Origin of the sequence: Nocardiopsis yanglingensis, assembly GCF_045809185.1 — a bacterium.
GTDB lineage: Bacteria > Pseudomonadota > Gammaproteobacteria > Xanthomonadales > Xanthomonadaceae > Stenotrophomonas > Stenotrophomonas yanglingensis.
This window is the reverse complement of the sequence record NZ_JBJNRH010000001.1, coordinates 223,200-334,508: the sequence shown is the minus strand read 5'-3', so window position 1 is coordinate 334,508 and position 111,309 is coordinate 223,200. Positions and strand designations below refer to the sequence as shown.

Annotated in this window: 111 protein-coding genes and 1 tRNA gene (1 of these 112 cut by a window edge); 63 read left to right on the top strand and 49 right to left on the bottom strand. The window is 64.7% G+C overall.

The features are described 5' to 3' along the window. The 5 genes from epmA to ACJ7C5_RS01565 all read left to right on the top strand — a co-directional run. Positions 1-507: the 3' portion of an EF-P lysine aminoacylase EpmA gene (gene epmA / locus ACJ7C5_RS01585; protein ID WP_412702888.1), read on the top strand. 450 nt of this gene lie to the left of the window's left edge; the window shows 507 of its 957 coding nt (coding positions 451-957); the start codon falls outside the window, past its left edge; the stop codon is at positions 505-507. Positions 508-646: 139 nt separating this feature from the next. Next, the gene (locus ACJ7C5_RS01580) at positions 647-1,375 is read left to right on the top strand and encodes a DUF3011 domain-containing protein (protein WP_097049548.1); all 729 of its coding nucleotides are present in this window, start codon (positions 647-649) and stop codon (positions 1,373-1,375) included. A gap of 47 nt (positions 1,376-1,422) precedes the next feature. Then, positions 1,423-2,487, top strand: coding sequence for an S-methyl-5-thioribose-1-phosphate isomerase (mtnA, locus tag ACJ7C5_RS01575; RefSeq protein WP_125428421.1), 1,065 nt, complete (start codon positions 1,423-1,425; stop codon positions 2,485-2,487). A gap of 217 nt (positions 2,488-2,704) precedes the next feature. Next, complete coding sequence (gene gyrA / locus ACJ7C5_RS01570) at positions 2,705-5,419, top strand: DNA gyrase subunit A (protein WP_412702887.1); 2,715 nt, start codon at positions 2,705-2,707, stop codon at positions 5,417-5,419. Between the two features lie 131 nt (positions 5,420-5,550). Continuing rightward, positions 5,551-8,079, top strand: a complete 2,529-nt coding sequence (locus ACJ7C5_RS01565; RefSeq protein WP_412702886.1) for a membrane-bound PQQ-dependent dehydrogenase, glucose/quinate/shikimate family — start codon at positions 5,551-5,553, stop codon at positions 8,077-8,079. A gap of 43 nt (positions 8,080-8,122) precedes the next feature. On the opposite strand, the gene ACJ7C5_RS01560 is transcribed toward ACJ7C5_RS01565, so the two are convergent. Then, the gene (locus tag ACJ7C5_RS01560) at positions 8,123-9,112 is read right to left on the bottom strand and encodes a zinc-dependent alcohol dehydrogenase family protein (RefSeq protein ID WP_412702885.1); all 990 of its coding nucleotides are present in this window, start codon (positions 9,110-9,112) and stop codon (positions 8,123-8,125) included. A gap of 119 nt (positions 9,113-9,231) precedes the next feature. Between ACJ7C5_RS01560 and ACJ7C5_RS01555 the strand changes: the two genes are divergently transcribed. After that, positions 9,232-10,137 carry a LysR family transcriptional regulator gene (locus ACJ7C5_RS01555; RefSeq protein WP_412702884.1) on the top strand — a complete coding sequence of 302 codons (906 nt, stop codon included), beginning with the start codon at positions 9,232-9,234 and terminating at the stop codon, positions 10,135-10,137. A gap of 218 nt (positions 10,138-10,355) precedes the next feature. Next, positions 10,356-11,786, top strand: a complete 1,431-nt coding sequence (locus ACJ7C5_RS01550) for a serine hydrolase domain-containing protein (protein ID WP_412702883.1) — start codon at positions 10,356-10,358, stop codon at positions 11,784-11,786. 16 nt (positions 11,787-11,802) lie between these two features. On the opposite strand, the gene ACJ7C5_RS01545 is transcribed toward ACJ7C5_RS01550, so the two are convergent. From ACJ7C5_RS01545 to ACJ7C5_RS01525, 5 genes are all read right to left on the bottom strand, one after another. Further along, positions 11,803-12,195, bottom strand: a complete 393-nt coding sequence (locus ACJ7C5_RS01545) for a DUF3037 domain-containing protein (RefSeq protein ID WP_412702882.1) — start codon at positions 12,193-12,195, stop codon at positions 11,803-11,805. Further along, the gene (locus tag ACJ7C5_RS01540; RefSeq protein WP_125428407.1) at positions 12,173-12,949 is read right to left on the bottom strand and encodes a HipA family kinase; all 777 of its coding nucleotides are present in this window, start codon (positions 12,947-12,949) and stop codon (positions 12,173-12,175) included. The genes ACJ7C5_RS01545 and ACJ7C5_RS01540 overlap by 23 nt, the downstream gene beginning before the upstream one ends. Positions 12,950-13,019: 70 nt before the next feature. Beyond that, positions 13,020-14,447 carry an XVIPCD domain-containing protein gene (locus tag ACJ7C5_RS01535; protein ID WP_412702881.1) on the bottom strand — a complete coding sequence of 476 codons (1,428 nt, stop codon included), beginning with the start codon at positions 14,445-14,447 and terminating at the stop codon, positions 13,020-13,022. Positions 14,448-14,459: 12 nt separating this feature from the next. Then, the gene (locus ACJ7C5_RS01530) at positions 14,460-14,966 is read right to left on the bottom strand and encodes a hypothetical protein (protein ID WP_232460562.1); all 507 of its coding nucleotides are present in this window, start codon (positions 14,964-14,966) and stop codon (positions 14,460-14,462) included. 293 nt (positions 14,967-15,259) lie between these two features. Next, entirely contained in the window at positions 15,260-15,412 is a 153-nt protein-coding gene (locus ACJ7C5_RS01525) for a hypothetical protein (RefSeq protein WP_157664591.1), read from the bottom strand. Between the two features lie 95 nt (positions 15,413-15,507). Between ACJ7C5_RS01525 and ACJ7C5_RS01520 the strand changes: the two genes are divergently transcribed. The 5 genes from ACJ7C5_RS01520 (at position 15,508) to ACJ7C5_RS01500 (ending at position 21,009) form a co-directional block, all read left to right on the top strand. Beyond that, positions 15,508-15,837 (top strand): hypothetical protein, encoded by a 330-nt coding sequence (locus ACJ7C5_RS01520; protein ID WP_088026476.1) that lies wholly within the window; start codon positions 15,508-15,510, stop codon positions 15,835-15,837. Between the two features lie 167 nt (positions 15,838-16,004). Further along, on the top strand, positions 16,005-18,467 hold the full coding sequence (locus ACJ7C5_RS01515; RefSeq protein WP_412702880.1) for a S9 family peptidase: 2,463 nt from the start codon (positions 16,005-16,007) through the stop codon (positions 18,465-18,467). Positions 18,468-18,555: 88 nt separating this feature from the next. Beyond that, positions 18,556-19,584: a hypothetical protein gene (locus ACJ7C5_RS01510; RefSeq protein ID WP_412702879.1), complete on the top strand. Its 1,029-nt coding sequence runs from the start codon at positions 18,556-18,558 to the stop codon at positions 19,582-19,584. A gap of 167 nt (positions 19,585-19,751) precedes the next feature. Beyond that, a complete protein-coding gene (locus ACJ7C5_RS01505) occupies positions 19,752-20,072 on the top strand; it encodes a hypothetical protein (protein ID WP_412702878.1) in 321 nt (106 codons plus the stop codon). Positions 20,073-20,121: 49 nt separating this feature from the next. Continuing rightward, complete coding sequence (locus tag ACJ7C5_RS01500) at positions 20,122-21,009, top strand: restriction endonuclease (RefSeq protein WP_412702877.1); 888 nt, start codon at positions 20,122-20,124, stop codon at positions 21,007-21,009. A gap of 15 nt (positions 21,010-21,024) precedes the next feature. On the opposite strand, the gene ACJ7C5_RS01495 is transcribed toward ACJ7C5_RS01500, so the two are convergent. After that, positions 21,025-22,008 carry a hypothetical protein gene (locus tag ACJ7C5_RS01495; RefSeq protein ID WP_412702876.1) on the bottom strand — a complete coding sequence of 328 codons (984 nt, stop codon included), beginning with the start codon at positions 22,006-22,008 and terminating at the stop codon, positions 21,025-21,027. A gap of 138 nt (positions 22,009-22,146) precedes the next feature. Between ACJ7C5_RS01495 and ACJ7C5_RS01490 the strand changes: the two genes are divergently transcribed. Together ACJ7C5_RS01490 and ACJ7C5_RS01485 are read left to right on the top strand one after the other, a co-directional pair. Further along, positions 22,147-23,112 carry a DUF2268 domain-containing putative Zn-dependent protease gene (locus ACJ7C5_RS01490; protein ID WP_412702875.1) on the top strand — a complete coding sequence of 322 codons (966 nt, stop codon included), beginning with the start codon at positions 22,147-22,149 and terminating at the stop codon, positions 23,110-23,112. A gap of 47 nt (positions 23,113-23,159) precedes the next feature. Further along, positions 23,160-23,990, top strand: a complete 831-nt coding sequence (locus ACJ7C5_RS01485) for an SGNH/GDSL hydrolase family protein (RefSeq protein ID WP_412702874.1) — start codon at positions 23,160-23,162, stop codon at positions 23,988-23,990. Here ACJ7C5_RS01485 and ACJ7C5_RS01480 read toward each other — a convergent pair. Further along, complete coding sequence (locus ACJ7C5_RS01480) at positions 23,923-24,807, bottom strand: LysR family transcriptional regulator (protein ID WP_412702873.1); 885 nt, start codon at positions 24,805-24,807, stop codon at positions 23,923-23,925. The two genes, ACJ7C5_RS01485 and ACJ7C5_RS01480, sit on opposite strands and share 68 nt — an antisense overlap. 104 nt (positions 24,808-24,911) lie before the next feature. Between ACJ7C5_RS01480 and ACJ7C5_RS01475 the strand changes: the two genes are divergently transcribed. Further along, positions 24,912-26,045, top strand: coding sequence for an agmatine deiminase family protein (locus tag ACJ7C5_RS01475; RefSeq protein ID WP_412702872.1), 1,134 nt, complete (start codon positions 24,912-24,914; stop codon positions 26,043-26,045). A gap of 6 nt (positions 26,046-26,051) precedes the next feature. Here the strand turns inward: ACJ7C5_RS01475 and ACJ7C5_RS01470 are convergent, their stop codons facing one another. After that, positions 26,052-26,597, bottom strand: a complete 546-nt coding sequence (locus tag ACJ7C5_RS01470) for a thioesterase family protein (protein ID WP_012511531.1) — start codon at positions 26,595-26,597, stop codon at positions 26,052-26,054. 69 nt (positions 26,598-26,666) lie between these two features. On the opposite strand from ACJ7C5_RS01470, the gene ACJ7C5_RS01465 reads away from it, so the two are divergent. From ACJ7C5_RS01465 to ACJ7C5_RS01440, 6 genes are all read left to right on the top strand, one after another. Beyond that, on the top strand, positions 26,667-27,242 hold the full coding sequence (locus ACJ7C5_RS01465) for a TetR/AcrR family transcriptional regulator (protein ID WP_088026467.1): 576 nt from the start codon (positions 26,667-26,669) through the stop codon (positions 27,240-27,242). Positions 27,243-27,294: 52 nt separating this feature from the next. Then, positions 27,295-27,678 carry a nuclear transport factor 2 family protein gene (locus tag ACJ7C5_RS01460; protein WP_097049535.1) on the top strand — a complete coding sequence of 128 codons (384 nt, stop codon included), beginning with the start codon at positions 27,295-27,297 and terminating at the stop codon, positions 27,676-27,678. A 110-nt stretch (positions 27,679-27,788) separates the two neighbouring features. After that, positions 27,789-28,070, top strand: a complete 282-nt coding sequence (locus ACJ7C5_RS01455) for a hypothetical protein (protein ID WP_412702871.1) — start codon at positions 27,789-27,791, stop codon at positions 28,068-28,070. Positions 28,071-28,122: 52 nt separating this feature from the next. Next, entirely contained in the window at positions 28,123-28,968 is an 846-nt protein-coding gene (locus ACJ7C5_RS01450; RefSeq protein ID WP_412702870.1) for a hypothetical protein, read from the top strand. Continuing rightward, entirely contained in the window at positions 28,968-29,837 is an 870-nt protein-coding gene (locus ACJ7C5_RS01445; protein ID WP_412702869.1) for a hypothetical protein, read from the top strand. The genes ACJ7C5_RS01450 and ACJ7C5_RS01445 overlap by 1 nt, the downstream gene beginning before the upstream one ends. Before the next feature lie 43 nt (positions 29,838-29,880). Further along, positions 29,881-30,369 (top strand): hypothetical protein, encoded by a 489-nt coding sequence (locus ACJ7C5_RS01440; RefSeq protein WP_412702868.1) that lies wholly within the window; start codon positions 29,881-29,883, stop codon positions 30,367-30,369. A 46-nt stretch (positions 30,370-30,415) separates the two neighbouring features. Here ACJ7C5_RS01440 and ACJ7C5_RS01435 read toward each other — a convergent pair whose 3' ends face one another. Then, on the bottom strand, positions 30,416-32,527 hold the full coding sequence (locus tag ACJ7C5_RS01435) for a TonB-dependent receptor family protein (RefSeq protein ID WP_412702867.1): 2,112 nt from the start codon (positions 32,525-32,527) through the stop codon (positions 30,416-30,418). 212 nt (positions 32,528-32,739) lie between these two features. Between ACJ7C5_RS01435 and ACJ7C5_RS01430 the strand changes: the two genes are divergently transcribed. After that, positions 32,740-34,425 carry a hypothetical protein gene (locus ACJ7C5_RS01430; protein ID WP_412702866.1) on the top strand — a complete coding sequence of 562 codons (1,686 nt, stop codon included), beginning with the start codon at positions 32,740-32,742 and terminating at the stop codon, positions 34,423-34,425. A 138-nt stretch (positions 34,426-34,563) separates the two neighbouring features. Here ACJ7C5_RS01430 and ACJ7C5_RS01425 read toward each other — a convergent pair whose 3' ends face one another. The 5 genes from ACJ7C5_RS01425 to hutI form a co-directional block, all read right to left on the bottom strand. Next, positions 34,564-36,000: a serine hydrolase domain-containing protein gene (locus tag ACJ7C5_RS01425; protein WP_412702865.1), complete on the bottom strand. Its 1,437-nt coding sequence runs from the start codon at positions 35,998-36,000 to the stop codon at positions 34,564-34,566. 225 nt (positions 36,001-36,225) lie between these two features. Further along, positions 36,226-37,893, bottom strand: coding sequence for a urocanate hydratase (gene hutU, locus ACJ7C5_RS01420; RefSeq protein ID WP_412702864.1), 1,668 nt, complete (start codon positions 37,891-37,893; stop codon positions 36,226-36,228). Further along, positions 37,890-38,744, bottom strand: coding sequence for an N-formylglutamate deformylase (hutG, locus tag ACJ7C5_RS01415; protein WP_412702863.1), 855 nt, complete (start codon positions 38,742-38,744; stop codon positions 37,890-37,892). The genes hutU and hutG overlap by 4 nt, the downstream gene beginning before the upstream one ends. After that, a complete protein-coding gene (gene hutH, locus ACJ7C5_RS01410) occupies positions 38,741-40,282 on the bottom strand; it encodes a histidine ammonia-lyase (protein ID WP_412702862.1) in 1,542 nt (513 codons plus the stop codon). The genes hutG and hutH overlap by 4 nt, the downstream gene beginning before the upstream one ends. Then, positions 40,279-41,502, bottom strand: coding sequence for an imidazolonepropionase (gene hutI, locus ACJ7C5_RS01405; protein WP_412702861.1), 1,224 nt, complete (start codon positions 41,500-41,502; stop codon positions 40,279-40,281). The genes hutH and hutI overlap by 4 nt, the downstream gene beginning before the upstream one ends. 67 nt (positions 41,503-41,569) lie before the next feature. Here hutI and ACJ7C5_RS01400 point away from each other — a divergent pair, with 67 nt between their 5' ends. The 4 genes from ACJ7C5_RS01400 to ACJ7C5_RS01385 all read left to right on the top strand — a co-directional run bounded on the left by ACJ7C5_RS01400 (position 41,570) and on the right by ACJ7C5_RS01385 (position 44,374). Then, positions 41,570-42,940, top strand: a complete 1,371-nt coding sequence (locus ACJ7C5_RS01400) for a formimidoylglutamate deiminase (RefSeq protein ID WP_412702860.1) — start codon at positions 41,570-41,572, stop codon at positions 42,938-42,940. 28 nt (positions 42,941-42,968) lie between these two features. Then, the gene (gene hutC, locus ACJ7C5_RS01395) at positions 42,969-43,697 is read left to right on the top strand and encodes a histidine utilization transcriptional repressor HutC (RefSeq protein ID WP_412702859.1); all 729 of its coding nucleotides are present in this window, start codon (positions 42,969-42,971) and stop codon (positions 43,695-43,697) included. A 93-nt stretch (positions 43,698-43,790) separates the two neighbouring features. After that, the gene (locus ACJ7C5_RS01390) at positions 43,791-43,973 is read left to right on the top strand and encodes a type II toxin-antitoxin system HicA family toxin (RefSeq protein WP_087924194.1); all 183 of its coding nucleotides are present in this window, start codon (positions 43,791-43,793) and stop codon (positions 43,971-43,973) included. A gap of 8 nt (positions 43,974-43,981) precedes the next feature. Further along, positions 43,982-44,374 (top strand): type II toxin-antitoxin system HicB family antitoxin, encoded by a 393-nt coding sequence (locus ACJ7C5_RS01385; protein ID WP_087922986.1) that lies wholly within the window; start codon positions 43,982-43,984, stop codon positions 44,372-44,374. Between the two features lie 162 nt (positions 44,375-44,536). Here the strand turns inward: ACJ7C5_RS01385 and ACJ7C5_RS01380 are convergent, their stop codons facing one another. From ACJ7C5_RS01380 to ACJ7C5_RS01370, 3 genes are all read right to left on the bottom strand, one after another. Further along, positions 44,537-45,547 carry a restriction endonuclease gene (locus tag ACJ7C5_RS01380; protein ID WP_412702858.1) on the bottom strand — a complete coding sequence of 337 codons (1,011 nt, stop codon included), beginning with the start codon at positions 45,545-45,547 and terminating at the stop codon, positions 44,537-44,539. Positions 45,548-45,783: 236 nt separating this feature from the next. Further along, the gene (locus ACJ7C5_RS01375; protein WP_088026452.1) at positions 45,784-46,275 is read right to left on the bottom strand and encodes a phasin family protein; all 492 of its coding nucleotides are present in this window, start codon (positions 46,273-46,275) and stop codon (positions 45,784-45,786) included. Positions 46,276-46,355: 80 nt separating this feature from the next. Then, positions 46,356-46,631, bottom strand: coding sequence for a polyhydroxyalkanoic acid system family protein (locus ACJ7C5_RS01370; RefSeq protein ID WP_005417302.1), 276 nt, complete (start codon positions 46,629-46,631; stop codon positions 46,356-46,358). A 201-nt stretch (positions 46,632-46,832) separates the two neighbouring features. On the opposite strand from ACJ7C5_RS01370, the gene ACJ7C5_RS01365 reads away from it, so the two are divergent. The 4 genes from ACJ7C5_RS01365 (at position 46,833) to aroA (ending at position 51,565) form a co-directional block, all read left to right on the top strand. Next, complete coding sequence (locus tag ACJ7C5_RS01365) at positions 46,833-47,564, top strand: FHA domain-containing protein (protein WP_412702857.1); 732 nt, start codon at positions 46,833-46,835, stop codon at positions 47,562-47,564. Between the two features lie 280 nt (positions 47,565-47,844). After that, the gene (serC, locus tag ACJ7C5_RS01360; protein WP_197618028.1) at positions 47,845-48,930 is read left to right on the top strand and encodes a 3-phosphoserine/phosphohydroxythreonine transaminase; all 1,086 of its coding nucleotides are present in this window, start codon (positions 47,845-47,847) and stop codon (positions 48,928-48,930) included. Positions 48,931-48,981: 51 nt separating this feature from the next. Continuing rightward, a complete protein-coding gene (gene pheA / locus ACJ7C5_RS01355) occupies positions 48,982-50,181 on the top strand; it encodes a prephenate dehydratase (RefSeq protein ID WP_088026449.1) in 1,200 nt (399 codons plus the stop codon). Between the two features lie 76 nt (positions 50,182-50,257). Then, positions 50,258-51,565 carry a 3-phosphoshikimate 1-carboxyvinyltransferase gene (gene aroA, locus ACJ7C5_RS01350; RefSeq protein WP_412702856.1) on the top strand — a complete coding sequence of 436 codons (1,308 nt, stop codon included), beginning with the start codon at positions 50,258-50,260 and terminating at the stop codon, positions 51,563-51,565. Between the two features lie 174 nt (positions 51,566-51,739). On the opposite strand, the gene ACJ7C5_RS01345 is transcribed toward aroA, so the two are convergent. Then, entirely contained in the window at positions 51,740-52,315 is a 576-nt protein-coding gene (locus ACJ7C5_RS01345; RefSeq protein WP_412702855.1) for an energy transducer TonB, read from the bottom strand. A 119-nt stretch (positions 52,316-52,434) separates the two neighbouring features. Beyond that, a complete protein-coding gene (locus tag ACJ7C5_RS01340; protein ID WP_412702854.1) occupies positions 52,435-53,073 on the bottom strand; it encodes an energy transducer TonB in 639 nt (212 codons plus the stop codon). Positions 53,074-53,186: 113 nt separating this feature from the next. Between ACJ7C5_RS01340 and serS the strand changes: the two genes are divergently transcribed. After that, positions 53,187-54,467 carry a serine--tRNA ligase gene (serS, locus tag ACJ7C5_RS01335; RefSeq protein WP_094000926.1) on the top strand — a complete coding sequence of 427 codons (1,281 nt, stop codon included), beginning with the start codon at positions 53,187-53,189 and terminating at the stop codon, positions 54,465-54,467. A gap of 105 nt (positions 54,468-54,572) precedes the next feature. Here the strand turns inward: serS and ACJ7C5_RS01330 are convergent, their stop codons facing one another. Together ACJ7C5_RS01330 and ACJ7C5_RS01325 are read right to left on the bottom strand one after the other, a co-directional pair. Beyond that, the gene (locus ACJ7C5_RS01330; RefSeq protein WP_412702853.1) at positions 54,573-54,923 is read right to left on the bottom strand and encodes an SH3 domain-containing protein; all 351 of its coding nucleotides are present in this window, start codon (positions 54,921-54,923) and stop codon (positions 54,573-54,575) included. A 237-nt stretch (positions 54,924-55,160) separates the two neighbouring features. After that, entirely contained in the window at positions 55,161-55,748 is a 588-nt protein-coding gene (locus tag ACJ7C5_RS01325; RefSeq protein ID WP_094000924.1) for an FMN-dependent NADH-azoreductase, read from the bottom strand. 122 nt (positions 55,749-55,870) lie between these two features. Between ACJ7C5_RS01325 and ACJ7C5_RS01320 the strand changes: the two genes are divergently transcribed. Further along, positions 55,871-56,863 carry a LysR family transcriptional regulator gene (locus ACJ7C5_RS01320; RefSeq protein WP_005410175.1) on the top strand — a complete coding sequence of 331 codons (993 nt, stop codon included), beginning with the start codon at positions 55,871-55,873 and terminating at the stop codon, positions 56,861-56,863. A gap of 81 nt (positions 56,864-56,944) precedes the next feature. On the opposite strand, the gene ACJ7C5_RS01315 is transcribed toward ACJ7C5_RS01320, so the two are convergent. Next, the gene (locus ACJ7C5_RS01315) at positions 56,945-58,018 is read right to left on the bottom strand and encodes a DUF4241 domain-containing protein (protein WP_412702852.1); all 1,074 of its coding nucleotides are present in this window, start codon (positions 58,016-58,018) and stop codon (positions 56,945-56,947) included. A 124-nt stretch (positions 58,019-58,142) separates the two neighbouring features. Here ACJ7C5_RS01315 and ACJ7C5_RS01310 point away from each other — a divergent pair. Together ACJ7C5_RS01310 and ACJ7C5_RS01305 are read left to right on the top strand one after the other, a co-directional pair. Beyond that, positions 58,143-58,232 (top strand) — tRNA-Ser (locus tag ACJ7C5_RS01310). A gap of 413 nt (positions 58,233-58,645) precedes the next feature. Continuing rightward, entirely contained in the window at positions 58,646-59,203 is a 558-nt protein-coding gene (locus ACJ7C5_RS01305) for a hypothetical protein (protein WP_255253462.1), read from the top strand. Between the two features lie 488 nt (positions 59,204-59,691). Here ACJ7C5_RS01305 and ACJ7C5_RS01300 read toward each other — a convergent pair whose 3' ends face one another. Next, positions 59,692-62,445 (bottom strand): UvrD-helicase domain-containing protein, encoded by a 2,754-nt coding sequence (locus tag ACJ7C5_RS01300; RefSeq protein ID WP_412703031.1) that lies wholly within the window; start codon positions 62,443-62,445, stop codon positions 59,692-59,694. A gap of 163 nt (positions 62,446-62,608) precedes the next feature. Between ACJ7C5_RS01300 and ACJ7C5_RS01295 the strand changes: the two genes are divergently transcribed. Then, positions 62,609-62,833: a hypothetical protein gene (locus ACJ7C5_RS01295; protein ID WP_412702851.1), complete on the top strand. Its 225-nt coding sequence runs from the start codon at positions 62,609-62,611 to the stop codon at positions 62,831-62,833. Positions 62,834-62,902: 69 nt separating this feature from the next. Here the strand turns inward: ACJ7C5_RS01295 and ACJ7C5_RS01290 are convergent, their stop codons facing one another. Both ACJ7C5_RS01290 and acuI read right to left on the bottom strand, forming a co-directional pair. Beyond that, a complete protein-coding gene (locus ACJ7C5_RS01290) occupies positions 62,903-63,235 on the bottom strand; it encodes a hypothetical protein (protein ID WP_412702850.1) in 333 nt (110 codons plus the stop codon). Between the two features lie 116 nt (positions 63,236-63,351). Beyond that, a complete protein-coding gene (acuI, locus tag ACJ7C5_RS01285; protein WP_412702849.1) occupies positions 63,352-64,341 on the bottom strand; it encodes an acrylyl-CoA reductase (NADPH) in 990 nt (329 codons plus the stop codon). Positions 64,342-64,443: 102 nt separating this feature from the next. Between acuI and ACJ7C5_RS01280 the strand changes: the two genes are divergently transcribed. From ACJ7C5_RS01280 to ACJ7C5_RS01265, 4 genes are all read left to right on the top strand, one after another. Further along, a complete protein-coding gene (locus tag ACJ7C5_RS01280) occupies positions 64,444-64,791 on the top strand; it encodes a winged helix-turn-helix transcriptional regulator (RefSeq protein ID WP_094000918.1) in 348 nt (115 codons plus the stop codon). 48 nt (positions 64,792-64,839) lie between these two features. Beyond that, the gene (locus ACJ7C5_RS01275) at positions 64,840-65,805 is read left to right on the top strand and encodes a Smlt3025 familytype IV secretion system inhibitor (protein ID WP_485873427.1); all 966 of its coding nucleotides are present in this window, start codon (positions 64,840-64,842) and stop codon (positions 65,803-65,805) included. Positions 65,806-65,827: 22 nt separating this feature from the next. Next, positions 65,828-67,153 (top strand): Smlt3024 family type IV secretion system effector, encoded by a 1,326-nt coding sequence (locus ACJ7C5_RS01270; protein ID WP_412702847.1) that lies wholly within the window; start codon positions 65,828-65,830, stop codon positions 67,151-67,153. Positions 67,154-67,249: 96 nt separating this feature from the next. Beyond that, the gene (locus ACJ7C5_RS01265) at positions 67,250-67,705 is read left to right on the top strand and encodes a hypothetical protein (RefSeq protein WP_412702846.1); all 456 of its coding nucleotides are present in this window, start codon (positions 67,250-67,252) and stop codon (positions 67,703-67,705) included. A gap of 128 nt (positions 67,706-67,833) precedes the next feature. Here the strand turns inward: ACJ7C5_RS01265 and ACJ7C5_RS01260 are convergent, their stop codons facing one another. From ACJ7C5_RS01260 to ACJ7C5_RS01205, 12 genes are all read right to left on the bottom strand, one after another. Beyond that, complete coding sequence (locus ACJ7C5_RS01260) at positions 67,834-68,211, bottom strand: EF-hand domain-containing protein (RefSeq protein ID WP_088026389.1); 378 nt, start codon at positions 68,209-68,211, stop codon at positions 67,834-67,836. Positions 68,212-68,241: 30 nt separating this feature from the next. Next, positions 68,242-68,628, bottom strand: coding sequence for a hypothetical protein (locus tag ACJ7C5_RS01255; RefSeq protein ID WP_088026388.1), 387 nt, complete (start codon positions 68,626-68,628; stop codon positions 68,242-68,244). A gap of 90 nt (positions 68,629-68,718) precedes the next feature. Next, complete coding sequence (locus ACJ7C5_RS01250) at positions 68,719-70,689, bottom strand: MacB family efflux pump subunit (RefSeq protein WP_412702845.1); 1,971 nt, start codon at positions 70,687-70,689, stop codon at positions 68,719-68,721. Then, the gene (locus tag ACJ7C5_RS01245) at positions 70,686-71,870 is read right to left on the bottom strand and encodes an efflux RND transporter periplasmic adaptor subunit (protein ID WP_412702844.1); all 1,185 of its coding nucleotides are present in this window, start codon (positions 71,868-71,870) and stop codon (positions 70,686-70,688) included. Before ACJ7C5_RS01245 ends, ACJ7C5_RS01250 begins: the two co-directional genes overlap by 4 nt. Before the next feature lie 135 nt (positions 71,871-72,005). Then, complete coding sequence (locus ACJ7C5_RS01240) at positions 72,006-72,455, bottom strand: hypothetical protein (protein WP_088026385.1); 450 nt, start codon at positions 72,453-72,455, stop codon at positions 72,006-72,008. A gap of 292 nt (positions 72,456-72,747) precedes the next feature. Next, positions 72,748-74,097 carry a sensor histidine kinase gene (locus ACJ7C5_RS01235; RefSeq protein ID WP_412702843.1) on the bottom strand — a complete coding sequence of 450 codons (1,350 nt, stop codon included), beginning with the start codon at positions 74,095-74,097 and terminating at the stop codon, positions 72,748-72,750. Continuing rightward, complete coding sequence (locus ACJ7C5_RS01230) at positions 74,097-74,771, bottom strand: response regulator transcription factor (protein ID WP_088026383.1); 675 nt, start codon at positions 74,769-74,771, stop codon at positions 74,097-74,099. The genes ACJ7C5_RS01235 and ACJ7C5_RS01230 overlap by 1 nt, the downstream gene beginning before the upstream one ends. A gap of 359 nt (positions 74,772-75,130) precedes the next feature. Further along, positions 75,131-75,601: an outer membrane lipoprotein gene (locus ACJ7C5_RS01225; protein ID WP_088026382.1), complete on the bottom strand. Its 471-nt coding sequence runs from the start codon at positions 75,599-75,601 to the stop codon at positions 75,131-75,133. Continuing rightward, entirely contained in the window at positions 75,598-76,164 is a 567-nt protein-coding gene (locus ACJ7C5_RS01220; protein WP_049458660.1) for a UDP-N-acetylglucosamine acyltransferase, read from the bottom strand. Before ACJ7C5_RS01220 ends, ACJ7C5_RS01225 begins: the two co-directional genes overlap by 4 nt. Before the next feature lie 275 nt (positions 76,165-76,439). Further along, positions 76,440-77,114, bottom strand: a complete 675-nt coding sequence (locus ACJ7C5_RS01215; protein ID WP_412702842.1) for a hypothetical protein — start codon at positions 77,112-77,114, stop codon at positions 76,440-76,442. Between the two features lie 97 nt (positions 77,115-77,211). After that, on the bottom strand, positions 77,212-79,353 hold the full coding sequence (locus tag ACJ7C5_RS01210) for a TonB-dependent siderophore receptor (RefSeq protein WP_412702841.1): 2,142 nt from the start codon (positions 79,351-79,353) through the stop codon (positions 77,212-77,214). A gap of 77 nt (positions 79,354-79,430) precedes the next feature. Continuing rightward, positions 79,431-80,075 (bottom strand): TetR/AcrR family transcriptional regulator, encoded by a 645-nt coding sequence (locus ACJ7C5_RS01205; RefSeq protein WP_412702840.1) that lies wholly within the window; start codon positions 80,073-80,075, stop codon positions 79,431-79,433. Positions 80,076-80,157: 82 nt separating this feature from the next. Between ACJ7C5_RS01205 and ACJ7C5_RS01200 the strand changes: the two genes are divergently transcribed. After that, entirely contained in the window at positions 80,158-81,687 is a 1,530-nt protein-coding gene (locus ACJ7C5_RS01200) for an FAD-dependent monooxygenase (RefSeq protein WP_412702839.1), read from the top strand. Positions 81,688-81,732: 45 nt separating this feature from the next. Here the strand turns inward: ACJ7C5_RS01200 and ACJ7C5_RS01195 are convergent, their stop codons facing one another. From ACJ7C5_RS01195 to ACJ7C5_RS01180, 4 genes are all read right to left on the bottom strand, one after another. Then, positions 81,733-81,978: a hypothetical protein gene (locus ACJ7C5_RS01195; protein WP_054172026.1), complete on the bottom strand. Its 246-nt coding sequence runs from the start codon at positions 81,976-81,978 to the stop codon at positions 81,733-81,735. Between the two features lie 125 nt (positions 81,979-82,103). Beyond that, positions 82,104-82,373 (bottom strand): hypothetical protein, encoded by a 270-nt coding sequence (locus ACJ7C5_RS01190; protein WP_412702838.1) that lies wholly within the window; start codon positions 82,371-82,373, stop codon positions 82,104-82,106. Positions 82,374-82,476: 103 nt separating this feature from the next. Continuing rightward, positions 82,477-82,953, bottom strand: coding sequence for a hypothetical protein (locus ACJ7C5_RS01185; RefSeq protein WP_094000905.1), 477 nt, complete (start codon positions 82,951-82,953; stop codon positions 82,477-82,479). Between the two features lie 94 nt (positions 82,954-83,047). Then, positions 83,048-84,286 carry an NADH:flavin oxidoreductase/NADH oxidase family protein gene (locus tag ACJ7C5_RS01180; protein ID WP_412702837.1) on the bottom strand — a complete coding sequence of 413 codons (1,239 nt, stop codon included), beginning with the start codon at positions 84,284-84,286 and terminating at the stop codon, positions 83,048-83,050. A gap of 89 nt (positions 84,287-84,375) precedes the next feature. Between ACJ7C5_RS01180 and ACJ7C5_RS01175 the strand changes: the two genes are divergently transcribed. Then, on the top strand, positions 84,376-84,855 hold the full coding sequence (locus ACJ7C5_RS01175) for a MerR family transcriptional regulator (RefSeq protein ID WP_412702836.1): 480 nt from the start codon (positions 84,376-84,378) through the stop codon (positions 84,853-84,855). Between the two features lie 16 nt (positions 84,856-84,871). Here the strand turns inward: ACJ7C5_RS01175 and ACJ7C5_RS01170 are convergent, their stop codons facing one another. Then, positions 84,872-86,083, bottom strand: a complete 1,212-nt coding sequence (locus tag ACJ7C5_RS01170; RefSeq protein WP_088026375.1) for an MFS transporter — start codon at positions 86,081-86,083, stop codon at positions 84,872-84,874. Between the two features lie 234 nt (positions 86,084-86,317). On the opposite strand from ACJ7C5_RS01170, the gene ACJ7C5_RS01165 reads away from it, so the two are divergent. The 18 genes from ACJ7C5_RS01165 (at position 86,318) to ACJ7C5_RS01080 (ending at position 104,429) form a co-directional block, all read left to right on the top strand. After that, complete coding sequence (locus tag ACJ7C5_RS01165) at positions 86,318-86,575, top strand: hypothetical protein (protein WP_029379975.1); 258 nt, start codon at positions 86,318-86,320, stop codon at positions 86,573-86,575. Positions 86,576-86,614: 39 nt separating this feature from the next. Further along, on the top strand, positions 86,615-88,291 hold the full coding sequence (locus ACJ7C5_RS01160) for a type IV secretory system conjugative DNA transfer family protein (RefSeq protein WP_412702835.1): 1,677 nt from the start codon (positions 86,615-86,617) through the stop codon (positions 88,289-88,291). 325 nt (positions 88,292-88,616) lie between these two features. Next, entirely contained in the window at positions 88,617-89,165 is a 549-nt protein-coding gene (locus tag ACJ7C5_RS01155) for a hypothetical protein (RefSeq protein ID WP_412702834.1), read from the top strand. An 89-nt stretch (positions 89,166-89,254) separates the two neighbouring features. Then, a complete protein-coding gene (locus ACJ7C5_RS01150) occupies positions 89,255-90,265 on the top strand; it encodes a VirB8 family type IV secretion system protein (RefSeq protein WP_094000901.1) in 1,011 nt (336 codons plus the stop codon). Then, positions 90,262-91,041, top strand: coding sequence for a TrbG/VirB9 family P-type conjugative transfer protein (locus ACJ7C5_RS01145; RefSeq protein WP_005410124.1), 780 nt, complete (start codon positions 90,262-90,264; stop codon positions 91,039-91,041). The genes ACJ7C5_RS01150 and ACJ7C5_RS01145 overlap by 4 nt, the downstream gene beginning before the upstream one ends. Then, entirely contained in the window at positions 91,038-92,288 is a 1,251-nt protein-coding gene (locus ACJ7C5_RS01140; RefSeq protein ID WP_088026371.1) for a TrbI/VirB10 family protein, read from the top strand. The genes ACJ7C5_RS01145 and ACJ7C5_RS01140 overlap by 4 nt, the downstream gene beginning before the upstream one ends. Before the next feature lie 13 nt (positions 92,289-92,301). Further along, positions 92,302-93,345, top strand: coding sequence for a P-type DNA transfer ATPase VirB11 (gene virB11, locus ACJ7C5_RS01135; protein ID WP_005410122.1), 1,044 nt, complete (start codon positions 92,302-92,304; stop codon positions 93,343-93,345). Positions 93,346-93,348: 3 nt separating this feature from the next. Beyond that, positions 93,349-94,329, top strand: coding sequence for a lytic transglycosylase domain-containing protein (locus ACJ7C5_RS01130; RefSeq protein WP_412702833.1), 981 nt, complete (start codon positions 93,349-93,351; stop codon positions 94,327-94,329). 72 nt (positions 94,330-94,401) lie between these two features. Continuing rightward, entirely contained in the window at positions 94,402-94,812 is a 411-nt protein-coding gene (locus ACJ7C5_RS01125; protein ID WP_005410120.1) for a TrbC/VirB2 family protein, read from the top strand. Beyond that, positions 94,805-95,113: a VirB3 family type IV secretion system protein gene (locus ACJ7C5_RS01120; protein ID WP_005410119.1), complete on the top strand. Its 309-nt coding sequence runs from the start codon at positions 94,805-94,807 to the stop codon at positions 95,111-95,113. Before ACJ7C5_RS01125 ends, ACJ7C5_RS01120 begins: the two co-directional genes overlap by 8 nt. An 81-nt stretch (positions 95,114-95,194) precedes the next feature. Next, entirely contained in the window at positions 95,195-97,639 is a 2,445-nt protein-coding gene (locus ACJ7C5_RS01115) for a VirB4 family type IV secretion/conjugal transfer ATPase (RefSeq protein WP_088026369.1), read from the top strand. A gap of 33 nt (positions 97,640-97,672) precedes the next feature. Continuing rightward, the gene (locus tag ACJ7C5_RS01110; RefSeq protein WP_412702832.1) at positions 97,673-98,470 is read left to right on the top strand and encodes a hypothetical protein; all 798 of its coding nucleotides are present in this window, start codon (positions 97,673-97,675) and stop codon (positions 98,468-98,470) included. Between the two features lie 79 nt (positions 98,471-98,549). Beyond that, complete coding sequence (locus ACJ7C5_RS01105) at positions 98,550-99,707, top strand: TrbL/VirB6 family protein (RefSeq protein ID WP_412702831.1); 1,158 nt, start codon at positions 98,550-98,552, stop codon at positions 99,705-99,707. Further along, entirely contained in the window at positions 99,622-100,230 is a 609-nt protein-coding gene (locus tag ACJ7C5_RS01100; RefSeq protein WP_412702830.1) for a DUF4189 domain-containing protein, read from the top strand. Before ACJ7C5_RS01105 ends, ACJ7C5_RS01100 begins: the two co-directional genes overlap by 86 nt. A 428-nt stretch (positions 100,231-100,658) precedes the next feature. Further along, a complete protein-coding gene (locus ACJ7C5_RS01095) occupies positions 100,659-101,261 on the top strand; it encodes a DUF4189 domain-containing protein (protein ID WP_412702829.1) in 603 nt (200 codons plus the stop codon). 420 nt (positions 101,262-101,681) lie between these two features. Next, positions 101,682-102,194, top strand: coding sequence for a hypothetical protein (locus ACJ7C5_RS01090; protein WP_412702828.1), 513 nt, complete (start codon positions 101,682-101,684; stop codon positions 102,192-102,194). A 57-nt stretch (positions 102,195-102,251) separates the two neighbouring features. Next, positions 102,252-103,256, top strand: a complete 1,005-nt coding sequence (locus ACJ7C5_RS01085) for an XVIPCD domain-containing protein (protein WP_412702827.1) — start codon at positions 102,252-102,254, stop codon at positions 103,254-103,256. Positions 103,257-103,535: 279 nt separating this feature from the next. Then, positions 103,536-104,429 carry a hypothetical protein gene (locus ACJ7C5_RS01080; protein ID WP_412702826.1) on the top strand — a complete coding sequence of 298 codons (894 nt, stop codon included), beginning with the start codon at positions 103,536-103,538 and terminating at the stop codon, positions 104,427-104,429. A gap of 54 nt (positions 104,430-104,483) precedes the next feature. Here the strand turns inward: ACJ7C5_RS01080 and ACJ7C5_RS01075 are convergent, their stop codons facing one another. From ACJ7C5_RS01075 to ACJ7C5_RS01065, 3 genes are all read right to left on the bottom strand, one after another. Then, entirely contained in the window at positions 104,484-105,812 is a 1,329-nt protein-coding gene (locus ACJ7C5_RS01075; protein WP_094000896.1) for an XVIPCD domain-containing protein, read from the bottom strand. Continuing rightward, positions 105,809-106,396: a hypothetical protein gene (locus ACJ7C5_RS01070; protein WP_412702825.1), complete on the bottom strand. Its 588-nt coding sequence runs from the start codon at positions 106,394-106,396 to the stop codon at positions 105,809-105,811. Before ACJ7C5_RS01070 ends, ACJ7C5_RS01075 begins: the two co-directional genes overlap by 4 nt. A 109-nt stretch (positions 106,397-106,505) precedes the next feature. Further along, positions 106,506-107,162 carry a hypothetical protein gene (locus ACJ7C5_RS01065; protein ID WP_412702824.1) on the bottom strand — a complete coding sequence of 219 codons (657 nt, stop codon included), beginning with the start codon at positions 107,160-107,162 and terminating at the stop codon, positions 106,506-106,508. A 223-nt stretch (positions 107,163-107,385) separates the two neighbouring features. On the opposite strand from ACJ7C5_RS01065, the gene ACJ7C5_RS01060 reads away from it, so the two are divergent. Then, positions 107,386-107,943, top strand: coding sequence for a GNAT family N-acetyltransferase (locus ACJ7C5_RS01060; RefSeq protein WP_412703030.1), 558 nt, complete (start codon positions 107,386-107,388; stop codon positions 107,941-107,943). 22 nt (positions 107,944-107,965) lie between these two features. Here ACJ7C5_RS01060 and ACJ7C5_RS01055 read toward each other — a convergent pair whose 3' ends face one another. Genes ACJ7C5_RS01055 through ACJ7C5_RS01045 form a run of 3 tightly spaced genes read right to left on the bottom strand, consistent with a single transcriptional unit; the run spans position 107,966 to position 109,504 of the window. Beyond that, positions 107,966-108,172: a hypothetical protein gene (locus ACJ7C5_RS01055; RefSeq protein ID WP_005410107.1), complete on the bottom strand. Its 207-nt coding sequence runs from the start codon at positions 108,170-108,172 to the stop codon at positions 107,966-107,968. A 58-nt stretch (positions 108,173-108,230) separates the two neighbouring features. Beyond that, positions 108,231-108,740 (bottom strand): acetyltransferase, encoded by a 510-nt coding sequence (locus ACJ7C5_RS01050; RefSeq protein ID WP_412702823.1) that lies wholly within the window; start codon positions 108,738-108,740, stop codon positions 108,231-108,233. Further along, complete coding sequence (locus tag ACJ7C5_RS01045; protein ID WP_412702822.1) at positions 108,737-109,504, bottom strand: NAD(P)H-dependent oxidoreductase; 768 nt, start codon at positions 109,502-109,504, stop codon at positions 108,737-108,739. Before ACJ7C5_RS01045 ends, ACJ7C5_RS01050 begins: the two co-directional genes overlap by 4 nt. Before the next feature lie 78 nt (positions 109,505-109,582). On the opposite strand from ACJ7C5_RS01045, the gene ACJ7C5_RS01040 reads away from it, so the two are divergent. The 3 genes from ACJ7C5_RS01040 (at position 109,583) to orn (ending at position 111,190) form a co-directional block, all read left to right on the top strand. Further along, positions 109,583-109,942: a winged helix-turn-helix transcriptional regulator gene (locus ACJ7C5_RS01040; protein ID WP_412702821.1), complete on the top strand. Its 360-nt coding sequence runs from the start codon at positions 109,583-109,585 to the stop codon at positions 109,940-109,942. A 75-nt stretch (positions 109,943-110,017) separates the two neighbouring features. Then, on the top strand, positions 110,018-110,542 hold the full coding sequence (gene tadA, locus ACJ7C5_RS01035) for a tRNA adenosine(34) deaminase TadA (RefSeq protein WP_412702820.1): 525 nt from the start codon (positions 110,018-110,020) through the stop codon (positions 110,540-110,542). A gap of 75 nt (positions 110,543-110,617) precedes the next feature. After that, on the top strand, positions 110,618-111,190 hold the full coding sequence (gene orn, locus ACJ7C5_RS01030; RefSeq protein ID WP_228354623.1) for an oligoribonuclease: 573 nt from the start codon (positions 110,618-110,620) through the stop codon (positions 111,188-111,190). Positions 111,191-111,309 lie beyond the last annotated feature (119 nt).

Below are 111,309 nucleotides of genomic sequence, written 5' to 3'. Positions count from 1 at the left end.
CAGCAGCATGTGGGCGTGGACCCGTTCGAGGCTGACGAAGCCGCGCTGCGCGCCGCGCTTGGCGACGTGCACATCGACCCGGTCGGGCTGACCCGCGACGATTGGCTGGATCTGCTGATGACCCACCACATCCAGCCGCACTTCGATGACGCGGTGATGACCGTGGTCCACGATTGGCCGGCCAGCCAGGCGGCGCTGGCCCGCATCCGGGCCGGCACGCCGCCGCTGGCCGAGCGTTTCGAGCTGTATCTGGGCGCGGTGGAACTGGCCAACGGCTATCACGAACTGAACGATGCGCAGGAGCAGCGCACGCGCTTCCAGCGTGACCTGCAGCGCCGCCACGAACGCGGCCAGGTGCAGCCGGCGCTGGACGAGGCACTGCTGGCTGCACTCCCATCGATGCCGGCGTGCGCGGGCGTGGCGGTGGGTGTCGATCGGCTGCTGATGGCGATGAACCGCACGCCACGCATCGCCGACGTGCTGGCCTATGACTTCGCCCACGCCTGATCTTCAGGGTTTTCTGAATATCGAAGACTGAACGGATTGCCGCATTTCCGTGCTTGCTTCGGTAAGCAGGATGATGCTCTTATCACGGCAGATGCGGGACACTGGCATCGGAATTCGTCCACTCCTGTTGGGGAAGGCATTGGTCAAGTGGTTTGCGGTCGTCGCGGCTCCGGTCTACTCCATCGCGTTGTGGGGGGCCTGGCTGCCGTCGTCGGCGTCTGCCCAGCAGGTGGGTTATGACGGCGAAGTGGTGACCTGCGAATCGCGCGACATGGGCTGGGTGCATTGCGATATCGATGTCAGCAATGGCATCGACCTTGTGCGCCAGCTTTCCAACAGCAGCTGCATCCGTGGCAGCGAGTGGGGCACCGACCGCAGTGGCGTCTGGGTCACACTGGGTTGCCGCGCCGAATTCCGCGCGCGCCGCGCCGCGGGGGCGGCTCCGGCAGCGAATGAAGGCAAACGCCTGGTCCGCCGCGTGGTGCGCTGCGAATCCAATGGTCGTCCGCAGAGCTGTCCGGTGCGCCTGGACGGCGCGCCGGTACGTTTGTTGCGGCAGCTGTCGGCACTGCCGTGCCGGGAAGGGCAGGGTTGGGGCTACAAGCGCAACGAAGTGTGGACCAGCCGCGGTTGCCAGGGGGATTTCGAAGTGGCTGACGAGGACGGCCGTTTTGTTGACGTGCCACGCCGTCTGACCTGCGAGTCGAAGTCGAAGAAGCGCCGCTTCTGTGGCGCGAGCATTTCGGTCGGCGCCGTCGTCACCGAACAGTTGTCCAGCACACCGTGCGAGGAAGGCAACACCTGGGGCTGGAACCGTAACGGGATCTGGGTGGATGGCGGCTGCCGCGCCGAATTCTCGGTGAATTGAGTCCGGGCAGGCTCCAACCACGTGGGGCGTGGCCCTACAATGGGCCCATGAACACTGCCTCCGACATCGACTACGCCCGTTACGACCACATCCGCCCGATCCTCTGGACCGGCGATGCCCTGCAACTGCTGGACCAGCGCAAGCTGCCGTTCGTGGTCGAGCATGTGGTCTGCCATGACAGTGACGAGGTTGCCGCCGCCATCCACGCGTTGACCGTGCGTGGTGCACCGGCGATTGGCATTGCCGCAGCCTGGGGCGTGGTGCTGGCCGCACGTGACGTACAGGCCGCAGACGGTGCGCACGCGCTGCAGCAGCTGGAACCGGCGCTGCAGCGCCTGAACGCGTCGCGTCCGACCGCCGTCAACCTGGCCTGGGCGCTGGCACGCATGCGTCGCTGCCTGAACGCCGCCGGCGCCGACTGGAAGGCCCTGCTGGAAGCGGAAGCGCAGGCCATCGCCGAGGAAGACCTGGCCGCCAACCGCCACATGGGTGCGCTGGGCGCGGGCCTGATCGAGGCCGGCAGCGGTGTGCTGACCCACTGCAACACCGGCTCGCTGGCCACCGCCGGCTTCGGCACCGCACTGGGCGTCATCCGTGCCGGCATGGCCCAGCACCGCATCGCCCGCGTGTTCGCCGGCGAGACCCGTCCATGGCTGCAGGGTGCACGTCTGACCGTATGGGAACTGCAGCAGGATGGCATCGACGCCACCCTGATCGCCGATTCCGCCGCCTCGCACCTGATGAAGACCGGTGCGGTGCAGTGGGTGATCGTCGGTGCAGACCGCATCTGCGCCAACGGCGATACCGCCAACAAGATCGGCACCTACCAGCTGGCCATCGCCGCCCGCCACCACGGTGTCAGGTTCATGGTGGTGGCGCCGTCCTCGACCGTGGACATGGAGACCGTGGATGGCAGCCAGATCGAGATCGAGCAGCGTGATCCGGGCGAACTCTACGGCGTGGGCGGTACCCGCACCGTGGCCGAAGGCATTGCCGCCTGGAACCCGGTGTTCGACGTGACCCCGGGTGAGCTGATCGACGCCATCGTGACCGAGCGTGGGGTGATCCTGAACCCGACCACCGAGAACATGCGCGCCGCCTTCGGCGGTTGAGGCACAGGGGAAGGGGCAGCGTGACCTCCGCCCCGGTAGTGCCGGCCGCTGGCCGGCAACCCCCTAAGTTCCTGATTTGTGCCGGTAAAATCTCCGTAAAGGGAGGCGGGAAACGGCCTGTTGTGGTAGTATCCACAGGTTGAATCGAGGTTCCGGCGCGACCCCCTCCCGCAGAGGGCTGCGCCGGACTGGACCGCTACCAGACAACGGAACCCGAATGGCAGAAAACGCCAAGGAAATCATCCAGGTCAACCTGGAAGACGAGATGCGCAAGAGCTACCTCGATTACGCCATGAGCGTGATCGTGGGCCGCGCGCTCCCGGATGCGCGCGACGGCCTCAAGCCGGTGCATCGCCGCGTGCTGTTCGCGATGAACGAGTTGAACGCGCACAGCAACAAGCCCTACTTCAAGTCGGCGCGTATCGTCGGTGACGTCATCGGTAAGTACCACCCGCATGGCGATCAGTCGGTGTACGACACGCTGGTGCGCCTGGCACAGCCGTTCTCGCTGCGCTACATGCTGGTCGATGGCCAGGGTAACTTCGGCTCGATCGATGGCGACTCCGCCGCGGCGATGCGATACACCGAAGCGCGCATGTCGCGCCTCGCGCATGAGCTGATGGCCGACATCGACAAGGAAACCGTCGATTTCCAGCCCAACTACGATGAGAAGGAGCTGGAGCCGACGGTCATGCCGACCCGGTTCCCGAACCTGCTGGTCAACGGTTCGGCTGGTATCGCGGTGGGCATGGCCACCAACATCCCGCCGCACAACCTGAGCGAATCGATCAACGCCTGCATCGCGCTGATCGACAACCCGGAAATCGATGTCGACGGCCTGATGGAATACATCCCGGGCCCGGATTTCCCGACCGCCGGCATCATCAATGGCACCGCCGGCATCGTCGCTGGCTACCGCACCGGCCGTGGCCGCGTGCGTATCCGTGCCCGTGCCGATATCGAAGTGGCCGACAACGGCCGCGAATCGATCATCGTCACTGAAATTCCTTACCAGGTGAACAAGGCGCGTCTGATCGAAAAGATCGCCGAACTGGTCAAGGAAAAGAAGATCGAAGGCATCAGCGAGCTGCGCGATGAGTCCGACAAGGACGGCATGCGCATCTACATCGAGATCAAGCGCGGTGAATCTGCCGAGGTTGTGCTGAACAACCTGTACCAGCAGACGCAGATGGAATCGGTGTTCGGCATCAACATGGTGGCGCTGGTCGATGGCCGCCCGCAGTTGATGAACCTCAAGCAGATGCTGGAGGCCTTCGTCCGCCACCGTCGCGAAGTGGTCACCCGCCGCACCGTGTTCGAGCTGCGCAAGGCGCGCGCCCGTGCCCACGTGCTGGAAGGCCTGACCGTCGCGCTGGCCAACATCGACGAGATGATCGAACTGATCAAGACCTCGCCGAACCCGAACGAAGCCCGCGAGCGCATGCTGGCGCGCGTGTGGGAGCCGGGCCTGGTCGGTGCGATGCTGGGTGCCGCCGGTGCCGAAGCCTCGCGTCCGGAAGACCTGCCCAAGGGTGTGGGCCTGATCGAGGGCGGCTACCAGCTGACCGAGATCCAGGCCACCCAGATCCTGGAAATGCGTCTGCACCGCCTGACCGGGCTGGAACAGGACCGCCTGACCGACGAGTACAAGCAGCTGCTGGAAGTGATCGCCGGGCTGATCCACATCCTGGAAGATCCCGACCGCCTGCTGCAGGTGATCCGCGAGGAGCTGGTCAACGTCAAGGCCGAGTTCGGCGACGAGCGTCGTACCGAAATCCGCCACAGCGAAGAAGATCTGGACATCCTCGACCTGATCGCGCCGGAAGACGTGGTGGTCACCGTGTCGCATGCCGGTTACGTGAAGCGGCAGCCGGTGAGCGTGTACCGCGCACAGCGCCGTGGTGGCCGTGGCCGCAGTGCGGCGGCGACCAAGGAAGAGGATTTCATCGAACAGCTGTGGCTGGTCAACACGCACGACACGCTGCTGACCTTCACCAGTTCGGGCAAGGTGTTCTGGCTGCCGGTCTACCAGCTGCCCGAAGCCGGTTCCAACGCCCGCGGCCGTCCGATCATCAACTGGATCCCGCTGGAACCGGGCGAACGCGTGCAGGCCGTGCTGCCGGTGCGCGAGTACGCCGATGGCCAGTTCGTGTTCTTCGCCACCAAGAACGGTACGGTCAAGAAGACCCCGCTGGGCGAATTCGCCTTCCGTCTGGCGCGCGGCAAGATCGCGATCAACCTGGACGAGGGCGATGCCCTGGTCGGCGTCGGCCTGACCGACGGCGAGCGCGACATCCTGCTGTTCGCCTCCAACGGCAAGACCGTGCGCTTCGGCGAGGACAAGGTCCGCTCGATGGGCCGTACCGCAACCGGCGTGCGTGGCATCAAGATGCCGGCCGGCGAGGAAGTGGTCAGCCTGATCGTGGCCGAGAGTGCCGGTGGCATCGAGGACGAGAACGAGGACGACAACGGTGTCGAGGAAGCCGCCAGCAATGGTGATGCGGTGATCGACGGTGCCGATGACGCCAGCGTGCAGTACATCCTCACCGCCACCGAGAACGGCTACGGCAAGCGCACCCCGCTGCCGGACTACCCGCGCAAGGGCCGTGGCACGCAGGGCGTGATCGGCATCCAGACCACCGAGCGCAACGGCAAGCTGGTCGCCGCGGTGCTGATGGGCTCCAGCGACGAAGTCCTGCTGATCTCCGATGGCGGCACCCTGGTGCGCACGCGTGGCTCGGAAATCAGCCGCGTCGGCCGCAACACCCAGGGCGTGACCCTGATCCGCCTGTCCAAGGACGAGAAGCTGCAGGCGGTGGAGCGCATGGATGCCTCGATCGATGAGGACGAGGAGGAGGTGGCTGCCGCTGCCCCGGCCACGACCGACGGCGCACCGGCTGCTGCCAGCAGCGAGGACGCCGCTCAGGAGTGATCCTGCCGCGAGCCTGAGGTACCCGACGACGCCGGCCCAGTGCCGGCGTCGTCGTATCCGGATGCCGCACATACGCGCGCGCTTCACGCAGGCGGTGGGATAACGGCGCATGCTGCCCCCGGAGATCAACGATGTCCGCCACGCCGCAGTCCGCTCCTGCTCCCGTCCGCGCCTCCCGGCATCCTCTTGTCACCGTGCTGTCGCTGCTGCTGGTCGTGCTCGGCCTGGTCATCGGCGGCCTGGGTGCGTGGCTGCTCAGTCTCGGTGGCTCGGCCTACTATGCGATTGCCGGCCTCGGCCTGCTGGCCAGCGGCCTCCTGTTGTTCGGCAATCGCCGCAGCGGCGCGCTGCTGTACGCGCTGGTGTTCATCGGCACGCTGCTGTGGACCTGGTGGGAGTCGGGCAGCGACTACTGGCGCTGGGTGCCGCGGCTCGGGTTGGTGACCGCGCTCGGCATCGTGCTGGCGCTGCTGGCGCCGACGCTGCGCGAGCCGGTTTCAAAACGCCTGTCGCGCAGCGTGGCGGGCGTGCTGATGCTGGTGTTCGTGGCCGCCTTCGGTCTGGCTTTCGCCCCGCATGGTGAAATGGACGGGCACCTGCCATTCCCGGAAGGTGCAGTCAGCGCCGGACTGGAGCCTACGCGCGATACCACGGGCCTGCAGCCGGCCGACCAGCCCGCGGATGGCGACTGGCCTGCGTGGGGACGCAGCAATGCGGGCACCCGCTATTCGCCGCTGCAGCAGATCACCCCGGCTAATGTCGCCACGTTGCAACCGGCCTGGCAGTTCCGTACCGGCGATATGCCGAAGAAGCGCTGGGGCGCCGAAACCACGCCGCTGAAGATCGGCGACCGCCTGTACCTGTGCACCGCACGCAACCGCCTGATCGCGCTTGATGCCGCCAGCGGCAAGGAACTGTGGCGGTTCGATCCGAAGGTGAAGGACGCCTCGATTCCCTATACCGCTGCCTGTCGTGGTGTGAGCTATTACGAGCAGCCCAGCACGCCGGTTCTTGCCGATGCCACGCTGGCCGATGCCGCGGCCGATCTGGCGTTGCCCGAACCGCCGCCCAGCGTCACCCGCAGCGCTGCACCGGGCAGTCGTCCGACGTGCTGGGCGCGCATCATCGAAGGGACGCTGGACGGCCGCATCATCGCGGTGGACGCGGACAGCGGCCGTCCCTGCGCGAATTTCGGCAACAACGGCCAGGTCGACATCACCCTGGGCATGGGCGAGGTACCACCGGGCTACGTGTCGATCAACTCGCCGCCGGCCATCGTGCGCGGCGTGATCGTGACGGGGCATCAGGTGCTGGACGGGCAGCGCCGCGATGCGCCCTCGGGCGTGATCCAGGCCTACGATGCCATCACCGGCAAGCTGCGCTGGGCATGGGACATGGACCAGCCCGAGCGCAGCGGCCTGCCGCCGCGCGAGCAGACCTATACGCGCGGCACGCCCAACATGTGGACCACAGCCACCGGTGATGAGGCGCTGGGCCTGGTCTACCTGCCGCTGGGCAATTCCGCGGGCGACTACTGGAGCGGCTCGCGCACGGAGAACCAGAACCGCTATTCGACGTCACTGGTAGCGATCGACGTGGCCACCGGCAAGCCGGTCTGGCATTTCCAGGCGGTGCGCAAGGATGTGTGGGACTACGACCTGGGTTCGCAGGCCAGCCTGATCGACTACCCGACGGCGGCGGGCAAGGTGCCGGCGATCCTGCTGCCGACCAAGCAGGGCGACATGTACATCCTCGATCGCCGCAACGGCCAGCTTTTGACCGCCGCCGAAGAGCGCAAGGTACCGGTCGGCGGCGTCGAACCCGAGCAGCGTTCTCCCACCCAGCTGTTTTCGCTGTACCACACGCTGCGCCGCGAACATGACCTGACCGAGCGCGACATGTGGGGCATCACCCCCATCGACCAGCTGGTCTGCCGCATCCAGTTCCGCAAGGCGTACTACGAAGGCTTCTACACGCCGCCGAGCAGTGACCGCCACTCCATCGAGTACCCGGGCTACAACGGCGGCTCGGACTGGGGCAGCGTGTCCATCGATACGCGCCGCGGCGTGATCGTGGCCAACTACAACGACATGCCCAACTACAACCGGCTGGTGCCACGTGCCGAGGCTGATCGCCTGGGCTGGCTGCCGCGCGAAAAGATCCGGTTCGACAAGGGCGGTGCAGAAGGCGCGGGCGACCCGCAGGTGGGCACGCCGTATGGCATCCAGGTCAACGCTGGCTGGCGGCTGCCGTTCACCGGGCTGCTGTGCAAGCAGCCGCCCTATGGCGGTATCCGTGCCATCGACCTGCGCACCGGCAAGCTGCTGTGGGACCGTCCGTTCGGCAGTGCGCGCGGCAACGGACCGTTCGGCATCCGTTCCGGCCTGCCGATCGAGATCGGCACGCCGAACAATGGTGGTTCGGTAGTCACCGCCAGCGGCCTGATCTTCATCGCCGCCGCCACCGATGACCTGCTGCGTGCCATCGACCTGAAGACCGGCAAGGAACTGTGGCACGCCAAGCTGCCTGCCGGCGGCCAGGCCAACCCGATGGTGTACGAGCAGGGTGGGCGCCAGTACGTGGTGATCATGGCTGGCGGCCACCATTTCATGGAAACCCCGAACGGCGATTACGTGATGGCGTTTGCGTTGCCGAGGTAACCGCAACGGGGGCGGTGGGCCGCCCCCGTTGCATGACGCTGGATCACACCGTCACCACGACCTTGCCGATCTGCTCGTTCGATTCCAGGTAGCGGTGCGCGTCCTGGATCTGCGCGAACGGGAATACCTTGGCGATCTTCGGCGCCAGCGTGCCCTGGTCCAGGCCGTTGACGATGAAGGCCTTGGCACGGGCCAGGGCGGCATCGTCGGAGACGATTTCCGAGTACAGATAGCCCTTCAACGTCAGCGACTTGCCCAGCACGTTGAACAGCGGGAACGGCGTGGGTTCGCTGCTCAGCGCGCCGTACTCGAGCAGGATGCCGCCACGCGCCATGGCTTCGGTCAGCGGCACGAACTGCGGGCCACCGATCGGGTCGAACACCACACGGGCGCCGGCGCCGCCGGTGATGCGCGCCACTTCGGCCGCCAGATCCTGTTCCTGGGTGGCGATGACATGGGCGGCACCGGCATCAAGCAGAGCCTGGCGCTTGCCCGGGCCGCGGGTCACGGCGATAGGCGTGGCACCTACCGCGTTGGCGATCTGGATCGCGGCCAGGCCGACGCTGCTGCTGGCAGCGGTGATGATGACGAAATCCCCGGCGGACAGATGCGCCTGCTCCAGCAGCGCGCCCCAGGCGGTGACGTACTGCATCCACACCGCGGCGGCCGTCTCAAAGTCCAGCGCCTGCGGGTGCTTGACCACCAGTCGTGCCGGCACATTGGCCAGCTCGCCATAGGTGCCCCAGCGCGCGATGTCCAGCGGCGGTATCACGCTGACCGCATCGCCTTCAGCGAAGCCGCTCGCCGCACTGCCGAGCGCTTCGACCACGCCGGCCGCTTCGTAGCCCAGCCGGCTGGGGAACTGCGCCTCCTGCAGATAGGCGCCGTTGCGGAACATCACCTCGGCGCGGTTCAGGCCGATCGCCTTGACCCGGATCTGGACTTCGTCGGAGGAGGGGGCGGGAACGTCGATGTTGTCGATGCGCAGTACATCGGCGGTGCCATATTCGTGGATGCGGACAACCTGGCTCATGGGGGACTCCGAGGAAGGGCCGACGAGGGCGCCGGCGAAAGGGTGAGCGTTACTGTGCGCGTAGTCTGCACCCAGAATAAGGGGTAATCTTTCGTTTCATTGAAAACGGATTGTTTGCAATGGACCTGATCGCTCCCCTGCGTTCCTTCGCAAAAGTGGCCGAGGTTGGTTCGTTCGCGGCTGCCGCCTTGGTACTGGATCTATCGCCGCAGGTGGTCGGCAAGCACATCCAGGCGCTGGAGCAGCACCTGGGCGTGCGACTGCTCAACCGCACCACGCGCAAGCAGAGCCTGACCGACTTCGGCCAGGCCTACCTGGCGCGGGCGCGGGTGATCCTGGAGGAAGTGGAGGGCGCCGAGCAGCTGGCCGAAGTGGCACGTGGACGGCCGATGGGTCGCCTGCGCATCAGTGCGCCGGTCACCTTCGGCGTGCACGCGCTTGGCCCGGCGGTGGTGGCCTACATGCAGCAGTACCCGGATGTGCAGGTTGATCTGAACCTGTCCAACAGCCTGGTGGACATCGTCGAGGACGGCTACGACCTGGTGTTCCGTACCGGAGACCTGGCTGACAGCGGGCTGGTGGCGCGGCGGCTGGGGCCGTATCCACTGGTCCTGTGTGCCTCGCCGGACTATCTGGCTTCGCGCCCGGCCATTACCCATCCCAATGACCTGAGCCGGCACGAGTGCCTGGGCTTCGCGCATTCGATCATCCGCACGCGCTGGAGCTTCCGCGATGCCGATGGCAGCGTACTGACCGTGCCGGTGTCCAGCCGCTTCATGGTCAACCAGGCCGAGCCGCTGCTGACAGCGGCCGTGGGTGGTCTGGGGTTGATCCTGCAGCCCTACGAAATGCTTGCTGCTGCGCTGGAGCGTGGTGAGCTGCTGGAAGTGCTGCCGGACCATGTGCCGGTATCGACGTGGATCAACCTGGTGTACCCGCGTGACCGCCAGCTGACCCCCAAGCTGCGCAGTTTCCTGGACTTCTGTGTGGCGCGTTTCACCGAGCAGTCGATGGCAAGGCGATAGCGTGGCATCGGGTAGCAGGGTTTCCATCAACTGCGAAGGATCACGCACTCACGTTGCTTTCAGGGCTGTGCGCATTTCACCGCACGCGCGGAGTGAATGGCATCGCATCGAGGCATTCAACGTCACCGTCGAGGTGTTGCGGCGGAGTCCCTGGCGTGGATGCGGTGGGCCGATCCATCGTCTAGGATGCGCCCAAGGATACCCGCAAAGGAACTGCCATGAGGGCTGTTGGACGCCTGTTTCTCTGCAATGCACTGGCCGGTTTGGCCCTTGTGGCCACATCGGCGTTTCCGGCAGTTGGCGCAGCATCTTCCGAGCGCGAACATCCACGTGCGCAGGATGCCATCGATGACTGGCTCGCGGCCTTCAATGCGGGCAGCCTCGAGGGGTTGCAGGCATTCGCCGACAGATATGCGAAGCAGGAGGGCAGCACTCCCAGGGACTATCTCGAGTTCCGCGAGAGCACCGGCCCGCTGAGCGTGCTGGAAACACTCGAGCGCGCGCCCAGCCAGGCGAAGCTGCTGGTGATGGGCCAGCTGAGCGAACGTGCGATGCGGGTGACGGCGGTCATGGACCCGGCCAACCCGTCGCACGTGAAGCAGTTCCAGATCGAGGGCACTGAAACGCCGGACAAGTACAAGCCGACACGGGTTGCATTGCCTGCGCTGATGGCCGACGCCACAGCAAAGCTGGAGGCGCTGCGGGCGCAGGACGCGCTGTCGGGAGCGTTGCAGGTGGCGCAGAACGGCAAGGTGCTGCTGGACTGGCGCGGTGGCGAGGCCGATCGCACCGCTGGCATTCCAGTGGGCGTGAATACGCAGTTTCGCCTAGCGTCCTCCAACAAGATGTTCACCTCGGTGGCCATTCTGCAGTTGGTGCAGGATGGCAGGCTTGGGCTGGACGACACCATCGGCAAGCATCTGCCGGACTATCCGAACAAGGCCGTTGCCGGCACCGTGACCGTGCGCCAACTGCTGACCCACACCAGCGGCCTGGGCGATTTCTTCGGCGACGATTTCGAGCAGTATTCCGCGTCGCTGAAGACGCTGGATGACTATGTGCAGCGCTTCGCCAAGGATGCACCGCAATTCACGCCTGGCAGCCAGGACGGCTACTCCAACTATGGCTTCATCGTGTTGGGACGCATCATCGAAGCGGTTTCGGGGCAGTCGTACTACGCCTATGTGGAAGAGCACATCCTGGGCCCGGCGGGCATGACCGGCACCGGCTTCGAGCCGGAAACAGTGAACGTCCCGCAGCGTGCCGTCGCCTATACGAAGAAGGATGGGCAATGGGTCCGTGAAACGAAGTCGCTGCCCTGGCGCGGCATGTCAGCCGGGGGTGGCTACAGCACGGTGGCCGACATGGTGAAATTCGCCGAGGCATTGCGCAGTGGAAGGCTGGTCTCACCTGCATTGCTGCAGCAGGCCACCACGGCGCAGAACCACAAGGGCTGGTACGGATTCGGCTTCGTGGTGCAGGGCGAGGGCAGGGAACACCAGTATGGCCACGAAGGCGGTGCGCCCGGATCGAACAGTGCCATTGTGGTGATGCCCGCACAGGGCTATGTGATCGTTGGGCTGGCCAATGTCGATCCGGATGCGATCGGCAACGTGGTCAACTACATCGCGCGTAGAGTGCCGCTGTGACCGCGGCAGGTGCCGGTCATTCCGGCACCCGCACCATCTTCGTCATCAAGTGTTCCACCACACCCGCCGGGTCGGCCGTGCGGCCGACATGCGTGCCCGACATCTGCACGACCGAACTGCGCTTGGCGGTGAGGAAATGGAAGCGCGCACGCGCCGGCAGCTGCGCGATCGGCCCGGCGCTGGCGTCGCCACGGCAGATCGCCACGATCGCATCCAGCCATGGCTGCAGCGCCTCCTGGTCCAGCGCTGGCGCGAAGGCGTGCAGGCGTGCCGGATCGATCTCGATGGCGGCTTCCAGATGACGCGCGCCGGGACAGGATACGATCACCCCGACGTTGATGAATTCCTCGCGCTCCACCCGCGGTACCACGCGGATGACGGCGTAGTCATACGTGTGCAGCGTGGGCACGGATGGCCTCCTGCACGAACACCGCACGCACGTTCAGGCGATGCTTGAGATAGTCGATATAGCCTTGGCGATAGGCCTGCGGACTGTCGAATGCCGGCTCGTTGACCAGCCAGCTGTCCGGCACCAGGCCGACGATGCGCTCGATCTCGGCGTCGGTCAGGCGCGCGGCCAGCTCGGCATCCACCTCGGCGATGTGGCTGGCGAACGACAGCAGCACATGGTCGCGGATCAGCACGAACGGCTTCTCGCAGGCATCGCCGGCGTTGGCCCAGTCGTGATGGAAGTACATGGCCGCACCGTGGTCGATCAGGTACAGCTTTCGATGCCACACCATCAGGTTGGGATTGCGCGTGGTGCGATCGACATTGCTGGTGAACGCATCGAACCAGACGATGCGCGAGGCCAGATCGGCATCCACCGGCATCGCCGCCGGGTCGTAGTTGATCGCACCGGGCAGGTAGTCCAGGCCCAGGTTCAAACCTTCGCTGGCGCGGATCAGCTCCTGGATCTCCGGATCCGGCTCGGTGCGGGCGAACTCGCGATCCAGCTCCACGAACAGGATCTCCGGAATCGGCAGGCCCAGCGTGCGCGCCATCTCACCGGCGATCAGTTCGGCGATCAGTGCCTTCGGGCCCTGGCCGGCGCCACGGAACTTCAGCACGGCCATGCCGTCGTCGTCGGTCTCGACCACGGCCGGCAGGGAGCCACCTTCCCGCAAGGGAGTGATGTAGCGGAGGGCATGTACGGTGCGCATGCGCGCATTCTAGCGTGCTGCCGGGACGGGAGCGCCGGGTGATGCCGCGGCGGCTCCCTGCCATCTGCCCTCAGTGTGACAACGCACTACGCTGCTGTTCCTGCACCTGTGTGCGGGTCTGCTCCTGCGAGGCATGCTCGGCCTGCCGCTGATTGACCACGGCTAGCGTATCCAGGCTGTCCTGCACCGGGCGTTGCGCGGCCTCGGCGGTGGGCGATGACGCGCGCAGCGAGGCTGGATCATCCAGCGCTCCCTTCACCACGAAGATGTTCTGCGCGGCGGCGGCATCTCCGGTCTGCCGGCTCAGTACCACATGGTCGACCCGGTCCAGCCCGTTTTCGCGGGCCAGCACCAGCAGGCTGGCGCTCAGGCGCTCGCTGGACGCATCGAAACTGCGTCCGTTGGCAGCATCCAGCTCCGCTACCTTGCCGCGGATCTGCTCGTGCAGGGAACGGTCTCGGCCTTCCGCAAGTGGCGACGCCATTGCATCACCGGTAGAGGCCTGCCGTGCGGTGATGGGGACGTGTGTATGCGTGCCTTCGGTGTGGTCGAAGTAATGCAGCGTCGAAGGCGAGGTGCTGGTATCGAAGTAGGGCTGGCGCGGGGGCGAGCCCTCGCCGAGGTTGAGCCCGTTCTGCTCCAGCAGGCGCTCGTCCAGGCCCAGCTTCTTCATGTTCACTTCCATCCGGCTGACGCCGTCGGGCGCTGGATTCGCGGCCTCGTATCCACTGGCCAGTTCGATGGCCTGGACGCCGTAGAAATTCTGGTAGTCCGAATTCCCATGATGGCCCAGGCCGGTGCTGACGCCCTTATCGTAATAGTGCCTGGCCATTCCTTCGATGTTGGCTGCGGTGGGGGAGATGGTCAGGTCGGCATTGAGGGTCAGCTCCGGGTGCGGTGCATAGGTGATCGGCGGGCCGGGTCGCGACTGGATGACGTCTGTCGAGCGGGTGCTGGCTTCATACAGGTCGCGCAGGGTAGCGTCCGGGTTGTTGGCACGTACCTGGCTGACCAGCGCATTCCAGCCTGCGATGTTCGAAGAGGCCTCATCGCGGCGGTTGGCCGCGAGCAGGGTGCCGATCGCCTCGGTGTAATCATGGCTGGTGGTACGGCCTGCGATCTGCTCCACGTCGGCATCGAACTGCACGTAGGCACGCTCGACATCAGCATCGTTGAAGCCGTGCTGGATCTCGTGACCGAGCACAAAGGTGACCTCGGCCGCGTCGAACCTGTCCGGCGCCGCCGGGGTCGACAAGCTGCTGGCGGGCAGGTTGATGGATTTCGTGCCGGTCTCGTAGGTGCCACCCGCATTGCTTGTGGCGGGCAACAGTTCGAAGCGTTCCAGATAGCCTGCCGCGATCGCTGCGTCCACCTGCTTGGCCAGCACGGGCGAGCCCGCGATGACGCTGCGCAGGTTGTCGACCTGGTCGCTGGTGACGTCGGTCTTGCCGGCGAACTCGCCCAGCAGGCGTTCCGTTTCTGCGGAAAGGGTCGTCATTGATGGCTCCCCTTACTGCACGGTGACAAGACGCACGCAGGCATGCGTGGCGTCGCCGAGAGCGCTGGGATTTTCGGGCATCGTGTCGACCTTGATGCTCAGCTGCGGTCGATCGAAGCGGTCGTAGATCACCCGGCCGTGTTCGCCGCGCACCGTCTCGCGCTTGAAGCCGGCGGCATCCAGTGCCGAGGCGAAGTGGTTGAAGTCCACCTGGCAGATCGCCGCGGCCGAGGCCTTGCGGTCGCTGCTGGTATCGATGAAGTTCAGGTCCAATCGCGCACCGGTCGCACCACCCTGCTTCACTTCCAGGCCATAGCTCCATTCCGGCGTCAGCGTGCCGCCATAGCCGAAGTGGCCCGGGCCGAAGGTCTGGGCCGGTGCCTGCATTGCCGAAGACAGGCGTTCGACGGTCAGCTCGCGCGTGGACGTCGTTGCCTTGATCAGGTCCAGCAGGCGCGACAACAGTTGCTCGGCATTGAGCGGGGAGGGCGAAGTGGTCTCGGATACGGCGGGGGCCATGGTGTCGGTTCCTTGAGAAGTTGGCGTGCTGTCGGCGGCATGTGCGCAGGCGCAGAGCGTGGCCACAGACAATGCGATGGTCCACGGTCGTATGAATGCGTACCGGGGCATGTGCGTTCCTTGCAGATTGAAGGCTGACCCTAGGGCCAGCCGGATGAAGCAGAGGTTAAGCGTACTTGAAGCGTGGTCTTCACTCCGCTCTTCCCGTTTCGGTGGCAGCATCGGTTCCCAAGCAGCATCCACCCTGGGTGTGACCTTCAACAGGAGGCTGTCATGCCGCTACTGCGCAGCTGTCACGTTTCATCCTGCATGCTCTGCACCGCGTGGTGTTGAATCCGGTCTGATACGGCCACCTTGCCGGCACGGATGGCCGCCACCCGCAATACCTGCCACCCTTCACGCATCGCAGATCCGGCGCTGTCCTGCCGGTGCTGCGATCCAGGCATGTGCGCCTCCAGATTCCCCCTGTCTTGCCGCTGGCATTCCAGGTGCGGGAGAGCGCCATCTCCATGATGTTCCTGCAGGCTTTGGAGGTGTACCAATGAGCGACGAATACGATGGAACGCTGCCGCCCCTGGACGATGCCAAGGTTGAGGAAATGATCGGCAAGCTGGTGCTGGTCGGCGTGACCCGCTATGGCGGCGACGGACAGGTAAAGGGGCTGGAGCAGTACGCTGGTACGGTGCTGCGCATCAGCGCCGACGAGGGCGTGGTACTGGCCGACGAGAATGATGGCCACGAGCGCTATCTGCCGCCGATGCTGGACCAGTACCAACCAGCCGAGCCCGGGGAGTACCGCATGCGCACCAGTGGCATGATCGTGGTCGACCCCGACTACCTGGCCACCTGGGATCTGCACGCGCAGCAGTAGTGCCAGCCCATGCGAGGCAGGTGCCGGCAGTTCCCCGGCACCTCCCGGGGCCGCACTTTGCCCCATCCGGCCACTAGCCCTTCCGGCCCATTCACGACAACCCCTGCGGTGCTAGATTCGGGGCCATGCCCGATTCCGGGTACCCATTCACACCCCAGGGGATAAGGATGCTCATCCGTCGAACCTCTCTGGCGGCGGCGATTGCCGTTGCCACCTTCGGCCTGCTGGCCGCTGGCCCGGCGCTTGCCGATTACGCCAAGCCGCCGGAACACCTGCTCAAGGTGCTGAAGGCACCGCCGCCGCCGGCACCGAACGTGGCCCCGGGCGGCCAGCGCCTGCTGCTGACCACCGCGCAGACCTACCCGTCGATCAGCCGCGTGGCCCAGCCGTACCTGAAGCTGGCCGGTGTGCGCCTGGAGCCGAAGAACCGCAGTCGCCATGACACTCCCGGCGGCTACGGCATTCCGGCCTGCGTGGCCGACTTCACCCTGGTCGATATCGGCAGCGGCAAGGAGACCCAGGTCAACCTGCCGCAGGGCTGCGCCACCGGCGCGCTGTGGTCGGCCGATGGCAGCCACTTCGCCTTCCAGAATGCCGTCGATACCAGCGTGCAGCTCTGGGTAGGCGATGCCGCTACCGGCCAGGTGAAGCAGGTGCCGAACGTGCAGCTGAACCCGATCTTCGGCTACACCGTGCAGTGGCTGGGCGGCAGCCAGAACCTGCTGGTGAAGCTGGTACCGGCCAACCAGGGCCCGGCGCCGTCCAATGGCGGCGTGCCGACCGGTCCGGACGCGCAGGAGTCGCTGGGCAGCAGTGGCGAAAGCAGCACCTATGAGGCCCGCGACACGCTGACCAGCGTGCATGACGAAAAGCTGTTCGCTTACTACGGTGCCTCGCAGCTGGCCGTGGTCGATACTGCCGCGGGCAGCGTGCGGCCGGTTGGGCAACCGGCGCTGTTCAACGAGGTCAGCGCCGCGCCCGATGGCGTGCATGTGCTGACCGAATCGATCAAGGCGCCGTACTCACATGCGGTGACCTACCAGCGCTTCGCCAACGACGTGGCCGTGCTGGACGTGAGCAATGGCCGCAGCACGCCGATCGCCAGCCTGCCGCTGGCCGACCGCGTGCCGGTGCACGGCGTACCGGAAGGCCCGCGCGGTTTCGACTGGCGAGCCACCGATCCGGCCACCCTGGTCTATGCCGAAGCGCTGGACAAGGGCGACTGGAAGGTCAACGTGCCGCATCGCGATCGCGTGCTGATGCTGAAGGCTCCGTTCAACGGCAAGCCGACCGAAATCACCCGTACCGCGCAGCGTTTTGAGGGCTTCGCGTGGACCGCCGATCCGGCCGTGGCCTTCCAGTACGAGAACGACGAGAACCGTCACTGGATGCAGACCCGCATCGTCGATGTGGACCAGCCGAAGAAGGAAGGCCGCCTGCTGTGGGACATGTCCAGCGATGAGCTGTACGGCAACCCCGGCAACCTGGTCTTCACCCGCCTGCCGAATGGCGCGCAGGTCGTGCGTCGTGAGGGCAACCACGTGTTCCTCAGCGGCCGTGGTGCCTCGCCGCAGGGCGATCGTCCGTTCCTGGACCGCCTGGACCTGGGCACGCTGAAGAGCGAGCGCCTGTTCCGCAGCAGTGCCGATGCTTACGAACAGTTCCTCGGTTTCAGCAACACGCCGGGCCGCTACCTGACCTGGCACCAGTCGGTGATCGATCCGCCGAACGCCTTCATCCGCCAGCAGGGTGAGGCAGTGGCCGATGCGAAGGCCGGCGAGGCGCAGTTCGCGTCGACCACGACCGCTCTGACCAAACTGGTCGACCCGACCCCGGAAGTGCGCCAGATCAAGAAGCAGCTGGTGACCTACAAGCGCGCCGACGGTGTGGACCTGTCGTTCACCCTGTACACGCCGCCGGGCTACAAGGAAGGCCAGCGCGTGCCGGCGATCCTGTACGCCTACCCGGCCGACTTCGCCAACGCCGCGCAGGCGGGGCAGGTGTCCGGTTCGCAGCAGACCTTCACCCGTCTGCAGCCGTACCGCCTGATGCTGCTGGCCGGCTACGCGATCATCGACAACGCCTCGTTCCCGATCGTGGGCGACCCGAAGAACGCCTACGACACCTACCTGGAGCAGCTGGAAGCCGACGCCAAGGCGGCGGTGGACAAGGCCGTGGACATGGGCGTGGTTGACCGCAACCGCATCGGCGTGACCGGCCACAGCCACGGCGGCCTGATGACCGCCAACCTGATCGCGCACACGAAGCTGTTCAAGGCCGGCGTGGCGACCAGCGGTTCGTACAACAAGACCTTTACCCCGTTTGGCTTCCAGAACGAGCGTCGCTCGGTGTGGCAGGCGCAGGACGTGTACCTGAAGGCCTCGCCGTTCTTCTACGCCGACAAGATCAAGCTGCCGCTGCTGCTGGTCCACGGCGAGGACGACGCCAATCCGGGCACCGAGCCGTTCCAGTCGCGCAAGCTGTACCAGGCGATCCGCGGCAACGGCGGCACCACCCGCCTGGTGATGCTGCCGAACGAACCGCACTGGTACACCGCACTGGAATCGAACGAGCAGCTGGTGTCGGAAATGCTGAACTGGTTTGACACTTACGTGAAAAAAGCCAAGTAAGGAGAAGGGCATGCTGCGGTGGCCTAGATGCGCCGCAGCATTATTTTTGAGTCAATACGCCTAGGAACAGTGCTGCTCCATAGGGGGGATGTTGGACGATCAAGTGGATGTGGATGTACAGATTTGGGTCCCGATCCGTCGCTTTTTGTACGTATTTGAGAATTTGCCTCCGGACTTTGATTCTTGCTTGGAGGATCTTGTTAACTATCTTCCTGAGGCAATTTTGCGAACTGAAGATGGCGTCGTCTCCGCAAGCGCATGTCTAGCCGAGCCTAGCCAACAAGTACTCATGAAGTTCATTGGAGGGCAAGACGGATGGCTTGAGAGCACCCTCTTGGGATTTCTCCGAATTGACGTTGTTCGTCGGGTCGATGTGTGCGCTGTTCGTAAGGAAAATATTGAACGTGGGGGCATTGAAGAAGAGCTGATTTTGCCGCTCGTTGCACATGTGCTTTCGCCAGTCGTAGTTGATGTGCTGACGCTTGCACAGATCGCATATCCAGCACGGATATCCTCTCTGGAAGGAAGCGTCTGGTTGGATGATCAGTACATTACTTCTGTGCCGGGGGTGTCTTCATTTTCCAATGAGATGTTGGTAAATGAAAGTGGCGGCTGGCCAGAACTGATGGTCTTAAACCTTGAGAAGGTAGTGTCATGGGAAATCAGGCTGGGACTGTTTGCTCAAGACAAGGCGGTCACTCCGATTCAGCGTTCACTTGCATCGTATACACATGCCCTTTCCCAGGGTGTCAGCAAGGGCGGTGAGACGCTCTTCTGGTTGATGCAGGGGTTGGAGTCATTTTACTGCAGGGGTAATGCTGAACTCCGACGCCAGCTTGGTGAGAAGTCTCGAATATTCTTGGGTGACTGGCAGGATAAGAAGAATATCGTAGGGAAGCTCTATGATTTCCGATCAAAATTTGTACACGGAAGCTTCCATCTCGCGAGATGGAATAGTCGTGGCGGTGAATGGGATGTTGGCGCGTGCGACGAGAGTGAGTTGTACGAATCTCTATTGATGGCCGCTAGGATGTTGACTGCTTCCTTGCAAAAAAGCGTTATGGGAGGGTACACGCAGGTGGAGTTTGAAAGTAGCTACGCATTGTGTGTGAAGTAGGGTTCTTGCTTAATGTGCGGATTCTGAGAATTTTTTGATGGTTCGTTTTTTAATCGAGCCTCTGCTGTCGCAGTCTGTGTTGATTGCGTAACCATTTGTGGCTGGCTGACATTTCTGGTTTCGACTGCGCTAGGCTGTCAACCTTGCCGCATGAAACGAGTCGTTTGGTGAGAACTTTCATCCTTGCTGCAGTGCTGTCACTGGCCTCCATCTCGACGGCCTATCCCCAACCATTGCCCACCGAGGTGGCGCAGCTGGAGATCATCGCCGGCATGCCTTACGCCAAGGCCAAGCGCCTGCTGGAGGCCGCCGGCTGGCAGGCGAAGCCGGCGCAGGGCGCGCCGGAGTCTCTGGAAGGCTTTCCCGAAGTCGGATGCCAGAAGGGCGGAAAGCAGTGCGCAACGACGTTTGAAAAGGGCGAACAGCAGGTCGCGGTGCGGCTGGGCACTACCCTGGCAGGGCAGCCGTTCGTGCAGGGCGCTGACTGAGCTGAACTACCTATAATCTGGCTATCAATGGATAGTCGGATGATTGAGCATGGCGGAAATCACAAAGGCGCGAACTGGGCAGTTCATGCGCAGGTTGTTCGAGCTGCTGCAGCAGCGGCCGGAAGGTATGCAAGCTAATGAAGCACTTCATCAGCTTGAAGGCGAGTTCACGCTGAGTGAGTACGAAGCAGGGGAATACGCTTCGGGCGGCCGGCGCTTCGAGAAGATCGTCCGCTTTGCAACGGTTGATACAGTCAAGGCGGGCTGGTTGGTGAAAGAGAAAGGTACCTGGACGGTGACCACGGATGGGGCCGCAGCGTTGCAGAAGTACCAGGACCCTGCTGAGTTCTATGGACAAGCTGTGCTTCTCTATCGACAGTGGAAGCATGCTCAGAGTACCGCTGCTGTTGATACGCTTGATGAGGCAATTGTCGAGAACGCCGCGGGACTTACGCTTGAGCAGGCTGAAGAACAAGCCTGGAGTGAAATTTCTCTGCATCTGGCGGCGATGCCCCCCTATGAGTTCCAGGAGTTGGTCGCCTGTCTTCTGCGTGCCATGGGGTACCACGTGGGATGGGTTGCCCCACCAGGCAAGGATGGCGGGGTGGATATCATCGCCTTCAATGACCCCTTGGGTACCCGTCCTCCAAGGATCAAGGTGCAGGTCAAGCGAAATGCCAACTCGCCAAGAATCGATGTAATGGGAATTCGCAGTTTCATGGCTGTACTGGGGGAGGGGGATGTTGGCCTGTTTGTCGCGCTTTCCGGATTCACCCGGGATGCTGATCTGGAAGCACGTCAAAGCCACCGCCGGGTGATGCTGATTGGTGGGAATGCGTTGGTCGAGCTATGGACTAAGCACTACCAGCAGCTCGATGATGAAGCACGTCGGCGCCTGCCGTTGAAACCTGTCTGGTTCCTCGCGGGAGATGATTGAGCCAAGCGCCCGCCCTCACGCCGGCGGTAGGCGGTCCTGCGCGTGCGACAGGCGATCGTGCAGTTCGCGCACATGCTCGGCCTTGGCATGCACCCGGGAAGTGTCGCCGAAGCTGCGCAGATAGGCACAGGCCGCAAAGCCGGCACTCTTTCTTTCGTACTCGGCAATCCAGGCCAGTCGATCCGGATTGTTGGCCTGTTCGGCTGACCACGCGGCCACCGGCGGCCGGATGCGGTACTTCAGGCCAACGCGCCACGGCTTCGGTGTCAGTCGCGCACGGAAGCAATGCTGCAGCCGGCACATGCGCGCGTACAGGGTGTCGGTGCCCAGTGCCTTGAAGAATGCCTGCAGCTGCTCGTCCTCAGGTGAGAACGTGGCATGCATCGCCAGCACGCGCAGCCCCGCCGGTGTGCGGTAGGCGCGCAGGTGCCAATCGGGATGCTGTTCGCTGAAGGCGTCCACGCGCTTCAGCGCAAGCCCTTCAGCACCACCGGCAGCGGCCAGGCGCTGCTTCCGCCGCATCAGCAGTGCCGCGTTGACCAGCAGCACTGCCGCCACGCCCAGTACCAGGCCCACCAGCCAATGCCAAAGCACGGTGCCGATGATGGCGCCGGCAAGCAGCACGGCCGCAGCGACGATGGCCGGTATCACGCATCCGGCCGGCGGCTGCGCATGGTCGATGTCGGCAAACAGCACGTCGGGGCTGTTGAGGCACAGCGCGCCATAGCTGTTGCGGGTGATGATGACATCGCCGTCGCGCTGCACGATCTGCTCGCGGATCGGTACGCCCTCCACACCGTAGTTGCTGCGCACTTCGCGACGCGGCAGTACCTGCCCGGCGATGATGGCGTTGAGGGCTTCATGGGCACGTGCGTCGGCGTGGGCCTGGGCTTGGGCAGGTCCCTCGTCGGACCAGCCGAAGCGGCGCACGACCACCGGCCGGCCACGGAAACGGGCCTGCAGGCGGGCTTCGGCCCAGTACGCGGGAACGATCATCATCGTGCGGTGCTCCATCATCCATGGCAGGTGCCAGAGTGAGTCTGGCACAGCCCCGAAGGGCCTGCATATGCCCGCTGCGGTAGCCGGGGCGGAGTGGTAGATTGCGCGCTTCGCATGCACTCCACCAAGGACGGAGCGATGTCCAGTTTCCTGCGTTGCCTGCTTGCCCTGGCCTGTGCCGGGGCGGTCGGCGTGGCACAGGCGGGTACCCCGCCCGGGCCGCAGATCCTCACCACCGATGCCAGCCGCTTCTACGCGCTCTACGACAGCACCGGCGGCAAGCCCAGCGTCGCCCAGCTGGCAGGTTACCTGGCCGAAGGCAGTACGGGCCTGGGTGAACTGGCGAAGGCGCGACGGGTCACGCCCGAGCGCATTGCCGAGGCCATTGCCAGCCAGCCCGAAGTGTATGCGCAGGGCCGCGCTTGCCTTGCGGAGCTGCCGGTGGTGAAGCAGCGCCTGGTGCAGGTGTTCGCCAACCTGCAGGCGATCTACCCGCAGGCCACGTTTCCGCCGGTGACCATCGCGGTCGGCCGCGGCCGGCCGGTCGGGCTGACCTCGAAGAGCGGCGTGATCATCGGCCTGGAAGCGCTGTGCGCAGCGGATTTCATGAATCCCAATGTGCAGGACCGCTTCGTGCACGTGATCGCGCACGAGTATGTGCACATCCAGCAGACCGGCCTGGCCGACTTCGAGCCGGGCGACCCGCATGCGACGGTGCTGCGTGTTTCGCTGGGCGAAGGCATTGCCGAGTTCATCGCCGAACTGATTTCCGGCAACGTCGGCAACGGTCGGCATGCCGCCTGGACCCGTGGCCGGGAGGTGCATATCGAAAGCGCCTTCGCGCTGGACGTGGACAGCACCGATCTGTCGCCGTGGCTGTACAACTACAAGCCCGGCTCACAGGAACCCTATGATCTGGGCTACTGGGTGGGCTACCGCATCGCCAAGGCCTATTACCTGCAGGCCAGGGACAAGCGCGATGCGGTACGTGCGCTGATCCAGCAGGACAACCCGAAGGCGATCCTCGCCGCCAGCGGCTGGACGCCGGGCATGTGGATGCCGGCGAAAGTCACGGGTGTGGCGGCGCGTACGGCCGTGCGCTGAGCGCAGGGCAGGGCGTTAGACTGATCCCATGAATCGGGAGAGCCTTCATGCGTATTCCTGTTGTGCTTGCCAGCGTTGCAGCCATGGTCCTTGGCATCGCTTTGACGGCTCCGGCCCTGGCCGCTGAAACGAGCGCAGTCAACCCGCTGCTGCAGACGCCCATCGACCAGTTGCGCCCCGACGCAGTTCGTTTCATGCAGCAGCGCCTGGCCGATTGGCCGGAGCTGCAACACTATCGTGATGCCAACGCGCAACTGCCTGCGGCAGTGCCGGGCCAGCCGCGCGTGGTGTTCTTCGGCGACTCAATCACCGAAGGCTGGGGAAGGGAAGGCAGTGCCGGTTTCTTCCCCGGCAAGGGCTGGCTCAATCGTGGCATCAGCGGCCAGACCACGGCGCAGATGCTGGTGCGTTTCCCGCAGGACGTGCTGGCGCTGAATCCACAGGTGGTGGTGATCCTGGCCGGCACCAACGACATCGCCGGCAACACCGGCCCGTCCACGCAGGCGATGATCGAAGACAACCTGCACGCGATGGTGGACCTGGCCCGTGCACATGGCATCGCCGTGGTGCTGGCATCAGTGCTGCCGGTCAGCGATTACCCGTGGCTGCCGGGCACGGCACCTGCGCCCAAGGTGCGTGCATTGAACACGGCATTGAAGCGCTATGCCGATGCACAACAGCTGGTCTATCTGGACTACTACATGCCGATGGCCAATAAGGCCGGTGGACTGGATCCGCAGCTGGCCGACGACGGTGTGCATCCCACCGCGAAGGGCTATGCGGTGATGGCGCCGCTGGCTGAGGCGGCGGTCAAGCGCGCGCTGGAACAGAAGCAGGTTCTGCCGACAGGTTTGCCAGCAGCCACTCGCAGAAACTGATCACCAGCGGATCTGCCGCGCTGTCCTCATGCACCAGCCAACTCCAGCGTGGGCCGCGCACGCGTGCATCATCCAGGGCTTGCAGTAGGCCTTGTTCGCACGCACGCGCGCTCAGCAGTTCGCTGACCAGTGCGATGCCCAGCCCTTGGCAGGCTGCATCCAGCAGTTGCCCGGGCTCGGAGAAGTTCATGCCCTCGCGGCGCTGGCCGACATCGGCGCCGCCCTGTACCTGCCACTGGCTCCAGTCCATTTCGCGCTCGCCATGCAAGGTGAGGCGTTCGTGCACCGGTGTGGCGAGCAGGGCCGGATGGCAGGCCGGATAGAGGCGGTCCTGCAGCAGCACGCGGTGCTGGCACTGCGCCTGTGAGTCGAGGTCATCGCGTACCGCCACGTCCAGCGTCTGCGTGGTCACGTCCGGCGCTTCCTCGCTGGTCAGCAGCCACAGATCGGCGTCGGGGTGCAGGCGGTGGAAGCCGGCCAGGCGTGGCACCAGACAGTGTCGGGCGAAGGCCGGGCTGGTGTTGACGATCAGTTGATTCGGCTTGCGGTACTGATCGAGCCGGCGGATGCCGCTGGCCAGCTGCCGCAGCAGTGACTGGGTGGTTTCCAGCAGGTCGATGCCGGCGTCGGTGAGGGTGACGCTGCGGCCTTGCCGGAAGAACAGTGGTTGTTGCAGCGATGCTTCCAGGCCCCGGATCTGCTGGCTGATGGCCGACTGGGTCAGGTGCAGTTCCTCCGCCGCACGGTGGAAGCTGCTGAGCCGGGCGGCAGCCTCGAAACCCCGCAGGGCGTTCAGCGGTGGCCAGTGTTTGAGCATTCGGATAAGTAAAACTGTTCAGTTGGTGGCTGAATCTATCGTTTGTTCTTATGGATGGGCAAGCGCAGCATAGCGCCCATCCCACACCGGCCATGGAGCCTGTCATGACCAACCGTCGTCACTTCCTCACCCAACTGGCGGGCGCCGCCGGCCTTGGTGGCCTGGCCGCGCTCGGCCTGGCCGGGCTGCCGGGTCGCGTATCCGCGGCGGGGCCAGGCGCAGGGGCTTGGCGCATGCCGGACGAACACGGGCCGCAGGAACGCGTCTTTCTGGCCTTCGCCGCGCAGCTGCGAGTGTGGGGCGCGCAGGCCGATGCGGTGAACACCGCCGTGGCGCGGCTGGCCCGCACCATCGCACGCCACCAGCCGGTCAGCGTGCTGTGCCGCCCGGCGCAACTCAAGCAGGCACGGGACCGCTGCGGCCGCGACAACATCGAGTTCCTGGACGTGCCCTTGGATGACATCTGGGTGCGCGATTACGGTGGCTGCTTTGTCACCAACGACAAGGGCGGCCTCGGCCTGGTCGACTTCAACTTCAACGGTTGGGGTGGCAAGCAGAGTGCGCGCAACGATGGCGCGGTGGCGCCGTGGCTGGCGCAGGTGACCGGCGCGACGCTGCTGGAAAGCGATCTGGTGGGCGAGGGCGGCGGTATCGAAGTCGATGGCCACGGCACGGCCATCCTTACCGAAAGCTGCTGGGTCAACCGCAATCGCAATCCGGACTGGTCGCGTGCCGATATCGAGGCCGAGCTGAAGCACCACCTCGGCCTGCGCAAGGTGATCTGGCTGCCCGGTATCGCCGGCAAGGACATCACCGATGCGCACGTGGATTTCTATGCGCGCTTCGTGCGCCCCGGCGTGGTGATCGCCAATCTGGACAACGATCCGGAGTCCTACGATTACGACCTGACCCGCGAGCATCTGCGGATCCTGCGCGGGGCCACCGATGCCGATGGCCGTCGCCTGCAGGCGCACACGCTGCCGCCGCCACTGGACGGGCGCGACAACGTGCATACCCGCGACAACGATGATCTGGCGATGGGCTACATCAACTACCTGCCGATCAACGGCGCCGTGGTCGCGCCGCAGTTCGGTGACGACGCAGCCGATGGCTACTGCCGTGAACTACTGGAAGACATGTATCCCGGCCGCGTTATCGAACAGGTGGACATCGACGCCATCGCCGGCGGCGGTGGCGGCATCCATTGCGTGACCAAGAACATGCCGAAGGTAGGCTGAGGTGCCTCAGGCGTCGTCCTGCTTCAATGCGGCATCGGCAGCCAGCAGCGCCTCGGCGGCTGCACTGAGCGGCGGCGACGGCGGGGCGACCACGCCGATCGCTTCCATCATCTTCGGCATGCCCAGGAACTGACGTGCGCGACGGTCGTAGATGCCGGTGACCAGCAGCGCGCGTGTGGCGATCTTCTGTTCGGCGCCGATCAGTACGCGTTGCTCCATGATGCCGCGCGAACCGACCCAGCCCACCAGGCGCGTTTCCAGGGTGAAGCGCTGGAACGGCTTGAGTTCGCGGCGGAACTGGATGGTGCCGGCTCCGACGATCGGTGCCCACTTCTCGCGCAGCGCTACCCGGCCCAGGCCCATGCGCAGGATAAGATCCAGCCGGCCCAGGTCGAAGATGTTCCAGTAGCGGCCGTTGGTCATGTGCAGGTTGCTGTCCAGGTCATTGGGCAGTACCCGGAACTGCAGCCGCGAGACCCCGAACGGCGCCTCCAGCTTGGGCCGGAACAGGCTGCACAGCAGCAGATGGAGCAGGCGGAACCAGAGATTCATGGTTATGACGACTGTTATAGAACGGCCGGTACGCTAATCTATGACGACTGTCCTGGCAAGGAGCCTGCCGTGAGCCCGCGCCCCTCTGATGCGCCTCAACGTGTGATTGATGCTGCGGCACAGATGCTGGCGCGCGTGGGCCTCAATGCCACCAGCATCCGTGAGGTGACCAAGCTGGCCGAAGCGCCGCTGGGTTCCACCTACCACCACTTTCCCGGCGGCAAGCAGGAGCTGCTGGCGCGTGCCACCCATATGGCCGGCGACAAGGTCGAAGCGCTGCTGGTGGAGCTGCTGAAGGGCGGCGCAGTGCAGGGCCTGCAGCAGTTCCTGGCGATGTGGCGCGAGCGCCTGCTGCGCACCGATTTCCGCGCTGGCTGCCCGGTGTTGGCCGCTGCGGTTGAGGAGCCGGTGGAGGCCATGCCCAGCCAGCCGCGTGCCGCTGCGGCCGAAGTGTTCGCGCGCTGGCAGGGCCATCTGGCGGCGGCGTTCGTCGCCGAAGGTCACAACCCGGCAGCGGCGGCCGGCCTGGCCAGCCTGGTGATTGCCAGCGTGGAAGGTGCGGTGGCGATGTGCCGCGCACTGCAGGACATCGGCCCGTTCGACCAGGTGGCCGCGCAGTTGCTGAAGGCCGCCGCGCCGCCTTGATCCGGCGGCACGGTCGCGGGAGACTCGGCGCAGGCCCTGACTGGACGCCGCCATGGACGAATCGCACTGCCGCCACCTGATCGAGCACTACCTGCAGGCCTACAACCGCTTCGACATCGACGCCATGCTGGCGGTGCTGGCGCACAACGTGCGCTTCGAAAACCATAGCGGTGGCCAGCTGACGATGGTCACCGAAGGCATCGATGCCTTCGGCGAACTGGCACGGCAATCGGCGCCGTTGTTCCGTGAGCGCGAACAGCGGTTGCTCGAGTTGACCTTCGAGGATGGCATGGCGCTGGCCAGCATCGGCTGGCGTGGCGTGTTCGCGCAGGACATTCCCGGTGGTCCCAGCGCGGGCTCGGAACTGTCTCTGAAGGGACGCAGCGAGTTTGCTTTTGAGGACGGCCGCATCGTGCGGATCATCGACCGCAGCTGATGATCGATGGCCTCGGCCCGTCGTCTGGACAGCGGCTCCGGCCGCGGTAGAATCCGCGCAACACCGCCCACGCGTGCCCGGCAAGGATGTCCGCATGCTGCATCAGGTTCTTGAACTTCCATGCTCCACGATCCACCGTCCTGCTGGCGAGCATGTGGGTGGTGTGGTCGGCGCCGGTGCTGATGGCCGAGCTGCTGGTGGACGCCGCCATCGCCGGTGGCCTGTACCGGCGCATGCAGGGCATGCAGGAGCAGGGATGGTGGCGGGTATGCGTGACGCACACGATCTGGCCGCTGCTCGGCCTGCTGCTGTTCTTTGCTGTGCTGGGTTGGCTTGCGCAGGCGCTGGCGCCAGAAGCGACCCACCTGCTGCAGGTCATTCAAGCGCTGTAGCGCCACGGTCCCGGCCGATATCCCAACCTGCTTCATTTCTTCGAGGAGCTTGATGCGACAACGCATTGCACGGAAGCGCATCCTGACGACAGCGGTCGTCCTGTTTGTGGCTGCTGGCGCAGCGCTGATGGCCAGCGTGCGCCCGCAGTGGCGGCAGGATGTCAGCCCGCCTCCGATCAACCTGGGAACGGCACGGATGCAGGCCGAGGTGATGGCAGAGCTCATCGACCTGCGACCGACACCGCCAGGAAAGCCGCCGGGACTACCGATTCCAATGAAGGCAGTCTCCTCCCCGATGCTGACCGGCCACAGTGGGTTCGCGACCGCGGAGGTGCCGCTGGCAGATGTCGCGCCAGCACACTTCGAGCCGCCCGGCTGGGAACCCGACGTGCCATTTGCAGTGATGGAATGGACTGCGCCTTCCTGCGGTGAAGGAGACCCCGTCCCGGTCTGCCAGGTTCGTCACAACGTCGTCGAGTGGCGCGATGATGACAGTGCGGCGTCCATTCAACTTCAGCAGCATCTGGAGGCGATGCTGCAGGTTGCGAACCGCCGGGCTGTACGCGTACCCGACCTCGCGTTTGAGCTTGCGCATGTGCGAGCGCAACGGATGACGTGGGACGAGCTTCAGCAGCGGCGCGCACGCGGCGTCGAGGGATGCACGGGTGGCCCGGGCAATCCGGATCTGGGCGTCGTCTATCTGCAGCGTCCTGTGTTCAGCATGGACGGGAACTGGGCAATGGCATCGGTCGCCTCGGATCTATGCAGTGGGGGAACGGGTATGCGCGACCTCTACCTTCTGCACCGCGGGAAGGACGGATGGGAGCGTGTTCGAGTGGAGCCTGTCCGCCATATGAGCTTTGGACACGGCCTGTGGCCCGCGTTGCCGGAGTCGTGATGACGGACACCTCGTTCAAGCCAGACCGTGATTGCCAACAGCGGATCGCCTGGCGACGCATTGCATCGTTGGCGGCGGCGCTGTCGGCTTTGGCTTTCATGGCCGGAATCTGCAGCCTGCGCCCGCGGTGGCAGCAGGAAATCGGTCCGCCGCCGGTCAACCTGGGAACCGCGCAGATGCAGGCTGAGGCGATGGCGCTGGCGATCCGGCAGAGGCCGCCCTTCCTCCCTCCACCCCCGCCGGTGCCGCAGCCGACGGTTCTGCCATCGTCGCTGAGCGAGGTGCCCACCACACCGCAGACGCCGTCCACGCGCGTCGATCGATGGGCCCCGCAGGAGCAGCCGCAGTTGACCGACCCGGTGGGGGAGGACATCTACGTGATGGAGCAGACCTTGCCCTATTGCTGGCCGGGCAGCAGTGCCTCCACCTGCCAGGAGGTGGACGACCTGGTCCTGCCGCTGGACGACCGGTGGCCGCCGGACATCCATGCGCTGCGGTTGCAGTTGCAGGCAGACCTGGTTCCTGCCAATCGCCGGTCCACGCCAGTGCCTGCAGCCGCATTGGCCGGTGCGCAGTGGACGGACAGCGCGGAGCTTCGAGCGCTGCGGGAGCAGGGGTGCAGGGCAACGGTGCATGGGCCGACTCGGAAGTACGACCACTTCGCCTATCTGACCCGGCCCGTTTTCAGCGTCGATGGGCAGTGGGCTATGATCGCGGTCGCCTGGGATTCGTGTTCCGGCGATTTCGTCTACCGGGAGCTTGTTGTACTGCATCGCGAACAAGAACGCTGGATGGCCGCCCTCCCGGAACGAGGTCTGGGCGGCGTATGGGACGGCCGCATACTGCGGCCCTGGACGTACAACCACTGACGAGGAAGAGCGCATGGATGTCGCTGCACGCAGGAACAGGACGTTGTTTCGTTGGATCATGGTGACGCTGCTGGCGGTACTGATGCCATTTGCAGCACTGGCGCAGCCCGCAGCCGGGCAGGCCGATACCGCCGAAGCCGCTACCGCCGCGGAGGAGGCGCAATGCCGCGCCTGCAGCTATAAGCGTATCGGGCACAAGGTCGATATCGGGCTGGTTGCACTGGTATCGCTGCTGGTGGTGGGCCTGCTGATCGCGGCGTCGCGGGAATGGGGCACCACGTCGCAGCGCTGGACCTGCCGCACGCTGGCTCTGTTGCTGATGGGTGTCGGTGTGGCGTTGCTGTGGTGGGCTGGCAGCGTCGTCTACCTGGGCTACAACCCGTGGCAGGAAATGGCCGCCCCCGTCGATGGCTCGCTCACCTCGACACTGCTCAATACCTCACCGAAGTGGCTGGCGGCACTGGTGCTGATCGGCTTCGCGCCTTCCATCTGGAAGCGCAGCGAGCGCCTGCCAGCGTGGCGTATCGGCTGACCCTGGAACGACGGCGCCGGGTCACACCCGGCGCCGCCTGCGGCAATCAGTCAAAGCGCCAGCGCACGCCCGCATAGACGCCACGCCCATCGCCCGGGGTCGAGCGCGCGACATCCTTGCCGGCGTCGTCGTAGCCCGGCGTGACCGTGGCCGCGTAGTGGCGGTTGCCGATGTTGCGCATCTCCGCCCAGGCCTGCCAGCGGCCACCGGGTGCGTCGTAGCCGATGCGGCTGCCGAAGATCACATGGCTGTCGGCCCAGTAGCTGTTGGCGTAGTCCACGGCGATGCGCGAGGCGTATTCGGAATTGAGCGCAGCGTACAGGCCGGACGCGTGATCGAAGCGCAGCTCGGCCTGGTAGCTGTGCAGTGGCAGGCCGGGCAGGCGGTTGCTGCCGAAACGCGCGTCGTGGCGGTAGTGGAAATCGCTGAAGGTGTACGCCTGGCGCAGCGACAGGCGGCCCGGTGCAGCCTGCCACAGCGTGCTGTCCAATCCGGCTTCGATGCCGCGGTGCACGGTGGGGCTGGCGTTGTTCTCGGCGATGAACAGGTTCGGCACCGGTTGCAGTTCGACGCTCAGCAGTTCGTGGTTTACGTGCGCGTAGTAGCCGCTCAGTTCCCAGCGACCCAGCGCCGCGTCACCGCGCGCACCCAGTTCCAGCGTGGTGGCCGTCTGGTTCTGCATCGGCACCGGCGCGCGCTGGCGGCCGCTGGACGGGCCATTGCCCGGCCCGAAGTACTGGTTCGAGCCCCAGATCATCGACCACGGGTGCGGCGCCTCCACCGAACGGCTGAGGTTGCCGAACCACTGGGTCTGCGCGCTGTGCTGCCAGGTGACGCCCAGTCGCGGCGCGTAGTCCCAGTCGTGGTCGCGCAGGCGGCCGCCGCTGCTCGGCCAGGTTACCTGCACATCGCGACGGGTGTTGATCAGCGCCAACCCGGTCCGCATGCGCAGGCGGTCATTGAAGGCGATGGTGTTGCTGACGTGCAGGGTGCTGTCGGTGCCGTGGTGGCGGAAGTCACGTGTGCGCGTGCCGGCGGCATAGCCGTTGCTGGCAAAACGCAGCGACTCGCGCACATCGGCGTCCAGATCGTGGGTGACGCGCAGGCCGACCGTGGTTTCGCTGTCCAGTCCGAACAGCCGGTGGCGGTGGCGGTAGTCCAGGGTGGCGTTGAGGTTGGCGTAGTCCAGCTGCTGGCGGTACAGGCTCTCGTTCAAGTCCATCGGGTACTTGTGGTAGACCAGCCCGGCCTGCAGCGAGGAATCCTCATCGATCTGCAGCGTGGTGACGTTGCCCACCCAGGTGCTGCCCGGCTGCGGGCGACGCGCATCGATGGCCAGATTGGCCGGGTTCGCCGCATGCGGGTCGTTGCGGATCTGGTCGCGGGTCAGGCGACCGGGTGTTTCGTGATTGGTTTCGCGGTAGCGCACGAAGAAGCGCGTCTGCAGATCGGGGGTGATCTGCCAGCCGATGTTGGCCATCGCGCCCTTGCCGTCGCCGCGCGCATGGCGCTGGTAACCGTCGAATTCGGTATCGGTGTAGGCCATGAAGTAATCGACATCACCACTGACGCCGCCCCAGCTGATGCCGCGCTTCTGGTAGCCACGGCTGCCGGCTTCGTAGTGCAGCTGCACGCCCGCCGAATCACGGCCGCTGCGGCTGATGTAGTCGATGGCACCGCCCAGCGCCAGCGCGCCACGCTCGAAACCGTTGGCGCCGCGCAGGACTTCCACGCGCGACAGCCACAGCGGTTCCAGCAGCTCGTAGGGCGTGCCGCCCGGGCCGGTCAGGGGCAGGCCATCGATCGACACCGCAATACCCGAGGCATGCGCGCCGGGGCCACGGTTGATGCCCGAGCCCCGGATCGAGATCTTGGTGCCCTCGTTACCCGGCGACTGCGCACTGATGCCCGGTTGGTAGGCCAGCACATCGGCGCTGCTGGACAGCCGGCTGTCCCCCTTGGCTACGTCAATGACATTGCTGGCGCCGGGAACCCGCTTCAGCGCCGCGCGCGCCTGGGCGCTGGCATCAGCAGCAGCGGTGACCTGCACGGCATCCAGCGTGGTGGCCTGCGGGGCCGCAGCGGCGGTGGAGGAGAGGCAGAGGGAAACGGCCAGGAACAGCAGCGACGGGGTGGGGCGGTACGGCGAGAGCGACATGCGGGAATGCTGTAAACCAAGAAAGTGGCGCGTAAGTTAACAGGCTCGGGGCGCCACGTCACCCGTACTTTCCGGGCCGAGTGAAAGGGGGGGGGCGCGCCTATACTGCACAGGACCGGGGGAAGGCCGGTCGCAGGACGCTCGGAGCTCAGGACCTCCGATGCAGGGAGGTTGTGCCCGGGCCATTGAACATGGCAGAACAACAGGGGGGCATGGCAATGCACGCACGAGGCTGGATCAGCCTTCTGGCTGGGATACTTGCTGTGAATGCGTCCGATGCATCGGCGCGGCAGGTTGATGGTGGTACTACAACGTTGTCTCCGGAGTGGCTCGCGCTGGGCTTCAGTGAGCCTGGCGTGCCGATCCGGCAGGACGGCTATGCACAGATGCGGGTGGTCGCCTACATTCCCGAAGGAAGTGAAGGAACGACGTTTGACGCATGCCCACAGAAATCCGTGTGGGACTTGAATCTTAAGGATGTGCTCAAGGGCGACCGGGTACACCTGCTTGGTGTTTCTGTTGCGCCGCCTACATCGTCGGGGTTGCCGGCATTCACTGCGGCGACCCTGCGTCTGGAAACACGCAGCAAGTTCTTCGGCAGCAGCTGCACATTGAACCTGCGAAAGTTCGAGTACCTTTCGCCGCGCTTCCACGTAGGCAGCAATACGGGCAGTCGGTTCCAGGTGGTTCCTGCAATCTTGACCAGTACCCAGGTGAATGTCGAAGCTTGGGATCAGGCAATGCAGGCGATCCAGACGCTCAGTACCTATGCGGAACTGACCGCGCCGCTGGTGACTACCCAGTTGGCAGGGCTCAAGGGCCAGCTGCTGCAGGGTATGAAGACATCGGTGGAACGGCCGGATGAGATATTCACGATCAGCGAGGGCGTGACACGGAAGCCAAAGGTCTGGAGCTTTTCCGGAGAACAGACCCGAGCGGGCGGGGCTATCGAGGGGCTCGCGGTCACGGTGATCGCACAGCTCGTCCCTGCCGATGATCTGGTTCGCCGGTCTTTGCCAGACGCCCCCTGGCTTCCTGCCACCATTTTGAAGACGCAGATGAACGGTACCATGGGAGGGGAGTCGGATCTCGATGGTCATATCCGCAGGATTGCCAGCGGCGAGATCGTCAATCTGATCTCGGAGCGGGACAATGAAGCCGCTGCTGTGCGATGTGACCTGCTAGCGACGAAGATCCATGGGTTGCGCCTGTCGCAGCACGATGCGGGCTTGGCACTCTGGGCCTATGCCCACAAGCGCGCCGAGATGAAACTGGCGACAGCCGACGAGGTCGTGCGGATGCCATGCCTGCAGGGCTTCCGCCATGTGCTGGTAAAGGCGGGGCTGTTGCCTGAGAACGTGCCCTTGGTCGCATCGCCGCCCACCCATCAGGACATGTTGGCCGCCACCCAGATCCAGAATGCACTGTGGCAGTTCTTTACCCGGCCTGCATGGCAGGATCGAAAGCCGTTCGCCGAGCGACTGTTTGCCTATCCCGTTGGCTATGGCCAGCGTGTGGAGATGCTGCAATCCACTCCGACCATAGACAACAAGGATGCCTGGGTCAGCAATGCACATGCAGGCAGCAACGCATTGGCACAGTCCTTTGGCTGTCCGGTGTTCTTTCCGGGCAGAACAGACCATCCTTTCCCGAACTGGGCGGGGCATTCGGTGATGGTGGCTTTCGCCACGCTGCCCGTCGCTGGCGGCGACTCACGGGACGCGGTGGTGGCACTGCGATTCGCGCAACAACTTCCCGGGGAGGCGGCAAAGATCGATGCCGTGGAAGTCGATCCACATCCGGCAGCCGAGGTTGCGAGGGCGGTCGCCGCGTCGGTGCAAGCGTCAGGAGGCTGTGTTGATCATTACGCCTTGGCGCCGGCTTTGTTGCAGCAGTAGACGGACACTGGCCGCATGGGGCAGTGCGGGCATGCCCGTGCTGTCCCGCAGTCCCGATCGGGAGTACAGCGCGGTCGATTGCAGCGCACTTCGAACGAGCCCAGTGCTCCGGTCGGAACAGGTCGCGCCAACCCGGCTCTACGGCTTGGGTTGTGCGAGTGCCTTCGATTTCGCGTAGAGCGACTTGGCCGTCTCCGCATCACCCAGTGCCGCGTGGCACTCGGCGAGGCTGTCCCAAGCGTTGGCCGACTCCGGATAAAGCTCGGAGTTGAGGGCGAATACCTTCAACGCCTTGCCTGCGCCGAGGCTTTCGCGAATGGCGTAGCCGTCCGCATTGATGGCGCGTTCCAGCTCGTCGGTGCGAACACGGTTCTCGTCGCGCAGCCAGCGGCGCATCGCCTGTGCCGCTCCCGCAGAATCGTCCACCGCATAGCTGATCAGTCGTTCGGACAGCATGGTGTGAGGGAACTGATCCGGCGCGGCCACCGCCATCGTGCTCTCCACCAGCGTGCTCGACCAGACATTGCGGGCGCTGCCGTTGGTCAGGTACACGAATACCCAGTAGCCGCTGGCCAGCGTGCCCTTGTAGGCCAGCCGCGCACGTACACGGGTACCGCCATCGTGACCAACCTGGGTGTAGCCGTCGCTGCGGGTGGTGTCCCAACCGGTGGAGAAAAAATTGCTGCCGCCACCGCTCAGCTTCTGCGGCTGCCAGAGCGTTTCCAGCGTGGACGTGCGCAGCAGCTTGCCGGTCGCCAGCGCCTGCAGGAATCGGTTCATGTCGCCCACGGTGGTCTGCAGGTCGGCGTGGCCCCAACCGTAGTCCGGCCAGGGATCTTCATTGGCCGGCTGCAATGCGCCGTCTTTGCCGATGTACGGCACCGCCGCGCGTTGGGATGGCACGCTGGCGACGCCCCAAGAGGTGCTGGTCATCTTCAATGGCAGCAGGATGCGTTCGCGTGCGATGGCCGGGTAAGGCTTGCGGTAATGCGCTTCCAGCAACGCCGTCAGTACCAGGTAGTTGGCCTGCGTGTACTGCACGCGGCTGCCGGTGGCGAACTGCATCGGCGCCGCCGCAGCCACCTTCAGCGCAGCTGCAAGGTCGGGCGCCACACCGGTGTAGCCCTTGCTCACCCAGCGGTTGTCCACCCGGTCGTAGTACTCGCCGATACCCGAGCTGTGGTTGAGGAAATCGCGCACGTGGATCGCCTGCCATGCAGTGGGCAGGTCCTGCACATAGCGACTGGCCGGCGCATCCAGATCCACCTTGCCCTGATCGACCAATTGCATCACCAGCGTGCTGGTCAGCAGCTTGGCCATCGATTGCGCGGCGAAAATGGAATCGACGGTGGCCGGTGCATGGGTAGCGGGATCACGTTCACCGCTGGCGCCCTGGTAGAGCACCAGGCCATTGTGCGCGACCAGTACCGCCTGGCCGGCAATGCCGTAGCGTTCTCGGTTGGCCTGCAGCTGGGCGTCGAGCCGGGAAGAGATGCCGGTAGGGACGTCACGTGCCGAGGCGGGCAGGGCGATGGCCAGGGCACAGAGCAATGCAGCAGCAATGGTGCGGTACATCGCGGTGATCCATCAGCGGTGATGGCGCATGTTGGTCACGGCAGGAGACGGGGTCAAGCATGTAGAGCCGAGCCCATGCTCGGCTGCCTTTGGGTCAGGCGTCGTGCGCCTGGAAGCATTGAGCCGAGCATGGCTCGGGGGGGCCGCGGTATCCTTGTCGCGGTGTTGGGCCCGCCTCTACAGGTGCCTTACGGTAGTGCCGGCCGCTGGCCGGCACCCCTGCGATCAGCCCAGAATCCCCGGCAGATCCAGTCCCTTTTCCTTCGCGCAATCAATCGCGATCTCATAGCCTGCATCGGCATGGCGCATCACGCCGGTGGCCGGGTCGTTCCACAGCACGCGGCCAATCCGCTTCGCCGCCGCTTCGGTGCCGTCGCAGACGATCACCATGCCGGCGTGCTGCGAGAAGCCCATGCCGACGCCACCGCCGTGGTGCAGCGACACCCACGTCGCGCCGCTGGCGGTGTTGAGCAGGGCGTTCAGCAGCGGCCAGTCGGACACGGCATCGGAACCATCGGCCATCGCTTCGGTTTCGCGGTTCGGCGACGCCACGCTGCCGCTGTCCAGGTGGTCACGGCCGATCACCACCGGTGCCTTCAGCTCACCGTTCGCCACCATCTCGTTGAAGGCCAGGCCGAGTCGATCACGGTCACCCAGGCCGACCCAGCAGATGCGTGCCGGCAGGCCCTGGAACTTGATCTTCTCGGCAGCCATGTCCAGCCAGCGGTGCAGGTGCGGGTTGTCCGGAATCAGTTCCTTCACCTTGGCATCGGTCTTGGCGATGTCTTCCGGGTCGCCGCTCAGTGCGGCCCAGCGGAACGGGCCGATGCCGCGGCAGAACAGCGGGCGGATGTAGGCCGGTACGAAACCGGGGAAGTCGAACGCGTTCTCCACGCCTTCTTCCAGTGCCATCTGCCGCAGGTTGTTGCCGTAGTCCACAGTGGGCACGCCCAGTGCGTGGAAACCGAGCATGGCGCGGATGTGGTTGGCCATCGACGCGCGCGCGGCCTTCTCCACTTCCTTGGGGGCGGACACGCGCTTGTCGTCCCACTGCTCGACGGTCCAGCCCTGCGGCAGGTAGCCGTTCACCGGATCGTGCGCGGAGGTCTGGTCGGTCAGCAGGTCCGGCTTCACGCCGCGCTTGAGCAGTTCAGCCAGTACATCGGCGACGTTGCCGAGCAGGCCCACCGACTTCGGCGTGCCGGCCTTGCACGATTCGTCGATCAGGCGCAGCGCTTCGTCCAGATTGTCGGTCCAGGTGTCGAGGTAGCCGGTGCGCAGTCGCATGTCGATGCTGCTCTTGCGGCATTCGACGGCCAGGCAGGAGGCGCCGGCCATCACGGCAGCCAGCGGCTGTGCGCCACCCATGCCACCGAGGCCACCGGTGAACAGCCACTTGCCGGTCAGGTCGCCACCGAAGTGCTGGCGGCCCATCTCCACGAAGGTCTCGTAGGTGCCCTGCACGATGCCCTGCGCGCCGATGTAGATCCAGCTGCCGGCGGTCATCTGGCCGTACATGGCCAGGCCCTTCTTATCCAGTTCGTTGAAGTGGTCCCAGTTGGCCCAGCGCGGCACCAGGTTGGAATTGGCGATGAGCACGCGCGGCGCATCGGCGTGGGTACGGAACACGCCCACCGGCTTGCCCGACTGCACCAGCAGGGTCTGGTCGTCGTCCAGGCGCTTGAGCGTCTCGACGATCGCATCGAAGCTCTCCCAGTCGCGTGCGGCGCGGCCGATGCCGCCGTACACCACCAGTTCCTGCGGGCGCTCGGCTACGTCCGGGTGCAGGTTGTTCATCAGCATGCGCAGCGGTGCTTCGGTCAGCCAGCTCTTGGCGTTGAGCGTGGTGCCGGTCGGCGCGGCGATGGTGCGGGACGGGTCGTTGCGGGTCATGCGGCGCTCCGGTTCGTTGCGAATTCAAGGCAGGCATTGAGCACCTGCGCCAGGGTGTGGCGCAGCGGTGCGGCGTGGTCGGGGTCGAGCGGGGTGGGCCAGCTGTGTTCGTCCACCTGGTCCGGCAGGGGTTCGTGCATGTAGCCGCGGCAGGCCAGTTCCATCTGCAGGCTGTGCACGCCGCCGGCCACGTTGCTGTAGTGGCGGGTGATCCAGCCGCCCTTGAAGCGCCCGTTGCGCACCTGGCTCATGCCACTGATCTTCAGCAGGTTCTCCACCACATCGCTCAAGGCGTTGTCGCAGGAGGTATCCGGCGCACCGGAGGGGCCGGCGGTGCCCAGGTTGAACTGCGGCAGCTCGCCTTCGAACAGGTGCGGGATATGTGAGCGGATCGAATGCGCGTCGTACACCACCACGGTGCCGTGGCGTTCACGCAGGCGCGTGATCTGCGAAGCCAGCGCATCGTGGTAAGGCAGGAAATACGTGTCGCGGCGACGGGCGATTTCCGCGTCATCCGGTTCGCGTCCGGCGTGGTACAGCGGCTGGTTGTCGAAGGTGGTCAGCGGGCACAGGCCGGTGGTGTTCTGGCCCGGGTACAGCGACACGCCGCTGGGATCGCGGTTGAGGTCGATCACCGAGCGCGAGATCGCCGAGCGCACCGTGGTCGCGCCCATGCCGCGCACGAAATCGTACAGTTCGTGCACCCACCAGTCGGCGTCGCGACGGGCCAGCCATGGCGAGTGGTAGTCGCCGATCAGGTCGTGTGGCAGCTCGCTGCCGGTATGCGGGAAGCTGACGATCAACGGGGCATCGCCTTCGTGCACCGTCAGCCATTCGGGATGGGTCTTCATGCCTGTGGTTCCACAGTCGGCAACAGATCGGTCAGGCCCTGCGTCAGCGCGCCACTGCGCACCAGGTTCGTGGCGGTCACCATGTCCGGATGGAAGTAGCGGTCTTCTTCCAGCGTCGGCACCTGCGCACGCAGGGTGGCGCGCACGGCTTCCAGCGCGGTACTGGAGCGCAGCGGAGCGTGGAAGTCGCAGCCCTGCGCAGCGGCCAGCAGTTCGATGCCGATCACGTTGGCCGCGTTCTCGGCCATCTGCATCAGGCGGCGCGCACCGTGTGCGGCCATCGACACATGGTCTTCCTGATTGGCCGAGGTCGGGATCGAATCAACACTGGCCGGGTAGGCGCGCTGCTTGTTTTCCGAGACCAGCGCAGCGGCGGTCACCTGCGGAATCATGAAGCCGGAATTCAGGCCCGGGCGCGGGGTCAGGAACGCCGGCAGGCCGGACAGTGCCGGGTCGACCAGCATCGCCAGGCGGCGCTCGCTGATCGAACCGATCTCGCACACCGCCATCGCCAGCATGTCGGCGGCGAAGGCCACCGGTTCGGCGTGGAAGTTGCCGCCTGACAGTGCCTCGCCGGTGTCGGTGAACACCAGCGGATTGTCGGACACGCCGTTGGCTTCGATTTCCAGCGTGGTCGCAGCCTGGCGCAGGATGTCCAGCGCTGCGCCCATCACCTGCGGCTGGCAGCGCAGGCAGTACGGGTCCTGCACGCGCACGTCGTTGTCGCGGTGCGATTCGCGGATGTCCGAGCCCTGCATCAACGTGCGCAGCGTGGCGGCGGTGGCGATCTGCCCGCGCTGGCCGCGGATGGCATGGATGCGCGGGTCGAACGGGGTATCCGAGCCCTTGGCTGCTTCCACCGACAGCGCACCAGTGACCAGCGCGGCCTGGAACACCGTCTCGATCTCGAACAGGCCGGCCAGCGCATAGGCGGTGGAGAACTGGGTGCCGTTGAGCAGCGCCAGGCCTTCCTTCGCGCCCAGTTCGATCGGCTGCAACCCCGCGCGTGCCAGTGCATCAGTTGCCGGCAGGCGTTCGTCACCGATGAAGGCCTCACCCACGCCGAGCATCACGCTGGCCAGGTGCGAGAGCGGTGCCAGGTCACCCGAGGCACCCACCGAGCCCTGCGCGGGCACCACCGGCAGCACGCCCTTGACCAGCATCGCTTCCAGCAACAGCAGGGTCTCCTCTCGGATGCCCGAAGCACCCTGCGCCAGGCTGACCAGCTTCAGCGCCATCATCAGGCGCACTACGCTGGCCGGCATCGGCTCGCCCACACCGGCAGCATGCGAGAGCACGATGTTCCGCTGCAGGGTGGCCAGGTCCTCGCGCTCGATGCGCACACTGGCCAGCTTGCCGAAGCCGGTGTTGATGCCATACACCGGCGCGCCCTTGGCGACGATGGCGGCCACCGCCGCAGCACTGGCGCGCACCACCGGCAGCGCGGCCGGGTCCAGCGCAAGCGGCGCACCGCGATAGACCTGCCGCCACTGGGCGAGAGTGACATGGCCGGGGCGAAGAACCAGGGTGTTGCTCATGTGTTGCTCCAGGAGGCAGGCAGGTCGGGCTGTCCGCGCACCACGCGCGCGTGCAGCGGGTTGAATCCAATGCGATAGACCAAGTCAGCGGGGGCGTCGATGTCCCAGATCGCCAGGTCGCAGTCCAGGCCCACGGCCAGGCGGCCGATGCGCTCGCCATGGCCCAATGCGCGCGCCGCTTCACGGGTGAAGCCGGCGATGCACTCGTCCACGGTCAGGCGGAACAGGGTGGCGCCCATGTTCATCGCCAGCAGCGGACTGGTCAGCGGCGAAGTGCCCGGGTTGCTGTCGGTGGCCAGCGCCAGCGGCACGCCGGCCGCACGCAGCGCGGCGATCGGTGGCAGGGTGGTATCGCGGGTGAAATAGAAGGCACCGGGCAGCAGCACGGCGACAGTGCCGGCGGCCGCCATTGCGGCGATGCCGGCATCGTCCAGATGTTCGATATGGTCGGCCGAGAGTGCGCCGAAGCTGGCGGCCAGTTCGGCGCCATGCTGGTTGCTCAGCTGCTCGGCATGGATCTTCACCGCCAGCCCGTTGGCGCGCGCCGCTTCGAAGACCTGCCGCGCCTGCGCCGGCGAGAAGGCGATGTTCTCGCAGAACACATCCACGGCTTCGGCCAGGCCTTCGGCGGCGATGGCCGGGATCATCACGTTGCACACCTCGTCGGTGTACTCCTGTGCTTCGCGACCCGGCGGAATCGCGTGCGCGCCGAGGAAGGTGGTCACCACGTTGACCCGGCATTCCTCGCCCAGCGCGCGTGCGACGTGCAGCTGCTTGCGCTCGTCGGGCAGGGTCAGGCCGTAGCCGGACTTGATCTCGAGGGTGGTCACGCCCTCGGCGCGCATTGCCAGCAGGCGCGGCCGGCTTTCGCTGGCCAGCTGTTCCGGCGTGGCGGCGCGAGTGGCGCGCACAGTGGAGACGATGCCGCCGCCGGCACGGGCGATGTCGGCATAGCTGACGCCCTGCAGGCGCTGCTCGAACTCGTTGGCGCGGTTGCCGGCGTAGACCAGGTGGGTATGGCAGTCGATCAGGCCGGGCGAAATCCAGCGGCCTTCGCCGTCGATGCGGGTGGTCGGCTGCAGCTGGGCATCGCTGCCGGCCGCGCCGACATGGACGATGCGGCCGTCGGCGCAGGCCAGTACGCCATCACGGATGACACCCAGCCCCTCGCCATCGAGGGTGATCAGGTGGACGTTGGACCAGAGGGTATCGACGTGCATGGCATCCACAACGCGGCTGTGCTTATATGTCTATACAATATAGGTGTCCATTTCGGGTTGTCCAGCCATGTCCGATTCGCGTTCCCCGCACAGTTTCCATGCCGCCCACGCCCTGCTGGCCGAGGGTTGGGCCCGCGATGTCCGCCTGCAGGTGCAGGACGGCCGCATCACGGCGATCCACACGGGGCAGGGCGTGCAGGACGGTGACACCCGCGTCGGCATCCTGGTGCCGGGCCTGCCCAACCTGCACAGCCATGCCTTCCAGCGCGGCATGGCCGGGCTGACCGAGATCGGCGGCGGCGACGGTGACAGCTTCTGGAGCTGGCGCGAGCTGATGTATCGCTTCCTGGCCCATCTGCGCCCGGACGCGGTGCAGGCCATTGCCGCCCAGGCCTACATGGAAATGCTGGAAAGCGGCTTCACCCGCGTCGGCGAGTTCCATTACCTGCACCACGACGCCGACGGCCGCGCCTATGCCAACCGCGCCGAGATGAGTGCGCGGGTTGCGGCGGCGGCCGACCAGACCGGCATTGGCCTGACCCTGCTGCCGGTGTTCTATGCGCACGCCGATTTCGGCGGGGCGGCACCGAACCCTGCGCAGCGGCGGCTGATCCATGACGTGGACGGCTTCGCGCAGCTGCTGGACGCCGCAAAGCCGGCCTTGGCCGCGCTGCCCGATGCGGTGCTCGGCATCGCGCCGCACAGCCTGCGTGCGGTTACGGGCGAGGAACTGAGTGCCTTGCTGCCGCTGACCGACGGCCCGGTGCACATCCATATCGCCGAGCAGGTGCGTGAAGTCGAGGCCTGCCTGGCCTGGAGCGGCCAGCGCCCGGTGCAGTGGCTGTACGACCATGCGCCGGTGGATGCGCGCTGGTGCCTGGTGCATGCCACCCACATCACCGATGACGAGCGCGCGTCCATCGTGGCCAGTCAGGCCGTGGCTGGGCTGTGCCCGATCACCGAGGCCAACCTGGGTGATGGTCTGTTCCCGATGCAGGCGTTCGCACGCGAAGGCGGTCGCTTCGGTGTCGGTTCCGATTCCAATGTGCTGATCGATGCGGCCGAAGAACTGCGCCTGCTTGAGTACGGTCAGCGGCTGACTCTGCGCGGGCGCAATGTGCTGGCCCCGGATGCTACCCGCAGCACCGGCCGCTTCCTGTTCGAAGGTGCATTGCAGGGCGGCGCACAGGCGTTGGGCGTGGCTGCCGGCCTGCAGGTGGGCGCCAGTGCCGATCTGGTCGAACTGGATGCTGAGCACCCCGCGCTGCAGGCGCGACAGGAAGACGCATGGCTTGACAGCTGGGTGTTCGCCGCACGTAATGGCGCGCTGCGATCGGTCTGGCGCCATGGCCGCCAATGCGTGGCCGAGGGCCGCCACCTGCAGCGCGAGGCGATCACTGCCGCCTTCGCCGCCGCCCTGCGTGGCGTGCTGGGCTGATCGCCTCCTGCCACAGAGACCCCATTACGTGAAGGCCAGCAAGTCCGCCACGCTCAACCAGCGTATCCGCAGCGATCTGGAAAGCCGCATCCTCAGCGGAGAGTGGGCGCCGGGCTTCCGTATTCCGTACGAACACGAGCTGATGGAGCAGTACGGCTGCTCGCGGATGACCGTGAACAAGGTGCTGACCGCACTGGCCGAGAGCGGCATGATCGAGCGCCGCCGTCGCGCCGGCTCGTTCGTGGCGCGGCAGCCCCCACACCTGGAGCAGGTGGCGCTGGAGATTCCCGACATCGCGATGGAGGTCGGCTCGCGTGGCCATCAGTACGCCTATCGTCTGCTGCAGCGCGAGCTGCGCCTTGCCGACGCTGGCAATGCCGGTGAAGTGGAGCTGGCGGGCCAGGAGACGCTGCTGGCGATGCGTTGCCTGCACCTGGCCGATGGCCGTCCGTTGGCGCTGGAGCACCGCCTGATCAGCCCGGTGGGCGTGCCCGAGGTGCTGGAGGTCGACTTCAGTACCACCGCGCCGGGCAGCTGGCTGCTGCAGAGTGTCTCGTGGACCCGTGCCCAGCACCGCATCAGTGCCTGGGGCGCGGATACCGCCACCGCCAAGCTGCTCGATGTGAAGCCCGGCACCGCCTGTCTGGTGATCGAGCGCCTGACCTGGCGCGGTGAACAGCCGATCACCCGCGTGCGCCAGGTGTTCCTCGGGGATGCCTGGGACCTGGTTGCGCGCTTCGCGCCTGGGGCAAGGTAGGGGCGTATCCACGCATGGCGTGGATCTACGCGGTCGAAACGGCTGTCGCCTTGAACTCTGTCGGGGCGTGTGTACGATGTGTATCGTCCCTGCATGAAGAGCAGGGACCTCATCCGGGATCTGGAGGCGGCAGGTTGGACCTGTTGCAGGATTCGCGGATCCCATCATGTATTCGTGCACCCGCAGCGGCCTCACATCATCACCGTGCCTCACCCCAAAAAGGATCTGGGCAAGGGGCTGGTGCAGGCATTGCGGAAGCTCGCAGGGCTGACGTAGGAGGTTCCATGCGCTATCCAGTCTTGATTGAGGCGGGCGATGAACGCACCGCGTGGGGGGTCGTCGTTCCCGATCTGCCGGGGTGCTTCTCGGCTGCCGACTCGCTTGACGATGCGCTCGGCGCTGCCGAAGAGGCTGCGCTTGCCTGGATCGATGCGGCGCTGGATGAGGGACGCTCGATTCCCAGTCCTTCCGCGCCACAGAAGATCGTCGCCGAGGCCTCTGGCGATACGAAATGGATTCTTGCCTACATCTGCATTGATCCGGCCCTGCTGGACGACACCATCGAGCGGGTCAACATCAGCCTGCCGCGTCGCATCCTGGCGAGGCTGGATGCGCAGGCCAGGGCGGCCGGCGAATCCCGCTCCAGCTACATCGCCCATCTCGCGGCATTGGGCTGAGCAGGCGCCATGTGCAGCCGAGCCGATGCTCGGCTGCTGTTCGCGCGTGGCTCAACTCTGCAAAGGCATCCACGCGTGGCGTGGATCTACCAGAGGTTCGCGCTCATCGCCCAATCGCAACCGGGATTCAGTAGATCCACGCCATGCGTGGATGCTGCCCCATCAATACGTAGCGCACTGCCGCCAGCGCACCGGCTCATCCACACCGGGGCGGGCATTGAGCTGGATGCGCACGTTGCGCAGGGCGGGGTAATGCAGCACTTCCTCGCAGACCTGCGGCCACACCGCGTCCAGCTCACCGGTGCGGTTGATCGCCAGCGTCTGCCGGGTCAGCCAGACGCCGCTGGCGATGCCAGGCTTGCCGGCCAAGGCGCGGGACAGATCAGCCTGGAAGCGCTCCAGCGTGGCGGCATCCGGGTTGGGGTTGCTGCGCGCATCGGTTGAGGACGTGGCCGGTGCAGGCGCAGCGGCCGGCGGCACGGTGGCGGGGGCCAGCGCCGGTTCGGGCGCGGCTTCAACCGCAGGCGCAAACGGCGCGGGTGCGGCCGCCACCTCGGCAACGGGCGGGGCGTCCTGCACATGCAGCCCTTGCAGGCTCAATCCCACCAGCAGGCCCAGGGTGACCGCGCCGAGCGCGGCGATGGCGATCCGGCGCAGGGCTTCATGGCGGGCGCTGGCGCGCACACGGGTTTCGATTTCCGCCGGTAGATAGGGTTGCAGCAGCGGCCACAGGCGCGGGCCGTCCAGCACCTCGACCGCCTGCTTCTCGGCGGCGCTGCGGCCGTCGCGTTCCATCCGGCCTTCGGTCAGCAGCACGCCGCCCCGGGCTCCGGCCAAGCGCGCGGCCGCACCCAGTTCGTTCACTGCGGCGGTGCCGATGCGATAGGCCAGGCCGTGCTTGCACGACACCAGCCAGCTGTTGGGGCCGTCACTGAGCAGGAAATCGCTGCTTGGCTCACGGGATTCCTCGCCCGGGTCATCCAGTTCGCGCAGGCCGCGCTGCTCGCGCAGCATGCGCTTGACCAGTACCGAGAATTCGCGCCAGTGCATGCCAGCCAGGGCCTGCAGGCCGAGTTGCATCTCCTTCTGCCGCCGTTTGATCCACCACAGATAGACAACGGCCAGGGAACAGGTAAGCAGGGCCGACAGCAGGGCCAGGATCCAAGGGAGCATGCAGGAGGTGCGCGGAAGGGGCGAATGCGAAGGCGACAGTGTAAAGGTCGCGCCGTGCCGCTGAGTCAGGAGGTTCCTGACAGGAAGCGTGATGGAGCACGCAGTTCGGAATACCGCGGGCACGAAAAACCCGCCAATCCTGAAGCCGTGAGGGGAGGGAACAAACGGCAGCCGAAGCGATTGGCGGGTTGCTCGCGATTGTCAATCAAAATTTATTGCATTGCAACAATGGCCGATCAGGGCACGCTGCCGGGCGACTGATGACTGCCCGGTGCAGGTGCATCCGTGCCCGAGGTGTCGCGATTCTCCAACTTGGCCAGGCGCGCCTGCAGGGCGTCGATGCGGGCCTCCAGCGCAGTCACCTCGTCGGCGGTAGGTACGTGCAGGCGCTTGAGCACGCCCTGCACCTGGTCATCAAAGGCCTTTTCAACCTTGGTCCAGGTGCCGGAGGCCTTCTCGCGGGCCTCGTCCAGCGAGGTTTCGACATTGTCGCGCCAGCCCGGGCCCTGCTCGCCATTTCGCTCACGGCGGCGGGCCTCCCAGGCTTCGCCTTCCTTCACCAGGCCGTCAAAGAAGCGGCTGCCTTCAGCCTGTGCGCGGCCCAGCGCACCCAGGCCGGCCAGCCAGACCTGCTGGGCCGAATCGCTGAGCTTGCGCGAGAAGCGCTCGGCCTGGTCACCGAAAGAGGCGTCGTCGTTGCGGCGGTCGTCGTTTTCGTAGTGGTTCATCGCACTTCCCGTGGGAGTTGGGCCTACCCCGAGAGTAGCGCGCGTTGGCGTTGCACGGCCGTGACGGCCGCCGCCGGGGTTCAGCCCAGCTTTTCCTTCAGAACGCGCTGGATCTCGCCTTCGACCATGCCCTTCATCGCCGACAGCAGGAAGCCCAGCTTGGCCGTCACGCGCACGGCGCCCGGCTGCAGTTCGATCGCACCGTCCACGCCGCTGCCGGAGAAATTCAGTACGTCGGCAGTCCAGGACGACTTCAGGCCGAAGCGCTCGGACAACTTGGCGGCAACCTGTTCGATCGCGGCGCGCGCCTGTGCGTCGGGCAGGGCGTGGGCGTGGCGGACATCGATGGTGGACATACGGGCTCCTGGCGCAGGGCGGGGATGATCAATAGAGGGCGAGCATTGTGCGCATCGAGGGCCTTCGCGCCAAGCACTCATCGTGGGTTCTTCTTCGTTGGCGACCAACCTGCTAGGCTGCGCCGCGTGCAGAACCTGCTTGTTCACTTCAGTCAACAACAACAGCCCGACCAGCCGCTGAGGCCCGGGGTGCAACGCATCGTGCGCCAGGCAAACGGCAGCGTGCGGCTGGGCGATGCCGGCAACGGTGCCCTGCTGCTGGCCCAGTTCTGCATGGACGATCGCGGTCTCTGGCTGCAGGTCGGCAACGGCATCCGCGGCATCCACGTGAACGGTCGCCCGGTGCGGCGCATGGCGCTGCTGCGTGCAGGCGATGCGGTGTACGTGGATGGCGTGGAGATGGTCCTGCAGGGGGAGGTCGAGAGCCTGCTGCAGGCGCCTGCGCCGAAGAACGACGATGGCTCCGATGAGCAGCAGCGTCTGCTGCGCGGCGTCGGCGGACTGCACCATGGCCGCAGCTTCACCCTGTCGCGAACCCGCTTGGTCGGTCGCGGCGGCGACGCCGACATCGAGATCAATGAACCGGCCTTCGCCGAACAGCACGCCCGCGTGGAAGTGCATGGCGAGCGCGTGCTGCTGCGCGACCTGGGCAGTGCCGACGGCACCCGGGTCAACGGTGTGGCCGTGCGCCACTGCTGGCTGCAGGCGGGCGACCAGGTGGTGTTCGATGGCCAGCACCGGTTCGTGCTGGAAGTGCCGCATGACCCGCGCCGACGCCCGCTGCCGGCGGAAGACGAGTCCAGCCAGGACGCCGAGCAGGCGCTGGTGCTGCCGGCCGTGCCGCGCAAGGTCCGGCGCTGGCCGTGGCTGCTGGTCAGTGCGCTGCTGCTGGCCGCACTGCTCAGCCTGCTGCTCTGGTTCGGCGCGCGCTGATTTGAATCCGCTGGGTCTGCCTTGGTAGGTGCCGACCTTGGTCGGCACGTTCCTTCGGTGGGCATGACGCCTGACGGCACACGGCTTTGGTAGGTGCCAACCTTGGTTGGCAGGCTCCACCCGCGCATGACGCCTTGCGGCGTACGCCAACCAAGGTTGGCACCTACCGGTGCTGTGCGCGCGGCCAATGGATTCCAATGAAACCAAATTTCCCTTGCGCCACAAGGCCGCAAGGCTGGTGCACTGCGGCATACTAGGGGTCTTGCCCCACAGGTGTGACATGACGCGCGCGTTCAACTTCAGTGCCGGCCCTGCGACCTTGCCGGAATCGGTCCTGCGCCAGGCGCAGGCGGAAATGCTGGACTGGCACGGTACCGGTGCCTCGATCGTGGAAATGAGCCATCGCGGCGCGGAGTTCATGTCCGTTGCCGCCGAGGCCGAGGCCGACCTGCGTCGCCTGCTCGATATTCCCGAAGACTATGCGGTGCTGTTCCTGTCCGGTGGTGCCACCACCCAGCAGGCGCTGATCCCGCTCAACTTCGCCGCCCCGGGCCAGCGCGCCGATTACGTGGTCAGTGGCCACTGGGGCAAGACGGCGGTCAAGCAGGCCGGTGTCTACGTCGACGTGAACATTGCCGCCAGCAGCGAGGCCAACGGCTACCGCGAGTTGCCGGCGCGTGCCGACTGGCAGCTCTCGCCCGATGCCGCCTACGTGCACATCACCGCCAACGAGACCATCCACGGTGTCGAATTCCGTGATGTGCCCGATACCGGCAACGTCCCGCTGATCGCTGATTTCAGCTCGTCCATCGCCAGTGAGCCGCTGGACGTGCGCCGTTATGGCGTGATCTACGCCGGCGCGCAGAAGAACCTCGGCCCGGTCGGCATCGCGGTGATGATCATCCGCCGCGACCTGCTTGAACGCAGCGGACAACCGCGTGCGGACATTTTCGATTACCGCTCGCACGTCGCCCGCGATTCGATGCTCAACACCCCGCCGACCTGGAACTGGTATCTGGCCGGCCTGGTGTTCAAGTGGATGCTGGCCGAGGGCGGCGTGGCCGAGTTCGCCAAGCGCAATGCCGCCAAGGCAGCGCTGGTGTACGGCGCCATCGACGGCTCCGGCGGCTTCTACCGCAACGAGGTCGCACACGCCGCCCGTTCGCGGATGAACATCCCGTTCTTCCTGCCCGATGCCGAGCTTGATGCCCGCTTCGTCGCCGAAGCCAAGGCCGCTGGCCTGCTGGCGTTGAAGGGGCACAAGGTGGTCGGGGGCATCCGCGCCTCGCTGTACAACGCCATGCCGCTGGCCGGGGCCGAGGCGCTGGTCGCCTTCATGGCCGATTTCCAGCAGCGTCACGGCTGAGCAATGAACGGCGCGCACCGTCGGGTGCGGGCCCCGTAACAAGGAACTCCGATGGCAAGCAGCAAATCCAGCAAGAAGGCGCCAAAGAAGGCCGAACCGGCCAAGGACAGCGCGCCCACCAAGGCGAAGGGCAAGACCAAGGCCGCCTCGAATCCGGCGCCCACTCTGGCGCCCCTGGCGCTGGCCGATGTGCGCTCGAAGATCGACCAGATCGACCGCGACATCCAGAACCTGATCGCCGAGCGCGCACGCTTCGCGCACCAGGTCGGCAAGGCCAAGGGCAAGCTCGCCGCCGCCGTCGACTACTACCGTCCCGAGCGCGAAGCGCAGGTGCTGCGCATGGTGGTGGACCGCAACGAAGGCCCGCTCAGCGATGAGCTGCTGGTGCACGTCTACCGCGAGATCATGTCGGCCTGCCTGGCCCAGCAGGAGCCGCTGAAGATCGGCTACCTCGGCCCGGAAGGCACCTTCAGCCAGCAGGCCGTGCTCAAGCACTTCGGCCGCTCGGCGCTGGGCCTGCCGATGGCCAGCATCGAAGAAGTGTTCCAGGAAGTGGAAGCAGGCAACGCCGATTTCGGCGTGGTGCCGGTGGAGAATTCCGGGCAGGGCACCATCCAGATCACCCTGGACATGTTCCTGACCTCCAACCTGAAGATCTGCGGCGAAGTGGAACTGCGCGTGCAGCAGTACCTGATGTCGCGCAGCGGCCGCATCGAGGACATCGAGCGCATCTACGCGCACCCGCAATCGTTCATGCAGACCTCGGCCTGGCTGCGCGCCAACCTGCCGAAGGCCGAGAAGATTCCGGTCTCCAGCAACGCCGAAGGTGCGCGCCGTGCGCGCAATGCCGACGACGCGGCGGCCATTGGTGGCGAGAGCGCCGGCCACGTGTACGGCCTGAAGAAGGTGGTCACCAAGCCGATCCAGAACGATGCCGACAACACCACCCGCTTCCTGGTGGTGGGCCGCAACATCTTCCCGACCTCCGGCCACGACCGCACCTCGGTGCTGGTGTTCATCCATGACAAGCCCGGTGCGCTGTTCGACGTGCTCAGCCCGTTCGCCCGCCACGGCATCAGCATGAACCGCATCGAGTCGCGGCCCTCGCACCATGGCAAATGGGAATACGGCTTCTTCATCGACCTGGCCGGCCACATCGACGATGCGCCGATGCAGGCTGCGCTGGCCGAACTGGAAGCGCACTCGGCGCAGATCAAGGTGCTGGGTTCCTATCCGGTGGCCGTGCCCTGAGAGCTGCTGCGGCGGCCTCGGTCGCCGACCCCTGATGCATCGCCGGCACTGCCGGCGTTTACGGAATGATCGAACGATGAGCAACGCGCAACACTGGATCGCCCGCAAGGGCCAGCCGCTGCAGGGCAGCCTGACCATTCCCGGCGACAAGTCGGTCTCGCACCGCTCGGTGATGTTCGCCGCGCTGGCCGATGGCACCTCGCATATCGAAGGCTTCCTGGAAGGCGAAGACACCCGCGCGACCGCGCGTATCTTCAGCCAGCTGGGTGTGCGCATCGAAACGCCCAGCCCGTCGCAGCGCATCGTGCATGGCGTCGGTATCGACGGCCTGCAGGCTCCGGATGCGCCGCTGGACTGCGGCAACGCCGGCACCGGCATGCGCCTGCTGGCCGGCCTGCTGGCAGGCCAGGCGTTCGACTGCACGCTGATCGGCGATGAGTCACTGTCCGGCCGCCCGATGCGCCGTGTCACGGGCCCGTTGTCGCAGATGGGCGCGAAGATCGACACCCAGGATGACGGCACGCCGCCGCTGCACGTGCATGGCGGGCAATCGCTGCACGGCATCGACTTCGCCTCGCCGGTGGCCAGCGCGCAGATCAAGTCGGCCGTATTGCTGGCCGGTCTTTACGCGCAGGGCGAAACCAGCGTGCTGGAACCGCACCCGACCCGAGACTACACAGAACGCATGTTGTCGGCGTTCGGCGTGGACATCGAATTCTCGCCGGGCAAGGCGCGCCTGCGTGGTGGCCAGCGCCTGCGTGCCACCGACATCGTGGTGCCGGCCGACTTCTCCTCGGCCGCGTTCTATCTGGTTGCCGCCAGCATCATTCCGGGTTCCGAGCTGCGCCTGAAGCAGGTCGGCCTGAACCCGCGCCGCACCGGCCTGCTGCACGCGCTGCGCCTGATGGGGGCGGACATCACCGAAGAGAATCCGGCCGAGCAGGGCGGTGAGCCGGTGGCCGATCTGGTGGTGCGCTATGCCCCGTTGAAAGGGGCAATCATTCCGGAAGCACTGGTGCCGGACATGATCGACGAGTTCCCAGCGTTGTTCGTGGCCGCTGCGGCCGCCGAAGGCCAGACCGTGGTGAGCGGTGCAGCCGAGCTGCGGGTGAAGGAATCCGATCGCCTTGCGGCGATGGCCACCGGCCTGCGCGCGCTGGGCATGCAGGTGGACGAGACCGAAGATGGCGCCACCCTGCACGGCGGTGTGCGCCTGGGCAGCGGCACCATCGAAAGCCACGGTGACCATCGCATCGCCATGGCGTTCGCCATTGCCGGCCAGATCAGTGACGGCGAAGTGCGCATCAACGATATCGCCAACGTCGCTACCTCCTTCCCGGACTTCGATGGCCTGGCGCGCAGCGCCGGGTTCAATCTGGCCTGATCGGCATCGCAACCGCCGGGCGATGCCCGGCGGATCGCGCTGCCCGGTAGGTGACAACCTTGGTTGGCATGCTCACATCGACAGGTAGGTGCCAACCTTGGTTGGCACGCTTCCTCGCATAAAAAGACGGAGGCCGAAGCCTCCGTCCAAACATCACGAACCCCTCGTCCGCGATCAACGCTGCTCGGTGCGGAAATCCACCGGGACCCGCACCACGCTGGCGACGGCACGGCCCTCGTGCATCGCCGGCTGGAACTTCCAGTTCTGCACGGTGCTGAGCACCGCACGATCCAGGTCGCGGCTGCGCTCGCCGCTGCGCGAAACGATCGCAGCGTTGGCGACATTGCCGCGGGTATCGACATTCAGGCTGGCAATCACGCTGCCCTGTACGCCACTGCGCAGTGCGGCGGCGGGGTAGGTGGGCATGCGGTTGTTGGCCAGCGGGCGCGCTTCGCGATTACGCACCACAGGCGCAGCCTTGTGCTGGCTGGAGGCCGGCGCAGCCTGGCGCGCTGCGGGCGCCGCTGCATCGGTTACCGCGGCCTGCTCAGGGGCTGGCAACATGCGCTCACCGACCGGTGCCGGCGCCACATCTTCCTGGTTGGAATGACGCAGCCACAGCAGGGCGGCCGCAAACATCGCCACGATCAGCGCGATCCACATCCAGGGCGACGTGGGCTTGTGCTGCACGCTTGAATCCTGCTGCTGCAGCTGCGGCGAATGAAGGTCTTCGTGGGTGGTGGCAGTCATCGCAAACTCCTTCCGTCAATGGACGACGTGGGCAGTGTTGCCCGAGCCACGGACGGGAAGTGTCAGCGTTGCGTCAACGCTACCGGCAGGGTTCAGTTTGCCTGCCGGGAAGTGTTCAGTTACTGCGTCTTGAAGTCGAACGGCACTTCAATGCTGCCGGGCACGGCCTGGCCGTTGCTCTGCGCCGGGGTGAAACGCCAGCGGCGTACGGCGTCGGTGGCGGCACGGTCGAGCTCGCGTGAGCCGCTGCGCTGGATCAGCGTGGTGTTGTTCGGGTAGCCGGTGGCATCCACATCCACGCGTACCACCACGGTACCGGTCTCGCCGGCGCGCAGGGCGGCGGCGGGGTATGACGGCGGCGGCGACTGGCCAGCAATCGGCATCGGCTGGCTGTTGCCGGTCGTGGTCGGCGCTGCGCCCGGGGTGGCCGGGGCCGGCTCGGCGATCGGGGCGGGCGGTGGCGGGGCGGTTTCGACCAGCTTCGGCGCTTCCTCCTCCACCGGTGCCGGCTTGGCATCAGGCATGTCGCTGGAACCGGCCGCAGCGGCCAACGGTTCCGGCAGGGGCTCGACCTGGGCGGTTTCCTGCGGGGTCTGCGCGGCCGGGTCGGCGCGGAAGAACTCCTTGTCACGGCCGGTCAGCCAGACCAGCACGAACAGCAGCACGCCCACGCCGAAGGCGATGCCGGCGATCTTCAGGGCGTTGCGCGGGATATGCACAGTGAACGACTTGGCGGACGACGAGCGGGGTGCAGACATGGACCGGACCAGTACGGAATAGCCCGATTCTGCCACGCCGGGAATGAACCGGGCGGCAGAAATCCGTATAACAAGCGATAATCCCATCCCTGATACCCACCACGACACCTGCCATGCTTGATCCAGCCCTGCTCCGCCACCAGCCCGCCGACCTCGCCGAACGCCTGCGCACCAGCCGCGGCTTCGAGCTCGACGTGTCTGCCCTGGAGTCCCTGGAGGCCGATCGCAAGCGCATCCAGGTGCGGACCCAGGAGCTGCAGAGCCTGCGCAACAGCCGTTCCAAGGCTATCGGCCAGGCCAAGGCCAAGGGCGAAGACGTTTCGGCCATCATGGCCGAGGTCGCTGCCTTCGCCGACGAGCTGAAGGCCTCGGAAGTGGCCCTGGATGAGCTGCGCGAGAAGATCGAAGCGATCTCGATGGGCATTCCGAACCTGCCGGCCGATGACGTGCCGGCCGGTGCCGATGAAAGCGAGAACGTCGAGCAGTCGCGCTGGGGCACCCCGCGCCAGTTCGACTTCAAGGTGCTGGACCACGTTGAGCTGGGGGCCCGCAACAAGTGGCTGGACGGCGAAACCGCGGCCAAGCTGTCCGGTTCGCGCTTCACCGTGCTGCGCGGCCCGATCGCGCGCCTGCACCGTGCCCTGGCCCAGTTCATGCTGGACCTGCACAGCGGCGAGCATGAGTACCAGGAAACCAACGTACCGGTGATCGTCAATGCCGACAGTCTGTACGGCACCGGTCAGCTGCCCAAGTTTGAAGAGGACATGTTCATCACCCAGCTGGGTGAGCAGAAGCGTTATCTGATCTCGACCTCGGAAATTTCGCTGACCAACATCGCCCGCGACGAGATCCTCGACGCCGAGCGCCTGCCGCTGCGCATGACCGCCCACTCGCTGTGCTTCCGTTCCGAAGCCGGCAGCGGTGGTCGCGACGTGCGCGGGATGATCCGCCAGCACCAGTTCGAGAAGGTCGAGCTGGTTTCGATCTGCCGCCCCGAAGAGAGCGATGCCGAGCACCAGCGCATGACCCGCTGCGCCGAAGTGGTGCTGGAGAAGCTGGGCCTGCCGTACCGCAAGGTGCTGCTGTGCACCGGTGACATGGGCTTCTCGGCGGTGAAGACCTACGACCTGGAAGTCTGGCTGCCGTCGCAGGAGACCTACCGCGAGATCTCCTCGTGCTCGAACTGTGGTGATTTCCAGGCCCGCCGCATGCAGGCCCGCTGGCGCAACCCGGCCACCGGCAAGCCGGAGCTGGCGCACACGCTGAACGGCTCGGGCGTGGCCGTTGGCCGCGCGATGATCGCGGTGATGGAGAACTACCAGAATGCCGACGGCAGCATCACCGTGCCGGAGGCCCTGCGCCCGTACATGGGTGGCCTGGAAACCATCGGCTGATAGCCTGATGGGGTGGGTGCCATGCTTGCATGGCACCGTATCCACGCATGGCGTGGATCTACAATGCGGGCTACATCCACGCCATGCGTGGATGAACCATCGCGATCACTCCACAGCGCGCAGCTTCTCCAACGGCACCCATCCCGTTTCGCCGGTCTCCGGCACGCACCACGCCCAACCATTGAGCGTGCGCTGCCCGCGCAGCACTTGTCCGGGATCCACATCCAGTTCCCGCGCGCAGTAATCTTCAGTGGCAAATGCGCCACCCTGCGCGTCGCGACCGATCACTGGTGCCGGCACGAATCCGGGCTGCTGCCCCTCGGCTTCGCACAGGAACCAGTCGTCCCAGCCCTCCGGGCCTTCATAACGTTCGCCCACCACCAGCGCCTGGCCTCGGCGCAGGGTGATCGGGTGCGGAAATTCGCTGCGGTGCGCAGTCGTCACGATGTAGTTCATGACTCAGCCTAACGTTCTGATGAGTGTTATGCATTGCGCTGCATCCACGCATGGCGTGGATCTACTGCATGTGCTTCGGTAGATCCACGCCATGCGTGGATGGCGCACCGCTCAGGCCAGATACAAAAAAACGGCCCCGCAAAGCGGGGCCGCCAGGGTGGGCCGGGATGGGGGAGGGGATCCCGGCCCGCGTTCAGCGCCCAGACGAGGAGAGAGGGGCGCCGAACGCTGGAACGCTTATGCAGCGGCGGCTTCGGTCGCTTCGTGCGACGGCAGTGCAGCGAGTGCGCCGGCAATGGCGTCTTCGCGGTGCTGCGGCGAGTAGGCGATGCCTTCGGCGCGTACGAACTCGACATCGTTGATGCCCCAGAAGGCAAACGTCTGGCGCAGGAACGGCTCCTGGAAGTCCGCGGGCGAATCGGTGTAGATGCCGCCGCGGCTGCTGGCGATGATCACCCGCTTGCCACCGGCCAGGCCCACCGGGCCGTTCTCGGTGTACTTGAAGGTGCGCCCGGCCACGGCTACGCGGTCGATCCAGGCCTTCAGCGTGGACGGAATGCTGAAGTTGTACATCGGCGCGCCGATCACCACGATATCGGCCGCCAGGAACTGCTCGAGTACCTGTTCAGCATCGGCGGTTTCGGCAGCGTCGGTCTTGGCAAGCGATCCGCTGCGCAGATGCGGTACCGGATTGGCGTCAAGATCGCGATAATCAACCTGCAGGCCGTCGATCTGCTGCGTGAACTGGGCCACCACGGCGGCGGTCAGGTGGCGGGAGACGGAGTTGTCGCCAAGCACGCTGGCGTCGATGTGCAGAAGCTTCATGGCAGTACCTATGTTCGGGAGAGGTGGCGGGCTTGCCGCCGACGGAGAGAACGATAGGTTGTTGCAAAGACGGAATAAAGGTGGTTGAATGCCACGTATTGTTCTAGATATGGAACTCGGGCATGCATGACCTGAATGATCTGTACTACTTCGCGATGGTGGTCGACCACGGCGGGTTCGCCGCCGCCGAGCGCGCCTTGGGCATCCCCAAGTCGCGCCTGAGCCGCCGCATCAGCCAGCTGGAAACCGACCTGGGCGTGCGCCTGCTGCAGCGCTCCACGCGCCGTTTCGCGGTCACCGACGTCGGCACCAGCGTGCACCGCCATGCGCAGACGATGCTGGCCGAGGCCCAGGCGGCGCGCGAAGTGGTGGACCGCCTCAGCGCCGAACCGCGCGGCGTGGTGCGCGCCAGCGTGCCGGTGTCGCTGGCGCAGATGCAGCTGCCCAAGCTGCTGCCCAAGTTCCTCGAGCAGTACCCGAAGGTGCGGCTGCAGCTGAACATCAGCAACCGCCGCGTGGACATCATCAATGAAGGCTACGACGTGGCCCTGCGCGTGCGTTCGCGCCTGGACGACGACGGCAGTCTGGTGATGCGCAGCTTCGGCCAGGTGCAGGAACTGCTGGTGGCCAGCCCGAAGTACCTGGACCGCGCCGGGCGTCCCAAGGATCCGGAAGAGCTGACCCAGCACGTGACGCTAAGCATCAGCGAAGACGAAGCCCGCCAGCGCTGGGAGCTGCACGGCCCGGAAGGTGAGGTTCGCCGGGTTGACCTGCAGCCGCGCGTGGCCGGTTTCGACTTCCCGCTGCTGCAGAGCATGGTGAAGGACGGTTTCGGCATCACCATGCTGCCGGAAACCGTGTGCGCCGACGCCGTGCGCAACGGCGAGCTGGAAGTGGTGCTGCCGGACTGGTCGCTGCCGCAGGGCGTGTGCCATGCCGTGTTCGCCTCGCGCCGCGGCCTGCTGCCGGCGGTACGCGTGTTCATCGACTTCCTGGCCGAGCACCTGCCGCCGCAGCTGGAGGCCTCGCGCCTGGATTGCGGTGGCGCCTGTGAAAAGGCCAAGGAGCGGATCAAGGCCAGCGCGCTGGGCGCGTTGGCGGTGGACGCGGGCTGAGGTACTTACCCGCGACTGCACCGCCGATCTGTGAAACGGTAGCGCCGGGCCATGCCCGGCGTTGCTGCTTTCCGGACCCGCTCAGTTCCGGCCGAACAACCGGTCCCAGAAGCTCCGGCGTCGCGTCGCGGCCGGTGGTGGTTCGGCTGCAACGACGGGCGCTTCCAGCACCGCCATCAGTTCCGCGCTTCGCGGCTTCTTCAGGAAGCGCGCGTAGTCCAGATAGCTGGTGACCTTGCTCATGTGCAGGCGCTCGGGCATTGCCGGCAACGCACCGTCCTGCAACAGCACCCGCAATGCCTGCGGACGATCCAGGCGGATCGCCTCGAACAGCGCGGTGCCGCCACAGCCCGGTTCGATCTGGTTGGCGCGCTGCGGCGCATCCTTCAGCAGGGCTCTCAATGCGTCTACGTCGTCTCGCTCCACGGCAGCCACCAGCCGCGCCAGGGCATCCGCTTCTTCGGGTGGAAGATTGTCGCGGTAGGCCTGGTCGGCGATCTCGCGCTCGTCGCGCCCATCACCGCCCTGGATGCACAGGAAATCGGTGACCAGGGCGACCGGAATGCCGGACGTGTCCAGCGCCCAGTAGCTGGGATAGACACCGTCGCCCCAGCCGCTGGTGAATACCACCAGGCCGTGGGGCGAGTCCTCACCCCAGGGGCGGTACTCGGCACCTTCGTCCAGGCCATCGTGGTCGATCAGTGCATCCGACCATTCACTCTCTTCGTCGCCATCGGCCCGTTCGATCAGGGCCAGCAGTGCCTGTTGAGTGTCGGTGTCCATGAAACAACCGATACCGGCGTCGACCGGATAGCCGATGAAGCTGTCCTCATCCAGGCCGGTCAGGTCCTGCGTGGTCCAGCGCGCCATCTGCCAGTGCAGGGCGGACGCGGTGAGCGACTTGCGCGGCTTGAACCAGACCACGGCCAGCGCCGGGCGGCCGCTGTGCACGATGATCTCCACCGGGTGCCGGCCCAGCGGGGCGGTGTAGTCGGCCAGCGCAGGCGCCTCGGCCTGGACCAGCGGATCGCAGACCACCAGCTGCCCGCTGCTGACCGGCAGGTGCCCGGCGAAGGTGCGGTGCAGGGCCACTGCGGCCAACTGGGTGTCATCCAGCAGGGTGGTGCGCAGGTTGGCCAGATCGAGATGGGCCATGGCGGCTCCGAGTGCGGTGAAGGCCCCCACCGTGCCGGATGCGGAGGGCAGGGGCAAGGTGGTCTTGGGCAAATGCCCTTCACGTGCGAGAATACGCCGCTGCCCGGGCGACCGGGACCCGATTGGAGAGATGGCCGAGCGGTTTAAGGCACCGGTCTTGAAAACCGGCGAAGGGTTAAACCTTCCGTGGGTTCGAATCCCACTCTCTCCGCCAGTTGTTTCAAAGAGCCCCTGGAAGCAGGGGCTTTTTGTTTTTCTCGCCTTGCTGCCCGTCAGTTCATCAATTCAGCTACTTGGTTCCAGGGGCAGAAGGGCTGCAGTCGCGCAGAGCCCGCATGCGGCAAGGCGTGCTGGCTGACAGGCGGCAGTGAGAGAGCGCAGGGCGTGAAATTCGGAGCCACGATCCTGCGTAGGTTCCGTCGAGCCTATCTCGGGCTACCGGCTCCCTGGCAACACACCGACGGTTGAAAATAGAACACTCTACTCAACAGTGATCATGATCACATCGTACACTCATGCTCGGCCCGCAACAGGCTGCGCAAGATTCCTACAGCAATCATAGGAAGAAGCTAGGTGAGAACAGGCGCTACTTACGTCAGTGTGCTCGGACTGCTCTTCGGGAGTATTGTGCCCACCACTGCACTTGCTCAGAAGGATGTTTCCGAGAGTGAGAAGCTGGAGCAGCTGGATGAGGAGACTGCGGTTGCAGTCAGCTCCCTCCTTTCCAGAGTGAAGTCTCTATCGGTTGATGAGGCAATCAGGCGGATTCAGCTGGAGGCGGCAGTGGCGGCCAGCATCCAGGACATTCGTCGAGAGTATGCCGGACGCTTGACGGACATCAGCATTGAGCACTCGCCTGATTTTCATGTTTCAGTGAAGCTCAAGGGAGATGGTGCTGTTGCAGAGCGGCAATGGGCGACGGCGGCCGGTAAAGCACGTGTCGAGTTCTCCCCTGGACACCCCTTCACTGAGGAGGAGTTCACCAGGCGTCTGAAGGAAATTCGGCTGGCAGCACAGTCAGCTATCCCGGGTTTTGTTGGATTGACCGGATATGCCGGAGACAACGAGGCTGAGGTCAGAATCCGCGGGGATGAACAGGACGTCCAGAAATATATGGGAATCCTATCCAAGCTCGATCGCGCTTATGGCGTGAACCTCCGCTTCAAAACGTCGGATGTTCCTTAAAGGAATTCCATTATGCGATCCGCGGAGCCGTGCTGCAGGTGCGATGAGGTTTGATTCAAGGTAGACGGAAGCTCGCTCGCTGCGGTGGTGGCGACAGCGATGCTGCAATGATCTTCCATAGCACCGGTTATTGCATTGTCAAGTCTTCGAACTCGAACACGCCGCTGCCGGGCGAGTGCAAGTCGCTCACTGGAATGCCGTTCAGTCGCGTCAGGGCCTGGGGGTTCCAGCCCAACTAGAGACCTCAACAAGCTTCTCTGATTGGTTGAGCCGTGTATTGAGCTCCATTCGGCCTGTGCAGCTGACGACGTCGCTAGCGCCAGCGACGTCGGCTACATGGCTGGCGTTCTCTCCGGCAGAATCATGAAGTGGCCTCTGGGAACAGGGGCCTTCTTGCTGCCTTCGCAGCTGCTGTCCAGTCATCGAACCATCAGGCCAACTTGCACGGCTTGGTATGGCCGAGCGCCTATGCATGTAGACAGATACAGTCATCCCCGACGCCCACCGTTCGGCTTGTTATGGCACAACGGATAGCTTGAGCATGATCTGAAAGCCCCATGCGGTCCATTCCGTTCCACGAATACCCCCACCTTGCACACCGGGCAGCGCTCTTCCGAAATGGCCGCGCCTGAAATCGCGGTCACTTCCACAGCGCCGTCCTTCACCAGTTCATCCAGGAACGGCGAACGCTTCCCCTGCAGGGTGAACATCGCCACCGACCGTCGCGCCCGAGTAAGCGCCACATAGAACAACCGCCGTTCTTCGCTCAGTGGATAGGTGTCGCCGTCCGGCATGGCCAGCGAAAGCACCGGGTCATCCGCGCGCAAGCTCGGAAAGCTGCGGTTGGTCATGCCCGGCAGGATCACGTAGTCCGCCTCGCGCCCCTTCGATCGATGTGCGGTCAGGAACTCGACGTCCATCGTGCTGCCGAAGGCCGTCTTCCAATCCGAAGGCACTGCGCCACGATCCGCGCGATACCGCCCCAGAACAAAGACCGTCACACGCCCGTTGCGGCCCTGTGGAACGGCTCCGGACAGCAGCTGCTGATGCAGCTTGGCGAGGTACTGGCGAACGCCATCCTGCACCTCCTCACGCCGGTTCATCTGGAACGCCTGCAGTACCGGGCCCATTGTCGGTGCGGCAGAGCGAACCTCCTTGACGATCTGCGCGGGGTTCCTGCTGACGAAGTGACTGGAAGCATCGCAGAGCGCCTGTGGGCAGCGGAATGTCTGCTCGAGCTTCAGCACCTGGCCATGGCCCATCCACTCGCGGAATCCGGTCATCGCCGAAACGTCGGCACCGGCGAAGCGATTGATCGATTGCCAGTCATCGCCCACCGCAAACAGATAGCGGCCGGGGCGGCTGACCAATGCACGGCAGAGGCGTGCGCGGGCGCGCGAAGCGTCCTGGAATTCATCGGCCATCACCAGATCGTAAGGCGATTCGTAGCGGCCCTGTTCCAGCAGCCCTGCCGCCATGTTGAGCATGTCCTCGAAGTCGATGCTGCGCTCGTCAGCCAGTGCGTTGTCCCACGCCTGGAAAACCGGCCCTGCAATTTCCAGGAAGCGCCGGTAGCGTTCCTTGAACTGATCCTCGGGCATCTGCCGCAAGCGTGCGGCCATATCGTCCAGCGTCAGGCAGTTGCTCTTGGCATGGGCAATGAAGGTGCGCATCAGGCCGATCAGGTCCGCGTCCGGCATCGGCTTGGCGCCTTGATCGGGCAGTTCGCGGTCCGGGTTCGGGTCCAGTTCGACGTCAGACGCGCCAAGCTTCTCTGCGAGGTCCAGCAGGGCATGCCCGCTGCGCAGGCCAAACGACGTCGTCTCGACCAGGGCGGTGCCGCGCGCCACATGCTGCTGGCGCTTCCAGTGCATGCCCTCGCTGTAGTTGGCAAAGTGCTTCGGCGGCTGGCCATCGGCATCCAGCGCAAAGTGCTCGTGATACAGCTGGGCGTCCGAATAGTAGAAGTCCGGACGATACTGGCGATGGGTGTCTGTCGCGGTGTCGAACTCGTAGCGTCGCTCGTAGTCGTACTGCACACCGTTATAGAAGAGCCAGTCGGCGATGACGCACTCTTCCAGGCTCTTCACCCGTTCCCCCTGCAGGGTACGGATGTAGGGCGTGCCATCGCGGTCGTAGCCGTCGGCCTCCATTTCCGCGCCGAATGGCGGCAGGTCACGCCCGAACACCAGGCGGAACATGTCCCACTGGGTTCGGAAATGGGTCGAGCGGTCCTTCAGGTCGTCCACCAGTTCGGCCAGCTTGTTGAAGCCCAGCGTCGCGTCGACCGCCCATTCCGGGATATCGGGCTTGCGCCCTGTCGCCTTGGCGATGATGGTCAGGCCGAGGGCGTGGAAGGTCCGCGCTTCGACCACGGTGTCGCCCATGCCGAGCCGGTCGAAGCATCGCTGCGCGCGCTCCTCCAGCTCCTTGGCGGCGTCCTTGTTGAAGGCGAGCATCACGATCCGTTCGGCATCGACAAAGCCGCGATCGATGGCGTAAGCGGCCTTGGCGACCATCGTGGAAGTTTTGCCAGAGCCGGCCGCGGCCACGACCTGCACGCGGTTGTCGAAGCAGATGACCGCGCGGGCCTGTTCTTCGGTCAGTGGTTTGCTCTCGACCCTGTCCAGGAAGTCCTTGGCCAGCATCCGCTCGCGCGTTGCCATTGTGGCGTTGGCCTCGGCCCAGGCGGCCGGCCAGTCCAGCTGCCAGTCGTGCAGGGCATCCAGCGCAGCACGATGGCTGTGCGAATGCAGATCGCCATGCACATTTTCATCAAGGAACAGTTGCTCCAGCTCCGCCGGTTGCAGCGGCAGGGAGGAGCGTTCGGCCAGCAATGCCTGTTGCTGCTCGTGGGTGATCCAGCGGCGGCCGGCACTGCCGCGGTCGATGAGGGCGTCCGCGGCGCTCAGCCACGCCTGGATCTGCTCCAGGATCGTGTCAAACAGGGCCTTGCGCCCTCGCGTGGTACGCGCAAAGCGCATCTGCTGCAGCGCCGTCGCAAGCCGGGAAGCCTGGCTGTTGGACAGTCCATCCATGGTCAGCACGCCGTCGCCCTGGGTCTGCAGGACGACCTTGGCCCAGAAGAGTCCAGGGATGACCTGCACGCGCTCGTCGTCAGCTACGTGTTGCTGGTACTGGCGACCTTCAATCAAAAGCTGAACATGTTCGCCGTCAAGTCGCAGCCACCAGGTCGGCGAGCGGGTCACACGTAGACCCCAGCCCGAGGGGCGCCATTCCATAGACATCCAGATACTGCCTTGCGTACGTCAACTGGGCTTGCAGAGCCCTTACCCCTCCATGATAAGGGACCTTGACCACGCGCGTGGCATTTTGCTTCATGGTCGGCCGTGCGACCGGTTTCATTGACGTGGGCGAAGGCCGTTGCCAGCATGAAGCCTGTGGATGTGGACGCCGATCATGGAAATCGACTGGAACAGTGTGGGTACCTTGAAGCACACCGTCGGCGGCTACGATATCCGCACGGATGCACTGAAGATTCTGGTGACCGCTGCAATGCAGGGGCACGAGGGTGATGTCTCGCAGATGCGCATCGAGATGGAGGACGGCGTCGTCCTTCTGCCAGACGAGATCAGGCGCCTGGCACTGGCGCGGAGTCGCATCCGCTAGCCTCGCCGATCGGCACTGAAGCTGCTTGTCCTGCGGCAGCTCCAGGTGCCTGCACCTGCCAGCACGGAATCATTCGTAGACGCGGTCCTGCCTTGTTGGAGGCACCTCAACCAGGTCTCCCCGCCGGATCAGCTCATCCAGATCCACTGCCGATGCCGCCAATGCTTCCTGCGCATCGAAATCCCATTTATTCCTGTACTCACGCCCCAGAAGATTGCAGACCGCCTTGGCGCGCTGGTAGGCATCGTTCTTCGCGTCATCCTGCATCAACGCATCGCGATGGATCTGGCAGAGCATCAGCTGGTGCGCGTCTTCACCGCGCTCGCGCTCCCAGGCAATGTCGGGCAGGCCGGAAAGAGCGGTCGCAAGTGCGAGTGCAGTCATTGACATGGCGGTGTCCACAGTCGGCGGGAACCTGAGCGTATGCGAGCAGCAGCGGCAAGCGGCCACTGCCGCTCGCATGGTTTCACGGCGTGTTCACCATTCGCTGACGGATGGAATCCGCTGGGGAGACTTGCTCAGGCATTCACATCCACGACAATCCGCCCACGCACCTTGCCCGGGATGATCTGCTCGTAAACCTCAAGTACGTCGGCAAGCCCAATCAGCTGCACCGTGCTTTCAAGCTTCTGCGGATCCAGGTCGGCGGCAAGCCGGTCCCACGCACGCTGGCGAACGTCCTGCGGCGCATTCACCGAATCCACGCCCGCAAGGGTCACGTCGCGAAGGATGAAAGGCAGCACCGAGCCGTGCAGTGCATCGCTCTGCGCCAGTCCACAGGCGGTGACGGCACCGCGGTATTTCGTCTCGGCAATCGCGTTGACGAGGGTAGGGCCGCCAGCCACATCGACCACGCCGGCCCATCGTTCGGCGCTCACCGGACGGTCGCGCGGTTCTGAAAGCTGCGCGCGATCGATGATCTCGGCGGCACCCAGGCTGTGCAGGTACTCGGCGTGTTCCGGGCGCCCGGTGGCGGCCACAACGCGATAGCCCAGCTTTGAAAGGATCGCCACCGCGATCGAGCCGACGCCACCGTTGGCGCCGGTCACCAGCACATCGCCCTTGTCGGGCGTCACGCCGGCTTGTTCCAGGGCCAGTACGCACAGCATGGCGGTATAGCCAGCGGTGCCGATGGCCATGGCGTCGCGGGTGCTCAGGTTATCGGGAATCCTGTTGAGCCATTCGCCACGCACGCGGGCGCGCTGCGCCAGACCGCCATGGTGGCCCATGCTCAGGTCCCAGCCATTCAACACGACACGGTCACCGGGCTGGAAATCGGCATTGCTCGACTCCAGCACCACGCCGGAAAGGTCGATGCCGGGAATCAACGGGAAGGTGCGGATGACCGGGCGCGTATTGGTGAGGGCCAGTGCGTCCTTGTAGTTCAGCGTTGAATATTCAACCTGCACCAGCACGTCGCCGTCCATCAGGTTGGCGTCATCGAAATCGACCAGTTCCGTGGATACGCCGTCATTCGTTTTGCGGGTCAGCAGTGCCTTGAAACTCATGGTGGGGGCTCACGTTCAGTGGATGAGCCCATGCTAGGCTCGCACCGTTATCGCAACAAGAACGATGATTTTCCGTAGGTACTATGGTTTTCCGGAGTATTCATGCGTAGCAGGCGTTGGGACGGCAAGAGCGGTTGCGCTGTGGAGGTCACGCTGTCGGTGATGGGTGGCGTGTGGAAGCCTGTCATCCTCTTTCACCTGATGACCGGCAAGCGTCGTTTCATGGAGCTGACGCGGCGGGTGCCCAATGCCACCCAGTCCATGCTCACCAGCCAGTTGCGTGAACTGGAAGCCGATGGCGTGGTGATCCGCCACGTGTACCCGGAAGTGCCGCCGAAGGTGGAGTACGAGCTTTCCGAGTTCGGGCGCACGCTGGTGCCGGTGCTGCTGGCGATGCGCGAGTGGGGTGAAACCTATCGCGGCCATAGAAGCACGGACAGCGACGGCTGAGACCTGAGGCGGAGCGCCGAAGCAATACCGCAGCACTGCAGGCGGCGCATGTGGAGCGCCGCCTGGTTCCATGAAGGGCTGCGATGCGGTTCCTGTTCCATTGACGCCCGGTTGCCTATAGTGGCGCCGGAACCCTGCAATGGAATGCCCATGCACGTGATGTCTCCCGGCCGTTGCCTGACGCTCGCGCTTGCCGTCGTAGTGAGTGCCGGCGCGTGTGCACGTCCGCCGTCCACCGAACACGAAAGGAATCCCGCCATGTCCGGCGCAACCCAGACCGGCCGCACGATCAACGGCCACACCTATACCGATGCCCCCGTGGACGTGAAGCTTGGGCCGAACACCTTCCGCATTCCGGCCAACTACCTGGACAGCCAGATCGCACCGTGGCCTGGCGAGGGCGTGACGCTGGTCATCGAGTGGCCGGACATGAAGCCGACACTGCCAGGTGCCCGGGCCAATCCGCGTACGAATGATTTCCGGAAGGAGATTGCTGTGGCGATCGATTATATCGATCGCGCGCCAATCGAAACGTCATTGGAGCGATTGTCCTCCAACCAGGCATCCACCGAGGAAGGATCGGTGGAGCGAGGGGATCCTCGGGATCGGCTCGATCTGCGGATTGCGCGGCCCGACGTCATGGGCCTGACGCCTTACGCCATCGATGAAACGAGGATGGAGGTTTTCTCGAAGGAGTACGAATCGCGCTATGGAAAACCGCCCATCCGAAATCCTGCGTATGAAGATGACTGGTACGTCGCGCGCGCTCCCAACGGCAGCCTGACCACATTCATCAAATGCGAAAGCACTGCATTCCGGGGGGATGGCGTTCGCCTGCAGGGCGATCAGGTCATCAGTGAGCAAGGACAAGCCGCCGCAGGGTGTTTCCACTACTTCTCGGATGTGGAGAACAAGCTTTCCATCTCGCTGAACTACAAGCGGGCCTTCCTGGCTGACTGGAAGCGGATGGAAGATGCGGTGCGGGGTGTCCTCGCGCGCTCCCGAGTCCGGTAATGAGTGCATTCAGGAGCAGGCAATGGGCGGATTGACGCAGGAGAATCTCAAGATTCTGGCCAGCTATGCCAAGGCCGGAAACCGCGAGTTGTACTGGAACTATCTGTCGCAGCTGCCGGATGCGGATGGCTATGGGACGCTGGCGCTGGGTGTTGTCCGCAACGACAGCCTCCCAGGCCGCGTTGCAAACAGCTACGCACAGGACTATGCACGGCACCAGGAGGGCAAGGGATCCGGCTTTCCCGACGCGCAGCTGAGCGAGCGCCAATGGGAGATGTTCGGGCAGACGCTTCTGCGCCAGGACCTGGAGCGTCGCTTGTACTGGATGGAGCAGGGGCGTCCCGAAATGGCACTGAATCTTCCCGGCAAGGATGTGATGCTGGCCCACGACCGTGCATTTGAACGGCATGAGCTTGATCCCAACTGCTGGACGCCGCGCGTGCTGCTGGAGGCGGCCGAGCAGAAGAGCGGCCCCGAGAAGCTGGAGCAGATCTGGACCAACATGCTCAACAACGACTACGCCGGGGGCCCGCGCGTAGGCAACACCAGCGTCGATGCCATCAGCCAGATGGGGTGGGCGAAGGGCGGGCAGTACCTGACCCGGTTGAGCGTGCTGGAAGCCACCCAGGCGCTGGAAGGGCGCTCAGCGGTCGATCCGAACGTCATCGGTGGCAACAGCTATTACGCGATGTATTTCGAAGCGGACAGGAAGTGGGCCAGCGTCAGTGCGGGCGGCGGCCACATGCCGCTGCGCGAGATCACCGATCCCGCCCGTATCGCCGAACTCAACGACGCCCGCGAGGTTCGTCTGGAGCGGCAGGAGAAGCGCACCCAGTTCCACCCGGACGACCCGTACCGGAGCATTACCCGCAGCCCGCTTACCGCAGCGGTGGACGCCATGCCGGATCCCGCACAGGCACCGACCCGTCTGGCCGACATTGGACCTGGCCACCGTGAGTACGCATTGATGCAGCAGGTGCGCGAAGGCGTGGCCGCGATCGATGCGAGTGCTGGGCGTACCCATGATGAGAACAGCGAGCGCCTTGTGGCGAGCGTCATGGCATTGGCGCGCCACAACCAGCTCGAACGTGCCGACCATGTGCTGCTGAGCACCCAGACCGCCGATCACCCGGCCGGCCGCAATGTGTTTGTGGTGCAGGGCGAGTTGAATGATCCGGCGCATCTGCGGGCCTCCATGCCCACGGACAGGGCGGTGCAGACACCGGTCGAGCAGTCACTGCAGGCCCTGCAGGCCGTCGGTGCGGATCGTGAACAGGCACATGCGCAGCGCCATCAGCAGGAAATCGATGTGCAGGCACGCGACACCCCGGCCATGCGCATGGGCTAGGGGCCCGGCCTGCCGTAGCCCCTGCCTCACGCGGTCTTTGCAACTCTGTGCGCTGGCATTGCTAAGTTCGCTTGGCATCCGTCACAGGAACCTGCAATGACCCGGACGTCCCCGCTTGTCCTGCTTGGCCTCTGCCTGGCCCCGGTCCTGGCCTTCGCCCAATCCGACCGGCAGGTGGCCGAGGACATGGTCAACCGCGCGGCCAATGTCTGCCCTGGCCACAGCACCGAGCGCACTACGCCTACGGTAAAGAAGGTGCCGGTGGGCGCGCTGCGCGTCATGCTCGACCGCGGCCTGGTGATGTGCCCGGACCGTCGCCTCGATGCTTCTGCGCCGGCTGTGTTCTACGGCCGGGTGGGCGTGTTTGGCTGGAATCCGGAGGTGCCGGCCGCTGCGACGGTGGTCGTGGCGAAGATCGACCAGATGACCCGTAAGGATGAGTACCCGGTGGAGACGCTGGTGTGGGACGCGAAGGGCACGGCGATTACCCAGCAGACGGTGCCCTCGTTTGAGCCGCGCCCGGGTGCGGCGGTGCTGTACAAGGTGCGCTGAGCGCCGCGCGCTGGCTGGTAGATGCCCACCTTGGTGGGCGTTCTGGCGCCCGCGCGTGGTGATGGAGCTGTGCCCACCAGGGTGGGCACCTGCCAACGCGATGTGACGTGGCATCCCGTACCGGGATGCTACTTCGCCGGGGTGTCTGCCGTCTGCGCGGCCACCATGGCCTGCTGCATTTCCTTCAGCGACAGATAGCCATCGCCATCAGTATCCAGCCCCGCGAAATACTTCGCGATTTCCGGCACCACCGCGGCTTCCTTCCTGCTGATCTTTCCGTCTTTGTCGGCATCCATTTCCTTGAACGCGGCGTCGATGGAGTCGGCCTGCCTGCTGAAGCGTGCCTGCTGGTACTTCGCGTACTCGGACTTGTCGATGCGACCATCGCCGTTGCTGTCCATAACGGCGAAGCTGGAGTCGATATAGGCCAGCTTCGGGTCGCTGCTGGCGGCGTGGCCGATCAGCGGTGCGGCACACAGGGCGATGATCAGTAGCGTCTTGTTCATGCGGTCGGTTCCTTCGGAATGCAGAGCAGGTCAGCGGCAGGGATAGCTGTAGCCATCCGAACCTCGGTAGGTGTCGCTGCGGCGGTCGTAGTTGCCGTAGCGGTTCATGCAGTAGTCGGCGCGCTCGCGGATCTCACGCTCGCGCTTGGCCGCGGCGGCGATCACGCCGGCTACCACCGCCGCGCCCACCACGCCCACAACTACGCGCTTGGCCTTGGCATCGTCGCGCCGGTCGCGCTCACGTTCGCGTTCGCGGTGCTCCCAGTCATCGCGCTGGCGGTCCTGGTAGCCCCGGTCCCAGCCGGAGCGGTAGCCATCCCGGTACTGCGCGTGCGCCTGGCCCGCATAGGGCAGCAGTACCAGCAGTTGCAGTGCGGCACCCAGCAGCACTGCTGTACGTCCTGTCTTCTGAAACATCGTTCCGCTCCTGTGCGGCTGTGTCGGTCGTGCCAGTACAGCGCGCGGACATTGCGCGAACCTGTAGTCGTCTGCGCTGGACGCCGTCGTTCAGCGCACCAGCGCCTCCACCGGGTCCAGCTGTGCCGCACGGCGTGCCGGCAGGTAGCCGAAGCCAATACCGATCAGGCTGCTGCAGGCAAACGCTGCCAGAATCGAGGTCGTCGAGAACACAAGCGAAAAGCCGATGTTGGCCAGTGCCAGCACTGTCCCCAGCGCAAGCGCCATGCAGATACCCAGCACGCCACCAAGCAGGCAGACCAGTACCGATTCGATCAGGAACTGCTGCAGGATGTCGCTGCGGCGCGCGCCCACCGCCATGCGCACGCCGATCTCACGCGTACGCTCGGTTACCGACACCAGCATGATGTTCATCACCCCGATGCCGCCCACCACCAACGCGATGGCGGCAATGGAGCTGATCATCAGCGTGAGGATGCGGGTGGTCTGCTCGATTGAAGTGCGGATCTGCGCGTTGTTGCTCATGTAGAAGTCCTGCCGCCCGTGGCGGCGCTCCAGCAGCCGGCGGATGGAGGCCTCCGCGGCCTGCATGCCCACGGTGTCGGACACGCGCACGGTGATGCTGGATACATGGCTCTGCCCCAACATGCGCGCCATGGCGGTGGTGTAGGGCACCCAGACCTGCAGCAACGAGGCATCGCCGACGGCGCCGGCTTCCTTCTTCACCACGCCCACCACCCGCACCGGGACATTGCCAAGCAACAGGGTCTGGCCGATCGGATTTTCCTGTGCGGCGAAGAACCGTGCGCGCGTGTTGGCGTCGATCACCACCACCTGCTGGTAGCTGGCGACGGCGGGCTGGTCGAAGAAGCGGCCTTGCCCCAGCTTCAGGCCGTGCACGCGGAAGTACTGCTCACTCACACCCTGCATCTGCACGTTGGCCGAGCGGTTGCCACGCTGCGCAGTGCCGCTGCTGGCGACGCCGGGTGTGGCGCTGTCCACGAACGGTTGCCCGGCCAGCGCTGTGCTGTCGCCGGGCGTCAGGGTCTCGACCTGTGCGGCGTGCACATCGCCGAAGCCGGAGCCCGGATAGACTTCGATGGTGGTGGTGCCCAGCGAAGCGATGTTGGACAGGATGGCCTGACGTGCGCCCGTGCCCAGGGCGACCACCGACACCACCGAGGCAATGCCGATGATGATGCCGAGCATGGTCAGGAAGGTGCGCATGCGGTGCGCGTTCATTGCGCGCAGGGCCATGCGGAAGGCTTCGCTGAAGCGGTCGCGCAGGGCTTGCCAGCCGGTGCCTTCGCTGCGCGCCTGCAGGGTGGCTGCGGTGAGGCCAGCGGCCGCTGTCGCGGCAGCGGTAGGGCGATCATCGACGATGCGCCCATCGCGGATTTCGATGATGCGCTGTGCATGCTCGGCCACGGCCATGTCATGAGTGACCAGCACCACCGTATGGCCTTCGGCGTGCAGTTCGCCCAGGATCTTCATCACCTCCTTGCCGGACTGGGTGTCCAATGCGCCGGTGGGCTCATCGGCGAAGATCACTGCGCCGCCGTTCATCAGCGCGCGCGCGATCGACACGCGCTGCTGCTGCCCACCGGACAGCTCACCGGGCAGATGCAGCATGCGTTCGCTCAGGCCCAGCCGCGCCAACAGCTCACCCGCCCGGGCATGGCGCATGGTGGCAGGCATTCCCGCATAGATTGCCGGCACTTCCACATTGCCCAGTGCGGTCAGATCGGTCAGCAGGTGGTAGCGCTGGAAGATGAAGCCGAAGTGCTCGCGGCGCAGCTCGGCCAGTTCGTCCGGTGCCATCTGCGCGGTCTCGCGACCGGCGATCTGATACGCGCCGGACGAGGGCCGATCCAGGCAGCCCAGAATGTTCATCAGGGTGGATTTGCCCGAACCGGACTGGCCGACGATGGCCACCAGTTCACCGGCACGGATATCCAGGTCGATGCCATCGAGCACGACCAGGGTCTGTTCGCCGGCTGCAAATTCGCGGCGGATGCCGCGCACACGCAGCAGCGGTGCATCCTTCTCTGCGCCCGTCATGGTTGTGCGGCTGCAGCGGCGGCATCGCCGGTCTGGACCAGTACCACCTGCTCGCCCTGCTGCAGGCCGCTGCGCACTTCCACGTTGATCTGGTCGTCCAGCCCGGTGGTGATGCGTCGCGGGGCAGGCTGGCCATCCGCGCCGCGTACCTGCACGCTGTAGCTGCCGTCGGTGGCGCGCGCACCCAGCGCAGCCGAGGGAATGGTCAGCACGCCCTTGGCACGCCCCAGAACGATGCGCACCTGCGCGGTCATGTAGCTGCGCAGGCGGCCATCGGCGTTGTCCACGTCGAACTGGCCGTTGTAGTACATGGCGGTGCGGTTGGCGCCCGCCGAAGTGCCTGCGGGTGCGAAGCTGGAGGCATCTTCGTTGGTGATCGAGTCGGGTGCCGGTGCGATGTCGCGCAGCGTGCTGCTGTAGCGTCGGTCGCTGTCGCCCAGGATGGTGAAGAACGCCTCCTGTCCCAGTGCGGTGTGGACCACGTCAGCCTCGGAGATCTCGGCGTAGACGGTCATCACGTCCTGGTTGCCGAGCATCACGATGGTCGGTGCGCTCTGCACAGCATTGACGGTCTGACCCTGCCGCGCGACCACGGCCAGCACGGTGCCATCGGTGGGCGCAGTGATGCGGGTGTAACCCAGGTTGGTCTGTGCCACATCCACATCGGTCTGCCGCTGCACCACCTCGCCATCGAGTGCGGCGATCTGTTCACGGGTGGCATCGACCTTGGCCTTGGCCGCATCGTAGTCCGCGAGCGCGACCAGTTGCCTCGAAACCAGCGCCTGTTGGCGCTGAAGGGTCAGTTGGTACTGGCGCAGGTCGGTGGCCAGCGCGTCCCGGTTGGCGCGCGCAGTGCGCTGTGCCGCCTGTGCACTCAGCAACGCGTTGCGCTGGGTGCGCGAATCGATATCGGCAATCGGATCGCCAGCTTTCACCTTGTCGCCCAACTTCACATACAGGGTCTCGATGCGGCCGGAGACCTGCGCGCCCACGCTTACCAGCCGTGAGGGCTTCAGCGTTCCGGTGGCTTCCACGACCCGCTCAATGTTGCCGCGGGTGACCGGTGCTACCTGCAGTTGCGGTGGTGGTGTGGGCCAGAGCCACGCGAGGAGCGCCATCATTGTGCAGAGGGCTGCGGCAGTAATGATCAGCACGCGGCGGTGGCGCGGTGCGGCGCTCATCGGCACAGCATCCAGAAAAGGCAGGGCATCGGGAGTCCTCGCGACAGATGGGATTGCACGCCGGCAGGGCAGGCGTGGATGGCCTTCGAGTCTCTGTGCGCTGGATTGCGTGAACCTTGCGGTGGTGCGGGTGTTTCAGTAGGCAACGCCGAGTGTAAGCAGTGCCATCGCGATGAACTGGAGCAGGCTGCCGAGCGCCAGCAGCATGTGGCGCAGGCGTCGTGCCGCCGTGTGCAGGCTCGAAAGCTGGCACATCGCGCCGGCCAGCAGCACGGCACATGCAGAAGCGGACAGTGTCGCGGCAGCTGCACTGATCGCGATGATCAGCAGTGTAGTAGCAAACATCACGGCGGCCGCATATGCATGCAGGGTCCGCAGGAACTGGGGAACGGGGTGCAAGGCAGCCCCCCGCCAAACTGCCAGCATGTGCAGTGCGGCATGCACGACGACGAACACCACCACCGCGGTGACCGTTGCGTGCGCGTGCCGATACGCGGAAGCCACCAGAGCAATGCCTGGGACCAGCAGGAACAGCGCAGAGAACAGGTGGATCAGGACGTCCGCTCGTTCTCGTTCGGGAATCATTCGCAGCCACTGCGGCCAGTGTGCCAGCCCACGCCCGCGGCCCGTGTGCGCGCGGCAGTTCCACGCTGCGGCGGTCAGGCTGGGCGCATTCCGAGGAGGCGGGGTAGGCGTGGAAGAGGGCGGTGGAGAAGCTCCCTGTGTCACATGCAGGCTTCCTGTCAGATCCGGACGCAGCACCTGCAGGGGTGCCACTCATCTGGATGCTGGGCAGCAAACATTGCCGCAACCTTGCGCATCAACCGCGGTCGCGGCGCGTGGACAGCCGACAGTCATCGACGTGGAGGAGATGCGCTCAGTGCTCCTGCGTCGACGCGCCGGTGACGCCTGGATGCAAGGGGAACTCGACGCGGATCAAAGCACCGCCACCGGGAGCATCCAGTATCGTGACGTGGCCGCCGTGGCGGTCCATCACCTGCCGCACCAGGTTCAGACCCAATCCGGCGCCGGTCTGCCGGGGACGCAGGCGCTGGAAGGGTTCGAACACGCGTTCGCGCTGGTCGACCGGAATGCCGGGGCCGTCGTCCTCCACCTCAAGGCAACTGCCCTGCACGCGCACGATGATGTGGCGTCCACCGTGCTCGGCGGCATTCAGTACCAGGTTGGAAAGCACCCGTTCGATGGCGCCGGACTCGCCCAGCACCGGGAAGTTTGGTTCCACCGTCACGGCAACCGTCTTGTCGGACTGGATCAACAGGGGCGCCAGATCAGCGACGACCCGCTTGGCCAGGCGGGCAAGGTTGAGAGAGTCCTTCGGCCCCTCTGCTTCCATGCGATGCAGGTCCAGAAGCTGCTCGGCCAGCGTTGCCAATCGCGCGACCTCCACGCCCAGGCTGCGCGATGTGGCGTCGCCGGCCGCATCGATCTTCACCCGCAGGATCGCAATCGGCGTACGCAGCTCGTGGGCGGCAGCGGCGATGAAGCGGCGCTGCCGTTCGTGCCCTTCGTCCAGGCGGTCAAGCGCTTCGTTCACCGCGGACACCAGGGGGGCGATCTCTACCGGTACTGCGGTCTCGGTCAGGCGGATACCGCGGCGGCTGGCGGAGATGTTGCGGGCTTCCTGCGCGATGCGCTTCACACCGGCCAGGGCGCGACGCACGATGATCGGAGTGAGGATGAGAGTGGCCAGGCCCAGCAGAAGGAAGATCGGCAGGGTGATGATGTGTGCGGCCAGCGCCATCTGCCAGGTCAGCGAATCGGTTTCGCCATGGGCCATGATGGTCAGCTTGCCGGCTGGGCCGCTGTGCTGGCGTATCACCACGGCCAGGCCGTCGCTACGGCCGCGCCCGCGCAGGTCGCCATAGGGAATGCCGTCGAGGGCACCGATCAGTGATGCGTAGGCGGGCGGGACATTGCCGAAGGTCACATGGTGACCCTGGTCATCCTCGGCAATGAACCACGCGCCGGGGACGATCTTCAGCAGCTCTGCCAGCTCCGGCGTGCGTTCCACATACAGTTCGCCCTTGCTGTCGCGGTGAACGGCCTCTGCCGCCACCGGCGCAAAGGTCTGGATGGTGAAGTAGCCGCCGCTGTCGACACGCACCAGCACCATCAGCAAGGCAAAGAACGCCACCAGCAGCGCGAGCAGCTGGTAGATCAGCGTTTTGACGATCAGCGGGCGCTTCAGTGAGGGACGAAGCGCCATTACTTCGTTTCCCGCATCAGATAGCCGACACCGCGGATGGCATGGATTTCCACCCCGGCATCGGCGTCAGCCAGCTTGCGCCTCAGGCGTGAGACATGCGAGTCGAGCGTGTTGGAGTGGATGCCGTCATCGAAGCCATACACCGCCATTTCGATGGACTCGCGCAGCACGGTGCGGCCCAGCCGGCGGGCGAGGGCGGCCAGCACCCGGATCTCGCGGCGCGGAAGCTCCAGTCGCTGTCCACCTACGCTGGCTTCGCCCGAGGCGGGGTCGAACAGCAGCCGGCCGATGCTCATTGGCTCCACCTGCATGCCACTGGGCCGGCGCGCGGCCGCCCGGATCCGCGCGAACAGCTCTTCCAGTGCGAAGGGCTTGGCCAGGTAGTCGTCGGCGCCCTCATCCAGGCCGGTGATGCGGTCCGGCAACTGTCCCAGCGCGCTGAGCACAATGATCGGGACGCCCGGGTTGCGCCCTCGCAGCACGGGAATCAGGCCCAGCCCGTCACCATCGGGCAGAGTGCGATCCAGCAGCACAAGATCGTGCGACCCGGAGAGGGCGGCTTCGCGCGCCAGGGCCAGGGTATTGGCAAGGTCCACCACGTAGCGCTCGCGCTGCAGAGCGGACTTCAGGGTAGCGGCCAGTTCGGCTTCGTCTTCGATCAGCAGGATGTGCATCGGCAGGGCTTGCGCAGGAAGGGGGCGTGGCGGGGCGGTTCGGCACGCGCCGGCACCGTATTACAGGAACATTGCGTGAACATGGCGTGCCTTCAGAGCCTGCCGGTGTGACTCCAGTTCCTGGAGTGGCTGCTACGAAAAGGCTGGGCAGATGTGCCCCGGTAGCCATGTTGTCTTCAGCAAGGATGGCGATGAAGGGAGCGCCATCGCGGTGGGCAACAGGAACGGCTTCACCTCCACCCAGATGGCCCCCGCTCGATGCTGCTGTCCCGCTTGCACTGACGCCGGCAAGGGCTGAGTTGCCATCTCCCCTCGGTGTCCAATACAACGATGCCCCTCGGAAGGGGCATCGTTGGGGCTTACGGCGTTGTCTTCGCCTGGCGCGGATCGGCAATGATGCGCGAGGGCGATCCATACAGCACCAGGACCCGCATGCCGGTGCTGAACACCGGATCGGGACCCTGCACAACCGTCATCAGGTTGCCGTTCTCCGTCTGCACCACGTACTCCAGACCTTGGGTCCTGGAAAGTGCGCGTTCGGAAGCGGCACCGGCAATCGCGCCCACAACCAGGCCACCGATGGCGCCAATGGCGGCCGCCTGATCGCTGCCGCCAATGGTCGAGCCGGCGACGCCGCCAGCAGCTGCGCCTGCAACGGCACCGCCGCCTTGGCTGCCGTCGATACTTACCGGGCGAACACTGATGACCGTGCCGCCGACAGTCCGATTGACCTGTCCCACCGAACCGATGGAGTAACTGTCGGTTCGCACGTTGGGCGCGCAGGCCGTCAGCATCGCGGCAACAGATGCGCCCAGCAGCAGGCGCTTCACGGCGCTTCCTGCTTGTTCGGGAACATCGGCTTGGTGATGTCCACGGTCTCCAGCGCTTGCAGGAACTGGGCGATGTTGTTCTGCGCCGAGCGGCTGATCGACTCGCGAGCGCGAATGACACCGGCAAAGGCATAGTTGAACGGTACTTCGCCGGAGGCGCTGACATCCTGGGTGTATACGATGCTGCCGGTGGCGCGATCGATCAGCTCATAGCGGGCGATCGTCTTGGTGGTCATCGATGCGCCGAAATTCGGAATGTCGATAGCCAGGATCTTCACCGAAAGGCTCAGCTTCACCGGCGCGTCGTCGCGGAAGACCGCCATCTTGTTCAGCGCTTCGGTCAGCGCGTTCTGCCACATCTGCGGCACTTCGTGCTGGGCCTGCGCCGGAATCTTGCCCTTGGCCTCGTCCGGGCGCGCCAGGGTAACCGTCAGCGACTTCAGCTCACCGTCGATCTTCTTGCTGCTGACCCCGACGTTGGGAACCGAAAAATTGAGCGGAGGATTGGTGGTGCAACCCGCCAGCGACGCAGCGAGGATCGCTGCGAACAGGAACTTCTTCATCCATTTTCCCCTGTGATTACGTTGAAACATCCATGGTGAATCGTGTTTTCGTCCGCAACGTCGATGCTGCGCTTCAGCGGTCGCATGAAGGCGTGGCTGACTGCGCGCAAGGATACCTGAATCGGGGCGGCCTGCTATCTGGCATCCCCATCGCTCAAACCGGCTTCCAGGCGGGTGCGCGTTACCAGGGCAATCGGGCTTATGCCTGCGAGAGCGGACGGCTGCGGGTTGCTGCCTGGCGCTGACCGCGGCCCAACGGCATCTTGCTGCAGTGGTCAACGCACCATGGGTGGTGGGATTTCAGGTGCTACCTCCGGGACGACCTCCGGCACCAGCGTGAACTGGTAGCGGTTCTCGTACAGCTTTACTTCCAGCTGCTTCCGGCCGCGCCGTTCAAGTGTGTACAGCTTGCCGGCCCACGGGCTGCCAAGCAGCACCATCGGGCTGATGTCACCTAATCGCGAGGCATCCAGATGCATCACCACGCGGTCATCCAGGTACGCAACCTTCACCGAACTGAAGAACGTAGCGTACTGGCCGCTGCTCATCGCGGCATAGCCGGTCAGTTTCGGATGCGCGACCAGGAAGACGAAGTGGCTGCTGAAGTCGACACCCGAGAGATCGGGGGCGCTGTCACGCGATTGCCGCGAAGAGGGCCAATCCGGGCCCACCGAGTTCAGCGCATCGGCATGGGTGATCGGGAAGAAGCGGATATCGAGGTAACCCGGCCCGCCCGCGTCCACTCGAGCCTGGCCATCCTTCACCGATGCCGAAGACAGCAGGTTGTTGTGCACCAGCCCCGGTGGGGTGCTCATGCGGAACTCGCTGCTGGCCTGCACATTCTGCGGAGGATTGAAGAACTCGCTGACCTGTTCGTTCTGGCAGGCGGCAAGCAGGGGCAGCAGCGCCAATGGCAAGGCGCGCTGCAGTAAGGTGCGGATCCGTGTCATTGCATCAGGCCTCATCCATGGGACGGGTCATTAGATCACGCCAGGTGCAGCCAAGGGCGGGCTTGCGAGCGCGGGCTTGGCGCTGCGGAACGACGGCTCAGAAACTGTACGCTGCCTGCACATACACCCGCCGCGGCTCGCCCGGGAAATGCCCGTTGCGTTCGATGAAGCCACTGGCCGCGTACACCTTGTCGAACAGGTTCTTGACGTTGGCCTGGAACTGCCATTGCTTCCACGTGGTCTTCCAGCTCATGTCGAACACGGTGTAGGCCTTGACCGTCTGCCCATCCAGGCTGACGCGCTCGCCAACGTGATCCGCGCCAAAGCCGATGGCGGAGTTGATCGCCGGCAGATCATAACGCGTCCACAATCCCAGCTTGTTGCGCGGCGCATTGGCGAATCGGTCGCCGGAGGCGTTGGTGATGCCATTCGGGCCGGCGTCCTTCACCCGCGCATCGTTGTAGGCGTAGGTCAGGCTCAGCACCCAGCGCTCGGTGAGGTCGGCCAGAAGGTCCAGCTCCATGCCGGTACTGCGCACCAGGCCCAGCGCGGCCAACTGGTTCACGCCACCAATCACCTCGCCGGTGGCCTGCACGATGTTGCTGCGATCGATCCGGTAGGCCGCCATGTTCAAGGTCACACGGTCGGCCAGCAGGGACTTCATGCCCACTTCCCACTGTTTGCTGCGTTCGGCATCGAACGGTCCGCCAGCGGCCGGATTCTGGTTGGCGGCACTCTGCGGCACGAAACCACTGGCGACGTTGGCGTAGACATTCAGGCCCTCGCGCACGGTGAACGTGCTGCCCAGCCGCCAGCTGAGATCGTTGCCGTCCACACTGCTGCCAGTAATGCGATCCTCATCCTTGAAGCCATCCCAGCGCAGCCCGGCCAGTACATGCCAGCGCGTGCCCAGTGCCAGTTCGTCCTGCAGGTAGCCGCCATAGCGCTTGCTGCGGGTGGACGTGCTGCGCCAGGGCAGGGCCGCCAGGTTGTAGTCGTGCCAGGTACTGGCGCCGTACACGGGATTGAACAGGTCGATGCCGCGCACCGGCCCGGCGCCACGCGCAAGGTCAGCGCTGTTGGCGGTCTGTGCAGTGAAATCCGCATCCAGCTGGTACACATCGGCACCGAACAACACCTTGTGCTCAACCGCGCCGGTGGTCACCCGCCAGACTGCATTGCCATTGGCAGTGAATGCTTCGTTGTCGCGGATCTGGTTGCGCAGCTGGCGGGTCATCCACTCGGCCACGCCATCGCGGTCACGATCGATCAGGCCCATCGGCTCGTGGTACATCTGATGCTCGTTGTTGCTGAACCAGCGAGCGGCGAAGTCCACATCCAGATTGTCGCGTGGTGCGAAGCGGTACTGCGCCAGCGCCACTTTGGCGCGCATGTCGAGGAAGTCGCTGGCCTCGTTGTGGTTCCAGCGGCGGTCGGTCAGGAACGTGCCTGCATCGTTGACCGGCACGCCGCGCAGACGGTTGCCGCCAAGGTTCTGGGTGATGTCGGTGAACTGCAGCACCAGTTCGCCGGTCTGGCCGACGTCGAAGGCCAGCGAGGCGTCGCCGATCACGCTCTCGCTGTCGGTGTTCCAGCGCACGCACTTTTCACTGTCGGCATAGAGCCCGGCGCGATAGCGTAGGCTGCCGGCGGCATTCAACGGCCCGGTACCCTCGATCGATCCGGCACGGAAGTCCTTGTCGCCCAGCTGGACCTCGATGCGGCGTTCGGCGCTGGCTTTCGGCTTGCGCGTCACGTAGTTGATGACACCACCCGCATCACCACCGCCATACAGCGCACCTGCCGGCCCCTTCAGCACTTCCACGCGCTCGATGTTGAACAGCTGCGGCACCGAAAATCCTGCATACGGGTCGCCACGCAGACCGTCATACAGCACGTTCTCCTGGCGGAAGCCGCGCAGGGTCACCCCGGCATAGCTGAAGTAGCTGATGCCGCTGATGCTGCGATAGAGGTCGGTCACCTGACGCGCGGCCTGGTCGTCGATCAGTTCGCGCGGGATGACCTGGATCGACTGTGGGACCAGCTCCAGCGGTGTATCCGTGCGGGTGCCGACCGCGGCATCGTCCACCCGATACAGGGTCTGTGCACGTCCGCGAACCTCCACCTTGTCCAGATCCTTGGGCGCGGCAGTCGAGGATTCGGCAGCATGGGCAAGGGTTGCCAGGGGCAGGGCCAGTGCCAGGCAGAGGGTGCATTGCAGGCGTGTGTGAAGGGGCATTGGGGGGGGGGGAGGATGTGGCTGCAAATGAGAAAGATTAGCATTTGCAACACTTCGCAACCTATCCCCCGAATGCGCTATGGACGCGCGCCGGGGTCCGTATACGGGGTGCCCGCCAAGGCCACCAGAACCCCGGTGGCTCCACGCACGATCAGCTGCAGCATGACCTCACGCGGGTCCTCGCCCTGCAGTCGGCTTGCCAATCCTTTCTCATAGGCCGCCACCATCGACGCCAGCAGCATGGCCGCGCCCAATCGCGCTTCGGCGTCATGTTCGGGCCGGCCGGCAGCGTCGGCCATCAATCCCGCCAGGTCGTCAGTCAACTGCGCCTGCAGCCGTCGCGCGTGCGCGACCAGTACCGGGCTCTCCGCCACGGTGCCCCAGAAGGCGGCAGCGCCGGCATTGATGCGCAGCAGCGGATGGCCAGTCTCCAGCAACTCGCGCACGAGTGACTGGAAGGCCGCCAGCGGGGTCAGGCCGCTGCGCACCATCATGCCCTCCCGCAGCAGCATGCGCGCCTCCTCATCCCGGTCGAACACCAGGTCTTCCTTGCTGGCGAAGTAGTTGAAGACCGTCTTGCGTGAGACGCCCGCGGCTTCGGCGATCTCGGACATGGAGACGGCCTCGAAGCCACGCCGGATGATCAGCTCGGTGGCGACATCCGAAATCGCTTGTCGAGTTTCGACCTTGCGTTGTTCACGACGGCCAGGAGGCGGGGTCATGGGTGGTTCACTTGTGAAAACGTACACCGAGTGTAACATTCGCTTCGCCAGAGCGCCGACCCGGCGCTCACAAGGAATTCCGATGCTGTACGACGTCGTCATTGCCGGGGCTGGCCCGGTCGGCCTGTCCCTGTCCTGCGAGCTGGCCCTGGCCGGCTGTTCGGTGCTGGTGCTGGAACAGTCCGGGGCCGCTGATTCGCCGTTGAAGCGCCTGCCATTCGGGCTGCGCGGCCTGAACGCCCCCACGCTGGAGGCACTGGATCGGCGCGGCCTGTTGGACGCGGTCGCCGCGACACAGGTGCTCAAGCCCGACAAGGGGGCGCCGCCGCCTGGCACCGCCCATTGGCTCGCGCAACCGCGAGCGCTGGGCGGCCACTTCGCCGGCATTCCGTTTGCGCTGGACGACGTGGACCGCACGCGCTGGAACTGGCGCCTGCCGACGCCGGTGGGCACCCAGATGGCGGTGGAGCTGCAGGCCCTGGAAACGGTGTTGGCCGAACGTGCGATTGCGCTGGGCGTGCACATCGAACGCGGGCGTGCGGTACAGGCGGTGCGCGCCGGTGCGACCGAAGTGGAGATCGACACCGTTGACGGAGCGGTACGTGGTCGCTGGCTGGTAGGTTGTGACGGAGGCCGCAGCACGGTGCGCAAGCAATGCGGTTTCAGTTTCATCGGCACGGATCCCGAATTCACCGGTCATTCGCTGCTGGTCGATCTGGAAGATCCCGGAGCGCTGACCCCTGGCCGTCAGTACACAGCGCAGGGCATGTGCAATTTCAATCCACCCGGTGTGCTTGCGCTTGCCGATTTCGATGGCGGTGCCGGGCATCGAAAGCCTCTCGCGCTGGACCAAGCGCAGTCGCTGCTGCGGCGTGTGTCTGCCCGCGACGTGACCCTCACTGCGCTGCATCTGCACAGCACCTGGACCGATGGCGCGCGACAGGCCAGCGCCTATCGCAACGGCCGCGTGCTGCTGGCCGGCGACGCTGCGCACGTGCATTCCCCGTTGGGAGGGCAGGGCCTGAATCTGGGCATCGGTGATGCGATGAACCTGGGCTGGAAACTGGCCAGCGTGATACGCGGTGACGCTGGCGTGGCGCTGCTGGACAGCTATCACGCGGAACGACATCCGATGGGCGCCAAAGTACTGGACTGGTCGCGCGCGCAGGTTGCATTGATGCGTCCTGGAGCCGGTTCGCGCGCGCTGGCGGCGGTCATGGCGGACCTGGCCGATACCCGCGATGGTGCCACCTATCTGGCCGAACGGGTATGGGGCGTGTCGCAGCAGCTCGATCTGGGCGATGGCCATCCACTGGTTGGTCGCAGCGTGCCGGACTTCCTGCTGGCCGATGGTCGCCGCATGGGGGAGTTGCTGAGAACCGGGCAATGGGTGTTGCTTGTGCTCGATGAGAACTGCGCTTCGCGCGACCTTGCCGACCGTTGGCGGCAGCCGTTCACCCGAGTTGTCTCGACGGTAGACGATGCGCTTGGGCTGGGAGCGGTATTGGTGAGACCCGATGGAATTGTCGCGTGGGCCTGCGATGCGGGAAGCGAAGTGGCAGGGTTGCACCAGGCGTTGCAGCGCGGGTTCGGACTGCCGGAAGCAGGCTGACGCACAGGGCGGAGGCGCAGCCGACGTGGGCTGCGCCTGGTGCGGTTACAGATCCTTCTTCTTGCCGCTCAGGTCGATCGGCCTGTCACTGCCCTTGCGCTCGCTCGACCACACTTCCATGCTCTTGTTGCAGCGGCTCTCGCGGGCAGCCACTTCGCGCGGCAGGTCCTTCAGATGCGGCGACTCCTGGCAGGCCTGATGCATGTTGCTGTCGTCATAGGTGGCACAAGCGCTGAGCGAGGCCAGGGCAACAGCGGTGAGGGAGGCGCGAAGCAGGGGCTGCAGGTTCATGGGGAGGTCTCGGGTGGTGCCGGGCTGGCCATGGAATTCAAATCCGTGACACCGGGCACGCACAATCGGACCAATCACACTTGTTATTCTGTAACAGATGCGCGATAGTCCGGCGCCTGTTGGGATCAGGCGGCACAGATCATCAGCACCGTGCACAGCACCAGCATCAGCACGAACACGCGTCGGCTCAGTGCAAGGCAGGCCAGGCACGCGGCCAGCGACCAGGCGCCCAGCAGCGCGCAGGCCAGCAGCCACAGCCCGATCACCATCAAGGATCCACTCGCCAGTGCGGACAGTGCGATCGCCTTGAACAGCGTCACGCCCAGCACACTGCCGAGCACGCCTGCCTGCAGGGCGATGGCATCGTGACGGGCAGGGGCGGGCGGGGGGGGCATGGTGGCGGCGTTCATTCGCTGCAGGGGAGGCGCAGCCACTGTGCCCGACCGCGTATCCACGCCATGTGTTTTTCGCGCACGCGATGCGCAGCCGGCGCAGGCTTCAGTCGAACTCGCCCTCGGCCGATTCCAGCCGCTGCCGGTACGCCGCCCGATGCTGGTACAGGCGTTGGCACTCGGCGGACCTGTGGATCCGGCTGGCCGGTTCGTTGGCCACGGCGTCGCACATTCTTGCGATGTGGTTGTTGGAGGCCAGTTCGGTCACGAAGAGCACGGCGGTGATGCCGGTACCGAGCAGCACCACATAGAGCAGGCGGCTGAGCCAGCGTGACAGTTTGCGCTCGAAGTGCTGCTGGATGGTCAGGTCGAAGCGGATGATGCTGAGCACGATCCAGATGATCGCAACCAGGAAGCAGAGCGTGGGCAGCAGGCCACGCCAGAGCCCGGCCTCGTAGACCGATTCGTTGTAGTGGACGGCCGCGCCGGCACCGGCGATGGCGATGGCAAGTGCCCAGTTGCGGCCCAGCGAGAGGAGGTCGTCGAGCAGCTTCTCGCGGTTCTTGGTCGATCCTGCTGCCACGTGGGTTCCATCTCCGTGCTGCGACCGGCGGCGGAACTGCCGCAGATCCTGCAGATGGTGGAGCATCGCCGCAGCGATGAGAAGACCGCGCGGCTCAGCGTGTGATGGTGCGCGCACCGATCCAGCGCCGGTAGCGGCGGGTCCGGCACTTTGCGGCCGCCTGTGCAAGCAGCAGTGCCCATACCGGTGAAACAGTGGGCGCTGTGGGGCGGCGCCGGCTCAACCGGCCCAGCTGATACTTCACTGCGGCCATGTGCGCACTGGCCGCCAGCGGCTTGCTGCGCCAGTCGATGTTGCGCAGCGTCGGCACCGGGTCGCGGCCCTGCTGCCAGTGCTGTGGCAGATCCGGCTCGATGGCCAGCGCGGTGGCGATGCCGACCATGGCCACGCCGCTGGCCAGCACCTGTTCTGCCACCTCGCGGCGGCGGATGCCACCGGTGACCATCAACGGCATCGTTGCCACCGTGGCGATCTCGCGTGCGAATTCGAGGAAGTACGCTTCGCGGGCCACGCTGCGTTCGTCGCGTGCGGCGCCGGTCATGGCCGGTGCTTCATAGCTGCCGCCGGACAGTTCGACCAGATCCACGCCGAGAGGGGCCAGCATCTCCACCACTTCGCGCGCGTCCTCGGTCGAGAATCCACCCCGCTGGAAGTCGGCGGAGTTGAGCTTCACCGCCACCACGAATGTGGGCGCCACGGCCGCGCGTACACCCTGCACGATCTCCAGCAGCAGGCGCGCACGGTTCTGCAGGCTGCCACCCCAGCGGTCATTGCGCTGGTTCGACAGCGGCGACAGGAACTGGCTGAGCAGGTAGCCGTGCGCGGCATGGATCTCCACCCCGCTGAAACCGGCGCGCTCGGCCAGCTCGGCACTGCGGATGAAGCGCGCGATCACCGCGTCGATGTCGTTCTCGGTCATCGCCTTCGGCGGTGCGAACTGCTTGGACAGCGCGCCCATCTGCAATGCAACGGCTGACGGCGCGAGCGCGGGTTGGCCGAGTGCGGCCGGCATCTGCCGCCCGGGGTGATTGATCTGCATCCACATCTGCGCGCCCCGCGAGCGGGCAGTGTCCGCCCAGGCGGTGAAGCGGTCGAGGTGGCGGTCGTCCTCCAGTACCACGCCGCCCGGCCCGGTCATGGCGCGGCCATCGACCATCACGTTGCCGGTGATGATCAGTCCGGTGCCACCGTCGGCCCAGCGCTGGTACAACTGCAGCAGCGCTTCGGAGGGGGCGTGGTCGGCGTCGGCCATGTTTTCCTCCATCGCCGCCTTGGCGATGCGGTTGCGGATGACGGCACCGGAGGGTAGTGCCAGGGGCGAGAACAGCGACATCGGACAGCTCCAGGACAGGGGAATGGCGCTACGCTAACCTTCAAGTTTGATTGAAGGTCAACAGGCTTCGATGTCGAGGATTCAGGCAGATGAAGATCGGTGAGCTGGCCCGCCGCACGGGCCTGGCAGCGTCGCGCATCCGCTTCTACGAGGAGGCCGGGTTGCTGGTCGTCCGGCGGCAGGCCAACGGCTACCGCGACTATCCCGAGCAGGCGGTGCTGCTGCTGGAGCTGATTACCGGCGCGCAGCGCGCCGGCTTCAGCCTGGAGGAGATACGCGCCTTGCTGCCACCGGACATGGGCCAGTGGCAACACGACGCGTTGATCATGATGCTGCAGCAGAAGGTGGCCGACATCGAGGCGTTGCAGTTGCGGCTGGCACAGAGCCGGGCGCATCTGCTGGCCCTGATCGAGGACATCCAGGTACGGCCGGAGGGCATCGACTGCGCGGCCAACTCGCGGCGGGTGCTGGACCGCGTGCAGCGCGGTGAGCTGGCGCGACCGACGCTGGCGGCCGGCGATACCGCGTTGTTGCGTCCGGATCGCCGCCGCCGCACGGGCAGCGACTGACGATCCGCCGCGATGTTCAGTGGCTACCGGCGGCGGCGGTCTTGCGCTTCTTGTCCAGCATCACCGCCACGCACCACAGCAGCAGGCCGCCGATTGCAGTGGCCGCACCGACGTAGCCGGTGCTGGCCGGGCTGAAGCCGGCACTGATCGCCATGCCGCCCAACCACGGGCCCAGGGCATTGGCGGTATTGAAGGCGGCATGGTTGGAGGCCGCTGCCAGCGTCTGCGCTTCACCGGCCACGTCCATCAGGCGCGTCTGCAGCACCGCCGCCAGCGCGCCCATGGTGCCGACGGTGATGATCATCGGGCCGATGGTCCACACCGACTGCGCGGCCAGCGGATACAGCAGCAACATCACGATCGACCACAGCAGCACCACGGCGGCAGCCTTGAAGTGGAACCTGTCGACCAGCCAGCCACCGGCGATGTTGCCGATGATCGCGCCGATGCCGAACACGCCCACCGCCAGCGGCATCCACGATTCGGCCACGCCGGTGACCTGCACCAGGGTCGGTGCCAGGTAGGTGAACACGCAGAACATGCCGGCGAAGCCAACGGCGCCGATCGCCAGTGCCAGCCACACCTGTGTGGTGTTGAAGGCGCGCAGTTCGCGCATCGGCGAGGTGCGCACTTCGTCCGGGTCCGGCAGCAGGAAGCGCGCGATCATCGCCACGGTGGCGATGGCCAGCACGCTGACCAGGGCAAAGGCGGTGCGCCAGCTCAACTGCTGGCCCAGCCAGGTGGTAAGCGGATTGCCGACCAGGATCGCGATCGACAGGCCCAGCAGCACCCGCGACATCGCCTGGCCACGCTGGCCGGCCGGGCTGATCGCCGCCGCCACCAGCATCGCCACCCCGAAGTAGGCGCCATGCGGCAGGCCGGCGACGAAACGTGCCACCAGCATCGTGCCGTAGTTCGGGGCCAGCGCACTGGCCAGATTGCCAATGGCGTAGAAACCCATCAGCGCCAGCAGCAGCTTGCGGCGTGGGAAACTGGCGCCGACGAAGGCGAGGATCGGCGCACCGACCACCACGCCGATGGCGTAAGCGCTGATCAGGTGGCCGACCTGGGTTTCGGAAATCGACAGGCCGCGGCTGATCTCCAGCATCAGGCCCATGCTGGCGAATTCACTGGTGCCGATGGCGAAGCCGCCCAGGGACAGGGCAAGAATGATCAGGGTGCGCTGACGGGGCGTCAGCCGCGCAGCCAGGGAAGAGTTGGGGCTCATGCGGGGGCGCGATGGGGGCGGGGAGCCGGGCATTGTACTGCTGCACCGCAACAGCAGCAGCCACGCCGGGGGTAAATCAGTGTTTGATCAATGGGATTGCGGTATGCCGGGCATGGGCTCGGTGCTGCAGCGCGTGCGGCCCACGGTTGCCGGCGTCCTGCATGTGATCACGACACGGTGGTCGGCATGATGGACGTGCAGGGGCTGTGGAATGCTGGAACAAGGAGGATGTCGATGCAGGAGTTCAGGCATGTGCTGGAGACGCGCGGCCGCTATCAGCTGGTAGCGGTGTCCTACGCGCCGGTGTACGCTCCGGGCGATGTGGTCGGCCATGCGGTCGTCGCCGACGATGGGGATCGTCTGACCGACCTGGTATCACTGGCCGAAGCGCGTCAACTGCTGTTGCAGCGGGTGCGTGAAGAGGGCGAAGAGCCCGGGCTGGAGAACGAAAACCACCTGCGGAAGAAGGCGTCGCGCTGGCGCCGCCGCTAGGCCGTCGCGCCCTCGTGCGCATCATGGAGGATTCGGGTGTTGCCCAGTAAGAAGTATCTGCTCATCGCCATCATCACGCTGGCGACCCTGCTGCTTGGTTTCGTGTTTTCCGGCTACCTGACGTTGTTGTTCCTGGGCCTGGATACCAAGCTGTTCACCTGGAACACCTATTACCAGTACTTCAATGCACTGGACCAGCCGCAGGTCGCGCCCTTCGTGGGCAAGATCAAGTGGGCCGGCTACGTTGGCTTCGGCCTGCCGTTGCTGGTACTGGTGGTGACCGGTCTGGTGCTGCTGCTGAAGAAGGACAAGCGCTCGCTGCATGGCGACGCGCGCTTTGCCACCGGCGCCGACCTGTCCAAGCACGGCATGTTCAAGAAGACCGGCCAGAGCATCGTGGTCGGCAGCCATGGCGGCAAGCTGGTGCGGCTGGACGGCCAGCAGTTCGTGATTCTTGCGGCACCCACCCGTTCAGGCAAGGGCGTGGGCGTCGTCATCCCGAACCTGCTGGAGTACGGCGAATCGCTGGTGGTACTGGATATCAAGCAGGAGAACTTCGACCTGACCAGTGGCTGGCGTGCGAGCCAGGGACAGGAAATCTACCTGTTCAATCCTTTCGCCGAAGATCGGCGCACGCACCGCTGGAACCCGCTCAGTTACGTGTCCGATGACCCGGCGTTCCGGGTTTCGGACCTGATGAGCATTGCAGCGATGCTGTATCCGGATGGGGCCGAGGACCAGAAATTCTGGGTCAGCCAGGCGCGCAACGCGTTCATGGCCTTCACCCTGTATCTGTTCGAAAACTGGGACGACGAGCGCAGCAGCGGTTTCCCGGGCGGCTCGGGCACACCGACGCTGGGCGCTGTCTACCGGTTGTCATCGGGCGACGGCACCGATCTGAAGAAGTACCTCAAGGCCTTGTCGGAGCGGTCGTTCCTCAGCGCCAACGCGCGTTCAGCGTTCGCCAACATGCTGTCCCAGGCCGACGAGACCTTCGCCTCGATCCTGGGCACCTTCAAGGAACCGCTCAATCCCTGGATCAATCCGGTGCTGGACAAGGCCACCAGCAGCAACGACTTCCTGCTGACCGACGTGCGCAAGAAGAAGATGACCATCTACATCGGCATCCAGCCGAACAAGCTGGCCGAGAGCCGGCTGATCATCAATCTGTTCTTCAGCCAGCTGATCAACCTCAATACGAAGGAACTGCCCAAGTCCAACCCGGACCTGAAGTACCAGTGCCTGCTGTTGATGGACGAATTCACCTCGATCGGCAAGGTCGAGATCATCGCCTCGGCGGTGTCCTACATGGCGGGCTACAACATCCGTCTGCTGCCGATCATCCAGAGCATGTCGCAGCTCGATGCCACCTACGGGCGCGAGGTGTCGCGCACGATCATCACCAACCACGCGCTGCAGATTCTGTATGCGCCGCGCGAGCAGCAGGATGCCAACGACTACTCGGACATGCTGGGCTACACCACCATCCGCAAGAAGAACGTCACCCACGCTCGCGAGAAGACCCACAGCTTCACTGAAGAGCGGCGCGCGCTGATGCTGCCGCAGGAGCTGAAAGCAATGGGGCCGGACAAGGAAGTGTTCCTGTACGAGGGCATACCGCATCCTGTGAAGTGCGACAAGATCCGCTACTACAAGGATCGCTACTTCACGTCGAGGCTGCTGCCGAAAGTCGACGTTCCAATGCTTAACGTCTAATTCACGTCGCTAAATTTGTGACGTAGATTCATATTCATTGACGTGAAACCGTGAGCTGAGTCAAAAATTCGGCATCTGTTCATGGATTTTCAGACTTGTCTGACATGGAATTGACGCGTGGTTGTGTAACTCTGTGTTCGTCATCCAGAAGTGTGTGTTGGATGGCAAAAGTTGTAACGCAGGGTGGCCAGGAGTTTGTGCCATGGAAACAAGGATGGTTTCGACGTTGGTGAGGGTGTGCGGGTGTGTCGTCGGCAGTGTCTGGCGGCCCCGCGACCTGGTTGGCAGCTCTCGGGCTGCAGGGGAGCCGGGGCAGGTGTGCTGCATGCCAGCGCGTCTCCCCGATTCCGGCGTGCGCCATGCAGCGCCGGACGACCAGGGAGCCAACGCTCGGGACTGCTTTTTCGTACGTCAAAGTGAAGCCCGTATGAATCAGGCGTTTATCGCGAAAATCTCCATCGCCGCAGCTGCGGCGCTGATGGTGGCAGGTTGTGCCACCAAGTCCGCTCCCGATTTCGGCGGCCGCTGGAAGCCGGTCAACCGCTTTGCGGCGGCAACGACCGAAATCCCGCTGTACTCCAGCTACGTCTACCAGGCCTCGCCGATGGATGGCACGCTCAAAGCCATGCTCGAGCGCTGGGCCAAGGATTCCGGACGCACGCTCGATTACCGCCTCAGCTCGGACTTCACCCTGTACGGCGCGGTCTCGAATATCGACACCACCAACGCACAGCAGGCCGTGATCGATCTCACGGCGGCCTATGCGGCACAGGGCATCTCCGTCTCCATCGTAGGCAACCAGATCGTTGTGCAGAGCGCTGGCTCGACGCCCACCGCGTCGGCGCAGAGCGCTGATTCCAACAGCGGCACCTGAGTCCACCTCGAAATCATCGAACGTGCCGCTCCCCGCGCCTGTCGCAGGGGCTCCATGCCCATTGATGTTTCAGCAGTACGGAAGAATCCATGTTCCGCAAGAAGGATCCCGGCAATAGTCCCAAGGTCGAGCAGTCGGTCGCCAAGGCGGTCAGCTACGAGATCACCGTGGCCGACATGGCGCGTCGCAGCGAGCGACGTGCGTGGTGGGTGGCCACCGGCTCATTGTTGATGTCGCTCGCGCTGGCGGGCGGTTACTACTACATGCTGCCGCTGAAGGAGAAGGTGCCGTTCCTGGTGATGGCCGATGCGTATACGGGTACCGCGACGGTCGCGCGCCTGCGCGGGACTTTCCAGGGTGAGACGATCACCTCCAGTGAAGCCATCAACCGCAGCAACGTGGCCCAGTACGTACTGGCGCGCGAATCCTATGACTCGGCGGTGATGGGCCTGCGCGATTGGGAACTGGTGTTTGTGATGTCCAGCAGCCCGGTAGCGCAATCGATGCGGCAGCGCTACGCCGGCAACAACCCGCAGAATCCGTTCGTGATGTATGGCCGCGAGCGCGCCATCCGGGTCAAGATCCTCAGCATCACCCCGCTGGGCGCCGAGTCGAATGGCAGTTTCCGCGGTGCATCGGTGCGTATCCAGCGCAGTTTGCTGGACAAGCGCTCGGGTGCGTCCAGTTATCTGGACAACCAGCTGGTGACGATGCGCTTCGAGTACAAGCAGAACCTCGCGCTGTCCGAGCAGGATCGCATCCTTAATCCACTGGCCTTCCAGGTCACCGAGTACCGCGTCGACAACGACTACGCACGCGGCGTGCCGGTGCCAGATGATGGTGCGATGCAGGCGCAGCAAGCCGCGCAGCAGGCGCAGGGTGTCTACGATCCGAACAACCCCGCCGCAGCCACGATGATCGATCCGGCCACGGGCCAGCCGATTGCGGCTCCGGCCAATGGCCAGATGCCGGGCCAACCAATGCCGGGTCAGCCGGTGCAGGGGCAGGTAGTGCCGGGGCAAACCATGCCCGGACAGCCGGCAATGAGGCCGGCGCAGAACAATTCCACCGGAACTGCTGATGGAGCAAGCAACCGATGAGTAGTCGAAATATCAGGGGAAGCGCGCTGGCGCTGCTGTCGATGTTGTCGCTGTTGTTTTCAGCAGCAGCGATGGCGCAGGCGGTGGACCACTACGAGTACGAGAAGGACCGCATCTATCCGGTTCGCACCGGCCTGGGTCTGACCACCCAGATCGAGTTGAGCCCGAACGAGAAGATCCTCGACTACAGCACCGGTTTCAGCAGCGGCTGGGAACTGACTCGTCGCGAGAACGTGTTCTATCTCAAGCCGAAGAACGTCGACGTCGACACCAACATGATGGTGCGTACCGAGACCCATTCCTACATCTTTGAGCTGAAGGTAGTGGCCACTGACTGGCGCCAGCTGGAACAGGCGCGTCGTGCAGGCGTGCAATACAAGATCGCCTTCACCTACCCGAACGACACCGTGTTCGGTGTCGCCCAGGAAGCGGTGGAAGAAGAGGCGCAGCCGCTGTTGAGCTCGGAGTTGGCCAAGGACCGCCAATACAACTTCAACTACTCCTATTCGACCAGCAAGGCGAAAAAGATGGGGTGGTTGATCCCGGTCAACGCCTACGACGATGGCCGCTTCACCTATCTGAAACTGCCGAACTCGCCGGAATACAAGACCGGCATCTTCCCGGCCGTGTTCGGCCGGGAAACGGAATACGGTGAAGACTTCGTAGTCAACACCACGGTTGAAGGCAATACGCTGATCGTGCACGGGACCTACCCGTACCTGGTCATCCGCCACGGCGACTTCGTCGTCGGCCTGCGAAGGAACGTGAAGAAATGAGCCAGCAGAACACTCCCGGAAACGACCCGAACAGCGGACGCGACGAGAGCCAGAGCCCGTACGGTGCACAGGGCGCCTCGGACGCGCAGTCGAATCCATACTTCGGCACGTCCCAGGCCGAGCCTGCGCCGGACCTCGATGCGGCCGCGCCACAGCTGCGCTCGGCAGAAGAGCAGCGGTTGAATCGCAAGGCGCTTCTGTTCCTCGGCGGCATCGTGGTGCTGCTGGTGGCCATGGGCTTCCTGCTGTTCCGAAAGGGCCAGGATGACAAGGAGGCTGCTTCCACTGCGCCGGAAGTGGCGCGATCCAGCACTCCCGAGCTTCCCAACGTTTCCACGCCCGAGCCGGCACCGCCGGTCGCCCAACCTGCGCCGATTCCAATGCTGCCACCACCGGAGCCGATGCCCGCACGGTCGTCGCTGTCGATGGACCATGACGCGGGTCCGCGCGGGCCAACGTTGGCCGAACGTCGCATGGGCGGCAACGCGGGCATGGTCGGCAATGGAGATGGCCAGTCCGGCACGCCTGGACAGCCGCCACTGGATGACTACACCAAGGCCATGTTGGCCCAGATGGCCAACGGTGAGAAAGCGCCTGAGCCGACGCGTACGCGCCGCGGCCCCGATGTCGATGATGTATCCAGTGCCAGTTTCATCCGCAGTCCAGATGCACTGCTGGTACGCGGCACGTATCTGCGCTGCGTGCTGGAAACGCGCATCATCACTGACATCGCGGGCTATACCTCGTGCCTGGTGACCGAGCCGGTGTACTCGATCAATGGCCGCAATCTGCTGTTGCCGAAGGGTTCCAAGATCTACGGTGCTTACGGTGGCGGCCCGACCGGAAAGCGCGTGGAGGTGATCTGGGACCGCATCACCACGCCGAATGGCATCGACGTTGCCATGTCCAGCCCAGGTACCGATGGTCTCGGTGGCGCGGGCCACCCGGGTCAGTACAGTGCGCACTGGGGCAGTCGTATCGCATCGGCGCTGATGATCAGCCTGATTGCTGACGCGTTCAAGTACGCCGCCGCCGAACATGGTCCGGAATCGACCACCGTCTCCAGCAACGGTTTCGCCGTGCGCTCGCCCTATGAAAGCGCGACCGCCCGCACCATGGAGCGCCTGGCCAATGAGGCAATGAGCGAACGCAGGCCGCCGACCGTCACCATCAACCAGGGCACGATCGTGAACGTCTACGTCGCCAAGGACGTCGATTTCACCAACGTGCTGCACCCCCGCCGGTAAACAACGAACGATCATGGACGCCGAAGTGTCACCCCTCGCCCTCGTCTCCAGCGATTTCCTGCGCTATCAGTACGAAGTGCTGGGTATTGCCGAGTACATGACCTCGCCGGAGGTGACGGAAATCTGCATCAACCGTCCTGGCGAGCTGTACCTGGAAACCCGGGCCGGGTGGCAGCGAGTGGATGTGCCGGGCCTGACCTTCGAGCGGGCCCGGCAGTTCTGCACGGCCGTAGTCAATGAGAGTAATACCGGCCAGCGCATCACCGATGCTGATCCGGTCGTCTCGCTGACCTTCCCGACCGGGCAGCGTGCGCAGTTCGTGATTCCGCCTGCCTGCGATGCCGGCAAGGTTTCGATCACCATCCGCCTGCCGTCCAAGCACACCAAGTCACTCAGCCAGTATCACGAAGATGGCTTCTTCAACCAGATCCTGGAAAGCGATGGCAGCATCAGCGAGCAGGATCGCGAGCTGCTGGAGTTGCGCCATTCGCGCGAGTACGCCGAGTTCTTCCGGCGTGCTGTGATGTACCGCAAGAACATCGTGGTGTCCGGCGCGACCGGTAGCGGCAAGACCACCTTCATGAAGGCGCTGGTCAATCATATTCCGGACAACGAGCGTCTGGTCACGATCGAGGACGCGCGCGAGCTGTTTCTGACCCAACCCAATGTGGTGCACCTGCTGTACTCCAAGGGTGGGCAGAGCACCAGCAATGTCAGCGCAAAGAGCTGCATGGAAGCCTGCCTGCGCATGAAGCCCGAGCGCATCATCCTCGCCGAGCTGCGTGGTGATGAGGCGTTCTACTTCATCCGCAACTGCGCATCGGGCCATCCAGGCTCGATCACGAGTTGCCATGCCGGTAGCCCGGAGCAGACCTGGGACCAGCTGGCATTGATGGTGAAGGCCTCCGCCGAAGGTTCGGGCCTGGAGTTCAACGTGATCAAGCGACTGTTGATGATGACCATCGACATCGTTGTGCATATCAAGGCGCACGCCGGTTCGCGTTACATCACCGGTATCGATTTCAATCCCGGGCGCGCCCAGGGGCAGGAGGGCTGAAGGATGCTGCCAGGACTTGAAATGATGGCATGCCCGGAGATGGCGGTGTCGATGGACGTGATGCAGCACGTCATCAACGTTGAATCGTCGCGCAACCCTTATGCCATCGGCGTGGTTGGTGGCGCTCTGGCGCGACAACCCAAGGCGCTGGACGAGGCGTTGGCTACGGTGCGCATGCTGGAGGAGAAGGGCTACAACTTCTCCATCGGGTTGGCTCAAGTCAACCGCTACAACCTGGGTAAGTACGGGCTTGACTCGTATGAGAAGGCGTTCCAGCAGTGTCCAAACCTGCAGGCTGGCTCGCGCATCCTGGCCGAGTGCTACAAGCGTTCTGGCGGTGACTGGGGCAAGTCGTTCAGTTGCTACTACTCCGGCAACTTCGAGACCGGCTTCCGCCATGGCTATGTGCAGAAGGTCTACGACTCGATCCGTCGCGGCCAGCAGGTCGCGAGCAACGGCGTTGCGCCGATCGATGTGATCAGCCGCGGCGAGCGCCGCAGCGTGAAAGTCGAGCACCATCCTCAGCTGGCCTCCCCGGCGCAGGCGCGGATCGTTGCCCAGGCCAGCAATCCGGTGTACGTGCCGTCTGAAGATCCGGCGCGTGCCTACGTCGTGTATCCCTCCACCGGCGCGATGGCACGTGGCAGCTTGCTGAACATCGCTGACCAGGCCCTTTCCAAGGTAGTGCTGGGTTCGGTGGACCGGGTGATGCAGCCGCAGGCGCAGCCGGCCCAAGGCGCCGCATATCCGCAGCAGCCCGCAGGCATGCCGCAGCAGCTGCCGCGGCAGGGCACCCCGCAGGGGATGGCTATGCCGCAGCAGTTGCCGGGTGCTGCGGGCGCCAACAGCGAGGGCCCAGTGATGCTGCGGCCCTGGAATGAACGCAACCAGCCGGTGGCCGGTAGCGACAATGCGTACAACGTGCCGGTACAGGCTCCACCGGCGCAGCGGATTCCCGCAGGGGATGCGGCCTTCGTGTTCTGACGAAGTCGTGGTTCGGCCCGGCAACCGCCAGGCCATTCAGTTGTGTTAGTCCATCAACAAGGAAATCAATCCATGAAGCGATCCAATCTCGACCTCGTCCAGGCCCAGCGCACGCTGAAGACCCTGCTGATGGCCACTCTCTTCGTTGGTGCAGTGTTTGCTCCGCAGGCATTCGCCACAGGCTCGACCGACTTTGGCGGCACCGACGACAAGGTCTGCGGCTTCTTCAACAACATCAAGGGGCTGCTGAATATCGCCTCGATTGCAGTTGTCACCATCGCGGTGATCTTCGCCGGCTACCAGATTGCGTTCGCGCACAAGCGTATCGCCGACGTCGCGCCGATCCTGATTGGTGGTGTGCTGATCGGCGCCGCCGGCCAGATCGCCCGCATGCTGCTGGGTGACGGCAGCGACGGCAAGTGCGGCGGCAGCGGCACCACCTACTACCTGATCAACAACGCCATCCAGTACTACAGTGCATAAGAACGTCCTGTTCCGTGGCTGCACGCGCCCGGCGATGTTTCTGGGCGTGCCCTACCTGCCATTCTTCCTGGTGGCGGGTGGGTTGTTGCTGCTGAGCATGTATACGAACTTCTGGTTCCTGCTCACCATTCCCGTGGCGGTTTTCATCATGCGGCAGATGGCCAAGCGTGACGAAATGATCTTCCGGCTGATGGGCCTGCGCCTGATGTTCAAGCTGCGGGTACGCAATGTGCGCGAGCACGATGGCATGTGGGTGTTCAACCCGAATCATTACCGTGACAAGCCGGCCCGAATGGATTGAGGTCCGGAACCGACCTGGCGGGCCTTTGCGCCCGCCGGGTCCTTTGAAACTCCTTGGCAATACCTCTTTGGAAGCAGTCGTATGTTCAGCCCTGACACCTCCATCAGTGAGTTCATCCCGTTGTCGTCACATGTTGCTCCGAACGTGGTCAAGACCACGGGCGGCGACTATCTGCTGACCTGGCACCTGGAAGGGCTGCCGTTCGTCGGCCGCGAGGAGTGGGAGCTCGAGCATCGTCACAACACCTTCAACCGCCTGCTGCAGACGCTGCGTGCGCCCGACTTCGTCAACGTTGCTTTCTGGGTGCACGACATCCGTCGTCGTCGCACGCTGAAAGGGAAGAGCAGCTTCAAGCAGCGCTTCAACCAGGACGTGTCCGACCAGTACATGGGCATGCTGTCCTCGCAGCGCATCATGCAGAACGAGTTGTACCTGACCATGATCTACCGCCCGGTGGTGGCGGGTAAGCGCTTTGTCGAGAAGTCGGCGAACGTCGATAAGCTGCGCGCCGAGCAGGAGCAGGCAGTTGAGAAGCTGATGGAGCTTGCGGGCAACGTCGAGGCCGTCATCCGTGATTATGCGCCGTACCGTTTGGGCATGTACGAAGCGAAGAATGGGGTCGTGTTCTCCGAGACGCTGGAGTTGTTCGGCTATCTGATCAACCGCATCGACGAGCCGGTGCCGGTGTTGCCCGCGCCGATCAAGGACTACCTGCCGGTCAGCCGGCACATGTTCTCGGCCAAGACCGGGGACTTCGTCATCAATACCCCAAATGGCGCCAACCACTTCGGCGCCATCTTGAACATCAAGGAGTATGCCGAGGGTACCTACCCGGGCATTCTGAACGGTCTGAAGTACCTGGACTATGAGTACGTCATCACCCATTCCTTCAGCCCGATGGGGCGCCAGGACGCGCTGAAGGTGCTCGACCGGACCAAGGGCATGATGATCTCGTCTGGCGACAAGGCCGTCAGCCAGATCGTGGAGCTCGATCAGGCGATGGATCAGCTGTCATCCGGCAATTTCGTGCTGGGTGAGTACCACTTCATCATGGCGGTCTACGGCGATAGCCAGGCAAAGCTTTCGCAGAACGTGGCCTCGACCCGCGCCGAACTGTCCAATGCTGGATTCGTGTCGACCAAGGAAGACCTCGCGGTCACCTCGTCCTTCTACTCGCAGCTGCCGGGCAACTGGCGCTACCGTACGCGTTTGGCCAATGTCAGCTCGCTGAATTTCCTGGGCCTTTCGCCGCTGCACAACTTCGCCACCGGCAAGCAGCACAACAACCCGTGGGGCGATTGCGTGACCACGCTGCAGACCACCAACGGTCAGCCGTACTATTTCAATTTCCACGCTACCCATCCATCCGAGAATTCACTCGGTGAGAAGGCGATCGCCAACACCATGGTGATCGGCAAGTCCGGTACCGGTAAGACCGCGCTGATCAACTTCCTGCTCAGTCAGGTGCAGAAGTACGAGCCGTCGCCGACGATCTTCTTTTTCGACAAGGATCGCGGTGCGGAGATCTTCGTGCGTGCCTGCGGCGGCAATTATCTGGCCCTGGAGAACGGCGCGCCCACCGGTTTCAACCCGTTCCAGTGCGAAAACAACGAAGCCAACGTGCAGTTCCTGGCCGATCTGATCAAGGTGCTGGCTGGCAAGCGCGAGTACAGCGCGCGCGAGGAAGAGGACATCTACCGCGCAGTGGAGAGCATGCTGGATACGCCGATGCACCTGCGCAGCATGACCAACTTCCAGAAGAGCCTGCCCAACATGGGCGACGACGGCCTCTATGCGCGCATGCGTCGTTGGACCTCCGGTAATTCGCTGGGTTGGGTGTTCGACAATCCGGTGGATACCGTTGACCTGAGCAAGGCCAACATCATCGGCTTCGACTACACCGACATCATTGACAACCCCGAAGTGCGCGTGCCGGTCATCAATTACCTGCTGCATCGCCTCGAGTCGCTGATCGATGGTCGTCCGCTGATCTATGTGATGGACGAGTTCTGGAAGATTCTGGACGGCGAGGGTGGCCTGAAGGAGTTCGCGAAGAACAAGCAGAAGACCATCCGTAAGCAGAATGGTCTGGGCATCTTCGCTACGCAGAGTCCGGAGGATGCGCTGAAGAGCGATATCTCTGCCGCCCTGATCGAGCAGACCGCTACGCTGATCCTGCTGCCGAACCCGAATGCCAGCAAGAGCGACTACATGGATGGCCTGAAGCTGACCGAGGCCGAGTTCAGGGTGGTGACCGCACTGGACGAGCGCTCGCGCTGCTTCCTGGTGAAGCAGGGCCATGCTTCCAGTGTCTGCCAGCTCAACCTGCGTGGCATGGACGACATTCTTTCAGTGATTTCGGCCTCGACCGACAATATCGACATCATGCATCGGGTGTTGCAGACGGCCGCAGTACGTGCGCGCGTGACAGTGGACGAGCTCAGCCCGGAGCAGTGGCTGGAAGAGTTCTATAGGAATCGGAAAGGCTCGGGGAAAACCGCAGTCAGCCGCGATGAGGTCGCCTGAACAAGGCGCCTTCGCGGAGTGAAGGAGAAGACAATGGAGATGATCATGAAGAACGCGTCGATGAATGCCAGCACTGGAAAGCGTGTCCTCCTGCGATCGCGCCTTGCGGCGTTGACGCTTGGGGTGGCGCTGTCGCTGGGCGGTGTGTCCTCTGTAAATGCAATCCCCGTGTATGACGGTGCCAATTGGCTCCAGGCCATGCTGGATCGCATTTCCAACGGCATCGAATTCGGTGAGAACGCCAAGCGCTGGAGTGAAATGCTCAACCAGGTGCGCGAAGCAATCATCGATGTCCAGAGCATTTTCAAGTCGTTCGGTCTTCCGCCAGGCGCCATCCTGACGCGTGTGCCGGATGATTACATGGTGACCGAGGCGTGTGGCAATGGCGGAAGTGGCGATCCCGTGGACATGCTGTTCTCGTACTTTGTCTTCAACCCAAAGGGTGACGTCAAGCAGCAGCAGCGTCAGATCTGCGTCAATATCCGGATGATGCAGAATCGCAAGTACAACGATTCAGTTGACTTCATTCAGCAGACAATCCCGCAGATGGACGATCTGATCACGAAAATCAACGCGAACCGCAAGCGCGACAACCGCGCGGGTACTGTGACCGGCGTTGACAGTGATTCGTTGCGGACGGCCAACGAGCTGGCGGTGCAGTCGCAGTCCTGGCAGGCGCGAATGAAGGCTTACGACGCGTACATCGAGGTCATGGAAGCCAACCAGAAGATCGTTGCCCAGGCGGCATTGAAGGGTGATCCAACGGCGATTCGCCTGGCAAGCGATCTAGTAAAGACCGTTTCGCTCAAGGCCGCGTTGAGCATCAAATAACCGCGTCAACCGGGCACATGGACGCTGCATCGCATTGCGGCGACTAGAGCGGTAGCGGAACTACCAAGGGATTGTGGAAATGTCGATCAGCTCGATTTTCAATTTCAATTTTTCAGGCGGGTTGCAGGATCTTCTGGGTTACGCGGTGCGTATCCAGTCGATCGGCGATTTCGTGTTCTTCCGCCTGATCCTGGACTTCCTGCACGACCGTATCGGGAAGTTTGGCATCGAACTGATGGGCAACATGATGAAGTGGGTTGGCGCCATGGCCCTCATTCTCATGACCCTGTGGGTGCTGATTCAGGGCTATCGAATTGTCACCGGCCGAAGCCGTGACTCGATGATGGTGCTTGTTACCAACATGGCTCGCGCTGCGCTGATTGTCAGTGTCGCTACTAGCATGGCGATGTTTGGTACCAATCTGCAGAAGTTCCTGACCAGTGACGTCAAAGGTGTCATCACCCATGTCGTGACTGGCAAGGATGAAAAGCCTGAGGATCAGATCGACAAGAGCTTGGCTTGGATGCAGGTGGCGTTGTCGAGCATTGATGCCATCAAGGTGTTGGATGATCCGGGGTTGCAGGCTGACAAGACCCGCGCACAGTGGTTCATCGGATTGGGCGCCGGCGGTCCCGCAGTCACGGCAGGTTCGATGCTGTTGCTGTACGAAGTTGCGATGGCGCTGTTCATCGGGCTGGGGCCCTTGTTCATACTGTGCCTGCTGTTTGAACAGACCAAGCAGCTGTTCCAGAAGTGGCTCTTCTACGGTATAGGCACCATGTTCTCGATGGCGGTGCTTGCGGCCATGGTGTCGATTGCATTGGACATGGTGATCCGGGTATCGGCATCGTTCTGGACGACTGCGCTGGTAAATCGTTACTTGCTTAATGGCGCCTCCAGCGACGGCATGACCAGCCAGGCGATGCAGCAGGGCGGCATGGGATTGATTCTGACGACGCTGATCCTGACTGCGCCCCCAATGGCCGCGATGTTCTTCCAGGGCACGCTGGGCGGCTTCATGGCATATTCGCAGATAGGTGGCAGCGCAGCCGCTACTCCGAGTGCGGATGGGCGTCCACCCGGCACCTATACACCAGCTGCTCCTTCGAAGCAGGATTCTGTCAATCCGGAAACCAGTAATTCAGCTGGAAATGGCAGGCTCACTGTTCCGCAAGGCGGTCTGCTGTCCCCCCAGGAAACAGGGCTCCGGGCTGCGAATAAGATCAGCGGCAATTGATGAAGAGGTAAATATGTCTTTGGCTTCGCGCGTGATTCTTCTGATGATTACGTTGGTAGCTGCCGACCAAGCATTTGCAGAAGGGCGCTGCCCGCCAGGTCAGTATCCAATCGGTGGCCCGGGTGTCGGTGGGTGCGCCCCGATTCCAACCGGGGGGGAGAGTGGCACATCTGCGCCCAGGCCCGACGGCCGTTGGATCAAGACGTGGGGTGCCATCTCTCTGTCACCGGCGTCCGGTGACATGGGGGCATCCAAGGATCATAAGGATAAGTCGGCAGCCGAGGCAGAAGCCCAAGAGCGATGTGCGCAGTATGGGGCGACCGACTGCAAAGTCCTGACAACTTACAAGAACCAGTGCGTTGCCTACGCGACCGCGCAGGAAGGACGGAAGGTAAGGACGAACACGGGAGCATCGCGCGAAAGTGCAACCCAGAATGTGCTGGCAGCGTGCAGTAAGGAGAGCATCGGGCAATGCAAGGTGCTCTATACCGATTGCACTGAGCCGCTCTTCAAGTCTTATTGAGCGAAGGAGGGCCGGGGCCTGCAGGCATGAGTTGCTAGAGGTCGCATTACGGGTTGTCAGGGAATGTTGACCAAGCCAACATTCAGAGCGCCTGCTGTACGAGGTCGCTTTGTCCTCGTTCATCGACTTGCGGTCCCTGTTCATTTTCTGTCTGCTGTTTGCCTAGGCCAAGCAGCTGTTCAAAGGTAGTTGTTCTACGGCACAGGCACGATGTTCCCGTTGCGGTTCTGGTGGCGACAGTATCGATTGCGTTGGGCATGCTGTGCGGAGGCCTGGGTTCAGAGATTCCAGGTCAGCGTGGCGCGGCAGAACTTCGTGGGCATGGTGCTTGCCGAGCATTCCGATTGGAATCGCCGAGCTCTCCAATGATCAGGTGGCCCGCCCGCCTGGGCTAGGGTTTGCTCTGTGAAGCTTCCCAGTCCGGGAGCATGTCTGGGCAACGATCGTCCCCTCAGGCCGTCCCGCCTCTCACAATGGGCAGCAAGGCAATGGGTGTCCTCATGAAACGAATCCACCGCGGTCTTCTCCCGTGCCTGCTGATTGCAGGCTTGCTGCCGCTCACTGCCTCGGCCGAAGGCCGCTGCCCTCCGGGCCAGTATCCAATCGGTGATCAGGGTGTCGGTGGGTGTGCCCCGATACCCGGTGCACAGGGGGGTGAATCGGGCACGCCCATGTCAACTGGCGTTTGGCAGAGGCGATGGGGAGCCATTGCCCAGGATGTTTCCCTGCGTGAGCCGGGAAGTTACAGACCCAGAGGGGCAGCCGTTTCCCAGAAGTCGAAGCGTGTGGCACGTTCGCTTGCAGTGGACGCGTGCAGAAGCGACGGTGGGCAGAAGTGCGAGGTCTGGATCGCCTTCCGGGATCAGTGCGTCGCCATTGCCGATCCCGTTGGAACCCTTGCCCCTGGCGCGATCAGTGTCGTGATGACTGCCGGTAGCGAGGTCCTTGCCCGTTCCGGTGCCATGCGGGCGTGTCGAGGGAAGCATGGCCAAGCATGTGAGATTGCCTATTCGGGATGTAGCCTGCCCTGAGGGGCGCTGTCCTTGAATGAGGCCGGGGCAACGATGATGCGTCCATCGAATTCAGGTGATGTGGTTCCAGCGGGTTGGTGACTGTTCACGATAGCTCCGCTTTTTGTGTGATCAGTTGCGCTTTTCTTTTGGGGCCCCCTTCGACGAACGGTGCTTCCTCGAAGTAAGCTGCGTGCGCGTCAAAATTCCGACGCATCGGTGCAATCGAGCGCAGGAGCTTTTCCGTCCATGAGGACTCTGACGACCCACCGTACGGGCGACGCTCGTGACCACCGAAGTCCTCGCAGGGCCAGGGCTATCATCCGCTTTGGCGGACACCGGGACATGTGGCGTATTGCGCGGTATCCCGGCCGTTGCATGGATACTGGCAAGACGGCTTGGAAGGAGTTGCAGGGGATGGAAAAGGGGAGTGGCACGCACATGGACAATGCCCTGGCGTTCGTTCCGTCCGGCGCGAACCTGCTGGAAGCCGTACGCGGCGATCTCACCGGCAATGGCATCGACGACCAGTTGCTGGTGATCGATCAACCGGCGCCCGATGGCCTGGTGCCCGGCGAGCACGGTCCCAACCGGGTGCTGTTGCTGCTGCTGGGTGATGCGGCGGGACGCTGGCAGCTGGCCGCGCGCAACGACAAGCTGGTGCCGTGCTCCACCCGCGGCGGGATCGCCGGCGATCCCTTCGCCTACGTGACGATCGAGGATGGTGCTTTCAGCGTGATCACCAATGGCGGCAGCAGGGAACGCTGGAGCAGCATTTACACGTTCCGTTACGCACCACTGGAGCGGGCCTGCTGGGTGCAGGGCGTACAGCGCAGGGTGGTTGATACCGAGACCGAGGCGACCCATACGCGTGAGTTCTCGGCAGCCGAGCTGGGCAGGGTGCGATTCGAGGATTTCGATCCGTCCGCAGTTGCCGACGTGAGCCTGCCTTGAGTGCCGCGCCTGTGAGGAGGCAGGAGTACCCCACGATGATCGAGCAGGAGTTCCACCGTGTCGCAGGATAGAGAGTCGCAGTTGTTGCGACAGGCCACGGAGGCTGGCATCACCTCGTCCCGGGAACTGGCCAATTTCATGGCCCAGGCCGGGCACGAATCCCGTGGCTTGAGTCGACTCAACGAGAGCTTCAACTTCACCCGGGGCATCTCGCAGATCCCGGTGGAAGCCGCGTGGCGTAATGGTAATGGTGCGCTGGAGAGCGCCCGCCAGGAGGCGCTTCGTGGGCGGCCGGAGAATCTGGCCGAGCTGATGTACGGCGGGCGCATGGGCAACGACGCGCCTGGCGACGCACTGAAGTATCACGGCCGCGGCTATCTGCCATTGGTCGGCAAGGAGAATTACGAGCGTGCCGGCAAGGCGCTGGATCTGGATCTGGTGAATCAGCCGGAACTGGCGGCGCTGCCCGAGCATGCCGGCCGTATTGCGGTGTGGCAGTGGCAGACACGTGTGCCGGAAGCCGCGCGCGAGGATGTGCGCGAAGCGACGCGGGCGATCAATGGCGCGCTCAACGGCATCGAGGCACGCCAGCAGCGCTTCGAGGGCTGGCAGCAGAAGTTGACGCCGGACGTGATGGCGCGACTGGATCGAGGCGAAGTCGGTGCGCCGGCGCAGACCGTTGCACGCGACATGTCACATGCCGGTGAGCCCGGCAACGCGTTGTTCGAGGATGCGCGCCGGCACCTGCAGCAGATGGGACCACAAAGTGGACTGCGCAATGCACAGGAGCTCGACAATACCGCTGGCGCATTGGCGCTGGGGGCGCAGAAGGCCGGCCTGTCGCGCATCGATCATCTGCTGGCGGGCAACGACGGCCGCACGCTGTTTGCAGTGCAGGGCGCGCTGGGTGATCCGGCGATGCTGCGTGCGTCCGTTGACCGGGAGCAGGCCGCCCAGCAGCCACTGGTGCAGAGCAGCCAGCAGTTGGCGGCCAGTGTTTCTCAGCAGGATCAGTCTGCTGCCGCTGCCCGCGAGCAGGAGCAGCGTTCACGTTCGATCTGACCCACGGGGGTGCTTGCGGGGTGGAGGCTCGCAGGTGCTGGACGCAAGACGCGTGGCGCCTTCTGGCGCCGACATGGAAACCCAACGTAAGGACACCACATGCGAATCGCTCTCCCGAATTCCCGGTATGTCGTTGCCCGCTGTACTTCGTCCACACGCCGACTGCCGCCGCTCTGGCTGCTGTCATTGAGCCTCGTTGCTGCGGCGGCACAGGCTCAGGAGGCCGGGCCAGCTGCCACACCCGCGACGATGCCAGTCCCAGCTCTGGCACCCGTACCCGTGCCGCCCGTCGAAAGCGCGCCTCCGGCACCAGTCGCACTGGCTGTCGTCCCATTGCCGCCGGAGCAGGCCACCGAGCGTGCGCTCGGTGCCCGTTGTCCGGTGGATCTGGCCGGGCGCCTGGCGACCCAGGGCGATCTGTTGATCGGTGCCTGCGAGGGGCTGATGCCGGCGCATCTGGCGGCTCTGCTGGTGGCAGTGCCTGAGCAGGACATCCACCTGCCGCGCAGCTGGCGCGAGCGTAGGCTGCGCCAGAAGGTATGGTTCAAGGCGGTGCCGGGCTACGGCCAGCGCCCGGACTTCATCGCGCGGATGGGCGACGTCTGGGTGCGTTCGCTGGAGAGCCGTGACCCCGACAGCACGTTCTATCTGGTGTCGGCGCCTTTCCTCTGCAGCAACCCGGCGACCGCGACGACCGTGGAGGCGCAGGAGCCTGTGCACATGCCGGCCGGTGACTGCCGCGAGGCTTACATCACCCAACGCGTGTACCAGGTGCGTGGCGATACCGCACCGCGGGATGTAACGGCCGAGGCCATGCCGGCCATGCCGCCGTTGACGGAAGCCGATCGCGCACGCCAGCTGGCCCGCGAAGGCAGGATCACACTGGACCACAGCAAGCTTCAGTTTGCCCCGGCCATGCGTTGGTTCGTGCAGTACCCGGAGGCCGCCCAGAAGGGTGGCCCGCGTGCGTTCAGTGACTGGAACCGTGAGCACCTGGCATTCGTGGTCTGGACCGGAGATCGCTTCGAGCTGCGCGAGAGGGTTCCACGCAGCCAGTGGCCATGCGACCCGGTGGCGCCGGGGGATCGGGTCTGTGGCGGCTTCCCGGATTCTGGCCCGGATCTGTTTGTGACGGCCGGTACCTCCGCGCCGATGGCTGCCTCCAGCCCTTGAGCCGGAGTGCCGACGTGCAACGGGAGCCGGAATGATCGGCTCCCGCGCTCGCCATCAGGCCTGCATGCTGCGGGTCTGGTTCTGCTGCTGTTCCAGCTGCTGGTCGCGCTCCAGTGCAAGGCGCTGACCTGCGGCCTGCTGGTCGATGCGCTGGCTGCTCTGTTCCAGCGGTGTGTTCATCGCCACTGCCGTATCCACCGACACGCGAAGGTGAGCGGGGTCACCGCCCTGGCCCTGGACGGCGAAGCTGCGCGAGGCATCGGCATTCATCATTACCTCGTCGATGCGCTTGCCGCCAGCCGCGTGCATTTCGGCCGCCAGGCTGCCCGCCAGCTGCGTGCTCATCACATCCGGCACGCGACCGACCCGCACGTCCTGTGCGTGCACGCCGCGGATCGCGTCGTTGAACAGTGGGTTGCCCAGGTGGTTGGCATCGTCCATGCGCAGCATGCTGGTGTGATGGCCGTTCTTCTCCGCTTCGCGGCGTGCCGGTTCACCGGGCTGCAGTGGGCCGCGGATGTGATCGTACAGATCGATGGCGCCGCCCGGGATGCCGCGTGCGGCGCGGGTGACACCGCGACGCAGTGACTCGACGTCGTCGCGATACTCCTCGATCATCTTGGCGTTGTCTTTCGCCAGCTTCTGCGTTTCCGGGTGCTTCAGCACCGAGCCTTCGTTGAGGAAGTTGCCCAGCTTGTGCGCACCGAACGAGCTGGTGGCCGCGATGATCGGGCGGTCCGGAATCAGATCACGCAGGGCGTGATTGCTGAAGCCGTTTGCGGCCAGTGTCTTGATTTCATCCGGCTTCGCATAGATGCGGACCTGGCCGAAATGCGGTGACGCGGCGCTGACCGGATCGGAGGCCATGACGTGGTTGATCATGGTGTTGCCGCCTTCCGGAATGCGATAGCTGAGGCTGACCGCGCCGTAGGCATTGAAGGTCTCGCCCTTGACGTTGAAGTGGTGCGAGGTGATCTGGGCCAGAGCGCCGCCGAGGGAGTGGCCGGTGACGGTAACTTCGGGCGGACGTTGTCCGAGATCCTGCCCTTCCTTCTTGGCGTAGGCGAGGGCGCGTTGAGTCAGCGCGATGGCGTCCGGAGCCTGCACGTTGGTGCGGGCAACGACCATGCCACCGTCGGTCAGAATTGCATCGCGTGCGATCTGTTCGGTGCCGCGATGTGCGACGACAATTTCATTGGTGTCGACTCGCTGGTAGATCGTTCCCTGATAGCCGTTCAGTCGATTATCAACATGCTCAAGAATCTTGTACTTGTGGCCGTTGATCGGGACGATCTCTTCTTGACCAGGTGCACGACGACCGACCGCATAATCCTTGTATGCATCTTCGGATAGTGCAGCATAGTCCTGGCTGTTGAGGCTCATTGGCGCACCTCACTGGCTTCAAGCGAAGCGGAGAACAGCGCATTCTGCAGTTCAGGCCGGAACTTGGTGGGATCTTCCTGGCCGCTTGCGCCGTAATCAGGAATCTCGTTCACACGCGGATAGTCTGCGCGAGGATAGTGGCGAGTTTCGGTCTCGCCTTTGACGAAGGGCGCTGCCTCAATGAACGACAGGAAGCGCGTTTCACCCTCGGCGCCGGTGGCTTTCAGCATCGCGCCGGCGCCGCTGAATTCCCACTTGCAGACGCCACGACCGTAGTAGTCCTCATCCAGCATCCGGTCGAGGTACACGGTGCCGCGGTATTCGCCGTCGGCGACCTTGCGCAGCTCCACCGGCTCCTGGCTGGTGATGCGTGCGGCGGTACCGGTGGCCGGTTCGATGTGCCCGCACTGGTCTTCGTTGGTCACGTCGTACTGCGCGACACCCTCAACCAGCGCGAACTCACCGGGGGCATCCTTCAGGCGCAGCACCAGTTCATAGGCCTTGCGCGGGCTGGGGTTGAGCTTGGCGAGGCCACGCCCACCCTGGGCGATATCGGCTTCAGCAGCGGCACGTTCCTGGTTCATGGCGGTCTCCGGATGGCAGGCGGTCAACAGAAGCAGAGCAAGGCACGGGATCATCTTGTGGCGCAATGTCGGCCTCCTTTGGGGGTAGAGGGATGGTTGAACTGGCAGCTCATGGCGCGAGTTTCTGCACAGTGGTGGTGGTTGAGAACAGCGCCTCGCGCAGCTCTTCCTTGTACTCGGACGGATTCTCTTTGCCGCTGGCAGGATAGTTGGCAGCGAGCTCGGCTCGAGGATAGGCAATCTTCGGATAGTGGAGAGTCAACGGCGAACCTGCATCCACGCGATCTTTTTTGAGAAACGTCAGAAAGCGGGTATTTGCGGTGTCGCCAGTCGCGCGCAACATCGCACCGACACCCGTCAGCGTCCAATGGCAGACGCCACGCCCGTAGTAATCCTCGTCCTGCATGCGATCGAGGTAGAACGTACCGCGGTACTCGTTCTCACCCACTTGGCGCAGCGCGATAGGTTCCTGACTGGTGATGCGGCCCGCAGTGCCCGTTGCAGGCACGATCCGCCCACATGCTGCGTAGTTGCGTGCGTCGTACTGGGCAACGCCCTCGACCACCGCGAAGGGGCCGGGGGCATCCTTCAGTGTCAGCACCAGCTCGTAGCCTTGCTGCGGTGATGGGTTGAGCTTGGCCAGACCGCGTCCACCTGCGGCAACGTCACGCTCTGCATCCGCGTAAGGCGAGCAGGCCGTCAGCGCCAGCAACAGGCCCATCGGTACCAGATGGCGTCCCTTGCGTGTCAGCATGGCTACATCCATGGCGGCATCCTGCATCGTGCGTCCGTGTCCATATATCCTTCCCTGGTGACAGGTTTATCGATTATGGAGTGTTCTGGAAACCTGGCGCCAGCTACGACTAGGCGTCGGTGACGGAATTTTGACGCATTCAGCGTGCGGCGGTTTCGCCGAATCCATTGCGGCACAGGCGATTCGAGGTGGGGGGAGCGATTGCACTTCGCGTCCGACATTTCGCCGTTCTTTTGTGACAGCGGTCGCTAATTCACGCAACTCTCACGCAAGCAGACATTACGCCATGAACTACACCATCCGTACCGAAGCCATTGATGATCACGCCACTCTCCATGCGCTCACCGAGGCCGCATTCCGGGACACTGCGCACAGCAGCCATACCGAGCAGTTCATCGTCGATGCCCTTCGCGCCCGCGGGGAGCTGAGCGTTTCGTTGGTGGTCGAGATGGACGGCAAGGTGATCGGCCATGTGGCGGTGTCGCCGGTGACGATCAGCGATGGCAGCACGGGCTGGTTTGGCCTGGGCCCGATTTCGGTATTGCCCGCGTGGCAGGGGCAGGGCATCGGTGCGGCCCTGATGCACGCCGCACTTGAAGCACTGCGTCAGCAGGGTGCACATGGCTGTGTATTGCTGGGCGAGCCGGCCTATTACGGTCGTTTCGGCTTCCGTGCCGAGCCGGGCCTGGTGCTGCCGGGTGTTGCGCCGGAGTACTTCCAGACACTTTGCCTGCAGCCTCCGTTGGCACAGGGCGAGGTGCAGTACTCACCGGCCTTCGAGGCGACGGGCTGATCCAGGTTTGGCGCGTTCCTGCTCAAGGCGCGCGCCAGACGGTCGGTTCGGGTTGCGGCTTGGGAATGCGGTAGCCGCCGATGTGTTCAAGCAGTTCATTGGTACGGCGCTGCTCGACCAGTACCTCACGCAGCAGGTTGCGCACGGCGAAGATGGCGAACGGCACCAGGATCCAGACCAGGCTGATGCCCAGCGCAAACAGGGTCAGCAGGGCTTTTGCACCATCCATGCACGGCTTTCCTTGGTCGAAAGCAGCCACGCTAGCACGCGGTTGCGGCCGACAGATGTCAGCCGTTATGCCGAAGGTGGATCAGCGGATACGGACGGCCTTGCGAATCGAGCGGTGAGCGGCCGCTTTCGACGAAGCCCATGCGCAGGTAGAAGCCGACCGCCTGCTCATTCTGCTGATTGACGTCTGTGCTCAGCTCTGGATGCTGGGCCAGTGCGTGCTGCAGCAGTTGCCGGCCGATCCCGGTGCCACGTACGTCCGGATCGATGAACAGCGCTTCCATGTGCGTGCCGTCGATCAGCATGAAGCCCAGCGGCCGATCCTGTGCATCGACAGCAACGGTCATCGGCGCCTGCGGCAGGAAACCGGCGACTTCGGCATCGATCGCCAGGCGATCTTCAGTGCTGAGGAAGTCGTGCGTGGCGTCGACGGCGCGGCGCCAGAGATCGACAAGGGCGGCGCCGTCGTCGGCGCGAGAGGGACGGAGGGTGGTCATGTGTTCACCAAGGTGCTTCGGAAGAGTGCGAAGTATGAGGCTTTCCGGTAGCGCCTGCAGGCGAAGGTTCATCCCGCGTCGCGGTGGCGGATGAAGGGGCTGTGCGCAGTGGCTTCCGCGCGCAGCCCCCCACCTTCTTCGAAATCTTCGCCATCGTTGAAAGGCACGGTTGGCCATTGTTGCCAGCGTGCCAGCCGTTCGCGGTAGTCGCTGGTGGCCGCCGCCAGTGCCGCGCCGTGCGCCTGCACGCGATCCGCTGGCAGGCCGGAACGCACGCCATGCACCACGAACGGTTCCATCACCTCGAATCCGACGTAGCGCAGGCTGTACATCAACGGCCACAGCAGCAGCCGGGTGTCGCCTTCGCGGCCATCGACCGCGCACGCCCGCGCCGAAGAACCGGTGGTGACGCTCAGCAACGCACGCTTGCCCTGCATCACGCCATGTTCGTGGCGCTGATGGCTGTTGTACATCGGCCCATAGACCATCACGCGGTCCAGCCAACCCTTGAGGACGGCCGGCGCCGTGAACCACCACAGCGGGAACTGCAGGATCACCAGGTCTGCGGCCCATAGCAGGTGCAGGTGACGTTGTACATCGGCGGGCAGCTGGTTGTGTTCGGCGCTGTAGCGTTGTTCGCGTTGGGCATCGAAGCGCTCGGGCTGCAGGCGCCGTGGATGGTGCCAGGCCGCTTCCAGCGGATCGAAGCCTTCTGCATACAGGTCGACCATGTCCACCTGCAGATGGTCGTGCCGCAACTGCTCGGCCGCCTGCGTGGCCAGGTGGGCGTTGAAGGAACGGGGTTCGGGGTGGGCAAGCAGGATCAGGGCGCGCATGGGGCGAGGTGTTCGTGGAGTGTGCGACCATCCTCGCGGTGCCGGTATGCCCCGGCAATTACGCACTTTGAGGTAACCATGGCCTTTCCCGGAAATGTCTATGCCGCCGATTGCTCGGCACGCGATGCGTTGGCGCTGATCTCCGGCAAGTGGGTGATGCTGCTGTTGCCAGCGTTGGCGCAGGGCCCGCAACGCAACGGTGCACTGCTGCGGAAGATCGAAGGGATCTCGCAGAAGGTGCTGACCCAGACCCTGCGGCAGCTGGAGCGCAATGGCCTGGTCGAGCGGTGTGACCTGGGCAGCAAGCCGCTGCATGTGGAGTACCGGCTGACCGAGGTCGCGCGCGGCCTGGTCGAGACGCTGTCCGCCCTGGACCGCTGGGCCGAGCACAACTTCCCGGCGCTGGACGCCGCCCGCGAGCGCTTCGACGCACGCTAGCGGCACCTGCACGGCCGCGGGCGTACAATGCGGCCCCGGCGGCCATCCTGGCCCTGCAGACACGCGAGAACCGCCATGACCGATGCCCTGGGTGTGCCGGTGCACGACGCCGATGAACACTGGATGCGCCATGCGCTGGCGCTGGCCGAGCGCGCACAACGTGAGTTCGACGAGATCCCGGTTGGTGCGGTGCTGGTAAGCGCCGAGGGCGAGCTGCTGGGCGAGGGCTGGAACCTCAACATCGCCTCGCACGATCCCAGCGCGCACGCCGAGATCGTGGCCATGCGGGCCGGCGGAAAGCTGCTGGCCAACCATCGTCTGCTTGGCAGCACGCTGTATGTGACCCTGGAGCCGTGTGCGATGTGTGCAATGGCAATCGTGCATGCTCGTGTCTCGCGCCTGGTCTACGGTGCCAGCGACCCCAAGACCGGTGCCTGCGGCAGCGTGTTCGACCTCATTGGCGACGCCCGCCACAACCACCGCGTTGAAATTCACGGCGGGGTGCTGGCCAAGGAAGCCAGCATGCGGCTGACCAACTATTTCCGCGCCAAGCGCGGCAAGCCGCCGCTGCTGCTGGAAGACCACGCCGGCGAGGGCTGAGGGGCGAACGGGTATGATGGGCGCCTCTTTTCATTACCGGTAGGCCGCGCGCCTGCCCAGCAACGAGGCGACACAATGGCGGACACTGGCGCGGCCAACGAGCGACTGATCTGGATCGACCTGGAAATGACCGGGTTGGATACCGATAACGATTCGATCATCGAGATCGCCACGGTGGTCACCGATGCCCAGCTCAATGTGCTGGCCGAGGGCCCGGAATTCGCCATCCATCACCCGCTGGAAACGCTGGAAGCGATGGACGAGTGGAACCGCAACCAGCACCGCCGTTCAGGCCTGTGGCAGCGCGTGGTGGACAGCACCACCACTCTGGCCCAGGCCGAGGCGCAGACCGTGAACTTCCTGGCGCAGTGGATTCCGGCTGGCCTGTCGCCGATGTGCGGCAACTCCATCTGCCAGGACCGCCGCTTCCTGCACCGCCAGATGCCGCGCCTGGAGAAGTACTTCCACTACCGCAACCTGGACGTGTCCACGGTGAAGGAACTGGCCAAGCGCTGGGCGCCGACTGTGGCTGCTGGCGTCGGCAAGAACAGCAACCACACCGCGCTGAGCGATGTGCATGACTCCATCGCCGAGCTGCGCCACTACCGCCAGTTCATGGGCGCGCTGTCGGGGTTGCCGACGGCCTGAACAACGACGCCGGGCATGGCCCGGCGCTACCGGATGACACGCGAACTGGTAGTGGCGGGCGCGGGGCGGGGCGTAGGGGGGCGGGGGGGGGGGGGTGTGGGGGGGGGCGCCGGGGCCGC

What these genes read in the sequence shown, in the direction of transcription:
- ACJ7C5_RS01460 (WP_097049535.1), top strand. Translation starts at nt 27,295, where the DNA reads ATGGACGAATCGCACTGCCGCCACCTGATCGAGCACTACCTGCAGGCC.
- ACJ7C5_RS01240 (WP_088026385.1), bottom strand. Translation starts at nt 72,455, where the DNA reads ATGATTCCCGAACGAGAACGAGCGGACGTCCTGATCCACCTGTTCTCT.
- ACJ7C5_RS01445 (WP_412702869.1), top strand. Translation starts at nt 28,968, where the DNA reads ATGACGGACACCTCGTTCAAGCCAGACCGTGATTGCCAACAGCGGATC.
- ACJ7C5_RS01535 (WP_412702881.1), bottom strand. Translation starts at nt 14,447, where the DNA reads ATGACGACCCTTTCCGCAGAAACGGAACGCCTGCTGGGCGAGTTCGCC.
- hutU (WP_412702864.1), bottom strand. Translation starts at nt 37,893, where the DNA reads ATGACCCGCAACGACCCGTCCCGCACCATCGCCGCGCCGACCGGCACC.
- ACJ7C5_RS01105 (WP_412702831.1), top strand. Translation starts at nt 98,550, where the DNA reads ATGTCGATCAGCTCGATTTTCAATTTCAATTTTTCAGGCGGGTTGCAG.
- ACJ7C5_RS01320 (WP_005410175.1), top strand. Translation starts at nt 55,871, where the DNA reads ATGCATGACCTGAATGATCTGTACTACTTCGCGATGGTGGTCGACCAC.
- ACJ7C5_RS01255 (WP_088026388.1), bottom strand. Translation starts at nt 68,628, where the DNA reads ATGTTTCAGAAGACAGGACGTACAGCAGTGCTGCTGGGTGCCGCACTG.
- ACJ7C5_RS01385 (WP_087922986.1), top strand. Translation starts at nt 43,982, where the DNA reads ATGCGCTATCCAGTCTTGATTGAGGCGGGCGATGAACGCACCGCGTGG.
- ACJ7C5_RS01275 (WP_485873427.1), top strand. Translation starts at nt 64,840, where the DNA reads ATGTGGAGCGCCGCCTGGTTCCATGAAGGGCTGCGATGCGGTTCCTGT.
- hutI (WP_412702861.1), bottom strand. Translation starts at nt 41,502, where the DNA reads ATGCACGTCGATACCCTCTGGTCCAACGTCCACCTGATCACCCTCGAT.
- ACJ7C5_RS01235 (WP_412702843.1), bottom strand. Translation starts at nt 74,097, where the DNA reads ATGGCGCTTCGTCCCTCACTGAAGCGCCCGCTGATCGTCAAAACGCTG.
- ACJ7C5_RS01375 (WP_088026452.1), bottom strand. Translation starts at nt 46,275, where the DNA reads ATGAACCACTACGAAAACGACGACCGCCGCAACGACGACGCCTCTTTC.
- ACJ7C5_RS01260 (WP_088026389.1), bottom strand. Translation starts at nt 68,211, where the DNA reads ATGAACAAGACGCTACTGATCATCGCCCTGTGTGCCGCACCGCTGATC.
- ACJ7C5_RS01475 (WP_412702872.1), top strand. Translation starts at nt 24,912, where the DNA reads ATGACCAACCGTCGTCACTTCCTCACCCAACTGGCGGGCGCCGCCGGC.
- ACJ7C5_RS01245 (WP_412702844.1), bottom strand. Translation starts at nt 71,870, where the DNA reads ATGAGCGCCGCACCGCGCCACCGCCGCGTGCTGATCATTACTGCCGCA.
- ACJ7C5_RS01515 (WP_412702880.1), top strand. Translation starts at nt 16,005, where the DNA reads ATGCTCATCCGTCGAACCTCTCTGGCGGCGGCGATTGCCGTTGCCACC.
- ACJ7C5_RS01055 (WP_005410107.1), bottom strand. Translation starts at nt 108,172, where the DNA reads ATGGATGGTGCAAAAGCCCTGCTGACCCTGTTTGCGCTGGGCATCAGC.
- ACJ7C5_RS01430 (WP_412702866.1), top strand. Translation starts at nt 32,740, where the DNA reads ATGGCAATGCACGCACGAGGCTGGATCAGCCTTCTGGCTGGGATACTT.
- ACJ7C5_RS01325 (WP_094000924.1), bottom strand. Translation starts at nt 55,748, where the DNA reads ATGAAGCTTCTGCACATCGACGCCAGCGTGCTTGGCGACAACTCCGTC.
- ACJ7C5_RS01295 (WP_412702851.1), top strand. Translation starts at nt 62,609, where the DNA reads ATGTGGACGCCGATCATGGAAATCGACTGGAACAGTGTGGGTACCTTG.
- ACJ7C5_RS01150 (WP_094000901.1), top strand. Translation starts at nt 89,255, where the DNA reads ATGTTCCGCAAGAAGGATCCCGGCAATAGTCCCAAGGTCGAGCAGTCG.
- orn (WP_228354623.1), top strand. Translation starts at nt 110,618, where the DNA reads ATGGCGGACACTGGCGCGGCCAACGAGCGACTGATCTGGATCGACCTG.
- ACJ7C5_RS01070 (WP_412702825.1), bottom strand. Translation starts at nt 106,396, where the DNA reads ATGAACCAGGAACGTGCCGCTGCTGAAGCCGATATCGCCCAGGGTGGG.
- ACJ7C5_RS01485 (WP_412702874.1), top strand. Translation starts at nt 23,160, where the DNA reads ATGCGTATTCCTGTTGTGCTTGCCAGCGTTGCAGCCATGGTCCTTGGC.
- ACJ7C5_RS01450 (WP_412702870.1), top strand. Translation starts at nt 28,123, where the DNA reads ATGCGACAACGCATTGCACGGAAGCGCATCCTGACGACAGCGGTCGTC.
- ACJ7C5_RS01300 (WP_412703031.1), bottom strand. Translation starts at nt 62,445, where the DNA reads ATGGAATGGCGCCCCTCGGGCTGGGGTCTACGTGTGACCCGCTCGCCG.
- ACJ7C5_RS01565 (WP_412702886.1), top strand. Translation starts at nt 5,551, where the DNA reads ATGTCCGCCACGCCGCAGTCCGCTCCTGCTCCCGTCCGCGCCTCCCGG.
- ACJ7C5_RS01175 (WP_412702836.1), top strand. Translation starts at nt 84,376, where the DNA reads ATGAAGATCGGTGAGCTGGCCCGCCGCACGGGCCTGGCAGCGTCGCGC.
- ACJ7C5_RS01115 (WP_088026369.1), top strand. Translation starts at nt 95,195, where the DNA reads ATGTTCAGCCCTGACACCTCCATCAGTGAGTTCATCCCGTTGTCGTCA.
- ACJ7C5_RS01330 (WP_412702853.1), bottom strand. Translation starts at nt 54,923, where the DNA reads ATGAACTACATCGTGACGACTGCGCACCGCAGCGAATTTCCGCACCCG.
- ACJ7C5_RS01180 (WP_412702837.1), bottom strand. Translation starts at nt 84,286, where the DNA reads ATGTCGCTGTTCTCGCCCCTGGCACTACCCTCCGGTGCCGTCATCCGC.
- ACJ7C5_RS01510 (WP_412702879.1), top strand. Translation starts at nt 18,556, where the DNA reads ATGTTGGACGATCAAGTGGATGTGGATGTACAGATTTGGGTCCCGATC.
- ACJ7C5_RS01155 (WP_412702834.1), top strand. Translation starts at nt 88,617, where the DNA reads ATGCCAGCGCGTCTCCCCGATTCCGGCGTGCGCCATGCAGCGCCGGAC.
- ACJ7C5_RS01550 (WP_412702883.1), top strand. Translation starts at nt 10,356, where the DNA reads ATGAGGGCTGTTGGACGCCTGTTTCTCTGCAATGCACTGGCCGGTTTG.
- ACJ7C5_RS01525 (WP_157664591.1), bottom strand. Translation starts at nt 15,412, where the DNA reads ATGCCTGGATCGCAGCACCGGCAGGACAGCGCCGGATCTGCGATGCGT.
- ACJ7C5_RS01315 (WP_412702852.1), bottom strand. Translation starts at nt 58,018, where the DNA reads ATGGCCCATCTCGATCTGGCCAACCTGCGCACCACCCTGCTGGATGAC.
- ACJ7C5_RS01215 (WP_412702842.1), bottom strand. Translation starts at nt 77,114, where the DNA reads ATGACACGGATCCGCACCTTACTGCAGCGCGCCTTGCCATTGGCGCTG.
- tadA (WP_412702820.1), top strand. Translation starts at nt 110,018, where the DNA reads ATGACCGATGCCCTGGGTGTGCCGGTGCACGACGCCGATGAACACTGG.
- ACJ7C5_RS01370 (WP_005417302.1), bottom strand. Translation starts at nt 46,631, where the DNA reads ATGTCCACCATCGATGTCCGCCACGCCCACGCCCTGCCCGACGCACAG.
- ACJ7C5_RS01075 (WP_094000896.1), bottom strand. Translation starts at nt 105,812, where the DNA reads ATGAGCCTCAACAGCCAGGACTATGCTGCACTATCCGAAGATGCATAC.
- ACJ7C5_RS01520 (WP_088026476.1), top strand. Translation starts at nt 15,508, where the DNA reads ATGAGCGACGAATACGATGGAACGCTGCCGCCCCTGGACGATGCCAAG.
- pheA (WP_088026449.1), top strand. Translation starts at nt 48,982, where the DNA reads ATGGCAAGCAGCAAATCCAGCAAGAAGGCGCCAAAGAAGGCCGAACCG.
- ACJ7C5_RS01050 (WP_412702823.1), bottom strand. Translation starts at nt 108,740, where the DNA reads ATGAACCTTCGCCTGCAGGCGCTACCGGAAAGCCTCATACTTCGCACT.
- ACJ7C5_RS01130 (WP_412702833.1), top strand. Translation starts at nt 93,349, where the DNA reads ATGCTGCCAGGACTTGAAATGATGGCATGCCCGGAGATGGCGGTGTCG.
- ACJ7C5_RS01140 (WP_088026371.1), top strand. Translation starts at nt 91,038, where the DNA reads ATGAGCCAGCAGAACACTCCCGGAAACGACCCGAACAGCGGACGCGAC.
- mtnA (WP_125428421.1), top strand. Translation starts at nt 1,423, where the DNA reads ATGAACACTGCCTCCGACATCGACTACGCCCGTTACGACCACATCCGC.
- ACJ7C5_RS01530 (WP_232460562.1), bottom strand. Translation starts at nt 14,966, where the DNA reads ATGGCCCCCGCCGTATCCGAGACCACTTCGCCCTCCCCGCTCAATGCC.
- ACJ7C5_RS01495 (WP_412702876.1), bottom strand. Translation starts at nt 22,008, where the DNA reads ATGATGATCGTTCCCGCGTACTGGGCCGAAGCCCGCCTGCAGGCCCGT.
- ACJ7C5_RS01090 (WP_412702828.1), top strand. Translation starts at nt 101,682, where the DNA reads ATGGACAATGCCCTGGCGTTCGTTCCGTCCGGCGCGAACCTGCTGGAA.
- ACJ7C5_RS01100 (WP_412702830.1), top strand. Translation starts at nt 99,622, where the DNA reads ATGGCAGGCTCACTGTTCCGCAAGGCGGTCTGCTGTCCCCCCAGGAAA.
- ACJ7C5_RS01425 (WP_412702865.1), bottom strand. Translation starts at nt 36,000, where the DNA reads ATGTACCGCACCATTGCTGCTGCATTGCTCTGTGCCCTGGCCATCGCC.
- ACJ7C5_RS01490 (WP_412702875.1), top strand. Translation starts at nt 22,147, where the DNA reads ATGTCCAGTTTCCTGCGTTGCCTGCTTGCCCTGGCCTGTGCCGGGGCG.
- ACJ7C5_RS01250 (WP_412702845.1), bottom strand. Translation starts at nt 70,689, where the DNA reads ATGACGGGCGCAGAGAAGGATGCACCGCTGCTGCGTGTGCGCGGCATC.
- ACJ7C5_RS01555 (WP_412702884.1), top strand. Translation starts at nt 9,232, where the DNA reads ATGGACCTGATCGCTCCCCTGCGTTCCTTCGCAAAAGTGGCCGAGGTT.
- ACJ7C5_RS01345 (WP_412702855.1), bottom strand. Translation starts at nt 52,315, where the DNA reads ATGACTGCCACCACCCACGAAGACCTTCATTCGCCGCAGCTGCAGCAG.
- gyrA (WP_412702887.1), top strand. Translation starts at nt 2,705, where the DNA reads ATGGCAGAAAACGCCAAGGAAATCATCCAGGTCAACCTGGAAGACGAG.
- ACJ7C5_RS01045 (WP_412702822.1), bottom strand. Translation starts at nt 109,504, where the DNA reads ATGCGCGCCCTGATCCTGCTTGCCCACCCCGAACCCCGTTCCTTCAAC.
- ACJ7C5_RS01040 (WP_412702821.1), top strand. Translation starts at nt 109,583, where the DNA reads ATGGCCTTTCCCGGAAATGTCTATGCCGCCGATTGCTCGGCACGCGAT.
- ACJ7C5_RS01145 (WP_005410124.1), top strand. Translation starts at nt 90,262, where the DNA reads ATGAGTAGTCGAAATATCAGGGGAAGCGCGCTGGCGCTGCTGTCGATG.
- ACJ7C5_RS01480 (WP_412702873.1), bottom strand. Translation starts at nt 24,807, where the DNA reads ATGCTCAAACACTGGCCACCGCTGAACGCCCTGCGGGGTTTCGAGGCT.
- ACJ7C5_RS01220 (WP_049458660.1), bottom strand. Translation starts at nt 76,164, where the DNA reads ATGAAGAAGTTCCTGTTCGCAGCGATCCTCGCTGCGTCGCTGGCGGGT.
- ACJ7C5_RS01280 (WP_094000918.1), top strand. Translation starts at nt 64,444, where the DNA reads ATGCGTAGCAGGCGTTGGGACGGCAAGAGCGGTTGCGCTGTGGAGGTC.
- ACJ7C5_RS01435 (WP_412702867.1), bottom strand. Translation starts at nt 32,527, where the DNA reads ATGTCGCTCTCGCCGTACCGCCCCACCCCGTCGCTGCTGTTCCTGGCC.
- ACJ7C5_RS01500 (WP_412702877.1), top strand. Translation starts at nt 20,122, where the DNA reads ATGGCGGAAATCACAAAGGCGCGAACTGGGCAGTTCATGCGCAGGTTG.
- ACJ7C5_RS01470 (WP_012511531.1), bottom strand. Translation starts at nt 26,597, where the DNA reads ATGAATCTCTGGTTCCGCCTGCTCCATCTGCTGCTGTGCAGCCTGTTC.
- aroA (WP_412702856.1), top strand. Translation starts at nt 50,258, where the DNA reads ATGAGCAACGCGCAACACTGGATCGCCCGCAAGGGCCAGCCGCTGCAG.
- hutH (WP_412702862.1), bottom strand. Translation starts at nt 40,282, where the DNA reads ATGAGCAACACCCTGGTTCTTCGCCCCGGCCATGTCACTCTCGCCCAG.
- hutG (WP_412702863.1), bottom strand. Translation starts at nt 38,744, where the DNA reads ATGAAGACCCATCCCGAATGGCTGACGGTGCACGAAGGCGATGCCCCG.
- ACJ7C5_RS01210 (WP_412702841.1), bottom strand. Translation starts at nt 79,353, where the DNA reads ATGCCCCTTCACACACGCCTGCAATGCACCCTCTGCCTGGCACTGGCC.
- ACJ7C5_RS01170 (WP_088026375.1), bottom strand. Translation starts at nt 86,083, where the DNA reads ATGAGCCCCAACTCTTCCCTGGCTGCGCGGCTGACGCCCCGTCAGCGC.
- ACJ7C5_RS01125 (WP_005410120.1), top strand. Translation starts at nt 94,402, where the DNA reads ATGAAGCGATCCAATCTCGACCTCGTCCAGGCCCAGCGCACGCTGAAG.
- ACJ7C5_RS01195 (WP_054172026.1), bottom strand. Translation starts at nt 81,978, where the DNA reads ATGAACCTGCAGCCCCTGCTTCGCGCCTCCCTCACCGCTGTTGCCCTG.
- ACJ7C5_RS01190 (WP_412702838.1), bottom strand. Translation starts at nt 82,373, where the DNA reads ATGCCCCCCCCGCCCGCCCCTGCCCGTCACGATGCCATCGCCCTGCAG.
- ACJ7C5_RS01560 (WP_412702885.1), bottom strand. Translation starts at nt 9,112, where the DNA reads ATGAGCCAGGTTGTCCGCATCCACGAATATGGCACCGCCGATGTACTG.
- virB11 (WP_005410122.1), top strand. Translation starts at nt 92,302, where the DNA reads ATGGACGCCGAAGTGTCACCCCTCGCCCTCGTCTCCAGCGATTTCCTG.
- ACJ7C5_RS01540 (WP_125428407.1), bottom strand. Translation starts at nt 12,949, where the DNA reads ATGCGCACCGTACATGCCCTCCGCTACATCACTCCCTTGCGGGAAGGT.
- ACJ7C5_RS01200 (WP_412702839.1), top strand. Translation starts at nt 80,158, where the DNA reads ATGCTGTACGACGTCGTCATTGCCGGGGCTGGCCCGGTCGGCCTGTCC.
- ACJ7C5_RS01065 (WP_412702824.1), bottom strand. Translation starts at nt 107,162, where the DNA reads ATGGATGTAGCCATGCTGACACGCAAGGGACGCCATCTGGTACCGATG.
- ACJ7C5_RS01380 (WP_412702858.1), bottom strand. Translation starts at nt 45,547, where the DNA reads ATGCTCCCTTGGATCCTGGCCCTGCTGTCGGCCCTGCTTACCTGTTCC.
- serC (WP_197618028.1), top strand. Translation starts at nt 47,845, where the DNA reads ATGACGCGCGCGTTCAACTTCAGTGCCGGCCCTGCGACCTTGCCGGAA.
- ACJ7C5_RS01265 (WP_412702846.1), top strand. Translation starts at nt 67,250, where the DNA reads ATGACCCGGACGTCCCCGCTTGTCCTGCTTGGCCTCTGCCTGGCCCCG.
- ACJ7C5_RS01095 (WP_412702829.1), top strand. Translation starts at nt 100,659, where the DNA reads ATGTCTGGGCAACGATCGTCCCCTCAGGCCGTCCCGCCTCTCACAATG.
- ACJ7C5_RS01340 (WP_412702854.1), bottom strand. Translation starts at nt 53,073, where the DNA reads ATGTCTGCACCCCGCTCGTCGTCCGCCAAGTCGTTCACTGTGCATATC.
- ACJ7C5_RS01165 (WP_029379975.1), top strand. Translation starts at nt 86,318, where the DNA reads ATGCAGGAGTTCAGGCATGTGCTGGAGACGCGCGGCCGCTATCAGCTG.
- ACJ7C5_RS01230 (WP_088026383.1), bottom strand. Translation starts at nt 74,771, where the DNA reads ATGCACATCCTGCTGATCGAAGACGAAGCCGAACTGGCCGCTACCCTG.
- acuI (WP_412702849.1), bottom strand. Translation starts at nt 64,341, where the DNA reads ATGAGTTTCAAGGCACTGCTGACCCGCAAAACGAATGACGGCGTATCC.
- serS (WP_094000926.1), top strand. Translation starts at nt 53,187, where the DNA reads ATGCTTGATCCAGCCCTGCTCCGCCACCAGCCCGCCGACCTCGCCGAA.
- ACJ7C5_RS01270 (WP_412702847.1), top strand. Translation starts at nt 65,828, where the DNA reads ATGGGCGGATTGACGCAGGAGAATCTCAAGATTCTGGCCAGCTATGCC.
- ACJ7C5_RS01205 (WP_412702840.1), bottom strand. Translation starts at nt 80,075, where the DNA reads ATGACCCCGCCTCCTGGCCGTCGTGAACAACGCAAGGTCGAAACTCGA.
- ACJ7C5_RS01400 (WP_412702860.1), top strand. Translation starts at nt 41,570, where the DNA reads ATGTCCGATTCGCGTTCCCCGCACAGTTTCCATGCCGCCCACGCCCTG.
- ACJ7C5_RS01390 (WP_087924194.1), top strand. Translation starts at nt 43,791, where the DNA reads ATGAAGAGCAGGGACCTCATCCGGGATCTGGAGGCGGCAGGTTGGACC.
- ACJ7C5_RS01110 (WP_412702832.1), top strand. Translation starts at nt 97,673, where the DNA reads ATGGAGATGATCATGAAGAACGCGTCGATGAATGCCAGCACTGGAAAG.